The sequence below is a fragment of the Embleya sp. NPDC020886 genome (assembly GCF_044333915.1).
Classification (GTDB): domain Bacteria; phylum Actinomycetota; class Actinomycetes; order Streptomycetales; family Streptomycetaceae; genus Embleya.
Window position 1 is genome coordinate 511,238 of sequence record NZ_JBIRRX010000001.1, and the last position, 115,343, is coordinate 626,580.

Sequence of the window (115,343 nt, forward strand, 5' to 3'; positions counted from 1 at the left end):
CACGAACAGCAGGCCGGTCAGCCCGCGGTGGCCGCCCGCGGCCGCGAGGTGGACCGCGTTCACCGGAACATCTCCTGGGTCTCCCACCGCAGGTTGAGCGCGGCCCGGTCGCGCTTGCCGCGCGCGTTGCGGGCGTACGACCAGGTGATCAGGAACGTACTCGCGAACTGGAGCAGGCCGAAGGCGAGTGCGACGTTGAACGCGCCCAGGATCCGGTGCGCCATGAAACCGCGCGCGAACGTGGACGCGAACACGTAGAGCAGGTACCACGCGAGGAACGCGAGCGACATCGGGAAGACGAAGTCGCGATAGCGACGCCGGATCTCCTGGAATTCCGGGCTCGCCTGCACGCGTAGATAGATGTCCGCGCGCGGATCCGGCTCCGGGTCGCCGAACGGCACACCCCGGGTGGGTGTGGGTCGGTACGAACTGGTCGTCACCGTAGTTCTCCTCGTCGATGGCCGAACCGCGCGGTTCCGTCCGATCCGAGCACCCGAGACAGGCGTTCGATGGGACTGGTGTTCAGCATGGGCAGCGGGCGCGGGCCGCACGGCCAGGTTGTGCACGATTCACCTGTTCGGATGAACCGCCGGCACGGCCGCACTCCTGGCTCCGCCATGCTCGTGGAATCGCTTGGCCAACGAGGGTTCGAGCCCTCCCGATACGGGAGGTGTGACGGTCATACGCCAATGAGTGACATTCGTCCTTCTATCGCAGATATACGGGCCGTTCGACCCGGCCGGCGATCATGAAAAAGGCCGGGCCCGAAGGGACGAACAGTCCCTTCGGGCCCGGCCCCGGCCGGTGCGGCGGTGTGCTCAGACGTCGATCCGCGAGCGGTCGAGCAACGACGCGGAGTTGGTGATGAACTCCTTGCGCGGCGCCACCTCGTTGCCCATCAGCAGGTCGAACACCCGCTCGGCCGCCTCCAGGTCGCCCAGGTTGATCCGGCGCAACGTGCGGTGCCGGGGGTCGACCGTGGTCTCCGCGAGCTGATCGGCGTCCATCTCGCCCAGACCCTTGTACCGCTGGACCGGGTCCTTCCAGGCGACGCCCTTGCGCTGGTATTCCAGCAGCGTGCGCTTCAGCTCGGAGTCCGAGTACGTGTAGACGTACTTGTCCTGCCCCTTCTTGGGCCGGGACAGCTCGATCCGGTGCAGCGGCGGCACCGCGGCGAAGACCCGGCCGGACTCGACCATCGGGCGCATGTAGCGCTGGAAGAGGGTGAGCAGCAGGCAGCGGATGTGCGAGCCGTCGACGTCGGCGTCCGCCATGAAGATGATCTTGCCGTAGCGGGCCTGGTCGATGTCGAACGTACGCCCGGAGCCCGCTCCTATCACCTGGATGATCGCGGCGCATTCGGCGTTCTTGAGCATGTCCGAGACGGACGCCTTCTGCACGTTCAGGATCTTGCCCCGAATCGGCAGCAGGGCCTGGAACTCCGAGTTGCGCGCGAGCTTGGCGGTGCCCAGCGCCGAGTCGCCCTCGACGATGAACAGCTCGCTGCGTTCGACGTCGTCGCTGCGGCAGTCGGCCAGCTTGGCCGGCAGCGCCGAGGTCTCCAGGGCCGTCTTGCGGCGCTGGGCCTCCTTGTGTTGTCGCGCGGCGATCCGGGTGCGGGCCGCCGAGACGACCTTCTCCAGGACGGCGCGCGACTGCGCCTTGTGGTCGCGTCCGGTGGAGGTCAGGAACGCCTTGAGTTCCTTGGACACCACGTTCTGCACGATCCGCGCGGCGGCCGAGGTGCCCAGCACCTCCTTGGTCTGCCCCTCGAACTGCGGCTCGGCCAGCCGCACGGTGACCACGGCGGTCAGGCCCTCGGTCGCGTCGTCCTTGGTGATGTCGTCCTCGGCCACGCGCAGCAGCTTGGTCGAGCGCAGCACGTCGTTGACCGTGCGCCGGAGCGCCTGGTCGAAACCGGCGACGTGGGTGCCACCCTTGGGCGTGGCGATGATGTTGACGAAGGAACGCAGGGTCGAGTCGTAGCCCGTGCCCCAGCGCAGCGCCACGTCCACGCCCAGCTCGCGCTGGACCTCGGTGGGCACCATGTGCCCCTGCTCGTCGAGCACCGGCACGGTTTCCTTGAAGGTGCCGGACCCGGTGAAGCGCAATACGTCGCAGAGCGCGCGGTCGGGAGCGAGGTATTCGCAGAACTCGCTGATCCCACCGGAGTAGTGAAAGACCTGTTCGTCCACTTCGCCCGGATTCGCACCATTACGCTCGTCGCGAACAACGATCGTCAGTCCGGGCACCAGGAAGGCGGTCTGGCGGGCTCGCGAATACAACGATTCCAGGTCGAGCGCGGCGTCCTTGAGGAAGATCTGCCGGTCCGCCCAGTAGCGGATCCGGGTGCCGACCTTCGCCTTGGCGACCTTCTTGATCTTGCGCAGCCCGTTACCGGCGCTGAACGGAGCGTCCGCACCGAGGGTGGCGAACTCGCCGGGCACGCCGCGGCGGAACGAGATGGCGTGGGTGTGCCCGCCGCGGTCCACCTCGACGTCGAGTCGGGCGGACAGGGCGTTGACCACGGAGGCGCCGACGCCGTGCAGGCCGCCGGAGGCGGCGTAGGATCCGCCGCCGAACTTGCCGCCTGCGTGCAGCTTGGTCATGACGACCTCGACACCGGACAGGCCGGTCTTGGGCTCCACGTCGACGGGGATACCGCGACCGTTGTCCCGAACCTCCACCGAGCCGTCAGCGTGCAGGATCACCTCGATCCGGTCGCCGAAACCCCCGAGGGCCTCGTCCACCGAGTTGTCGATGATCTCCCACAGACAGTGCATCAGGCCCCGACTGTCGGTGGAGCCGATGTACATGCCGGGCCGCTTGCGGACCGCGTCAAGACCCTCGAGAACGAGGAGATGTCGCGCGGTGTAGTTCGAGTGATCGGGCTCGCCCGCCAGGAGCGCGGTGGACTGCGCGGTCGTCTGGGCGGTCACGCGGTGCAACTCCTCGCATGTAGTCGCGTAGTCGAATCGCCGCGAACGCGTCGATCCGTGCGGCGCGTCGGCGATGTCCGAGCCCCCGAAATCGGGCCCGTTGATCACCCTCGTCGCGCCGGAGAGCAAGGCTACCGGGGCCGGAAGACACCCCGGCGACGGCTCGCCGCCGCATCCTAGCCGGCATCCGAACACATCTTCGACCACCCGATCGGGTGGCCGGCATGAACCGTACGCGCACAGGGCACGTCCTATGCACAAGGAATGAGTTGCAGAAGGGGTGTGCCGAGAAGCTGTTGAACATGACACGATCACCCCGGGAACGTTCGAGGCTGATTTGATGTTGGACATCGATGAAGGCTTCGTCGAGTAGAGAAGAGGCGACGTGAATTCGGTTCTGACACCCGCCAGTCCGTTGACGGCCGCCGACCGTTGTGATCGGTGCGGCGCCCAGGCATACCTTCGGGTAGTCCTTTCCAGCGGCGGCGAACTGCTGTTCTGTGCGCACCACGCCCGTAAGTTCGAACCAGAGCTTCGGAAGGTGGCCGTGGAGATACAGGACGAGACCGACCGCCTCACGGCGGTCCCCGTTACCGCACCGGACGACGACAACTGACCAGACAGCCGACCCTCTGAGATCCCGACGAGCAGACATCGCGCCGATGGCGGCCACCGCGAGGTGGCCGCCATCGGCGTCTGTCGTCGTCACCCAGGGGGGCGGTCACCGCCCTCACGGCCCGTGATATCCCTCACAATCCGGCGGCATCCCGGATGTCCCGGGCGAACGCGGCGACCCGGGTGTAGACGCCCGGTTTACCCGGCAGGGCACATCCGTCTCCCCACGAGACGATCCCGGCGACCCGACCGGCGACCAGAAGCGGGCCACCGCTGTCCGCACTGCACGCGTCCTTGCCCCCCTGCCGCTCACCCGCGCACACCATCGAGGCCGGTTCGTACGTCCCGTACCGCCCACCCGGGTACGCGGTCGCGCAGGTCGCGTCGGACACCAGCGGCACGGTGACCTGACGCAGTGTCGAGGAGTAGTCGCCGCGCCCCGTGGTGTCACCCCAGCCGAACACCGTCGACGCGGTGCCGCTCGCGTAAATGTCCGCGTCCTGTTCCACCATCGAGGCCAGGCCCGTACCGAGCGGCTCGGCGAGGGTGAGCACCGCCCAGTCGCCGGAGATCCGGCTCGGGTCGAAGTCGGGATTCACCTGGACCCGGCCGACCGCCACCTCCCGACCCTGGGTGCCGCGCAGGTCGGTCCGTCCCTGGATCACCTTCAGGTCCGGCCGGTCGTCCCGGTTGCCGTTGGCGTCGTACATGCAGTGCGCGGCGGTCAGCACCTTGGTGGGTGCGATCAGCGTGCCGCCGCAGAACTGCCCCGATCGCGCGGATCCGTACTCGGCTCGACTGGACAGGGCCACCGCCCACGGATACGTCGCGGTGTCCGCAGGGCTCCCACCGACCACCACGCGCGGCGGCCCCGAGGGGGTGGCGCCGATCAGGAGTGCCGCCGTCACGACCGTGACAAGCGCGACCATCGATCCTCGTGTGTACCGCCGGAATTTGCTGCGTCTGTTCCGCTCGGGCGCTCGCACCATCATGGGGAACCTCTCGCCGGCTACCGTCAGGTAGAAGCCGGTGCCCCAGCGTGGCGATCCGGAATCCTCGCTTTGGGCGAACGGGTGATTTCCTCGGCAGGCGCACACACGAAGGCCCCGGATGGTGTATCCGGGGCCGATGTTCGTTGCGGGCACGGCCGGGCCGCGCCCGCGGGCTCAGTCCAGGTAGTCGCGCAGCACCTGGGAGCGGGACGGGTGGCGCAGCTTCGACATGGTCTTCGACTCGATCTGGCGGATGCGCTCCCGGGTGACCCCGTAGACCTTGCCGATCTCGTCGAGCGTCTTGGGCTGACCGTCGGTGAGCCCGAAACGCATCGACACCACCCCCGCCTCACGCTCGGAGAGCGTGTCGAGCACCGAGTGCAACTGCTCCTGGAGCAGGGTGAAGCTGACCGCGTCGGCCGGCACGACCGCCTCGGAGTCCTCGATCAGGTCGCCGAACTCGCTGTCGCCGTCCTCGCCGAGGGGGGTGTGCAGGGAGATCGGCTCGCGGCCGTACTTCTGCACCTCGATGACCTTCTCGGGGGTCATGTCCAGTTCCTTGGCCAGCTCCTCCGGGGTGGGCTCGCGGCCCAGGTCCTGGAGCATCTGGCGCTGCACGCGGGCCAGCTTGTTGATCACCTCGACCATGTGGACCGGGATGCGGATGGTCCGCGCCTGGTCGGCCATGGCCCGGGTGATCGCCTGCCGGATCCACCAGGTCGCATAGGTGGAGAACTTGTAGCCCTTGGTGTAGTCGAACTTCTCGACCGCCCGGATCAGGCCCAGGTTGCCCTCCTGGATCAGGTCCAGGAAGAGCATGCCGCGGCCGGTGTAGCGCTTGGCCAGCGAGACCACCAGGCGCAGGTTGGCCTCCAGCAGGTGGTTCTTCGCCCGGCGGCCGTCCTCGGCGATGATCTCCAGCTCCATCCGGAGCCTGGGTGGCAGCTTGTCGCCGGAGCCGAGCTTGTCCTCGGCGAACAGGCCGGCCTCGATCCGCTTGGCGAGGTTGACCTCCTGCTCGGCGTTGAGCAGCGGGACCTTGCCGATCTGCTTGAGGTAGTCCTTGACCGGGTCGGCGGTGGCGCCGGCGGCGGCGACCTGCTGCGCGGGGGCATCGTCCTCGTCGTCGGAGAGGGTGAAGCCCTTGCTCTCCGGCTCGTCGGGCACCGCGTCCTCGACGACCGCCTCGGGGTCCTCGGGCAACTCCTCGGCCTCGGCGTCGGGTTCGCCCGTCTTGCCGGCGGTCTTCTTGGCGGCGACCTTCTTCGGCGCGGCCTTCTTGGCGGTGCCCGCGGCGGTGGTCTTCTTCGCGGCGCTCTTGCGCGGCGCGGCGCTCGTCGCGGGCGCGCCGGGCGCGGTGGGCGCGCCCGGGGCGGTCTCGGTCGCGGCGGTGCTCGGCGCGGCGTCGGCCTCGGGCGTCGCCGGCTCGGTCGCGGCGGGCACGGCGGTCACGGTGCGGTTGGAGACGACGGTCTTGGTCGCGGTCCGCTTGGCGGCGCTCTTGGCCGCCACACTCTTCCGGGTGCGCTTGGGCGCCGCCGAGTCCGCGGCACTGACCATGATGGTCACACCCTCCTGGTCGAGGACCTGGTTGAGGCTGCGCAGGACGTTCTTCCATTGAGTGGCCGGAATCTGGTCGGCCTCGAACGCCTGACGCACCTCGTCGCTGGCGATGTACCCCTGGGCCTCACCCCGCTCGATCAACGACTTCACGTTGAGGAATTCGGCGATCTCGGGCGGGAGCGAACGGGATGTGCTGGCCGACACGAACAACCTCTCGACGATCTGGACGGCGTCACGACCTGGTGGACAGGCAGGCGCCGCCAAGCGAACGACACTCGGGCGGACAGCGTGGTTCCGGCAAACCGTTGCGCTCCGATCAGCGCAGCGGCCTGTTCTGCTATTCCCGAACGGCTGCCACCTTCGTACTCATCGGGCCAGGCGGAGAAGTGTTACGCACCCGTTCGGTGGTGCAGCTCACACGGTTCCCTCTTGCGGCACGCGCCACACCCTGTGTGAGGGATCCGGTCACGCGTCACCGGTGATCCGTACCCCCAGGATGGTCACGTCGTCGTCTCGGTCCCGGTCTCCGAGCAGTCCTTCGAGGATGTCGGTCAACAGCGCCTCCAGGCCCTCGTTGGGTCCGCGGGCGATCTCCACGAGGTCGTCCAGGCCCTCGTCGAGGCCGCGACCGCGGGTCTCCACGAGGCCGTCCGAGAAGCCGATCAGGATGTCCCCCGGATCGAGTCGAATGGTGTGTTGCGTCCGCCGTTCCGCAACTCCCAGGGGGGTGGACTCCTCGCCGATCTCGACGAGTTTGGCCTTGCCGTCGGCCGAGACGAGCACCACCGGCAGGTGGCCCGCGTCGGCCAGGTCGAGCAGGCCGGTCGCGGGATCCACCACGGCGTAGACCAGAGTGGTCAGCGACTCGTCGTCCTCGGTCGCGGTGAACAGCCGGTCCAGGCCGGTGAGTACGGCGGCGGGCTCGGGGTCGGTGAAGGCGAGCGCGCGCAGGGCCGAGCGCACCCGGCCCATGCCGGCCGCCGCGGTCAGGCCCTTGCCGATCACGTCGCCGACCACGATCGCCACTCGCCCGTCCGGCAGTTGGAACACGTCGTACCAGTCGCCGCCGACCTCGAAGTCGGGTGCACCGGGCAGGTAGCGGAAGCCGAACTCGACGCCGTGCACCGCCGGCAGCCGCTCGGGCAGCAGGCTGCGCTGCAGCGCGACGGCGGTGCGGTGCTCGCGCTCGTACAGCCGTGAACGCTCGATGGCCAGCGCACACTGCCCCGCGAACGCCTCCAGGAAGATCCGGTCGTCCGGGTCGAACGCCCGTCCGTCGTCGAAGGTGTAGCGCAGCACGCCCAGCGGCGCCCCGGAGCCGACCAGCGGCAGGAGCACCCGGGAGGCGCCCGGGCCGTCGTTCGAGGTGTACCGCGCGATGCCGTCGGTCACCGCGGCCACCAGGTCCGCCGACCAGTGCGCGGGCAGGCCGCGCCGGCGGGTGACGGTGCGCTGCGCGGGCACGTTCGGCCACGGGTATACCGGCGCGGTCTCGTCCAGCAGATACGCCTGCGAGCACGCGGCGGCGATGCCGACGCCCAGTTCCTCGACCGCCTCCTCCACCTCGGGCACGCTGAGCGTGCCGGCGATCCGCGCGGTCATCGCCTGGAGCCGGGCGGTACGCCATTGGCTGGACCGCAGCAGTTCCACGCAGCGCCGCTGCTCGGTGATGTCGCGCACCACCAGCAGTACGCCGATCACCGGCCCCGCCTCGTCCCCCGCCTCGCGCACCGGCAACCACTGGGACTCGTAAGCGCGTTCGCGCTCGTCGGAGCGCGCCGTGCCGACCCGGTCGGCGGGCTCGTCGCGGTCGGAGCCGCGACTGGTGTGGGTCTCCACGTACGGCTCGCCGCAGGCCAGCACCCGGGAGAGGGTGGCCTCGATCCGGCGGGCGCGAGGGGGCGGATAGACCTCGTCGGGTCGTCGGTCGAGCAGGTCCTCGGCCGAGCGGCCGGCCAGTCGGGCGAGTGCGCCGCTGACCCGCCGACAATGCAGGCGCCGATCGTAGAACGCGAATGCCGTCGATCCCTGGCTGGTCAAGGTTGCCAGCAGTGCCGCGTCGATCCCGGCGAGCCGCTCGCATCCGACCTTGTCGTCGTTCATTGCCTCACAACCCCACCTGTTGGCAACTCCGGGCCGGCGAGTCAGGTATCGAGAGTACGCACGCGAACCTTCTCACCGGGAGTGATTGGCTTGAACTCTCCGTACGTCGGATAAGCGGGCGGGCTCGGACATACCCGCGCCCCTTCGTCGACCCGGGCGGCGGGTCGGCGAAGGGGCGACGCGTTCGTGTCCTCGCTCTCGCGTGGCACGGTCCCTCGACTGCGGGTCAGCCCTCGCGTGGGGCGGGGAACTGGCGGTCCACCTCGGGGTGTACGGCGAGCAGCGAACGCATGGCGACCTCGGCACTCTCGCCGTCGCCGGCGGCGACCGCGTCGACCAGGCGCGCGTGCAGCGCGACGGACGCCTCGGAGAGGTGCTCGCAGCCGGCCACGTGGCCTCCCGACACCTGGAGCGCGGCGGCCAGGATGCTCGCGAGGTGGTCGAGCATGCGGTTGCCCGCGACCTGGAGCAGCAGACCGTGGAACTCCGCGTCGGCGCGGCTGAAGGTCAGCGGGTCGGGCTGGGCGACGGCGCGCTGCATGATCTCCACGACGTCGCCGAGCCGGCGGACGATCTCCGGGTGGTTGCGGCACGCGGCCATGTGTGCGGCCAACGGCTCGATGCCCCAGCGCAGTTCGAAGAGTTCGCGACGCTGCGAGTCGCGCTGCGGGCCGCACGCGCGCCACTCGATCACGTCGGGGTCGAGCAGGTTCCAGTCGCTCACCGGGCGCACCCGGGTGCCGACGTTGGGCCGGGCGCTGACCAGGCCCTTGGCCTCCAGGACCCGGAGCGATTCGCGCACCACGGTCCGGGAGACCTCGAAGCGCTGGCCGATCTCCTCGGGCACCAGCGGACGTTCGGCGCCCACCTCGCCCGCGACGATCATCTGGCCGAGCTGCTGGACGAGTTGGCCGTGCAGGCCGCGGCCTCGGCCGACGCCCGGTTTGCGCACGGCGCGTGCCGGTTCGAGGTCGGGTCCGTCCCACACGTACGGCCGGCGGGACATCGGGTCGGTGCCGGCGGCGCCCGGCTCGCCGGCGCGGAACGCGTCGGCCGATCCGCTCGCCGGGGCGTGGGTCATTGTCTGATGGGCAGCGATACTCACGCTCTCCATCTCGGCCTCGAACGGGTCCGGCTTGAGCAGCAAACCCGCTCTCGGCTGAAAAACACACGAAAGGGTGATCTACCTTGCGGGTCGATCGTCCGAAAGTGTGACGTCGATCGAAACCGGCTCAGGCCCGGCGGCGGACGAAGGTGATCATGGCGAGCACGGTGAGCACGAGCGTGATCGCGGCCAACACGGAGCCGGCCACCACCGGCGCGAGTTTGCCGTCGCCGACGACGAGCATGCGATCGGCGGCGCGGAACGGAAGGTAACGCACCAGGTCTCGGTGCGCCGGCGGGACACCGGCCGAAATCGCCGCCGCGATCAGGCGTTCGGCGCCGGCGGGCAGCGCCGCGGCGGCGATCGCGATCAGCGCCGCGCCTCGGGACAGGGTGCCGATCGCCAGGCCGAGTACGGCGGCGAGCAGCACGTAGGCGACGAAGCCGGCCAGGATCCGGGTCGCCGGGGCCTCGATCGCCGCGGTGTCGGGGAAGGTCGGGCCGAAGACGACACGGGCCGTGCCCACGCTCGCGGCCACCGCCAGGACGGCGACCAGGACGGCCGCGAACGCGGTGCCGACCAGCTTGGCCAGGTAGACCCGCCCACGCCGGGGCAACGCGAGCAGCAGGGCGGGCAGCGCGTCCCGGCGTTGCTCGCGCGCACAGGCGAGGGCGGTCAGCAGCATGATCGCGGGGATCAGCGCGGGAGTGCGGCCGGGGCCGGCGGTGACCAGGTGGGCCACCTCGGCGGAATCGATCGGGGCCGCGCCGGCCTGGCGGGCCGCCACCCAGCCGGCGCCGGCGGCGAGCGCGAGCAGGCCCAGCAGGCCCCACCAGGTCGTGCGCAGGCTGCGGGCCCGCACGAATTCGTATGCGATCGCGCTCATGCGCTTCTCACCTCGTCGGTCTGCCGGGTGCGTTCGGTGGAACGCCAGGTGCGGGCGAATCGGCGCCTCGGCGGCAGCGCGGCGGGCGTCGCGTTCGGGTTCGGGTTCGGGTTCCGCGCGGCGGTGGTGTCGGCGCCGGCCTCGGCGGCCGGGTGCGCGGCGCGGGGCGTCTCGCGGCCGGCGGCCGGATCGGCGTGCGTCTCGACGATCCGGTGCGGCTCGGGCGCGGCGATCGAGGCGGTGTCGCGGGTCGCCGGCGCGGATCCCGGTTCGACCGGCTGCGGGGTCTGCGCTCGCGGCCGGGCCGCGGGTTGCTCGGACTCGGCGTGCGGGTCGGGCCCGGGGGCGCGATCGTGCCCGGTCCCGAGCACGGTCGCCGACGTCGCGCCGGCCGGCGCCGCGGCCGGTGCCGTCGCGGGGTCGGGCCCGGTCGAGGATTCGGCCGTGAACCCGGTGGCGAATTCGGTCGTGAACTCGGCTCCGAACCCGACGAGTTCCTCGGTGGGCCGGTTGGTCGACCCGAGCCCGGCCGACCCCTCGTCGGGGGCGTCCTCGTCCATCGCGACCTGGGGGCGCTCGCGGCGCACGGTGATCACATCGGTGAACGCGTCGCCGACTCCGGGCTCGCGTTCGGCCAACTCGTGCAGCAGAATCCCGCCGCGGAAGGCGATCTCGCCGACCCTGGCCCGGTCGGCGCCGGTCACGACGAGCGTGGTGCCGCCGGAGCGGGCGGCGTGCACGCCCTCGGCCCGCAACAGCGCGGACAGCCGGGCCACCTGCGGAGTGCGCACCGATACCCCGGCCCGCACCCCGCGGCGCAGGAAGTCGAGCGCCGATTCGTCCGCGACCAGGCGACCCCGACTGATCACCAGGACCCGATCCGCGCAATTCGCGGTCTCGGCCAGGATGTGTCCGGCGACCAGCACCGTACGGCCGTCGGCCGCGAAGGCGCGCAGGAAGTCGCGCAGCCAGCGCACGCCCTGCGGATCCAGGCCGGTCGCGGGTTCGTCCAGCACCAGCGTGCCCGGATCGCCGAGCAGCGCGCCGGCCAGCCCGAGTCGGCCCAACGCGCCCGCGGACAGCACCCGGACCCGGGCGCCCGCCACCGGGGTCAACCCGACCAGGTCGAGCACCTCGTTCACCCGGCGGTTCGGGATTCCGCCGGCCGCCGCGAGCATCCGCAGGTGCGCCCGCACCCGTCGCCCCGGATGTGCGCCGGTGGCGCCGACACAGGCACCGACCTCGGCACCGGGTCGGCGCAGCCGCCGGTAGCGTCGGCCGTCGTACAGCGTCTCGCCCCCGCCGCGCTCCAGGTCGAGCATCAGCCGCAGGGCGGTCGACTTGCCCGCGCCGTTGGGCCCGAGCAGAGCCGTGACCTTGCCGGGGAGCACATCGAAGGACAGGTCGTCGACGGCCACGATGCCGCCGTATCTCTTGGTCAGCCCGCGTGTCTGGATCATCGCCGTCGCTCCTCGCCACTCCGGATACGGGAGATCTATGAATCTTTGGCAACATACCGGCGAAAAGATAATTTTCCCGGCATTTGACGTCGTATCGGCGAGCTGTGGAAAAGGCCGCCGAACCTGGACAGGCCGCCGGTTCCTGGAGGATCATCGAAATACCGCCGCGTACCGCCTCTGGAGGTCGCCATGTCTCTTCCCGATCCGGGTGTCCTGGAGGCCGTGCGCCGCAGGCGGGGCGACCTCGACGACGCGTTGTTGATCGTCCGTGACGGTTTGGTCGCCGGGCCGCCGGGGCCGCGCCGGCTGGCCGCGTTGTGCGCGGGGTTGCGGCAGTTGCGGGCGGATCTGTACGAACATGTCGTGGCCACCGAGGGACCCGACGGTCTCTACGACGAGGTGCGCCGGGCGGATCCCAGGTTCGAACCCGCGGTGTGTCGGCTGCGGGGTGAACACGCCCGGCTCGGCCTGCTGCTGGACGACGTCCTGGCGGGCATCGCGCACGGACCGCAGGGCATCGCCGGGTGGCCGGCGCTGCGACCGCGCGTGCTGGAACTGCTCACGCTGGTGGGTCACCACCGCAGCCGGGACGCGCAACTCGCCTACGACGCGGGCGGGCTCGATCTGGGTGGCCAGGGCTGACGGGTCGCGGGCACGCGGGACACGGCAAGCGGGCGGGCTTCACCCGAGCCGGGTCGGTCAGGGTTCGGGGCGCAACATCGGCGGGTTGAGCTTCTCCGCCGAGCCGCGCCGAAAGAGCTGGGCCGGCCGGCCGCCCTGTCGGGTGGTGGTGCCGCCGGTGGGCACCAGGAAGTCGGGCGTGCCGGTGACCTTGCGGTGGAAGTTGCGCGGGTCCAGGGCCACGCCCCACACCGCCTCGTAGACCCGGCGCAGCTCGCCGACGGTGAACTCCTCGGGGCAGAACGCGGCGGCGAGCGAGGAGTATTCGATCTTCGAGCGGGCGCGCTCGACGCCGTCCTCCAGGATGCGTCCGTGGTCGAAGGCGAGTCGGCTGTTGTCGCCGAGCAGTTCGCCGACCGAGGACCAGCGCGCCCCGGCCGCGTCGCCGCCGGGGCGCGGCGCGGGCAGGTCCGGGGCCAGGACCAGATAGGCCACGCTGACCACCCGCATCCGGGGGTCGCGGCCGGGGTCGCCGAAGGTGGCGAGTTGTTCCAGGTGCACCGGCAGCCGGTCCAGGCCGGTCTCCTCGGCGAGTTCGCGCGCCGCGGCGGCCTCCAGGCCCTCGCCCTCGCGCACGAAGCCGCCGGGCAACGCCCAGGCGCCCTGGAACGGCGGTTCGCCCCGGCGGATGGTCAAGGCGCTCAGAGCGTGCTCGCGCACCGTGAGGACGACAAGATCCACGGTGACTCCGAAGGGCGGAAAGAGCGAGGTCTCGGAGCGTGGCATGGGGCGATCCTAGTGCCCGGAGGGCACTAGCTGTCTGGCTGACGATAAAACGGATTGCGATCGGTGGGCATACCCCGTGCACGCGGGTGGTGGCGTCGCGTCACCGGGCGCCGGGTTCAGATCGCGAGCTGGATGCCCTTCGCCGCCTCCTCCACGATCGCCTGGCCGGCCCGGTTGACCCGGACCGTGAACGGCTCGCCGGCCACGCACAGGTCGCGCAGTTCGAGTTCGCCGATGTCCAGCGGGCCGGGCGGGCGCACGGTGACCCGTCCGGCCGGCACGTCGGGCCGAATGCCGGCGAGCGCGACCAGGACCGGCAGGATCGCCCCGGCGGCGCGGGCGAACGGGCGGCAGGCCAGCGGATGGGCCACCGGGGCGTGGCCTTGCGCGCGTTGTTCGCCCGCGTGCATCTCCGGCAATCGGTACTGGAACCACGGTGCGGCGTGTAACAACCCGGCGAACAACTGCTGTGCGGCGTCGAGATGGCCCGCTTCGGCGAGTCCGGCGGCGGCCACGCAGGTGTCGTGGGCGCGCACCACGCCGCCTCGGGCGGCGAGCGGGTGGTAGCCAGGAAGCCGGGTCGAGGTGCCGCGCAGCCCCCAGCCGCAGTCCAGGTCGGGCGCGGTCAACCGGCGGGCCACCGCCCGATTTCCGGTGTCGTCCAGGATGCCGCTGCCGGGCAGGTGCGCCATCGCGGACGAGGCCACGGTGATCGGCCGACCGGCCGGGTCGAGCGCCGCCGCGTAGTACTCCCCCGCGGCGTCCTCGGCGCGAAACGCCCGGCGGAAGGCGACGCCGAGTTGCTCGGCGCGCTCCCGCAGGGCGTCCGCGCCCGGCAGACCGTGCGCGTCCAGCAACGCCGCGCCGTGCCGCGCGGCCTGGTAGGTCTGCGCCTGGAGTTCGCACGGCGCCGGCCCTTCGGGGCCGAGCCGGACGAAGTCGCCGGGCCGCTCGCCGAGCGTTCGGGACAGGTGTCCCAGCGCCCGGCCGAGCGCGGGCAACAACGGGCCGGCCTCGGCGGCGGGCAGCCCCCAGCGCCAGGCTTCGCCGAACAGCGTGACGAACAGCGCGGTCGAGCCCGCGCAGTCGTAGCGGGCCGGTTCGCCGGCCCGGCCCAGCGTGTGCGGGATCCGCCCGGGGTCCTCGCCGCGCGGCCGCACCCGCACGCCCTGACGGGCGGCGAGCAACCGCAGTACACCGCTCGCGAATCGGGTGCCCAGCGGCAGCAACATCCGGGCGGTCCACAACGCGTCGCGCCCGGTGGGGGCCAGTTGCCACGGCGCGCCGGCTGCGGGCAGCGGCGCGGTCGGCAGGTCGGGATCGGGGACCACCAACAGTGCGCGCAGGTCGCGCAGTCCCTGGTCGAGGCAGCCGGCGACCCGCACGTCGTCGCAGCGCACCCGGGGCTGCGTCCAGGGCGGCCGACCGGAGAAGGCGCGCGGGCCGGGTCGGCCGGAAGCCGGCTCGGCGACCACGCGCAGTTCGACCGACCACGAGCGGGCCGGCTCCAGGTCGACGTCCCAGCGCAGCGTCGCGGTGGCGGCCAGCGCGGTGTTCGGTGCGGGCTCGGCGCTCACCCGCACGCTCGTACCGTCCGGTGCGCTCCAGCCCAGACCCGCCGCGGCGACCCGGGCCCGCAACTCGGTCGGCCGGTGTCCGGCCCGTAACGCGTCGAGCGGGATCAGGTCGGCGCCCAGGGCGAGTTCGATCGGCAGCCGCAGCGCCCGGCGGCCGGTGTTGCGCAGTACGAGGCGCTCCCGACCGGCGGCGTGCCGGGTGCGCTCGATCACCAGGCCGGGGTCGGGGGTGCCGTCTGCGGCGAATCGGCGCATCGCGAGGTAGCGCACGGCGTCGGCCGCGACCACGTGTCCGGACAGCGGCTCGGGCTCGGTACCGCCGATGGTCAGCACGATGCGCGAGAGGGTGCGCCGCCCGTCGTGGTAGACGCCCTGGACGCCGTGCCCGCGCAGTTGCCCGTCCAGCCCACCGATCACCATGCCGGGCGCGTCCACGCAGACGAGCGCCTCGTGCGCGAGGGGATGTGGGATCGTGCTCACGGTCACCGCTCTCGTCTCCCGCTTCTCGTGGGCCGCTGCTCGTGGACCCGACACGGGCGAATCGCCGCCCCGCGTCGGAGCCGGCGGCGATCCCGCCGGCGGTCCGCCCCGCCGTCGACCGTGCGTCGCCGTGTGGCCCCCGGCCCCCCAACGGTCACGGAGCCCGGTTGGTCACGGCATCGCGGAAGATCCGTCGGCGCACCTCGGCCGCGCTCAGCGGGCTGTTGATCGCCGAGTGCAGCAGTCGCGCCATCGTGTATCCGGTGTCGGCCCGCAACGCCCGGGTCACCGCGACCCGGGCCAACACGCCGTCGCCGATCGTCCAGGCCGCCCACGCGGCGAGGGTGAGCGGTGGCGCGGAGGCGGGGGCGAAGGCTCGGCGGGCCAGCGCGGTCCACAGCGCGAGCAGGGCCACGTCGTCGGCGCCGCCCGGTTGTTCGTCGTGCCAGGCCATCACATCGTCGCGCACCCGGGCGTCGCCCAACCCGAGCACCAGGCGCGCCGCCTCGGCCGGTTCGATCGTGGTGTCGCCGGCCCGGAACCTGGCCCGGTGACCGGCCAGCGCGGTCAGCGTGCGCCGCGCCGCGAACTCTTCCGGCCGGGCCCGCACACTTTCGTACGCCCGCAACATCAGTTCGCGCATCGCGTACTCCGGCGGCCGGAAGCGGCGCACCAACTCGGCCAACGACATCGGCTCCGGCAGGCCCGCCCAGACCGCCGTCGCGGCGACGGTCGAGCTGCGTTCGGTACGCAGCAGGGTGCCCTCGGTCGGGCAACACCGGTCGTCGGCGCAGCCGTAGGACCACCAGCGCTCGGTACTCACGCAGACCGCCTCGCGCACCTCGATCGTGTGCGCCGCACACGCGTGGGCGATCGCCGCGTGCAACGGCCGCAGCCGCTCGACGGCCGCCGACCCGACCTCCACCGCCGGCCCTCCCGCAGCAGCCTCGGCGCCGTCGGGATACATCGCCACGGCCACGCCGCGCGCGCCGGCGCGCACCAGCAGTCGGGCGAAGTGCCGGGCGGCGGGCTCGAAATCGGCCGGCGGCGGCAGGTCGTGCCGCAACACCGGGCCGACCCGGCTGCGCTCGCCCGGCAGGATGCCCAACAGCACCACGCTGTCGGTGGGCCGCACGCCGATCAGGTACGGCACGGCCTCCACCAGATCGGCGGGCGAGCGCACCCGCAGCACGGACTGCGGGGACATCGCCACGAACGGGGTGCGGTCGAAACCATCGGTGTCGTTCATGGGGCGAGCGTGCGCCCGCTCGCGATCCGAGCCCGGCACCCGGGGGCGACCTGTGCACAACTCGGCTCTTGTTGACGCGTACCTCGACAACTCGTTCGATCACCTCCGCGTCGATCGGCCGGGCGCCCACCCGAGGCGGGCGACCGGCGCCCCACCCCGGACGCGTCGGCGCACCCCGCGAAGCCGACACGTTTGTCCACAAACCACCCGGACCTCCTTTTCGCAATGTCGCCGGCGGCGACTACAAAGGGAGGCATGACCGAGGACCGCGCCACCACCCCCGCCGCCCACCCCGCCCCCACGACGGACCTGCGCACCCGCGCCGACGCCGTGCTGCGGGACCTGGCCGGGGGCGACGCGCGGCTGCGCGAGGACCAGTGGCGCGCGGTCGAGGCGCTGGTCGCCGACCGTCGCCGGGTCCTGGTGGTACAGCGCACCGGCTGGGGCAAGTCCGCGGTCTACTTCGTGGCCACCGCACTGCTGCGCGAGCGCGGGGCGGGGCCCACCGTGATCGTCTCGCCGCTGCTGGCCCTGATGCGCAACCAGGTCGACGCCGCCGCCCGCGCCGGGATCCGGGCCCGCACCATCAACTCGGCCAACGTCGACGACTGGGACGCGGTCCAGGCCGAGGTGGCCGAGGGCTCCGTGGACGTGCTCCTGGTCAGCCCCGAGCGGTTGAACAACCCCGACTTCCGCGACACCGTGCTGCCCAAGCTGGCCGCCACGACCGGCCTGCTCGTGGTGGACGAGGCGCACTGCGTGTCCGACTGGGGGCACGACTTCCGCCCGGACTACCGCCGGCTGCGCACTCTCCTGGAGGAATTGCCCACCGGCGTCCCGGTCCTGGCCACCACCGCGACCGCCAACGCGCGGGTGAGCGCCGACGTGGCCGAGCAGCTCGACCCCGCGGGTGACGCGCTGGTACTGCGCGGCACCCTCGACCGGGAGAGCCTCTCGCTCGGCGTGCTGCGGCTGCCCGACGCGGTCGACCGGCTGGCCTGGCTGGACACCCACCTGCCCGAGCTGCCGGGCTCGGGCATCGTCTACACGCTGACCGTCGCCGCGGCCGAGGAGGTCACCGCGTTCCTGCGCTCGCGCGGGCACGCCGTCGCGTCCTACTCGGGCCGCACCGAGGACGCCGAGCGCCGGGTCGCCGAGGCCGACCTGCTGGCCAACCGGGTCAAGGCGCTCGTGGCCACGTCGGCGCTGGGCATGGGCTTCGACAAGGGCGACCTGGGCTTCGTCGTGCACCTGGGCGCCCCGCAGTCGCCGATCGCCTACTACCAACAGATCGGCCGGGCCGGGCGGGCCGTCGACCGGGCCGACGTGCTGCTGCTGCCCGGGCGCGAGGACGAGGCGATCTGGCGCTACTTCGGCTCGTTGGGCTTCCCCGCCCGCGAACAGGTCGAGCGCACCCTGGCCGCGCTGGCGGGCGCCGGGCGCCCGCTGTCCACCCAGGCCCTGGAGCCGCTCGTGGACCTGCGCCGCAACCGCCTGGAGCTGATGCTCAAGGTGCTCGACGTGGACGGCGCGGTCAAGCGGGTGCGCGGCGGCTGGACCGCGACCGGCCGCCCCTGGGAGTACGACGCCGAGCGCTACGCGCGGGTGGCCGCGGCTCGCGAGCACGAGCAGCAGTCGATGCGCGACTACCAGGCCGACGGCACCTGCCGCATGCAGTTCCTGCGTCGCTGCCTGGACGACCCGGAGGCCGCCCCGTGCGGGCGCTGCGACGCGTGCGCGGGCCCGCGCCACGACGCGCGGGTGGATCCCGCCTCGCGCGAGGCGGCGCGCGCGGCGTTGGGCCGGCCGGGGGTGGAGGTGGAGCCGCGCCGGATGTGGCCCACCGGCATGGCGGTGGCCGGCGTCGAGCTCAAGGGCCGCATCCCCGAGGGCGAACAGGCCGCCGTCGGCCGGGCGCTGGGCCGCTCCTCGGACATCGGATGGGGCAACCGGCTGCGCCCGATCCTGGCCCCCGGCAGGCCCGACGGGCCGATCCCGGACGCCGCGTTCGACGCCGTCGTCCAGGTCCTGGCCAACTGGGGCTGGCCCAACCGCCCCGGCGGCGTGGTGACGATCGCCTCGCACACGCGCGGCGCGCTGATCGACAGCCTCGGCGAGCGGCTGGCCTCGATCGGCCGACTCCCCTGGCTGGGCCGCGTCGAGTACACACCCGGCGCGGGCGGTCCGGCGCCGCGCAGCAACAGCGCACAGCGGCTGCGCTCGATCGCCGACGCCTTCGTGCTGCCCGACCCACTGGTCGAGCGGGTCGCCGCCCTGGACGCGCCGATCCTGCTCGTCGACGACCGCACCGACACCGGGTGGACGCTCACCGTGGTGGCCCGCCTGCTGCGCCGGGCCGGTGCCCGCGAAGTGTTGCCCCTGGTGCTCACGATGGAGGGGTGACCGACGCCGGGTCGCCCCCGCGTCGTCACGCGGACGTACCGAACGCTCACACTTACGTGTTGCCGAGTTTGCAGGCGTCAGGCAAGAATCGACAAGGCGTTCTCTTCACATTCCCGTGCGGGCCCATCCGGCGCCGCTCCGCCGCGAGCCGCCCGTAGTCGGAGCGTGCGCCGCTGTCCGCTTCGGACGGAAGGAGGACCGTGCACATCGCCACCACCGCCTCCACCGCGCCGGCTCGCCACGGCGCGCCCACGGCCAGTCCCTCCCGCTGGCTGGACCCGGAATCCTGGCGCACCCATGGGATTCCGTTGCTGCGCGACCCGCGCGCGCTGATCAAACGCCTGTACGACCTGCACCAACCGGTCGCCCGCACGGCCGTGGTCGGCGTGCTGGATCGTTCCGAACGCCCGGTGGCCAGCGCCTCCTTCGGCTTCGGCGAGGGCCGCACCGACGGCTGGCGATGCCGCAACCTGATCCTGGCGAACCTGCGCCTGATCGTCCCGGACGACCTGCGGCGCACCACCCCGACCCACACCACGGTGCTGGTGATCCACCGGGCGGGCACGCGCGAGTGGGAAGCGGACGACGGCCGCTGGATGTGGGGGCTGCACGACGCGTGCGTGCTGCACGGGCTGCGCTGCGGCGCGGTCGCCGTCGTCTCCCAGGACGGCTGGCAGTTGATCGCCGACGGGCGCTCCGGGCGCACCCCGGCGCTGCGCCCGGGCCGCGGCGGCGGTCCCGGCGGCAGCAGGCCGATCAGGGCAGCGGGCATCGCCCCGGCCCGACCCGCGACTGAACTGCCGCAGGTGCGTTACCTGCCGGAGACGGGGCCCACTCCCCTGGTACGACCTTCCGCGTCCTGACGAACGCTTTGGATCAGGCGGTGAGACCGCGCTCTGCGAGCCAATCGACCAGATCGGTCGTGACCGTCAACGCGTGGTCCTGAACGAGCTCCGGGCTCTGCAACCGCGTACGCAGATGTTGCGCGTGGAACGGCTTGATCCCGGCGATCAACTTGCGCACCCCGAACACGTTGCAGAACGCCCGGTCGTCACCGGCCGAGAAGGCGCGGTCCCATTCCTGGCGTTCGGCCCCGATCAGGGTGATGTAGGCGTACCGGTTGAGATAGCCCGACAACATGTCTATGACGGTGCTGCAGGCCCGGTACTGCTGTATTTTCAGCCGGTCCTCCTGGTCGCTGAGGAACCGGTCAAGGAGCTGTGCGATCGACGGCGATTCCGACATGGCAACGAACCGTAGCCGACCTTCGGGGTTCGCGGGGCAGGGGGCCCGAGTTCGATCGGACCGGATACGAGCGGGCCCCCTGCGTGCTACGACGTGCTATGCGACACCGGTGAGCGCGCGCACCAGCTCGATGTCGCCGCAGACCGTCACCGACGCCCCGGCGGTCAGTGCCGCGGTCAGGATCTGCGCGGCGGAGTCCCGCTCGGCGAATCCGTTGACCACGACCACGACCGCGGCCCGGCGCAACGGGCGCGAGGCGGGCAGCGACGCGTAGAAGACGTCCTTGCCCTCGTCGTACTGACGCCAGTACTGCGCGGCGCCGAACGTCTCCTCGTGCTGCTGCCACGGGTGCGGTCCACCCGTGGTCAGCACCAGGATCGAGCCGGGCTCGGTGCCCGCCTCCAGGAGCGCGTCCACCGCGTCGTCCGCGGCGTCGAAGACGTTCTCCTCGGTCGCCGGGATCAGGGTGACCCGCGGCGCGGCCGACGCGGCCGGAGCGGGCTTGCCGGGCTTGCCCGGCTTCGCCGGGGCGGTACCCCCGGCCGAGGTCGCCTGACGCGGTACTGCGGGCTTGGGCGGGCCCGGCTTCGGGCCCGGTCGGGGTCCGGGCTTGGGCACCGCGCCGGACGGGCGCGGTACGGACGGGGTTTCGGGTGCGGACGTCGAGTCCGCGGTGTTTTCGGCAGTCACCGGATTCACAGTCATGTCTGGGGAAGGCTCGGTTCGTTCGTGGCGGTACCGGGATGCCCGGCGGTGAGGAGACGCGGGGAGGGATCGGTGGAGTCCCGTTCCCCGGAGAACACGCGCGGCATGGTGGCAGTCCTATCAAAGCCGCGCGGGGCGTGCCCACCCAGGGTGCCCCTGGGGTGTGGCCCGGGCATACGACGGCGCATCCTACGATGCCCCGTCAGCTCGGCCGGATCAATCGTCCACCACCACCCCGTGCTCGATCACCAAAGCTGCCAGGCCCTCCGCATAGCCCTGACCGACCGAACGCAGGCGCCAGGAGTCGCCGCGCCGATAGACCTCGGCCAGGATCATGACGGTCTCATCGCCTCCGCTCAACCGGAATTCGGCGAGTCGGCGGCAGGTCACAGGGTCGACGATACCGACGGTCACCGGTACCTGGGCGAAGGTGGTGCCACTCGTGGCGTCCAGGGCGAGCGCGACCAGGACCCGACTGCGGCCCGGAGGCAGCGTGGTGACGTCGATCTCGACCGAATCCGAGCCCGGTTCCACGTCGTTGGTGGTGCCGGTCTGCAACTTGCCGGCCAACCGGACGGCGCCGCTGGCGTGTACCGGTTGGTTGAAGAACACCAGGTCGCCGTCGTCACCCACTCGGCGGTCGTCGTCCAGGACCAGGGCCACCGTGTCGCCGTCCGCCTGGCCCGGGGCCCACCACGCCGCCTCGATCCGCACCGTGCCCGCGAACGGGCCCAGGTCCTCGATCGTGACGGCCTGGCCGCGGGTGAGCGCCCGCGGCGGCGCGTCCGCCGGGCGGGGCGGCACGACGACCGGCGGGGCGTCGGCCGGTGGCACCTCGACCGGTGGCACGTCCGTCCGCGGCGCTTCGGCGGGTCGGGGCGGCACGGCCGGCGGTGGCGCGTCCGTCGGGCGGGGCGGCACGACCGCGGCCGACGCCTGGGACCCGCCGGCCGTCGGCGTCCCCGCGGGGACCGCCGGCATCGGCTGCGGCGGCGTCTCCGGGCCCGGTACGGGCGGTGGCGTGGTCGGCTGGGTGTCGTGCGTCGCCGGCACCTCCGGCGGCGGCGGAAGCACGTCCGGGACGGTGGCCTGGAGCACCTCGGCGGCCGAGGAACCCGATGCCACCGGCAGATCGGAGGCGGTCGGCGGCGGCGGGATGCTCGGCAGCGTGACGCCGGTGCCCGGTACCGGCGCCGGCGTGGTGGCGGACGCGGACCCGGACACCGGGGTGGCCGGCGCGGTCTGCGCCTCGGTGACCTCGAACGCCTCGGTCGGCGCGAAGGATTCGGCCGGACCGAAGGATTCGGCCGGAGCGAACGCCTCGGTCGACTCGAACGCCTCGGTCGGCAACACCTCCGAGACGCCGTCCACGGGCGTGTCGTAGGGCCGGTAGGGGCTCGGGGCGAAGGATCCGGCGGCGGCCGGCACCACGGCGCCCGGCCGGGGCAGCAGGAAGCCGCTCGTGGTGCGTGGTGCCCCGGGCACGGCGTGGGCGAGCGAGGCGGCGGCCACCTGGGAGGCCGCGTCGGCCGCGCTGCTGCGCCCGCGTTCCAGGTCGGCGAGCAGCGCCAGGAAGACCGGTTCGATCAGCACCCGGATGCCGCGCTGGCGGGCCCAGTAGGTGCGATCCGCGGATTCGTCCGGGTCGGCCACCACGAGCACGTCCACCCGATCGTGGATCCCGGACGCCACGGACAGGTCCGCGCGGGCCATCCGGCGCTCCAACTCGCCTCGGGTGACCGCGAGATAGCCGTGGAAGAGCACGTGCAGGCCCGATTCCAGCGGACGCCCCCGGGCCAGGATCCGCGGCCCGCCGTGCCCCTGCTCGACCGTGGAGCGGGCCATGCCGACGATCTCGTCCAACGCGGTGCGCGGGATGCCCAGTTGCGCGGCGACCCGGGTCAGGTCGGCCCGCTCCTCGCGGTCGACCGGCCCGGCCGTGACCATGGAAGCGGCCAGCGCGGTCACGTACAGCCGGTCCAGGTCCTTGCGCTGTGTCTCGGAAATGCCCAGGGACACCGCGAGTTCGGCCAGATCGATGGCCTCCTGCGGGGTGATCACCCGGTCCTCCAGGGCCGCGTCGAGCACCGCCAGGTAGCTGTCCGGGCCCTCGCCCACGCCGGTGGGCGGGCCGTACGCCCGCGCCTTCTCCAGGTACGACACCGCGTCCCGGCGGCGCACCTGCTCGGCCTCCTCGCGCGCCCGCCGGGCCGTGTGCGCGTCGTCGCGGGTGAACGTCCGCGACACCTCGGCGTTGCGACGCGGCCAGTTCAGCGAGGCCGCCACCGTCCGGGCCTGTTGCCAGTGCCGGGCCTCGCCCGCGCCCTGGCGCAGGTAGTGCTCCAAAAGCCGTGCGGTGCCCATCGCCTTGGCCGCCGCGCCGTGCCCCCCGTCCACCGGCACCTCGGCCGCCTCGCAGCACGCGAGCAGGGTGAAGCGCGGCGCCTCGGGCAGGTGGTGCGGCGCCTCGCGCATCGTGCACAGCGTGGTCAGCGGCGGCACGGTGGGTCGACCGCGACGCTGGAACTCGCGCTCGACGAAGCCGATGTCGAAGCGCGCGTTGTGCGCGACCACCACCCGTTGCCGGAACAGGTGGGCCAGCCACGGCGCGACCTCGGCGAACGTCGGAGCGTTCACCACGTCGTCGTCGAACAGCCCGTGGGCCTGGAAGTCGCCGGCGGGACCCTGCGGGTCGATCAGGGTCGTGAAGAACTCGGTCACTCGTCCGTCGAGATCACATTGGGCCACCGCGATCTCGATGATGCGATGTCGATGTGGGGACAATCCCGTCGTCTCCACGGCCACCACCGAGTAGCCGGGGCATTCGAGGCGATCACCGATGCGCACAGTCACCCCCCAATGATGATGTGCCCGATGCGGCCTCCTTCAGTCGCATCCCGGCAAGCCCGACCTGCGGCGCGCGTCCACGGTACGCGCTCGCGACCGGTGCGGGGTACGGCGCGACCGATCGGGCGTACCGTACCGTCGGCAATGTCCCGTCGGATATGACGCAGGGTCAAGACGTGCTCTCCGAGGGGTGCGGGGTGCCCACCTTGATGCCCTTGAGCACGGTGTCCAGGGTCGACTTGTCCGGCGCCGACGCGGAGATCTCCAGCTTGACCAGCACGCACGGGTATTCGCCGTCGGCGTTCTTCTCGTCGATCGCCACCACCTGCGCCCAGGCGGTGTCCGAGTCCATGCGCAGATCCTCGGGCTTGCCCTTGACCTTGACCCGCAACACGTGGCCCCGGCGGCCGTCCACCGTGATCGCCTTGTCCAACTCGGTGCTGTCGACCTTGACCTTGCCCTTGGTGCCGGCGATGTCCTTCTTGAGCCCGGCGACCAACTCGTCGAAGGAGTCGGCCTTCTCGGTCTCCAACGACAGGCCGGCGCGGTAGCACTTGCGCTCCGCCTGGAGCACGGTCTCGGCCCCGCCGCCGGTGGAGCGGGTCGAGGACGTGCTCGGGCACGGGCGCTCCACCGCCTGTTCGGCGGGCGAGTCGGGGTCGGGGACGACCCAGCCCTTGAACCTGGGCACGGTCAGACCGGTGGTCGGGTCGGTGAGCGTGCCCTCGGTGGCCACCGACTTCCCGCCGCCGCCGTCCCCGCCCAGGACGACGATCAGGGTGGCGACGATGCCGCCGACCACCGCCAGCGCGAGCACGCCCAGGCCGATCGCCTTGCCGCGACCGGGTCGGGGGGCGCCGCCCGGCGGGCCGACCGGCTGATAGCCGCCGGGATACCCGCCCTGGGGGTAGCCGAGTTGCCCCGCACCCGGCGGCGCGCCCATCGGCGGCGGCGGGATCTCGCCCTGCCCGCGGGCCCGGGTCGACGCGGTCCACTGGGCGCCGTCCCACCAGCGCTCGGAACCGGGCGCGGAGGGGTCTTCGTACCAGCCGGGAGGAATCGAGGCAGTCACCCGCGTGACGCTACAACCGGCCGCGGGCGGCGCACGAGCGCCCCCGGGCAAACGTGACCGTTCGGAAACCGACGTCGATCAGCCCAGGTCGAAGCCGAGTTGCCCGTCGGTGACCGGCTCGACGCGGGGTCGCTTGAGGTGGCGCCAAGCGGGCAGGTCGTCCCAGTACGCCCAGGACATGCGATGGTGCGGCGTGGGCCCGTACTCGGCCAGCGCCGCGCGATGCACCGGGGCCGGGTAGCCGGCGTTCCCGGCGAAGCCGTACGCCGGGAACGCCACGCCGATCTCGGCCATCAGCGCGTCGCGGTGCACCTTGGCCAACACCGAGGCCGCCGCCACGCCGATGCAGGACTGGTCGCCCTTGATCACGCAGCGCACGGTCCACGGTGTGCCGAGGAAGTCGTGCTTGCCGTCCAGCACGATCGCGTCGGGGCGCACCGGCAGTGCGCCCAGCGCGCGTTCGGCGGACAGGCGCAGTGCGGCGGTCATCCCGAGGGTGTCGATCTCTTCGGGCGAGGCCGACCCGAACGCGTAGGCGCGCACCCACGGGGCGACCGCGGCGGCGACCTCCTCGCGGCGGGCCGCGGTGAGCAGCTTGGAGTCGGTGAGCCCGGTGGGCGGCACCGACAGGTCGGTGATCGCCGCCGCCACCAGCACGGGGCCGGCCCAGGCGCCGCGTCCGACCTCGTCGACTCCGGCGACCACCCGGGCGCCGCCGGCGATCAGTTCGCGCTCGACGTCGTAGCTGGGCGGGGCGATCCGAGCGGCGGGCCTGCGCGGCGCGACGACCTTCTCGGCGGCGACCTTGCGGCCGGCGACCTTCTTCGCGACCGCCTTCTTCGCGACGGCCCTCCCGGCGACGGCCTTCTTCGCCGCGCTCGCGCCACCGGAATCCGGCACGGCGACCGTCCGGCCCGCCGCGGCCCTGCGGACGGTGGTCGGCGCTGCGGCGGCTCGCTCGGGCTCGATCCCGGGACCGCCCGCCTGCTCGGTGTTCGGCTGCTTCACCCCACCACCGTAGGTCACCGATCAGCGGTGTCCGACCACCGTCTCCCGTCCCCCGTCGGCGATCGACACCGGCGGCCTGGGCTCGAAGTGGGTGGACACGCCCGCCTCGGTCAACCGCTCGCGCAGCGCCCGGGCGCCGGGCGCGCCGGCCAACGCGGCGTCGGCCCAGGCGATCAGGTCCGGTTCGACGCCGAGATGGTCGGTGACCGTCCCACCGCCGGCCCAGGTCGGCCGCAACCGGCCGCGTCCGGACTCCACCCACGCCCCACCCAGCAGGGCGGCCAACGCCCCGGTGGTGTCCGGGCCGTGCCGGGCGACCAGTTCCGCGCCCCGACCCTCGACCAGCAGCGCCAGCACCCCGCCCAGGGTCACCGGATACTCCACGCCCGCCCGCCGCGCGGAGATCCCCAGCGCCGCGGCCCGGCGGGCCCGGGTGAAGCCGACCAGGTGCTCCAGGAACGCCTCCTCGGGCAGCTTCACCAGGCCGTCCAGCCCCGTGAACCCGCGCCGGTCCAGGTGTCCGTCGTCGTCGGTGGCCAGCAGGTACGGATGCACGTGGGCAAGCAGCCGGGGCGGTTCGACCAGCAGCGAACCGCCGGCCAGGTCGGCGCCACCGGGGCTGTCCCGCCCGTCCAGGGGCCGGTCCAGGAGCCGCTCGACCCGGGCCGCGATCGCCTGCTCCGGCCCGGCCTCGTCGTCGCCCCACGCGGCCCGCGATTCCCGGAAGGCCAGGAAGCCGGCGATCGGATCGCTCGGCACGCAGCCCGCCTCGATGCCCGGGGTCAGCACGTCGTCCCGGAACCGGGCCCAGTCCGCCCGCACCCGCGCCAGCTCGCCCAGCGCGTCCGCCACCGCGTCGGTGCCGTAGGCACGAGCCGCGGCCCGGTCGGCGGCGCGCTCCTCGAAGTCGACCACGGGGGCGGTCACCCGCCGGTAGAACGCCGCGTAGCCCGCCGCCGCCCGACCCGCGCCGCCGTGGTCGGCCAGCGCCTCGGCCAGCCCGACCACCGCGTCCACGCCATGACAGCTGATCCGGTCCGCGAGCGGCGGTCGACGGCGGCGGCCGTGGCCGAGCGCGTGCGCGATCGCCACCCGCAACCGCCGACCGGTCAGCACGTGCGGCAGCGCGGCGCCCAGCACCAGATGGTGGTGCAGCCAGGTCCCGGGGCGGCGGACCACCCGCAACTCGCAGCCGACCCCGCCGGTGAGCACGATCCCGTCGGGCACCGGCACCCGCAGATCGGCGGCCACGTCCCGGACCAGTTCCCACAACACCGGCTGCGCCCGGGCGTCCACGGCGAGCCCGGCGGGCAGCCGGCGCGGTCCGGTCAGTTCGAGCAACAACGCGACCAGCGCGACCACGCCCATTGCCCACAACACGGCGGCGCCCGAGGTGAAGAATCGTCCCTGGTCGACGATCGCGCCGGTCACGAACGCCACGAACAGGAGCGGCAGCGCGAGCACGACGTACAACACGCCCAGGAGCAGCACTCCGGCAAGTGCTCGCAGCCCCGTCCCAGCGCCCATGGATCCCCCTCGCACAGTGACTCACCCGTTCGAGGTCGACCCTAGGGCCTGTCTCTCGGCCACTGCGGGATCCCGCGCGATCCGGGCCGCCGGCCCGTCGCCGGAAGGGCCGCCGAGCAGGCCCGGTCAGGGCAGCAGCGGCTCCAGCAGTCGATGCGGTCGGCGCATCGCCAGGGTGACCGCGTCCTGGCGCTGCAGCATGTTCGCGCCGGGCCCCGGGGCCACCTCGGTCTCGGCGGGGCCGACGACCCTCGCGCAGACCGCGCACAGTCCGGTCGGGTCCACCGTCCCGCCGCAGCCGTGGTGTCGGTAGAGCCGGCAGGCCACCCCGTTCTGCACGTGCTTCTCGCCCCACCGGGCCATGCTGCGGATGATCGGCCACAGATCGACGCCGCGTTCGGTGAGCACGTACTCCTCCCGAGGCGGCGACTCCTGGTAGCGACGCTTTTCGAGCACGTCCGCCTCGACCAGGGTCTGTAGCCGGCCCGACAACACGGCGCGCGGAATGTCCAGGTGGGCGAGGAAGTCGCTGTAGCGCCGGACGCCGTAGAACGCGTCCCGCACGATCAGCAGCGTCCAGCGCTCGCCGACGAGTTCGAGGGTGCGGGCGAGCGCACAGTCCTGCTGCCCGTAGTCCTTGCCCAAAGCCATACGAGCACTTTAGCCCCGGGTCGGTTCATTCACCGAACCTTCAGGTGTTAGGTTCTCCGGGCAGCATCGGTTCATTCACCGAACCGACTCGCCAGGACTCGAGAACCGGGGAGCACAGCCATGTCCGTCACCACGTCCCTCGCCCCACGCACCGCCCCCGAGCCGGTCGATTCCGGCACCGGAACCGGCACCGGTCCCCCGGGCGCGACCGTCCCCGTGGTGGCCCTGGGCACACTGTTGCTCCTGGCGACCTACACGATGCCGATCGCGATCGTCCCGGACACCGTGCGCGAATTGCACGCGGGTCCCGGCGGCCCGGCCTGGGTCCTCAGCGCCATCGGCCTGGGCCTGTCCGCGGCCCTGTTGATCACCGGCAGCCTCGCCGACGACTTCGGCCGCCGCCGGGTCTTCACCGCGGGCGCGCTGGGCCTGGCGGTGTCCTCGGCGCTGACCGCACTGGCCCCCTCGCTGCCGCTCTACGTGGTCGGCCGGGCGCTCCAGGGCGTCGCCGGAGCCGCGATCATGTCCGCCGGGCTGGGCCTGCTCGCGCACAACCACCAGGGCCCCGCCCGCGGCCGGGCGATGGCCGCGTACGGCTCCTCGATCGGCGCGGGCATGGTCGTGGGCCCCCTGCTCGGCGCCGGACTGGCGCTCGCGCACCGCTCCGCGCCGTACTGGTTCTCCGCCGGCGCCGCGCTCGCGGTGGCCGCGATAGCCCGCCGGATGCCCGAGTCGCGCGCCGAGCACCCGCGCCGGCCGGACGTGTGGGGCACGCTGACCCTGGGCCCCGGGTTGATCGCGCTGACCGCCGCGCTGATCGAGGGCCGGCAGGGGTGGCAGCGGCCCGTGGTCGACGCGCTGATGGTCGTCGCGGTGCTCCTGCTCGCCGGCTACGCCGCGACCGCGCTGCGCGGCCGGGCGCCGATGCTCGACCCGCGCATGTTCGCCCGCCCCGCGTTCGCCGCCGCCACCTTCGGCGCGCTGATCGTGGGCGTCGCGGTGATCGCCGTCGCGGCCTATCTGGGCACCGTCTTCCAGGGCACGCTGGGGCTGAGCGCGCTGGGCGCCGCCCTCCTGCTCGGACTGTGGTCGGCCGCGGCGGCGATCACCTCCTTCGTGATCGGCCGGGTGCACGTGCTGCCCGACGCCCGGCACCGCTTCGCCGCGGGCCTGCTCGTCGCCGCCGTCGGCTTCGTGGGGCTGTACGGGCTCACCCCCGCCGACTCGTGGACCCGCGCCGTGCCCGGCCTGCTCGTCGGCGGCTTCGGCGTGGGCCTGGTCAACACCGCGCTCGCCCGGCTCGCGGTGGAGAGCGTGCCGGTCGACCGGGCGAGCATGGGCTCCGGCGCCAACAGCACCGCGCGCTACATGGGCGCCTCGATCGGCGCGGCACTGGTGGTCGCGCTGGTCGACGCAGGTGGCATCGACCTGGCGATCCTGGTCGCCGCCGGCCTCGCCGTACTCGGCGCACTCGTCACGCTCGGCCTTCGTCAAAGCGAATAAACCCACAAAACCATTCATGTCGGACACCCGCCGGCGACGCCGAGCCCCACGTCTGGAAAACTCGGGTCATGTGACGAGCGATGTGCAAATCCCAGCGACGGACCGACCCGCAGCGCCGGCGGGCCGCCGTCGTTTTCGGGCACTCGCGAACGCGATAGTCGAGCGGCCGTACCTGATCACCGTCGGCCTGATCGGCCTGATCATCGTCACCGGCGTGAACGGCCCCGACTGGCCGGCCCAGTACTTCCGCACCTGGCTGATCCGCGACCACGGCACCTACCTGTGGAACAACCAGTGGTACGGCGGACACCTGCTGCCGGGCTACAGCATCCTCGCGCCGGTCATCGCCTCCAAGATCGGCACCGCCACGCTGACCGCGATCTCGTGCGTGACCTCCGCGTGGGCCTGGGACAAGCTCCGGGTCGGCGGGAACGAGTTCGCCCGGCGGGTGGGCAGCTGTTGGTTCGCGGTGATGTGCAGCGTCGACTACCTGATCGGCCGCACCCCGTTCGCCCTCGGTGTCGCCGCGGGCATGCTGGCGATACTGGCCGCCCGCCGCCGGCACCCGCTGTGGGCCGGCTTCGCCGCCCTGCTGTGCGGGCTCTCCAGCCCGCTCTCCGGTGCGTTCCTGATGCTGGTCGCGCTCGCCTGGGTGCCCAGGGAGCGGGTCTGGCCGACCCGACTGTGCTTCGCCCCGGCCGCACTCGGCCTGGTCGCCGCGCTCGCCTTCCCCAACGAGGGCATGTTCCCGTTCCCGTGGTGGCGGTTCCTGCCGATCCTGGCCTTCGCCGCCGTCGGCCTGCTGATACTGCCCAAGGAACAGCAGAGCGCCCGGCGCTTCCTGTGGCTGTACGCGGCCACCGCGGTGATCTTCTTCTTCGTGCCGACCTCGCTCGGCGGCAACCTGGCCCGGCTCGGCGAACTCACCGCCGGTCCGCTGATGGCGGTCGTACTGCTCTCGATCGGCCGACGCCGACTCGTGGTGCTGCTGGCCCTGCCGTTGCTGGTCTGGCAGTTCCAGTCCGCCGCACTGGCCATCACCCACGACATCAAGGACTCGCCGGGCGAGAAGCCGCAGTACTACGCGGGCATGCTCGACTTCCTGGCGAAGAACAACACCCACCCGCTGGGCCGGGTGGAGATCCCGTTCACGCGCGGCCACTGGGAATCGGTGTTCGTCGCCGAGAAGATGCCGCTGGCCCGCGGCTGGGAGCGGCAACTCGACCGCAACTACAACGCGGTGCTCTACCAGAAGGACCTGACCGTCGCCGAGTACCGGGACTGGATCGACGACACGGGGGTGCGCTTCGTCGCCCTGCCGGACATCCCGATCGACAAGTCGGCGATGCCCGAGGCGGACCTGATCCGCAAGGGCATTCCGTGGCTCAAGCCGGTCTACGCGGACAAGGACGGGCACTGGCAGATCTGGGAAGTGGAGAATCCCACCCCGATCGTGGCCGGGCCGGGCGAGCTGGTCGAGCTGACGCCCAGCAAGTTCTCCTTCTACGCGCAGGCAGCGGGCACCTTCGTGGTCAAGATCCACCCGACCTTCTGGGTGACCCCCGACCGGCCCGAGATCGTGATCAAGGCGAACGAGGACGAGTGGAGCGAGATCACCGTCGACCGGCCGGGACTCGTCACGGTGTCCGCGCGCGACGCGAAGCTGTTCAAGGGCGACAAGTAGGGCGACCCCCGGCGGCGGCGCCCCGTTCCCGCGGGCCGGTCCACCCGGACCGGCCCGCGCCGATCACGGCTTCGGCGCCGCCGCCGGGTCCAGCCCGCCCACCCACTTGGGCGCCGGCGGCCGCCATGCCTTCGCCTGGGCCAGCAGGTCCGCGCCGTCCCCGGCCACCAGCAGGGTCGAGCGCAGCCCCGGCTTGAGGAAGCCGTTCGCGGTCATCGTGTCCAGCGCGTCCAGGAGCGGCTGCCAGAAGCCGTCCACCTCCAGGACCGCGACCGGCTTGGTGTGGATCGCCAGGTGCTGCCAGGTCCACACCTCGAACAGTTCCTCCAGGGTGCCTGCGCCGCCCGGAAGCGCGACGAAGGCGTCCGCCTGGTCGGCCATCGCCGCCTTGCGCTCGTGCATCGTCTCGGTGACCAGCAGTTCGGTCAGGCCCAGGTGCGCGATCTCGCGGTCCACCAGCGAGCGCGGCATCACCCCGATCACCTCGCCGCCCCCGGCCAGACACGCGTCGGCCACGGCGCCCATCAGGCCCACGTGCCCGCCGCCGTAGACGATCCCGACGCCGGCCTCCGCGAGGGTGCGGCCCAGCTCGGTCGCCGCCTCCCGGAACCGGGGCGAGACACCCGACGCCGATCCCGCGAACACCGCTACCCGCATGTCAGGCTCCCTGCCTTGCCGACCACCGAAGTGGTTCGTGTCGAACCGGTCCGGTACGAAGTCTGCCAACCCACCCCCGGAACCCGGCGCGGACCCCGGGCCGGCGGCCGGCGCGGTGCGGCCGACGGCGGGGCATCGCACCGCCGCCACATCGAGTCGATGAATCGCCTATCCCGCAATATGGCGGCGGTACAGTCCCGGCATACGAGGGCAAATTCGGCCAACGTCGACGGTGGTCACCCAACCCGACGTTGACGGGAAGACCCCCCGCCACGGCAGAATGCCCGCGTGCCCGCCACCGAGCGCCCTGCCTCGGACATCCCGTTCGAGCGGCTGTTTCCCGATCTCGACGACCATGGCCGCGAACGCCTGGTCGCCGCCGCTCAAGCGCTCGATCTGCGCCGCTCTCTCGACGATCCCGCGCGCTGGTTCTGGAACGAGCCCGACCCGCTGAGTCCCGAGCCCGAGCCCGAGCCGTCCCCGCACATCCTGGGCACCGCGCTGCTGCTCTACGAGGCCGACGGCGACTGGCTGGAACTGGGGCTGGACGTCTGGCAGCTCGACGGACCGTTCGTCAGCGTCACCGCCACCGTCGAGGTGGCGTGCTGGTGCGACACCGATCACAACATGCACGCGGTCCAGCGCGCCGAATGGCCGGCGTCCACCGCACAGGCGTTCCTGGAGGCGTTCCACACCGCCGCGCTCTCGGTGATCCGCCGGATCGAGGGTCCGCGCGACCCGCGCGACCTGCGCGCCCGTGCGGGGCTGCCCAACCCGCCCGAGCCACCCCCTGAGGATGACCCGACCGAGCCCCCATCCGGCCCCGTGGTCTGAACCGCCGTTTCATCCGAACGAAGGATTTTTTCGCGCCGCACCGGTGATTCCACGGTGGACATTGCGCCATGGCACGCCATACATCGGACAATCCGGTGTCGCATCACTGTGCCCACCTGCACCACGTCGGCCCCGATCTGAAAAACTAGGCCGTCATGACACATGTTCTGGACGGCCGCATACCCCTCGGGGAGCCCAAGTCGGATGCGGGCGGCACCGCCCGCCGCACCTGGCGACGGCACCTGCGCGGGGTCCTGGTCGCCGTCGCGGAGCATCCGTACCTGATCACCCTCGCCTTGGTCGGCCTGCTGACCGTGCTGGGCATCAACGGCGCCGACTGGCCCGCGCAGATCTTCCGTGCCTGGCTGGTGCGCGACCACGGCGCGGTGTTGTGGAACAACCAGTGGTACGGCGGCCACCTGCTGCCCGGCTACAGCGTGATCACCCCGGTCCTGGCCGGCGGGATCGGCACCCGCCTGCTCACCGCGATCTCCTGTGTCGCCGCCGCGTGGGCGTTCTCCCGCCTGCGCCTGGGTCGCGGCAACCTGGCCCGCCGGGTCGGCAGTTGCTGGTTCGCGGTGATAGTCAGCATCGAATACCTGATCGGCCGCACCCCCTTCGTGCTCGGCGTGGCGGCCGGGCTGATGGCGATCCTGGCGGCCCGCTCCGGGCATCGCGCGTGGGCCGCGGTCGCGGCCGGGTTCTGCGGCCTGGCCAGCCCGCTGGCCGCCGCGTTCCTGCTGATGATCGCGCTCGCCTGGGTGCCCGCCGAGCGGGTCTGGGCGACCCGGTTCAGCCTCGCCCCGGCCGTGATCGGCCTGGTCATGTCGCTGGCCTTCCCCGGCGGCGGCGACTTCTCCTTCCCGCTGTGGCGGTTCGCCGCGATCCTGGGCTTCGCGGGCGTGGGCCTGGCCCTGGTCCCGCGCACCGAGGTCAGCGCGCGCCGCTTCCTGTGGTTGTACGCGCTCTCCTCCACCGTGTTGTTCGTGATCCCCAGCGCGGTGGGCGGCAACGTGGCCCGGCTCGGCGAGTTGTGTGCCGGCCCGCTGATGGCCGTGGTGCTGCTCTCGCTGGGCCGCCGGCGGCTGGTGGTGCTGCTCGCCATCCCGCTGCTGGCCTGGCAGTTCTCCTCGGCCGGCAAGGCGGTCGCGTTCAACAACCAGGACAGCACCGGCAAGAACTCGGCCTACTACACCGGCATGCTCGACTTCCTGGAGCGGGCCAACCTGCCGGTGGGTCGGATCGAGATCCCGTTCACCCGCGGCCACTGGGAGACGGTCTACGTCGCCGAGCACATGCCGCTCGCCCGCGGCTGGGAGCGCCAGCTCGACCGCGCGCACAACGCGGTGCTCTACGGCCCCACCTTGGACGAGGGGCAGTACCACGCCTGGGTGCGCGAGACCGGGGTGCGCTTCATCGCGCTGCCCGACGTGCCGCTGGACCCCTCCGCCAAGCGCGAGGCGGAGATCCTGCGCGCCGGCGCCGACTGGCTGGTGCCGGTGTGGTCCGACCCGCACTGGGTGATCTGGGAGGTGGCCGACCCGGTTCCGCTGCTGGACGGCCCCGGCCAGCTCGTGGACATCACCCCCAGCGGCTTCACCCTGCTCGCCCAGCAGGCCGGCACGTTCACCGTGCGCATCCACCGCACGAGCTGGTTCGTCGCGGACAAACCCAACACGAGCATCGGCGAGACCGAGGACGGTTGGACCGAGATCACCGTCACCGAGCCCGGCGAGGTCACCATCACAGCCAAGGCATCGGCGGTCCTGCCCTGACCGGTGCGGGTAGGGTGATTCGGGTTCATGCCCTGGTGGAAAGGTAAAGCAAACCGATGGCCGAGCACCACGACCACTCCAGCCACGATCACCACGATCACGAAGAAGGCCGGATCTTTGTGATGGGCCGCCCGGTGGACGAGTACCCCGCCATGGCGCCCGAGGCCGCCCGCGGCAAGGTCCTGCGCGTCACCGTGGTCGGCGAGGACGTCCTGCACCGGCCGTGCGCCGAGATCACCGAGTTCGGCACCCAGGAGCTGAACACGCTGATCGACGACATGTTCCTGACCATGTACGTCGCCGACGGCGTGGGCCTGGCCGCGAACCAGGTCGACGTCGGCATTCGGCTGTTCGTGTACGACTGCGTGGACGAGGACGGCCACCGTCACGTCGGCCACCTGATCAACCCGGTCCTGGACGAACTGCCCGCGACCGAGCGACACCTGGAGGAGGCGGGCGAGGGCTGCCTGTCCGTCCCCGGCCCACACGAGGACCTGGCCCGTCCCGACCGCGCGATCGCGCGCGGGGTGGACAAGGACGGCAACCCGCTGGTGATCGAGGGCGAGGGCTACTTCGCCCGCTGCCTCCAGCACGAGACCGACCACCTCAACGGCTACCTCTACATCGACCGCCTCTCCAAGCGCGAGCGCAAGAACGTGCTCAAGGAGATGGAGTCGATGCGCGACGAGGTCTTCGCCAAGCGCGACGCGAAGGCCAAGCAACTCGCGGGCTGACCCGCGAAGGCACCGACGCCGAAAGGGGCGGGGAACGGATACCGTTCCCCGCCCCTTTCGGGCGTTCCGGCCGCCGACCCGAAGGTCAGCTGCAACCGCTGGTCGAGCCGCAGCCCTCGCACACGTAGCAACTGCCGGCCGGGCGCATCTTGATCCCGCAGGAGAAGCACAGCGGGGCGTCCGCGCTGCGGCCCTGGCGGGCCTCCAGCAGCTCGGTCGAGGAGTGCACGGCGGCCGGGACCGGCTTGAGGTCCGGGGCCTTGGGCGCGGCGTCCACCGGCGCGGACTGCGCGAGCGTGCGCATGTCCTCGACGGCGGCCGGCTCGTCCGGCTCGTAGGAGCCGGTCTCCAGGTGCCGGGTGCGCTCCGCGGCGGAGTGGATGCCCAACGCCGAGCGGGTCTCGAACGGCAGGTGGTCCAGCGCCAGGCGACGGAAGATGTAGTCGACGATCGACTGCGCCATCCGCACGTCCGGGTCGTCGGTCAGACCGGCCGGCTCGAAGCGCATGTTGGTGAACTTGGAGACGTAGGTCTCCAGCGGCACGCCGTACTGCAGGCCGACCGAGACCGCGATCGAGAAGGCGTCCATCATGCCCGCGAGGGTCGAGCCCTGCTTGGACATCTTCAGGAAGACCTCGCCGAGGCCGTCGTCCGGGTAGGAGTTGGCGGTCATGTAGCCCTCGGCGCCACCCACCGAGAACGACGTGGTGATGCCGGGCCGACCCTTGGGCAGGCGCTTGCGCACCGGGCGGTACTCGACGACCTTCTCCACCACGGGCGCCACGACCGACTTGCCGTCGTCCGCCTTGCCCTTGTTCTCGCCCTTGCCGGCCGAGAGCGGCTGGCCGACCTTGCAGTTGTCCCGGTAGATCGCCAGTGCCTTGATGCCGAGCTTCCAACCCTGGAAGTAGATCTCCTCGATCTCCTCGACGGTGGCGTCCTCGGACATGTTGACCGTCTTGGAGATCGCGCCGGAGATCCACGGCTGGATCGCCGCCATCATCCGCACGTGGCCCATCGGCGAGATGGTGCGCTCACCCATCGCGCAGTCGAACACCTCGTAGTGCTCGAGCTTGAGACCGGGCGCGTTCACCACGTGCCCGTGCTCGGCGATGTGCTCGATGATCGCCTCGACCTGCTCGGGCTGGTAGCCCAGCCGACGCAGCGCCCGGCCGACCGTGCCGTTGACGATCTGCATCGAGCCGCCGCCGACGAGCTTCTTGAACTTCACCAGCGCCAGGTCGGGCTCGACACCGGTGGTGTCGCAGTCCATCATCAGGCCGATCGTGCCGGTCGGGGCCAGCACCGACGCCTGCGCGTTGCGGAAGCCGTTCTTGTCGCCGAGCTTGACGACGTCCTTCCACGCCTTGGTCGCCAGGTCCCACACGGGGGTGTCCAGGTCGTCCATGCGCTTGCCGGCGTCGTTGGCCTCGGCGTGCAGGCGCATCACCCGCTTGTGCGGCTCGGCGTTGCGGGCGTAGCCGTCGTAGGCGCCGACGATGGCGGCCAGTTCGGCGGAGCGCTTGTACGCGGTGCCGGTCATCAGCGAGGAGATCGCGCCGGCCAGGGCCCGGCCGCCGTCGCTGTCGTAGGCGTGGCCGGTCGCCATCAGCAGCGCGCCCAGGTTGGCGTAGCCGATGCCGAGCTGACGGAACGCGCGGGTGGTCTCGCCGATCTTCTCGGTCGGGAAGTCGGCGAAGCAGATCGAGATGTCCATCGCGGTGATGACCAGCTCGACGACCTTGGCGAAGTTGACCGCGTCGAAGGTGTCGTCCTCGCGCAGGAACTTCATCAGGTTCAGCGACGCGAGGTTGCAGGACGAGTTGTCCAGGTGCATGTACTCCGAGCACGGGTTGGACGCGGTGATCCGGCCCGACTCCGGGCACGTGTGCCACTTGTTGATCTCGTCGTCGTACTGGATGCCGGGGTCGGCGCACGCCCACGCGGCCTCGGCCATCTTGCGGAACAGGCCCTTGGCGTCGACCGTTTCCAGCACGTCGCCGGTGAGTCGGGCGCGCAGCCCGAAGTCGCGACCCTGCTCGACCGCGTTCATGAACTCGTCCGAGACCCGGACCGAGTTGTTCGCGTTCTGGTACTGCACCGACGCGATGTCGGCGCCGCCGAGGTCCATGTCGAAGCCCGCGTCGCGCAGCGCGCGGATCTTCTCCTCCTCCTTGACCTTGGTGTCGATGAAGTCCTCGATGTCGGGGTGATCGACGTCGAGAACCACCATCTTGGCCGCGCGGCGGGTGGCGCCGCCCGACTTGATGGTCCCGGCCGAGGCGTCCGCGCCGCGCATGAAGGAGACCGGACCCGAGGCGTTGCCGCCGGAGTGGAGCAGTTCCTTGCTGGAGCGGATCCGGGACAGATTCAGACCGGCGCCGGAGCCGCCCTTGAAGATCAGCCCCTCTTCCTTGTACCAGTCCAGGATCGAGTCCATCGAGTCGTCGACCGACAGGATGAAGCACGCGCTGACCTGCTGCTTCTGCGCGGTACCCACGTTGAACCAGACCGGCGAGTTGAAGCTGAAGATCTGGTGCAGGAGGGCGTACGCCAGCTCGTGCTCGAAGATCTCCGCGTCGGCGGGGCCGGCGAAGTAGCCGTTCTCCTCACCGGACTTGCGGTAGGTCTTGACGACCCGGTCGATCAGCTCCTTCAGGCTCGACTCGCGCTGCGGCGTGCCCACCGCACCGCGGAAGTACTTGCTCGTGACGATGTTGACCGCGTTCACCGACCAGGAGTCCGGGAACTCGACGCCGCGCTGCTCGAAGTTGATCGAGCCGTCACGCCAGTTGGTCATGACGACGTCACGACGCTCCCAGACCACCTCGTCGTACGGGTGGACTCCGGGGGTCGTGTACACGCGCTCGATCCGCAGGCCCTTGCCGGGTCGTGACCGACCGGAACCGCGTGCCGATCCGCTCGTCGTCTCTGTCATGCCGTCTCCTCTTTTGAACAACGCCGTAGGCAGGCCGGAGCATCCCGGGGGATGTCCCGCCGACCGGTCGGGTGGTCCGTCGTTCGTGTGCTACCGAATTGATTTCTGGTGATCCGCGGTCAGTCCGAGGCGGGACTGTCCGCCGCGTCCACGGGCTCCGCCGACTCCGCGCGGCCGGCGCGCAACAGGGCGACCTCGGCCTCGAAGTCCTCCAGGGACTCGAAGGCCCGGTACACGGACGCGAACCGCAGATAGGCGACCTCGTCGAGCTCCCGCAGCGGGCCCAATATCGTCAGGCCCACGTCGTGGGTGGTCAACTCGGCACACCCGGTGGCCCGCACCGCCTCCTCGACCCGTTGACCGAGCAGGGCCAGCGCGTCGCCGGTGACCGGGCGACCCTGGCAGGCCTTGCGCACGCCGGCGATGACCTTGTCCCGGCTGAAGGGTTCGGTGACGCCGCTGCGCTTGATCACCGTGAGCGAGGCGGTCTCGATCGTGGTGAATCGCCGTCCGCAGTCCGGACACGAGCGCCGGCGCCTGATCGCGGCGCCGTCGTCGGTGGTCCGGCTGTCCACGACGCGGCTGTCCGCTCGTCGACAGAAGGGGCAGTGCATGCGGTTCCTCTCCCCCTCGATGAGACGCAGGTCGTACGTGTTGCCCGTGCGTGCCGCGCGCGGTATGGCGAAGCGTGCCGGTCGTTGCCGCGCCCTCGCCCCGCGGGCCGCCCCGAAGGGGCCCGTCCGGTGCGCTCCGGGAATATGGTATATACGGCAACCACAACTTGTGGGTTCTTTCAACGCCCTCGACCACAAGATGTAGTGGCTACGGTAGACCGCGACCCCGAGCGCTGCAAGCCGACTCGCAGACACTCGGAGAGCCTTCGGTGACCTCTCGTCATCCCCGCAGGTCACCGCCCGCCGGTGGCGGAAAATTGACTCGCCCGGCCGCGTGTCGCGGCTCACCGACCCCGGATGCGACATTTCGGGCGCCGGAAACGATGGCTTTTCCCCGCCGAATTCGAATGTATGTACGATTACTACAGCGGGAACCGAATGATCGCCACTGGATTGGCCTAAATTCACTCGAACGTGTGTTTGGCGCAACCTTTCGAACCCGACTACCGTTCTCCACGTGCGAGCAATCCGTCGAAAGGGCCAGCCGTGACCGGAGAAGCCACCGGAGCCATCCACCCCGGAATCCGCACCGAAACCCTCCCCGCGAAACACCCGCACAGCAACACCGTGCCGCCCCCGGCACCCGCCCCGGGCACCGAGAACGCGCAGGTCCAGGGGGGTGTGACGCGACGTCCGGCGGGGGGGCTGACGCCGCGCCAGACACGCGTCCTCGAAGTGATCCGCACCTCCGTGGAGAGCCGCGGATATCCGCCGAGCATGCGGGAGATCGGCGAGGCGGTCGGCCTCTCCAGCACATCTTCCGTCGCGCATCAACTGATGGCCCTCGAACGCAAGGGCTATTTGCGCCGTGATCCGCACCGCCCGCGCGCCTACGAGGTGCGCTCGCCGGACGGCGGCCGACCGCTCGCGCCGGCCGGTCCGCACGCCGAACGCGGCTCGCAGGCCGCGTCCTACGTGCCGGTGGTCGGCCGGATCGCGGCCGGTGGCCCGATCCTGGCCGAGCAGTCCATCGAGGACGTGTTCCCGCTGCCGCGCCAGCTCGTCGGCGACGGTGACGTGTTCCTGCTCAAGGTGAGCGGCGACTCGATGATCGAGGCCGCGATCATGGACGGGGACTACGTCGCGGTGCGCCGCCAGCCGGTCGCCGAGAACGGCGACATCGTCGCGGCGATGATCGAGGGCGAGGCCACCGTCAAGCGCCTGCGCCACCGTGACGGGCACCGCTGGCTGATGCCGCACAACCCCGCCTACGAGCCCATCCCGGGAGACGAGGCGACCATCCTGGGTCGCGTGGTGGCCGTCATGCGACGGGTCTGAGATGAGCGGGGACGGCGACATACCGGCCACGGGCGGTGCTACGGCGAGATCCCGCCGCGGCACCGCCCGTGTCACGTGCGCGGCACGCCGACGCCCGGGGCGGCGGTAGTGGTTCAGCTCGGCTCGCCCCGGCCGTCCCGGTCGATCGCGGCCAGCGAACGGCGCACCTGATTGCGGTCCTCGGTGTACCACAGCGGCGGCATCGAGGCCCGGAAGAATCCGCCGTAGCGGGCGGTGGCCAGGCGCGGATCGAGCACCGCCACCACCCCCCGGTCGTCCATCGCCCGGATCAGCCGCCCGGCGCCCTGCGCCATCAACAGCGCGGCGTGCGTGGCGGAGACCGCCATGAAGCCGTTGCCGCCGTTCTCCTGCACCGACTGCGCCCGCGCGCTCATCAGCGGGTCGTCGGGGCGCGGGAACGGGATCCGGTCCATGATCACCAACTGACAGGCCGGCCCCGGCACGTCCACGCCCTGCCACAACGACAGGGTGCCGAACAGGCAGGTACGCGGCTCGGCCGCGAAGCGACGCAACAACTCCGCCAGCGAGTCGTCGCCCTGGCACAGGATCGGCAGCTCCAGCCGCTCGCGCAGCGCCTCGGTGGCCGCCTCCGCGCCGCGCCGCGAGGAGAACAGGCCCAGCGCCCGCCCGCCGGCCGCCTCGATCAGCTCGGCCAGCTCGTCCAGGGTGTCCGCGCTCATCCCGTCCCGGCCGGGCGGCGGCAGGTGTCGGGCCACGTAGAGAATGCCCTGGCGCGGATAGTCGAACGGCGAGCCCACGTCCAACGCGCGCCACTGCGCGAGCGCCGCGTCGGTGTCCGGATCCGCCTCGTCGTCGGGCTCCTCGCCCGCGTCGCCCGCGTCCACGGTCACCGCCACCTCGGTGGGCACCGGTGCGGGCTCGTCGGTGAGCAGGCCCTCGGCGGTCAGCCCCAGGCTGCCGGCGACCCCGCGGAAGTCGCCGCCGAGCTTGAGCGTGGCCGAGGTGAGCACCACCGTGCGGTCGCCGAACAGCGCCTCGCGCAGCAGCCCGGCCATCGCGATCGGGGCCACCCGCAGCGACGCGCCGGTGCGCTCGCTGCGCTCCAGCCAGATCACGTCGTGCGGCGAGCCCTTGAGGATGCGCTCGCACGTGTCGTGGATGTTCTCGACGCCGGCCAGCGCCTGGCGGCGGGCCGCGTCCTCGTTGCTGAGCGACTTGTCCCGGACCTCGCCGAGCGAGGTGATCACCCCGCGGCTCGCGTCGCGCAGCGCGGACACCGTCCAGCCCAGGTCCGGATCCAGCTCGCGCAGCCGACCGGACTCGCGCCCCTCCATGGTCTTCTTGAACGCCTCCGACGCGGCGTCCAGATTGTCCACCGCGCTCTCGTTGGCCAGCTTGCCCGCGCGGCGCGCGGCGCGGTCCACCGCGCTCAGGCTCAGCTCGGCGGTGGCCACCCCGGTGGCCCGGCTCGCGAACTCGTGCGCCTCGTCCACGATCAGCAATTCGTGCTCGGGCAACACCGGCGCGTCCTCCAACGCGTCGATCGCGAGCAGCGCGTGGTTGGTGATCACGATGTCGGCCTGCTTGGCCTGCTCGCGCGCGGCCTCGGCGAAGCAGTCGTCGCCGTACGGGCAGCGCGAGGCGCCCAGGCACTCGCGCGAGGACACCGACACCTGGGCCCAGGCCCGGTCGTTGACGCCCGGGCTCAGGTCGTCCCGGTCGCCGGTCTCGGTCTCGTCGGCCCAGTCCCGCAGCCGGACCACGTCCTGCCCCAGCTTGCTCGTGGGCGCCGGGTCGAAGAGCACCTCGCCCTCGTCCGGCGGCCCGTCGTGCAGCCGGTGCAGGCACAGGTAGTTGCCTCGGCCCTTGAGCGTGGCGAACGTCGGCGAGCGGCGCAGCAGCGGGCGCAGCGCCTCGACGGTGCGCGGCAGGTCGCGCTCCACCAGTTGCCGCTGCAGCGCCAGCGTCGCGGTGGCCACCACGACCTTGCGGCGCGCGGCCAGCGCCGGCACCAGATAGGCCAGGGATTTGCCGGTGCCGGTGCCCGCCTGGACCAGGAGGTGTTCGGCGCGGGCGACCGCGCCGGAGACGGCCTCGGCCATGGACACTTGTCCGGGCCGCTCCGCTCCGCCGACGGCGGCAACGGCGGCGTGCAGGAGTTCGGTCAACGCGGGACGGTCGGAGTCGCTCATCGGGCGACAAGCCTAGATGCTCCGTCCGACATCCTTGACCGCGCGGCCCGCTTCGCCCGGCTTCTCCCCGCGTGCTTTCTCCCACCCGGTCGCGCGGCCCGTGGATCGGTCCTCGATCAGCCGAGCTTGGCGAGCACCGCCTTGGCCAGGGCCTCCTGGCCGAGCGCGTTGGGGTGCACCGGGGCGGCGGGCGACTCCGGCTTGATCCCCTCGACCCACTTGGTGCCCACCGGACGGCACACGTCGTGGCCGGTCGAGCCGGTGTAGGTGTCCACGTATTCCGCGCCCTGCTTGGCCGCCTCCTTGCCGAGCATGTCGTTCAGCGCGGGCACCACCTTGCGCAGGTAGGGCAGGTCGCCCTCGGCGACCGGCACCTGGGCGGGGCAGCCGGGGCCGCTCTCCGGCAGGATCGTGGGGTAGCCGACGACCAGGATCCGGGCCTTGGGCGAGCGCTCCTTGATGCCGGCGATGGTGGCGGCGACCTTCGGCCCGGTCGCGGCGATGCGCTGGGCCAACTCGTCGCCGCCGCCCGCCGTGTACTTGTCGGTGCACGGTTGGGTGGAGGTGGTGCTGCGGCTTTGCAGCAGGCAGGTGGTGATGATCTCGGAGAAGCCGATGTCGTTGCCGCCGATGCCCAGGGTGACCAGCGCGGTGTCCGGGCGCAGCGCGTCGAACTGCGGCGGCGGCGAGCCCTTGGTCTGCTGGCCGGCGCTCATGTCCGGCGTGCGGGCACCGCCGCAGGTGGCGTCGACGAGGCCGGCGATGTTGTGCTGCTTGGCGACCAGGTGCGCGTAGTTGCTCTCCGAGCGGCTGCAGCCGGGCGGCGCGGTGGGCACGATCACCGGTATCTGCACGCCCGCCGCGTACGAGTCGCCGAGCGCGACGAAGGTGGCCCCGCTCGCCGCGGCCGGCAGTGCCTTGGGGTTCGCTGCGGCACCCTTGTCGCCGCCGGGGGCGGCGGGCGCGCTCGGCGCACCGCTCTTGCGGTCGGCGGAGGTGTCCGAGCCGTCGGAGTCGTCCGAGCACGCGGACAGCGCGACGAGCGCCGTCAGTGCGGCCAGTCCCGCGATCGCCCTGCGAGTTGTGCGCACGTGCGCTCCCCCCTCGTCGTCGCCTTCCGCCGTTACCCGCCGGTAGGTCATGGTGTCCGGCGAGACTAGGCGCTCCCGCACGTGGATTCCAGCACCGACGGCCCCGGATCGAATCGGGTCACTCGGGCGCCGGTGGGCACGTGGCGCCACCGCGATCCGCCGCCGCGGTCTCAGTCGAGCTTGATCGTCTCGCGGCGCTCCCCCGGCCGCGCGCGCCGCGACCCCGGCAGGTCCTCCAGCATGGTCAGGCACTCGCGGGCGGCGTCGATCTCGATGTCCTGGAAGGTCGCGGCGACCACGTCCACCCGTTCCCCGTCGGCCTCGATCACCACCCGCCCGTCCGGGCCGTAGACCCCGCTGCGTCCGCACGCCGGGCCCGGCCCGGTGTCGCCGATGTGGTTGGCGACCACCGTGTAGCAGGTGTTCTCCAGCGCTCGGGCGGCGAAGTACAGGTCGCGGCGGTGCTCGCTGTCGCCGCGGGTGTACACCCCCGGGCACAGGTAGGCGTCGCAGCCGTCGTGCACGGCCGCGCGCACGTGTTCGGGAAAACTCACGTCGTAGGCGCTGCCCAGGCCCAGTCGCCAGCCGGCGATCTCGATGGTGCAGCCGTGGTCGCCCGGGCGGAACAGCTCGCGTTCCTCGTGCCACAGGTGTTGTCGGTCGTACGCCACGTGCGCGTCGCCGTCCCGGCCGACCACCACGAGCGAGATGGTCCGCGCGCCGCCGCGGCGCACCGCGGCGCCGACCACCGCGACCGTGCGCGTCGCGTAGCAGGCGGCCTGGAGTTCGCCGAGCCGGGTGTCGCCGGGCACGATGTCGCACGGTTTCACGTCCGGCCGGAACAGATCGAGGTCATACCCCGACAGGAACAGCTCCGGCAACACCACCACGTCGGCGCCGGCCGAGGATGCGAAGCGCACGAGTTGCGCGGCCGTGGCGACATTCGCGGGGATGTCGCCCGGCCGCGCCTGGGCCTGTGCGGCGGCGACCCTCAGCGGTTGCCTCGCGTTTTCGGCGACGTCGGTCACCCGCCGCATTCTGGCATCGTGATGGGGATCACACCATCGGCAAACCGGACAGGTTGTTCGCGACCCTGGCCGGGCTCGGCGTCCGGATCACCCGCACAACGCGTTGGGCACACTCCCGTGCGCGCTCACGTGCGGGCGGGTGGGGCGGTCCCGGTAGCCGTCCAGAAGCAGCCGATTGCGGTTCAGGCACAGTCGGTCGATCCGCGGCGTGAGCAGGTCGAACAGCGCGTACCGGTCCTGGAGTTCGGGGAACGCCCGCTGGTGGTCCAGGATCTCCTCGCGCACCAGCGCCCAGAAGCCCTGCTGCGGGATGCCCAGGTGTACCACCGCGAGATCGGCCAGATAGCGGTGGTGGCCCACCAGCAGCGCGGCGTGGATGAACTGGCACAGGTAGTCGGGCCGCTCCCGCAGCAACACCGCCGCGACCTCGGCGGGCAGGTCGGCGAGTTCGGGCAGCGGTTGGTCGCTGATGTTGACGTCGTCGACGAAGTCCTTGATCGCCAGCCGGACCGGGACGTCGTGCTCGTCGAAGACCACGATCGTGTTCTCGCCGTGTGGGGAGAACACCAGGCCGTAGCGGTACAGACAGTGCAACAGCGGCGGGAGCAGGGCGTGGAAGAGTCGGCGCAACCACACCCTGGGAGCCAGTCCCGAGCGTTCGACCAGTTCGACGACGAACGGCCGGCCGGCCGGATCCACGTGCAGCAGCGAGGCGAGGGTACGGGCGCGTTCGCCCGGATCCAGCCGCGGGGCCAGCGGTTCGCGCCAGATCGCGCCGAGCAGTTCGCGGTACTGGTAGGGCACGCCCGGCAGTTCCTCCAGCACCGGGTGGCGCACGGTCACCGACGCGGTCTCGCCCAGCATGATCACCCGGCACTCGTCGCGCAGGAACGGGTCCGCGTCGCGCAGACCGAGCACCCAGTCGGTGACCGCGGGCGCGGCCAGCGTGCGCTCGCTGGGCAGGCCGCGCCACACCAGCGTGTTCAGCACCGACAGCGGGAGTTTGACGGTGCGCCGCGCGGGCCGGTCCAGGTTCACGAAGGTACGCACCGACTGCTGCGCGAGATGCCGGTCCTCGGCCTCGCCCAGCGGCAGAATGCGTCCGGCGGCGATCTCCGGCGCGAACAGCGTCGCGATCGTCTCGTCCCACTGCCACGGATGCACCGGCAACCACAGGAAGTCGTCCGGCTCCAGCCCGCGGGCGGCCGGCACCCGACAGAAGCCCTCGATGGTCGCCGGGTCCAATTCCTCGTCGTACAACCGTGCTTCGCTCAGGCCCGGCACCGCCCGATAGGCCGCCAGGTCCCGATGCACCGCGATCCACGGCAGCCGCAGCGCCCGCCGCGCCTCCGGCGCGTAGCGGCCCGCGTCGCTCGCCGAGAAACCGACCCGGCCCTTGTTCGGCACGATCCACGGATGGCCGGTTTGATGCCCCTCCAGCTCGGCGTAGCCCAGGTCGGCCAGCGTCGCCGCGTCCGCCGCACCGCCCGCGATGGCCGCGTCGGCGGCCAGCGTCGCGGTCAATTCGCGCACCAGGTGGCCCGCGGTGTCGCCGCTGAGGCCGATCACGGTGTGTGCGTCCAGCAGGAACTGGAGCATGTCCTCGGCCGGGTCGGTGCCGCCCTCCCACTCGCGCACCACCGACGCGGGGTCCACGTGCCACGCCTCGTAGGCGCCGCGCCGGGCCCGGAAGCGGTAGTGCACATCGCCCGCGACGTCCACGGTGTAGGTGTCGCCGTCGGCGAGCGGGGTCAGCAGTTCCTCGTAGGCGAACTCGGCGAGCGACTTGGCGATCATCTCCCGGTTGACCCGTCGCCACACGTTCGGGTCGTCGGCGGGCGCGCCGGGCCGCGCGCCGGGGACCCGGGAGGCGGGCTCAGGTTCGGCGTGTCGGGCGCCCTGGTGCGGCAGTTCGGCCTCGATGGGCTCCGCTGCCGGGTTCGACTGCGACATTGCGTACCTCTGCGGGGTCGGTCGCGCCCACTCGCTGCGGTCGACGCGCGGGCTCGGTGTCGCCCGCGGCCAGGCCGAACGTGGTGAACGCGGTACGGATCGGCAGTCGGTAGACCGCGTCGCCGCACACGGAGTTGAGAATGGTCGCGGCCCGGTGCGCGCCCAGGCCCAGATCGGGGGTGCCCACGCCGTGCGTGTGCAGCTCGGCGTTTTGCGTGTACAGCCCGCCGGTGACGTGCTCGGCGAGCACGACCCGGTGATCCACGTCGATCAGTGGCCGGCCGGCGTCGTCGCGCGCGATCAGGTCCTGCATCGGATCCAGCAGCGCGGGATGTCGCTGCGCGTACCCGGTGGCCAGCACCACCCGGTCGGTGCGCACGGTGAAGGCGCGGTCCTGTTCGCCGTGTCGGCAGCCCAGTTCCACACCCTCGCGGGTGATGCGCGCGGCGGTCACCGTGACGTCGGGCATCAGCGTCGCGCGCACCCGCCCGCCCGCGATGCCCCGCTCGTAGAGCTCGTCGTGGATGGCGGCGATGGTGTCCGCGCTGATCGCCTTGTAGAGCTGCCACTGCTCGGGCAACAGGCGGTCGCGGACCGGTTCGGGCAGCGCGTGGAAGTAGCGCGTGTAGTCGGGCGTGAAGTGCTCCAGGCCGAGTTTGGAGTATTCCATCGGGGCGAACGCGGGCGAGCGGGTCAGCCAGGTCAGCCGCCGGCTCGGGCCGGTGCGCCGGCGCAGCAGGTCCAGGAAGACCTCCGCGCCGGACTGCCCCGAGCCCAGCACCGTGACGTCGCGGGCGTCGGTCAGATCCGCGCGGTGGTCGAGGTAGCGGGCCGCGTGCAGGACGTTGTTGCCGAGCAGGCCCGCGAACGGCTCCGGCACCACCGGTTCGGTGCCGATGCCCAGCACCACGTGCCGGGCGTGCACGTGGTGCCGCTCGCCGGTCCGCACGTCGGCGAACTCGACCCGGTACAGGTCGCCCTCCCAGGACACCGACCCGACGTCGCTGCCGAACCGACAGGCCGGCAGCGCCTCGGCGACCCACCGGCAGTAGTGGTCGTACTCGCGTCGCGGCACATGCAGCCGCTCGGCGAAGTAGAACGGGAACAACCGGTCGTGCGCGCGCAGATAGGCCAGGAAGGACCATGGATTGGTCGGGTCGACCAGGGTGACCAGGTCGGCCAGGAACGGCACCTGGAGGGTGGTGCCGTCCAGGAGCAGCCCCGGATGCCAACTGAAGGAGGGGGCCCGGTCCAGGAACAGCGTGCGCAGCGGCTCGACCCGGTCGGCCAGCGCGGCGAGCGCCAGGTTGAACGGCCCGATGCCCACCCCCACCAGGTCGTACACCACCGTCCCGGGGTCGGCCGCCCGGCGCGGCGCGGGCAGACGTTCGATCACCGCCGGGCACCCGAATCCCGGGCGGCGCGTCCGCGCATCATCAACGCGGCCCGCTTGTCCGGGAGTTCGACATCGCCCAGGCGGGCGAACCCGGCCCGGGCGAAGGCCGCCAGCGACGCCTCGTTGCGCACGTCGGGCTCGGCCACCACCCGCATCGTGTCGGGGGCCGCGCGCAACACCAGTTCGGTGACCGCGCGCAGCAGCAGCGAGCCGATCCCGCGCCCGCGCCACGCGGCCGGCCCGACCAGCAGGTGGATCCCCACGTCGTGCGGGCGGGCCGGGTAGTACCGGGCCAGGTCGTCCAGGTCGGCGCGATACAACTCCCAGTAGCTGATCGGTTCGTCGTCCAGGCAGCCCAGGTAGGCGTTGGTCTGCGTACGCACGGCCCGGGTCGCCAGGTGTCGGCGCACCACCTCCTCGTCTCCCGCCAGCTCCCACCAGCGGGCGATGTCGGGGTCGTTCATCCACGCGTGCAGCAGCGGCAGGTCGCGCTTGGCGTGGATCTCGTGCAGCGAGAACCGGCCCGCCGGGAGCAGGACCGCTCCCCAGCGCGCCGCCTCGGCGAGCGGGCCGGCCGGCCCCGCGCCCAGGGTCCCGGTGTTTCGGCGCGTGTTGGTCAGACGCACGGTCGGGGCCTCGGCGAGGTCGTGCCGCCGGGCTTCGGCGGGCGACGACAGGAATGACGGGCTCATACGGGGACGGGACCTCCTGGGACCGGGCTACGCGGGGGCGTCGGCGAGCGGGTTGCGGATGTGCACGTAGATCGACTGGGTCGCCACGGGACCGACGAGTTCGTCCAGACCGTGCAGTCGGGTCATCAGGTTGGCCTTGCAGCGCGGCCGGGGATCGGTGAGCAGCGAACGCGCCGCGCCGCAGGTGGGCGCGTGCGCCGCGAGCAGCGTGCGCAGCCGGGCCAGCAGCACCGGCTCCTCGATCAGGCCCTGCGCGCCGAACGCGCCGATCAGGCCGAGCAGGTTGTTCACGCCCAGGTAGTAGGCCAGCCGCTCGTCGGCGATCTCGTCCGCGACGAGGGTGTCGCTGGCCACCCCGGCCGCAGGCAGCCGCCGGGCCAGGTCGGCGGCGCGCGAGGCGCGGAAGTAGTAGCCCTGGTTGTCCCGGTAACGTCCGCCCACGGGCCAGCCGTCCGCGTCCAGCAGGACCAGGGTGTTCTGGTGGTGCGCCTCCAGGGCCACGCCCGCGTGCCGGTCCAGCCACAACACCGGCTCGGCCACCACCGCGAGGTAGCGCTCGAACCACTCCTCGGCGACCGAGGCCCGGCTGCGCTCGCCGCGCTCGGCCAGCGCGTGCACGTATCGGGCCAGCCGCGAGGGGCCGATCCCGGGTCGCTCGGCCACCAGCGCGGCCACGCACGACACCCGCTGCCGGGGCCCGAACGGGTTCGCCCGCAGCACCAGCTCCAGGCCGGCGGCAGGCCGGTCCTGGCGCGGGAACGGCTCCGGCGGCGCGACCGAGAGCCAGGCCGGGTCCCGGACGATGTCGAACTCGGGGTGCGCGAGACGCAGTTCGTGCTCCAGGCCGGAACGCAGCAGGCGGTGCACCTCGATCCCGCGCAGCAGTTCCTTGGGCAGGTTCTCCCGGCGCGAGTTGGTGATCCGCAGGCCCAACGAGAGCTTGAGCATCACCTGGGCGTCGGGTCGATAGACGGTGCGCACCGAGGAGGTGGGATGCCAGGGGGCGCCGGCGGGGCCCAGCGCGCGCAGCCGGCCCGACTCGAACAGCGCCCGCAGGTGCGCCCGCCCGGGCAGGTCCCGGGCCTGCCACGGATGGGCGGGCACCAGCACGGTTCCCTCCGGCGCGCGCAACTCGCCCGCGAACTCGGCCAGCACGTCGGCGGCCTCGCGCTCCAGCGCGCTGTCCTGCGCGACCAGGTCGGCGTCCGCGGCGAACCAGTGCAGCGCGAAGGAGCCGCGCAACTCGGGCGACCACGCGGCGTCCTCGTCCGGATCGAGCCGGTCGCGGCTCTTGGGCGTGGGATGCATCGGGTGGCCCAGGACCAGCGATTGCTCGGTGGCCAGGAACGGCGTCGTCCCGGGCGGGTCCTCGGGGTGCGCCCGGCGATGGGCGATGTAGCGCTCGGCGTGGGTGACCGAGTCGGCGACCCGGATCGCGGTGTCCCCGCACGCCCCACCGGCCGCCGGGGTGCCGCTCGCGCTCGCCTCGTCGCCCAGCAGCAGCGCCAGCGTGACCGCGTTCAACGGCCCCTCGTCGACCAGATGCGGGGCGCCGAAGCGATGCCAGCCCGCCGGCGACCAATAGCGCACGGGCACGGTGATCGTGCGCCCGATCGCGGGCAACTCGATGCTCAGCATGCTCGACTGCGGCCTGGGCAGCGCCCGTTCGCGCACCCAGCAGCGGAGCAGGCACTCGACCGTGGCCCCGTCGGCGGCGCGCCGGGCCTGCGGCGCGTCGAGGTGGTCCGATTCGGGATCCGTCCGCACGGCGGACGGGTCGGGACCCGCGATGGTCATCGCTGCTCCGTGTGGTGTCGATCGACCCGGTGGTCGATGCCCGTGGATGAGGTTGCTCTCGGGATATGGAGGTTTCGACCCGTATCGATTGTTTGTCGGTGTTGCTCGCAAACGTGCGAGGCGCGCGGAACGGATCGTTGTTGACGGAGCGTCAGCAGAGCGGCGCGCTCTCCGTGCGCCCCGCCTCGACCACTGCCTCCAGCAGGGCCGCCACATCCGCCGCGGTGGTGTTCGGGTTGAGCAGGGTGAGCTTGAGCCGGACCGAGCCCGGACCCTCGCCCAGTTCGGTCCGGCCCACCACCGCGCGCCCCTCGTGCAGCAGGCGACGGCGCAACGCGGCGTTGACCCGGTCCGTCTCGGCCGCAGCCACCGGGCCCGGCCCGTCGTGGCGCTCGGGGAGATAGCGGAACACCACCGAGGTGAGCACCGGCTCCGCGGCCAACTCCAGGCGCGGATGGGCGCGCACCGACCGCGCCGCGAACCGGGCCAGGTCGTGGCAGCGCTCCACCAACCCGCCCAACCCGGCCCGGCCCAGCGCCCGCAGGGTGACCGCGATCTTGAACACGTCCGCCCGCCGGGTGGTGCGCGGCGAGTTGCCCAACAGGCTGAAGTAGCCGGCCTGTTCGTCGTCGTCCGGATTCAGGTAGGCGGCCCGCTGCGCGAGCGGGGCCAGCAGTGCCGCGTCGCGGACCAGGAAGACCCCGGCGGCGACCGGCTGCCAGCCCAGCTTGTGCAGATCCAGGCCCACCGAATGGGCCCGGGACAATCCGGTCAACAGCGGCGCGAGCCGCTCCGAGAACAGCGCGCCGCCGCCGTAGGCCGCGTCCACATGCAGCCAAGCGCCCAACTCGCGGGCCACCGAGGCGATCGCCGGCAGCGGATCGATCGCCCCCAGGTCGGTGGTGCCCGCGGTGGCCACGATCGCCGCGATCCGGTCGTTGCCGGCCAGCACCCGGCGGCCGGCCGCGGCCAGCGCCGACGGGTCCATCCGATGATCGGCACCCGCCGGCACGGTGACCACGGCGTCCTCCCCCAGACCGAGCAGGCCCGCACAGCGGCGGATGGAGAAGTGCGCGGCCTGCGAACACAGGACCCGCCGCCGACCCACCCCCGGGCCCACCGCGTCCCGCGCCAACAGCAGGCCCATCAGGTTGGATTCGGTGCCGCCGCTGGTGATCGTGCCGCCCGCCGCCTTCGGCGCGAAGCCGACCAGACCCGCGAGCGCGGCGACCACCTCCAGCTCCAGGGCACTCGCCGCCGGGGCCTGGTCCCACGAGTCGAGCGAGGGATTGAGCGCACCGGCAACCAGATCCGCAGCCACCGCGACGGCCAGCGGCGGGCAGTGCAGATGCCCCGCACAGAACGGATCGGCCGGATCCGCGGCCCCCCACGCCAGCAGCGCGGACAACTCGCCCAGCGCGGCGAACTCACCCACGCCGACCGCCGGCAGCGCACCCGGGCCCACCGCGCCCGACCCACGCGGAGCCGGTACCGCACCCACCGCGCCCGCGCCCAGCACCCGGGCCACCTCGGCCGCGACCGCGACCGGACCGCCCGCCGGCAGCGCGCCGCCCCGCGCGCCCGCGCCGTCCGCGAGCGCGGCCAGCGCGACCTCGACCAGCGTGCGCAGCGCGTCGGCGCCCGCGACCCCGCCCGCCAGCGCGGCCCCGACCGGATGCCCGACGGGCCGCGCGCCGCTCACGCCGACTCCGATCCGGCGGGCGAGGTCCGCTGCCCGGCCCGGGCCGCCTCGATCGCCTCCGCCAGCCGCTCCAACACCGCGTCCGCCTGCACGTCGGTCATCGTCAGCGGCGGCAGCAGCCGCACCACGCTGTCGTGCCGCCCGCCCAACTCGACGATCAGCCCCCGAGCCAGCGCCTCGCGGCGCACCGCGCGGGCCAACGCGGGCGCCGCGGGCCGGGCCCCGCACCCGTCGGCGGCGGCGTCCGGCTCGACGATCTCCACGCCGAGCATCAACCCACGCCCGCGCACGTCGCCGATCGCCGGCTGACCGGGCATCAGGTCGCGCAGCGCGCCCACCAGCCGAGCCCCCAACCGGGCCGCCCGCTCGTGCAGCCGGTGCTCGCGCACGAAGGCGATCGTCGCGGTGCCGGCCGCCATCGCGAGCTGGTTGCCGCGGAAGGTGCCCGCGTGCGCGCCGGGCCACCAGTGGTCCAGTTCGGCGCGATAGACCACCACCGCGAGCGGCAGACTGCCGCCGATCGCCTTGGAGACGACCATCACGTCCGGCACCACCCCGGCGTGGTCCACGCCCCACATCGCACCGGTCCGGCCCAGGCCGGTCTGTACCTCGTCGGCGATCAACGCGATGCCGCGCTCCGCGGTCAGCCGGCGCATCTCGCGCAGCCAGCCGTCCGGCGCCGGCAACACCCCGCCCTCGCCCTGCACGGGCTCCACGATCATCCCGGCCGGCGCCGGCACCCCGCCGTTCGGGTCCTCCAGGAGCGTGCGCGCGTAATGCGCGGCCACCCGCTCGCCCTCGGCGCCGCCGGTGCCGAACGGGCAGCGATAGTGCTGCGGGAACGGCAGCCGCACGGTGTCCCCGGTGCCCGCGCCCATCGCGTCGCGAATCGCGGTGTCGCCGCTGACCGCCAACGCGCCCGCGGTCATCCCGTGGTAGGCGCCGGTGAACGCGACCACCCCACGCCGTCCGGTCGCGGTCCGGACCAGCTTCAGCGCCGCCTCCACCGCGTCGGTGCCGGCCGGCCCGCAGAACTGGATCCGGCCGTTGCGCGCCAACTCCGGCGGCAGCGTGGCGAACAGTTCCTCGACGAAGCGGTCCTTGACCGGGGTGGCCAGATCGAGCACGTGCAGCGGCGCGCCGGTGTCCAACACGGCGCGGATCGCCGCGAGCACCACGGGGTGGTTGTGGCCGAGCGCGAGCGTGCCGGCGCCGGAGAGGCAGTCGAGGTAGCGCCGGCCGTCGGCCCCCTCGACGGTCATCCCCCGGGCCCGCACCGGCACGATCGGCAACGAGCGCGCGTAGGTGCGCGCCGACGACTCGCGGGCGGCCTGTCGACGCAGGATGCCCGGCCCGTCGGCGGGCGGCGGCCCGATGCGCTGATGACCGATTCGCCCGGCCTGCCCGGAAGTGGTGGCCGGCGAAACGGTGTCCCCGGTCGCCGGACGCACCAACGCCGCGTCCGCCGAGGCGGGGTCCGGCGGCGTGCCGGCCGGCGCGGACGTGCCCGCCGCGGCGGTATCGGCGGGCGGCGCGCCCGGCGCCGGGTCCTCGATGCCGGAGCGGTCGTCCGGCCTGGTCAGGGCGGCGGTCATGACTGCGGCACCTCCACGAGGGCGATCGGAATTTAGGTAAGGCTTACCTTGAAGGAATGACCGGGAGCAACATGCTCACCACAACGAGTGACAGCCTCCGGGTCGACTGCCCCCTGTCCCAGACAACGACCGAACCGCCGCCCGATCACGGGCGCGACGCCCTCCGATACTGTCGGGCGGTCATATACGGGGGGCGCACACGGGGAGGTAGGCGCTTGACGCGCGGCGTTCGCACGCTGTTCGTCACGCTGACGGTGGCGGTGTCGCTGCTGGTGACGGGCACCGTCATGGCGTTGACACTCAACGGAGTCAGCAACGACGACGGCAACGGCAGAGGGCCGGAGGCGCTCGCGGATCCCGGCGATCCCGCGCACTGGACCCCGGAACGCATGAGCCGGGCCAAGCCCCGCGACCCCAGGGGTGAGGACGGCCCACCCGCCCCGACCGCGGCACCCGAGCAACCCGGCCCGCAACCGCCCCGAGGACCCCTGCCGGACGTGCTCGCCGAGGCCAAACCGCCACCCGTCCAAGCCCGTCAGGTGGCCCGCCCCTACACCGGCACGGCCGGCACCGTCGCCGCCGGCAAACTCTTCTTCGAAGCCCCCGACGGCCCATCCGTCTGCTCCGGCACCGTGGTCGCCGACCCCAAACGCCCCGGCCGCAGCAACCTGGTCTGGACCGCCGGCCACTGCGTACACGCCGGCCGCGGCGGCACCTGGTTCAACAGCCTGCAATTCGTACCCGCGTTCAACAGCAGCGGCCAGGCCACCCTGGCCAACCTCGGCAACCCGGGCCCGGTCGCACCGTTCGGCCAGTGGTGGGCGACCTCGGTGTCCACCTCCGATCAATGGCGCGCCGGCGGCACCGGCTCCACGTCACCCGCCACCGCCTACGACTACGCGGTCGTCGAGGTCAAGAATCCCGACCGCAGCGCGCGCAGCCTGGAGGAGGTCGTCGGCCGCGCCCTGCCGGTGTGGTTCGACGCCCCACGCGACCTGACCGACGCCGGCGCGTACGGCTACCCGCAGGACGCCCCCTTCGACGGACTGACCATGTTCGCCTGCACCCAGGACCCGCGCCGGATGACCGTCGACCCGAACAGCCCGCCCCTGCTCCGGATCGGCTGCACCATGACCGCCGGCGCCAGCGGCGGCGGCTGGTACGCCACCGCCCCCGACGGCACCCTGCGGCTGATCGGCAACAGCGCGCTCAGCGGCGCCGGCCACACCTGGATCGCCGGCCCCTACCTGGACCAGGACGCCCGCCGCATGCTGGACAACCTCAAACGCAAACGCTGAGTACGCCCGGCACAGCCGCCTTCGGACACGACAAGGGCCCGGGTCGCACACGAACATCGTGTGCGACCCGGGCCCGACCGGCCGACGGTCAGCGGTTGGCGACCACGAACCGCTCCAACTCGGCGGCGAGTTGTCGACCCACCCGAGCGTGCAGCCAGGTGCCCGCCTCGCGATGCTCGGTGGCCATCAGCTCGCCGGTCGCGTGCACCTTCGCCACCAGGTCGCCGCGCTCGTACGGCACGACCACCTCGATCTCGACATCCGGGCGCGGCAGTTCCTCGTCGATCAAGGCGAGCAGCTCGTCCATGCCCTGCCCGGTACGGGCCGACACCACGATCGCGTGCTTCTCCCGACGCAACAGCCGCGCGAGCACCTCCGGATCGGCCGCGTCCGCCTTGTTCACCACCACGATCTCGCGCACCTTGTGCGCCTCGACCTCGGTGAACACCTCGCGCACGGCCGCCAGTTGCGCCTCCGGCGTGGGATCGGAGCCGTCCACCACATGCAGGATCAGGTCCGCGTCGGCGACCTCTTCCAGGGTGGAGCGGAACGCCTCGACCAGTTGGTGCGGCAGGTGTCGCACGAAACCGACCGTGTCGGCGAGCGTGTACCCACGACCGCTGGGCGTCTCGGCCCGGCGCACCGTCGGATCCAGCGTCGCGAACAACGCGTTCTCCACCAGCACACCGGCACCGGTCAACCGGTTCAGCAGCGAGGACTTGCCCGCGTTGGTGTAGCCCGCGATGGCCACCGACGGGATGGCGTTGCGACGCCGCTCCTGCCGCTTGGTGTCCCGGGCCTTCTTCATGTCCGCGATCTCGCGGCGCATCTTGGCCATCTTCTCCCGGATGCGCCGACGATCGGTCTCGATCTTCGTCTCACCGGGACCACGCGTGGCCATCCCGCCACCGCCGCCGCCACCCATCTGACGCGACAGCGAGGCGCCCCAGCCACGCAGGCGCGGCAGCATGTACTGCATCTGCGCCAACGAGACCTGCGCCTTGCCCTCTCGGGACTTGGCGTGCTGGGCGAAGATGTCCAGGATCAACGCCGTGCGGTCCACGACCTTGACCTTGACCACGTCTTCGAGCTGAATGAGCTGACCCGGGGTCAACTCACCGTCGCAGACCACGGTGTCCGCGCCCGTGGCGATCACCACGTCGCGCAGTTCCTTGGCCTTTCCGGACCCGATGTAGGTCGCCGGGTCCGGCTTGTCCCGGCGCTGGATCAGCCCGTCCAGCACCTCCGAGCCCGCGGTCTCCGCGAGCGCGGCGAGTTCCTTGAGTGAATATTCGGCGTCCGCGGCGGTGCCGTCGGTCCAGACCCCGACCAACACGACCCGTTCCAGGCGAAGCTGTCGGTATTCGACCTCGGTGACGTCGGTCAGCTCCGTGGAGAGACCGGCGATCCGGCGCAACGCCCCGCGATCCTCGCGGTCGAACTGATCGCCGTCGTAGTCGAACGGACGGGCCCCGACGTCATCGCCCGATCCGAATCCGTCGAAGGCCGCTCCGTCGTCGAAGCCGTCGGCGTCGTCGAGATGGGGAGTCGAGTCCGTGTCGTCGTGTCCGGCGCGGTGTGAGCGAGAAGTCATATCGTCCTGTTCAACGTAGTCGGCGGGCCGCTCCATTCCCCGGGGCGGCCGTCATGATGGTCCCACGACGGCCCGCACGGGGGCATCCGGGTTTTCGGCCGGTTCGTCCACCGGCTCACCCCGAACGCATCGGCGGCTCGACCACGACCGCGCCGAACCTCTACCTCACGAGGTCAGCAGCCGCGCCTGCCCCGCGTCGGTGTGCACCTTGATCTTGTGCTGCGACTGGTCGTTGCGGGAGACCTTGACGTCGGTGTCGCCGATCGTGGTGGACACGTCCGCCGCGTACTGCTGCCCGCCCGGCACCCGCACCGTCGCCCGGCCCGCGTTGGTCTTGGCGTCCACGTCGTTCGGCGCCTTGGTGAAGGTCAGGTCGATCGACCCGGCGCCGGTCTGCGCGGTCACCTTGTCCGAGGTGACCCCCTCGCCGTCGATCTTGCCCGCGCTGGTGTGCAGGTTGAGCGTGCCGGTCACATCGCGCAGGGTCACGTTGCCCGCGTCGGTGCGGATGTCGAGCGCGGCGCCACTGCGCGGAATGGTCACCTCGTACGCCACGAAGCAGGCCTTCTTGCTCGCGCAGTCGTAGTCGAGCACCAGTTGCCCGTTGCCGTCCACGTTGTGCGTGGTCGTCGGCGCGGTCTTGTCGTAGTGCTGTTTCTCGGTCACCTTGACCGTCTTGACGTCAGCCTCCGTCACCTTGACGTTGCCCGCGTTGCTGTCCACCTTGATCGAGCGCACGCTCTGCGACACGTCGTAGGACGTGGTCTTCTTCTCCGCCTCGTGTCCGTCGGTGTCCACGTTGAATTCACACGCGGTGAGCGCCAACGGGAGCGCGACCAGCGGGACCAGCAGAGCCAATCGACGGTTGCGGGCAGACATGGTTTCTCCTTGGGTCGGGGCGGGGCCCGCCGCCCGAACGCGCGACCACTTCCCCGCTTTCCTGATACCCAGGCTAGGAAGGACCGCCCCCGCCCCGCGTCGGTCCGGCGTCGGGTAAGCCGGGTCCTTCCCTGGCAGGAGAGACCCCCGAGGCGGTCCACCTCCAGGCAGGACACGTCTCGGGGTTCTCCCGGACCCCGGTACCGGGACCGACCGGCCGCGTCAGTGCGCCAATCGGGCACCCAGAGCCGGCTCCAACGCGGCGAAATCGGCCGCCTCGGCCTCGCTCAGGACCGCGTAACCGGCCGCCACGAGCTCGTCGGTGAGCTCTTCCGCAGCCCGATACCGCTCCGCCGATTCGGCTGTGACCTCGGGAAACGGCTTCCGGTGCCCGTAGAACTCCAGGTACGGACTGCCCTCGGCCACCTGCGCCTCCAGCGCGGTGAGGCGGTGTGCGGCCAGCGCCACGATGTGCAGGCCACCCCGGTGCTCACGCAGCGTCTGCAGGTTCTGCGCGAGCCGGGCGGGGGCGTCATCCGCAAGAGGTACATCGCGCCAGGCCGAGTACAGCGGAGCCAGGCCGGCCAGGTCGTTCGCGCGCACGATCGAGGTGGTGATCTCGGCGAGTCGCTCCACCTCGGGCAGGTCCGCGAGGTGGGTGCGGCCCCACTCCCGGGCGCAGTCCGCGTACAACTCGCCCACCCGCGCGGGCGGCGCGAGCTTGCGGCCCGCCTCCCACAGCGCCAGCAGGGCCTCGGCGGTGAAGTGGTGGAACGCGCGGACCACCGCGTCGTCGTCCACGTCACCCAGCACCCCGCCGCGACCGGCGACGTACAGGGTCACGCCGTCCAGGCCCAGTTCCGCACCCCGCTCCAGCGTGTGCGGCGCGAAGAAGAAGGCCCCCGCCGCCTGCACCGTCTTCTTCACCGCGCGGGTGGTCTCACGTGCCGTGTCCATGCTGCTCATGCTGGTGTCTCCCCAAGACAGCCTTGCTTGACCGGATCATGCAAGACCTATCACGGAGCATCGGACGTGCACAGGGCTCCGCGGCACCCTCGTCCCACGCGGCGACGTCGCGGATCGTGCCTCACAGGCGGTCGAGATCCACCCGTCCCTCGGCGACGATCACGGCCGGGCCGGTCATCTCGATGTGGCCGTCCACCCGCTCGGTGATCAGCAGCCGACCACCGGGGAGATCCACCGTGTAGGTGACCGGTTCGCCGGACACGGCCGGCTCCGCGCCGTCGGCCCGCGCCGCGGCGACCATCACCGCACACGCCCCGGTGCCGCACGACCGGGTCTCCCCGGAGCCGCGCTCGTGCACCCGCATCGCCACGTGCCCCGGCGCCCGGCGCACCACGAACTCGACGTTGACCCCGTCCGGATACGCCCCCTGGGGAGAAACCGTCGGCGCCGTGTACAAGTGCCCCGCCTGGGCCAGATCCTCGACGAAGACCACGGCGTGCGGGTTGCCCATGTCGACGTTGGTCGCGGGCCGCACCCGCCCCTCGACGTCGACCCCGATCCCGGTGGAATCGGGCAGTCGGGGCACGCCCATGTCCACCGTGACCGGGCCCTCGATCGGCACGGTGACCGTCTTGATCCCACCGCGCGTGGCCACCCGCAGTTCGCCCGCCTCGGCCAGACCCTGCTCGACCAGATGCCGGGCGAACACCCGCACGCCGTTGCCGCACATCTCGGCGATCGACCCGTCGGAGTTGCGGTAGTCCATGAACCACTCGGCCTCGCCGGCCATGCGCTCGGCGGCCGGATCCTTGGCCGAGCGCACCACCCGCAACAGCCCGTCGCCGCCGATGCCCGCGCGCCGATCGCACAGCGCGGCGACCTGCTCGGTGGTCGGGACGAACTCGCCGTCCGCGTCCGGCACGATCACGAAGTCGTTCTCGGTGCCGTGGCCCTTGAAGAAGTGCAGAGTGCTCACCCGACAATCCTAGGGCGTGGCCGAGCGCGGCCCCGATGGGTTTCGTACCGGGGCCGCGCTCGGTGGTCATGGGCCGTCCGGCCCGTTATCAGCCGGGACGAACCACTCCCGCCGCGCCGCCGCCTCGGCGGGTGGGCTCCGCGACGGCCTGGACCCGGCCGCCCGGGAGGAACTCCAGCGCGGCGGCGGCGCCGATCTCCGGATTCGCCTTGAGCACGTGCCCGCGTTGTTCCAGGGCCGCGCGCAGCGGCGCGGGCACGCCGGGCTCGACCTCGGTGGCCGCGCCGTTGCGTTGGGACAACCTCGGTGCGGCGACCGCCTGCGGCAACGACAGGCCCCGGTCCAGCCGCCCGGTCAGCACCTGGAGCACGGTGGTGATGATGGTCGCGCCGCCGGGCGAGCCGACCGCGATGAACGGACGGCCGTCGCGGAGCACGATGGTCGGCGACATGCTGCTGCGCGGGCGCTTGCCCGGCGCAGGCAGGTTCGGGTCGAACACACCGGGGGTGAGCGGCGCGAAGTTGAAGTCGGTCAGCTCGTTGTTGAGCAGGAAACCGCGCCCGGGCACGGTGATCGCGCTGCCGCCGGTCTGCTCGATGGTCAGCGTGTACGACACCACGTTGCCCCAGCGGTCGGCGGTGACCAGGTGCGTCGTGGACAACCCCTCGACCGGCTCGCTCGCCTCCGGCGTGCCGGTGGGTCGGCAACCCCGGTCGTACGGCGGCCTGGGATCACCCGGCGGAACCGGACTCACCGCGGCGTGCTCGGGGTCGATCAGGCACGCGCGTTCCCTCGCGTAGCCGTCCGCGAGCAGGCCCCGAAGCGGCACGTCCACCGCGGCGGGGTCGCCGACGTAGCGGTTGCGGTCGGCGAACGCGAGGCGGGACGCCTCCAGGTAGTGGTGCGTCGCGGCCACCTCGTCCTGCCGACGCGGATCGGTGGTCTCCAGGATGTTGAGCGCCTCGCCCACCGTGGACCCGCCGGACGAGGACGGCGCCATGCCGTAGACGTCCAGACCGCGGAAGTCGACATGCGTGGGGCGCTGTTCCAGAACCCGATAGCGGGCCAGGTCGCCGGTGTCGATCAGACCCGGCCGAAAGACCCGGTCGGCGCCCGGCGCCACGGGCGGTTGTTGCGCGGTCCGCACCACCTCGCGGCCGAGCCCGCCCCGGTAGAACCAGTCCACGCCGTTGCGGCCCAACTGCTCGTAGGTGCGGGCCAGATCCGGATTGCGGAACACGCTGCCCACCACCGGCGGCGCGCCGCCCGGCAGGAACAGGCGCGCGGTCGGGGTGATGTCGTCGAACCGGGTCGCGTTCGCCGCGGTCTGGTCGTGGAAGGTCGAGTCGACCACGAACCCGCGCTCGGCCAACGCCCGCGCGGGCTCCAGCGCCGCGCGCAGGTTGGTGGTGCCCCACCTGCGCAGGGCGGTGTCCCAGGTCTGCGGGGTGCCGGGAACGCCCACCGAGAGCCCCGAGTTGACCCCCTGGTCGAACGGGATCGGCAACCCGGTGGCCGGATCCAGGAAGGCGTCCTTGTCCATCCGGGCGGGCGCCGTCTCCCGGCCGTCCAGGGTGCGCACCGTGCGACTGCGCGCGTCGTAGTAGACGAAGTAGCCGCCGCCGCCGATCCCGGACGAGTACGGCTCGGTGACCCCCAGGGCGGCGGCCGTGGCCACCGCGGCGTCCACCGCGTTGCCGCCTCGACGCAGCACGTCCAGTCCGATCCGGGTGGCGTCGGGGTCGACGCTGGAGACCGCGCCGCCCCGGCCGGTGGCCACCGGCTGCCTGGTCGGCGGGCCGGCCGACTCGCCGGGATGCGCGGACGCCACTCCCGGAATGGTCAATGCGAGCCCCAGCGCCGTACCCAGCGCCATGGCGCGACGAACAGAGCGGATCACGACCGCCTCCCCCGAGAGGTGTGTTCGGGTATGTCACGGACCTCCCACCGTGCCACGCACACCCCACCCGCAACACCCCTATCCGGGTCTGATCACCCGTTCGAGCGCGGCGTCCAGGAGATCGTCCCGGGAGTGCTCCAACCACTGGATCCGCGGGTCCCGGCGGAACCAGGTGTCCTGCCTGCGGGCGAACCGACGGGTGGTGCGCACGGTGTCCTCGCGGGCCTGTTCGTCGGAGCACTCGCCCGCGAGCATCCGCAGCACCTGCGCGTAGCCCAGCGCGCGCGAGGCGGTCCGGCCCTCGCGCAGCCCGACCCCGACCAGTTCGCGCACCTCCTCGACCAGCCCCGCCGCCCACATCCGGTCCACCCGCGCGGTGATCCGCTCGTCCAGTACCGGGCGTGGCACGTCCACCCCGATCTGCACGCTGTCGTAGAGCGAGTGGTGGGTGGGCAGCGTGGCGGTGAACGGGCGCCCGGTGAGCTCGATGACCTCCAGCGCGCGCACGATCCGGCGGGCGTTGCCCGGCAGGATCGCCGCGGCGGCGGGCGGATCGGCCGCGGCCAGCCGCGCGTGCAGCGGCCCGGGCCCCACCCGTTCGGCCTCGGCCTCCAGGCGGGCCCGGATCTCGGGGTCGGTGCCGGGGAACTCCAGGTCGTCCAGCACCGCGCGCACGTACAGCCCCGAACCCCCGACCAGCACGGGCGTGCGGCCGCGGGCCAACAGGTCGTCCACCACCGCCCGCGCGTCGCGCTGATACTCGGCCACGCTGGCGGAGCTGGTCACCTCCCACACGTCGAGCAGGTGGTGCGGGACGCCGGCGCGCTCGGCGACGGTCAGTTTGGCGGTGCCGATGTCCATGCCCTTGTAGAGCTGCATGGAGTCGGTGTTGATCACCTCCCCGTCCAGCGCGCGGGCCAAGGCGACCCCCAGATCGGACTTTCCGGCCGCAGTGGGGCCGACGACGGCTATGACACGGGGACTCACCCCCCAAGTCTGCCGGATCTCCGCACCCGCTCGTGCCGTCCCTCGTTGCGGTACGGCCGGGCGCGAGGTCGTGACCGGCTCCGCGCGCTCTCGTTGATCTCCGGCGACCCATGTACTCCGGGCGGCGGTACTCCGGGCGGCGCGGCAGTGCCCCGGATGGCGCAGCGGACCGATCCCGGCCCGCCGCCGAAATGCACGACAACGACCACAGACATACGGTCAAGGAGAAATTGTGAGTGTTTTCGACTGGTTCAAGCGACGTCCGAGTACGGCACAGGAGAGCGGCTCGTGCTGCTCGCAGAACCCGGCGGGCCCGGACACCGCCACGCTGGTCGAGGACCGGCCCGCGACGCAGCCATCGGCCGACGCCGAGGCCGAACCGGTCGAGGCGGCGGCCACCACGCCCGCTCCCCGGACTCCTGGGGACGCAGCCGCAGCGCAGGTCGCGGCGGGCGCATCCGAGAAGGAGCAGGACATGGGTGTCTTCGACAACATCAAGGCCAAGGCCGAGGGGCTGCTCGGTCAGCACGGCGACAAGGCCGACAAGGGCATCGACAAGGCCGCCGAGATGGCCGACCGCAAGACCGGCGGCAAGCACTCCGACAAGATCCGGGGTGCCTCGGACAAGGCCAAGGAGGCGCTGGACCGCAAGGCCGGCGGCGACGCGCCCGAGGCGACACCGCCCGCGCCCCCGGCCGATCCCACCGCGTGAGCCGAAAGCGGGCGGCGGTCACCGATTCCGGTGACCGCCGCCCGCTTTTTCGTCGGGGAGCGGAGCGTTTCCCCGTCAGGACCAGAGCGCCACGAAGTAGCCGACGCCGTAGGGCGCCTCGGCGTAGAGCAGCCGGCCCTCTCGACCCGGGCCCGCGGCGCCGGCCAGTACCTGCAGGGCGGGGCGGCCGGCCACCCACAACTCCCGGGCGAGCGCCGGGTCCAGCGCGGCGAGCACGTCCGGGTCGGCGTCGGCGAGCGCCGCGCCCAGTGCGCGGTCGTACGCTTCGGCGCGCGGGTCGAGGTAGCCCGGTGCCTTCTCGGTCCGGCACGCGGACCCGTCCCCGACCACCAGGAGCGCGACCCGATCCGGGCCCGCGACCAGGTCGGCGCCCCGGGTCGCACAGCGCGCCGGATCGGCGTCCGCGGCGATCTGCGCCGCGCTCACCGGGCTCGGCGCGGTCCCCGCGGCGATCCGGTCGGCGGCCCACGGCGAGCGGCCCAGCAGCCAGGCGCCGACGGTCAGCGCGGGCGAGAGCGGTTGGGGCGCGCCGGCGCCGAGGGTGACCTCCAGGTCCAGCCCGTACGGCGCGAACGTGCCGATCCCGCCGGCCTCCAGGCTCGCGTCCGCGCCGCCCGCGCCCAGCACGACCAGCCGGTCCGGGGCGCTGTCGACCAGCGCGGCCAGCGCCTGATCACACGCCGCGCGCAGCAGGTCCAGCTCCGCTACGGCCCCGCGGGCCAGCTCGGGCACGATCATCGGGGGGCACGGGACTACCGCGGCGGCTACGAGCATTCAGGGAGAGTACTAAGTGGCCGCCGCGACGCCTCTCGGGTCGCGTGATGGGATGGATCACATGCGAGAACTGATGTTGGTACGACACGGTGAGACCGAGTGGAGCAGGTCCGGGCGGCACACGGGCCTCACCGACATCCCGTTGACCCCCGACGGCGAGGCCCAGGCCAAGGCGGTGGCCGATCTGCTGGCCGGGCGCGAGTTCGGGCTCACCCTGATCAGCCCGCTGAGCCGGGCCCGGCATACCGCGGAGCTGGCCGGGATCACCGGCGGGCGGCTCGAACCGGATCTGGTCGAGTGGGACTACGGCGGCTACGAGGGCATCACCACGAACGAGATCCGCGAGAGCACCCCGGGCTGGTCCCTGTGGCGGGACGCGGTCGTTCCCGGCGACGCCGCGCATCCGGGCGAGTCGATCGCCGACGTGGGTCGCCGGGTGGACCGGGTGCTGGATCTGGTGCGGCCGGTCCTGGAAGGCGGCGAGGACGCGGTGCTGGTCGCCCACGGCCACCTGCTCCGGGTGCTGACCGCCCGCTGGCTGGGCCTGCCGCCCCGGGACGGCCGGCTGTTCCGGCTGGAGACCGCCCGGCTGTCCACGCTCGGCTTCGAGCGCGAACAGCCGGTGCTGCTCGGGTGGAACGTGAGCTGAGCGGTGCTCAGTCGCAGCAGGCGACCCCGGTCGGCGCCGGCACCGGCGCCGGAGCGCCGATTTGCGGCATGCCCAGCAGCACGCCGGGCTTGGCCGCGGGGGCCGCGTTGCGGCGTTCCCACGCGTCGCCCGCGCGGGTGCGCCGGATCGCCAGGGGCGGCCGCTCGGCGAGCAGGTGGTGCGGCGCGGCGTAGGTGATTTCGACCGAGACCATGTCGCCGGGGCGCACCCCGTCGGCGGGGCGTTCGAAGTGCACGAGGCGGTTGTCCGGGGCCCGCCCGGACAGCCGCGCGGTGTCGTGGTCCTTGCGCCCCTCGCCCTCGGCGACCAGCACCTCCAGGGTGCGGCCGACCTGGGTGCGGTTCTCCGTCCAGGAGATCTCCTCCTGGAGCGCGAGCAGCCGCTGGTAGCGCTCGGTGACGACCTCCTTGGGCACCTGGCCGTCCATGGTGGCCGCCGGGGTGCCCGGGCGCTTGGAGTACTGGAACGTGAACGCGGCGGCGAACCGGGCCTCGCGCACGGTGTGCAGGGTCTGTTCGAAGTCCTCGTCGGTCTCGCCGGGGAAGCCCACGATGATGTCGGTGGAGATCGCCGCGTCCGGCATCGCCGCCCGGACCCGCTCGATGATCCCCAGGTACCGATCCTGGCGGTAGGAGCGGCGCATCGCGCGCAACATCGTGTCCGAGCCGGATTGCAGCGGCATGTGCAACTGGTGCATCACGTTCGGCGTCTCGGCCATCGCCGCGATCACGTCGTCGGTGAAGTCGCGCGGGTGCGGCGAGGTGAAGCGCACCCGCTCCAGGCCCTCGACGCGCCCGCACGAGCGGAGCAGCTTGGAGAACGCCTCGCGATCGCCCATGTCCGAGCCGTACGCGTTGACGTTCTGGCCGAGCAGGGTGACCTCGATCACACCCTCGCCGACCAGCGTCTCGATCTCGGCGAGCACGTCGCCGGGTCGGCGGTCCTTCTCCTTGCCGCGCAGCGCGGGCACGATGCAGAACGTGCAGGTGTTGTTGCAGCCCACCGAGATCGCCACCCACGCCGCGTACGCCGACTCGCGCCGGGTGGGCAGCGTGGAGGGGAAGACGTCGAGCGACTCCAGGATCTCGACCTGGGCCTCCTGCTCGACCCGGGCCCGCTCCAGGAGCACCGGCAGCGAGCCCACGTTGTGCGTGCCGAAGACCACGTCCACCCACGGCGCCCTGCGCACGATGGTGTCCCGGTCCTTTTGCGCGAGGCAGCCGCCGACCGCGATCTGCATGTCCGGGTTCTCGGCCTTCGCGGGCGCGAGGTGGCCCAGGTTCCCGTACAGCTTGTTGTCCGCGTTCTCGCGGACGGCGCACGTGTTGAAGACGACCACGTCGGCCGACTCCCCCTTGGGCGCGCGCACGTATCCCGCGTCCTCCAACAGACCGGACAGCCGCTCGGAGTCGTGGACGTTCATCTGGCACCCGTAGGTGCGGACCTCATAGCTTCGCGCAGTCATAACACCCGACAGGGTACGGGGTTTGCTTCCGAGCGTGTGTGGCCGACCTCCATGGCAATATCGCGGCCGTGCCCTCCTTGTCGTTCCTCCCCGTTTCCCTGCGCGACGCCTGCGCGCGCCGACCAGGCCCGGTTCGGGTCGGGCTGATCGCGCTGGTGCTGTTGTGCCTGGTCGGCGGGTATCTGATCTTCTCGCGGGAGGACCGGCCGACTCCGGGTGGACCGGTCTCGCTGGCCACGGGAGTGCCGACCGGGGTCTACCACCGCTACGGCGAACTGTTGCGACCTCGGCTGTCCGCGGACCTGGACGTCAAGGTCACGGTGGACTCCAGCGGCGGGTCGGTGGAGAACCTGCGCCGGGTGATCGAGGGCGTGGACACCTTCGGCATCGCCACCGCCGACGCGGTGGCCGATCTGGGGCCGGGCGACCGGGAACGACTGCGCGCGGTCGCCCGGTTGTACGACGACTACGTGCAACTGGTGGTGCCGGTCGGTTCGCCGGTGCAAAAGATCACCGACCTGCGCGGGCGTCGGGTGGTGGTGGGACTGCCGGGGTCGGGCGTGGAGTTGATCACTCGCCGGTTGCTGAGCGAGGTGGGCATGGGCGACCTGGAGCGGGCCGTCACCCCGGTCCCGATCGGCATCGGCGAGGCCACCCAGCGGCTGCGCGACGGCACGGTGGACGCGTTCTTCTGGTCCGGTGGGCTGCCCACCGGGGCGGTCTCCGACCTGGCCGAGCACTGGTCGTTGCGGCTGGTGCCGCTGGGCGACCTCGCGGGCAAGCTGCGCGATCGCTACGGGCCGGTCTACCGCGAGGCGGTGGTGCCCGCGGACGCCTATCCCGGCGGCACCGAGACGCCCACCATCGCGGTGCCGAACCTGCTGGTCACCCGGGCCGCGCAGGATCCGGAGCTGATCAGGCGGGTGACCGAGACGGTGATGGAGAACCGGGAGGCGATCGGACGCGAGGTGCACGCCGCCCAGTTGGTCGACCCCAGGACGGCGATCTTCACCGATCCGCTCCCGCTGCACACGGGTGCCCAGCGGTGGTACCGATCGGTGAAACCCTGATCGGACAGATCGTGATGCCCAGGGCGTCGCGCGAAGCGGCTCCGATGGCACATGCTGGGTTCGTGTCATCGTGTTCGGGACCGACATCTACGCTCTGAGCTTGTAGGCCAGACCGTCCGCGGTCCCCGAACCGACGCTGTGAGCCGACCGGGGGGAAGGCCGCACACATGGTCAGGGAGGCCCGCTTGCTCGGGAGGAGGGTGCGACCGCGGTGTCCGAGGGGGAGATCGGCCGAATACTGAACAATCGTTACCGCCTCAGCCGCAGTCTCGGCCGAGGCGGTATGGGCGAGGTCTGGCTGGCTGTGGACACCGCCCTCGGCCGCGAGGTCGCGGTCAAGGAGTTGCTGCTGCCGAAGTCCTTGGACGCGGGCTCGCAGCGGTCCTGGCTGGAGCGCAGCAAGCGCGAGGCGATCGCCGCGGCCCGGATCCGCCACGAGAACGTGGTGACGGTGCACGACGTCTTCGAAGAGGACGGTTTGCCGTGGATCGTCATGGAATTGGTGATCTCGCGCTCGCTGGCCGACGTGATCCGCGCGGAGGGTCGGCTCGACCACGCCGAGGCGGCCCGGATCGGCCTCGACGTGCTACGCGCGCTGCGCGCCGCGCACGCCAAGGGCGTCCTGCACCGGGACGTGAAGCCGGCGAACGTGCTCTTGGGCATGGACGGCCGGGTGGTGCTCACCGACTTCGGCATCGCCACCTTCGCCGACGCGCCCCAGGTGACCCAGTTCGGCGAACTGCTCGGCACCCCGGGCTATCTCGCGCCCGAGCGCGCCGAACAGTTCGCCCGGGGCCGCGGCGGCGTGCTGACCGACAACGGCTCGACCGAGCACACGCTCGCCGACCCGCCGGACGCACTGGATCCGGCCTCCGACCTGTGGTCGCTCGGCGCGACCCTGTACGAGATGGTCGAGGGTCTCGCGCCGTTTCGTCGGGCCTCCCCCGTGGAGGTGGTGGACGCGGTGGTGAACGCGCCGCCCGCACCGCCTCGGCACGCCGGTCCGCTGGAGCCGGTGATCATGGGCCTGTTGCGCAAGGATCCGCTCCGGCGGTTGGACGCCAAGGAGACCGACGCGCTGCTCACCCGAGTGGTGCAGGACTCGGTGCCGGTGACCTGGGGCGGCGACCCGCTGCCCCGGCGCGAGCCGGACGAGGGCGTCGAGGCCACCTACGCGGGCGAGGGTCCACCCGAGGAACCGGCGTCGCGGCCCGCGGGCCGGGCCGGGTGGTGGCGGCGCACCCGGATCGCGCTGCCCGCCGCGTTGGCGTTCCTGTTGGTCGCGGTCGGCGCGTCCTGGCTCGCGGTGGAGAACAACCGGGCCGAGGGCGGCACGCACGCCCCCGACCCGCTCGCCAATCTGCGCAAGAACTCGCCGACGTACCGGGAGATGGTGGCCCGGGGTCGGATCATCATCGGCGTCAAGCCGGACCAGCCCGGGTGGAGCGTGCGCACCGGCGAGCAGGCGTATCAGGGCTTCGACGACGACGTCGCGCGGATGATCGCGGACGATCTCGGCTTCAAGGACCGCGTCACGTTCATGGACGTGGAGACGCAGAACCGCGAGTACCGGATCACCAGCGGTCAGGTCGACCTGGTCGTGGCCAGCTACACGATCAACGCCGCCCGGTCGCAGAAGGTCTCGTTCGCCGGGCCGTACTTCATCGCCGGCCAGGACTTTTTGGTCCGCACGGACGAGCCGGACGTCAACGGTCCCGAGGACCTCGCCGACAGCGCGGTGTGCGTGGTGCGCGAGTCGACGTCGGCGAACCGGATCCGCTCCGAGTTCCCGACCATGAAGGTGCAGGAACGCGGCAAGTATTCGGAGTGCGTGGACGAGTTGTTGGCCAAGAACGTGCGCGGGGTCAGCACCGACGACGCGATCCTGTCCGGCTTCGTCGCCCAGCATCCGGGCATGCTGCGGATCCTGGGCCGGCCGTTCTCGGACGAGCCGTACGGGGTGGGCCTGAGCAAGGGCGACGTCGCCCTGGCGGACGCGGTGTGCGGGGCGCTGAACCGGCACATCGCCAACGGCGACTGGCAGCGGGCCTACGACGTGCGGCTGCGCCCGCTGGGCCTGCCCCAGCCGCGCGCGCCGCAGTGCCGGGTGGCCGAATAGCGGCGGCCGTCGACCGGTCCCGGGCGGCTCAGTCGGCCCGGGGCACGGTCAGCGTGACGGTCAGCCCGCCACCCTCGCGCGCGGCGAAGTCGATCCGCCCGCCGCTCGCCGCGAGCAGCGTGCGGGCGATCGACAGGCCCAGGCCGGAGCCGTCCACGTTCTGGTGTCGCGGGCTGCGCCAGAACCGGTCGCCCACCCGGCGCATCTCCTCGAAGGTGAGTCCCGGGCCGCGGTCGCTGACCCGGATCTCCACCTCGCTGCCCACCGCCGAACACGCCACGGTGATCGTGGTGTCCTCGGGGGCGAACTTGAGCGCGTTGTCCAGGATCGCGTCCAGCGCGCTGCCCAGGGTGACCGGGTCCACGTTGCCGGTCAGCGCGAGCGGGCCCTCCTGCTCGAACCGGCGACCGCGGCTGCGGGCCAACGTCTGCCAGGCGTCCACCCGTTCGTGCACCAGGGCCGCCACGTCCACCGCCCGGGCGGACGGGCGGGCGTTCTCGGCCAGGGCCAACTCCAGGAGTTCGTCCAGGACATGGGTGAGCCGCCGACCCTCGTCGCGCACGCCGTCCAGCGTCTCGCCGTGGCCGGGCGGCAACGACAACCCCAGCTCCTCGATCCGCAACAACAGCGCGGACAGGGGGTTGCGCAGTTGGTGCGAGGCGTCCGCGGCGAACGCTCGCTGCTGGTCCACGACGGTCTCCACGTGATCCGCCATCTCGTTGAACGACCTTGCCAGCCGCCGCAGTTCCGGCGGCCCCTGGGCGCCGGCCACGCGCGCTCCGAGCCGACCCGTGGCGATCTCGTGGGTCACCGAGTCGAGCACCCGGACCGGGCGCAGCACCCAGCCGGTGAGCCGGGTCGCGAGCAGCAGCGCGGCCAGCACCGCGACCACCTCGCCGGCGACCAGAATCAGCCATACCCGTTGGATCTGCGAACGCATCCGGCCGGTCGGCGAGTCGGTCAACACGACCGCCACCACGTCGCCGCGGTGGATCACCGGGACCGCCACCACGATGCGATCCCGCTGCCAGGGCCACACCTGCCCGGGGTCGTCGCTGCGCCGCCCGGCGAGCGCCTCGGTGAACGCCGGCGAGCGCGGATCGACCCGAAATCCCGGGCGGGACACGGCGATCGGCTGGCCGCGTCGATCGAAGGCACCGACCCGGATGCCGTAGACGTCCTGGTATCGCTCCAGTTCGGAGCGCAACATGTCCAGGTCGGTCGCGTCCGGGCCGGGCGGTCGGCCGACGTCGGTCTGCGCACGCAGGGTGTCCGAGACGACGGTGAGCTGGGTGTCCGAAACGAAGCGGGTGAGGTCGTCCACCCGATCGCGGATCAGCTCCTGCTGATGCGCGGACGCGCGGGAGATCGCCAACGGGATGCCGAGCGCGATCAGCACCGCGGTCATCAGGGCGAGGAGCAGGGCGAGCAGGCGGGTACGCACAGGGGCCGGTGACGATCCGTCGGGAAGCCGGTGGGATCAGGCCTCGGGAACGACACGGTAGCCCACGCCGCGCACCGTCTCGACGATCGCCGGATTGCCGAGCTTGGAACGCAGCGACGCGACGTGCACCTCCAGGGTGCGGTTGTTGCCCGCCCAGCTCGTGTGCCAGACCTCGCTGATGATCTGTTCGCGGCGAAACACCACGCCCGGGCGTTGTGCCAGCAGGGCGAGCAGGTCGAACTCCTTGCGGGTGAGCACCACATCGACTCCGCCGACGGTGACCCGCCGGGTGGCCGGGTCCAACTCGATGCCGCCGGGCCCCTTGGCGGCCGGCGCACTCTCCGCAGCGGGTGCGTCACTGCGCGTGCGTCTGCTCACCGCGTGTATGCGGGCCAGGAGTTCGCCGATGTCGTAGGGCTTGGTGACGTAGTCGTCGGCGCCCAGGTTCAGCCCGTGTATGCGCGATCGGATGTCCGCGCGCGCGGTGACCATGATCACCGGGACGTCGCACAGCCGGCGGATCCGACTGCACACCTCGAAGCCGTCGTGGTCGGGCAGCGACAGGTCGAGCAGCACCACGTCCGGCACGTCGTCGAGCGCGGCGAGGGCCTCCTCGCCGGTGGTGGCATGCCGCACGGTGAAGCCGTGCCGGCCCAGAACCGCGCGTAGCGGCGCGGCGACTCGCAGATCATCCTCGACGAGCAGGAGGCGCACGTGGTTCCTCACATCTGACGGTCCGTTACCGACTCTTGACCTCAAGACAAGCTCAAGTGCACTGACTGGGGGGGTGTTGCCTGCCTTAGTGTCACGCACCACCCGGCCTCGCCGGGAGACTCTCGAACCCACCTGCCACCCGGTCGCGCAAAAAGATACGGGACGACTCTGGACGGAGCCCGCCATCGTGACGACGGATGCCTCTGACATCGCACCGAAGCCGCCGGTGCTCACCAAGCGCGACATCGGCAAGGACGCGCACCCCGGCGAGCCCCTCGTCGTGTTGGAGAACGTCAACAAGCACTTCGGCGCCCTGCACGTGTTGCAGGACATCGACCTGACGATCCACAAGGGCGAGGTCGTCGTCGTCATCGGTCCGTCCGGATCGGGAAAGTCGACGCTGTGCCGCACGATCAACCGGCTGGAGGCGATCGACGGCGGCCGGATCACCATCGACGGCAACCTCCTCCCGCAGGAGGGCCGCGACCTCGCCCGGCTGCGCTCGGACGTGGGCATGGTGTTCCAGTCGTTCAACCTGTTCGCGCACAAGACCGTGCTCCAGAACGTGACGCTGGGCCCGCTCAAGGTGCGTCGCGAGAAGGCCGACGTGGTCACCCGCCGGGCACACGAACTGCTGGACCGGGTCGGTGTGGGCAGCCAGGCGGACAAGTACCCCTCGCAGCTCTCCGGTGGTCAGCAGCAGCGCGTCGCGATCGCCCGGGCGCTGGCCATGGAGCCCAAGGTGATGCTCTTCGACGAGCCCACCTCCGCACTCGACCCGGAAATGATCAACGAGGTCCTGGAGGTCATGCGCGACCTGGCCGCCGAGGGCATGACGATGGTCGTGGTGACCCACGAGATGGGCTTCGCGCGCTCCGCCGCGAACCGGGTGATCTTCATGGCCGACGGCCGCATCGTCGAGGAGAACACGCCCGACGAGTTCTTCAGCAACCCGCGCAGCGATCGTGCTCGGGACTTCCTCTCCAAGATCCTGCACCACTGAGCCGCATCGGGCGCCCCCAGTGCGCCCGATCGCGCAACTCACGCTTCGCACCCCGCGGTTCGTCTGTCGTCAGGCCGCTCTCCTCTTTCACCCAAGGACGTTGATCATGAAGATGCGCTCATCCGTGGCCGTCGCCGGCATCGCCGTGCTCGCCCTGTTCGGTACCGCGTGTGGCAAGGACGGTTCGCCGGAGGCCAAGACTCCGGGCGGCAGCACCGGCGGTTCGCAGGGTGCGCCCGGCGCGCCCGGCGCCGCCAAGCCCGAGCTGCCGTCCTACACGCCCAAGGCGGACGCGGCGCTCACCGGCTCGAAGACCTTCGAAAACGCCAAGAAGCGCGGCAAGCTGATCGTCGGCGCCAAGGAGGACCAGCCCTTCCTCGGCTCCAAGGACCCGGCCACCGGCAAGTACTCCGGCTTCGACATCGAGATCGCCAAGATGATCGCGGCCGACCTCGGCTTCGGCCCGGACAAGATCGAGTTCAAGGCGATCGCGTCGACCAACCGTGAGAACGCGCTGGTCAACGGTGACATCGACTACTACGTCGGCACCTACAGCATCACCGACAAGCGCAAGGAGCAGGTGTCCTTCGCGGGTCCGTACTACATCGCGGGCCAGTCGCTGCTGGTGCGCAAGAACGAGACCTCGATCACCGGCAAGGACACCATCAAGGGCAAGACGGTGTGCTCCGCCAAGGGCTCCACCCCGCTGCAGAACCTGCAGTCCAAGTTCCCCGACACCACCACCCGGGTGTTCGACACCTACTCGCTGTGTGTCGAGAACCTGCTCTCCAACCAGGTCGACGCGGTCTCCACCGACGACGCGATCCTCAAGGGCTACGCGGCCAAGGACCCGGCCGCGCTCAAGGTGGTCGGCGAGCCGTTCACCGTGGAGAACTACGGCGTCGGCCTGAACAAGGACGACGCGGTGTTCCGCAACGCGGTCAGCGACGCCCTGGAGGCGCACGAGAAGAACGGCGACTGGAAGAAGGCGTACGACGCCACGCTCGGCCTGTCCGGCTCGGCCGCCCCGGCCATCCCGGCGCTCGTTCGCTACTGACGCGCCTCGCGCCTCGTCGCCGCTCGCACGTCGTGCGCCGTCCGGTTCCGGCTCCCCCGGGACCGGCCGGTGCACGACCCCTCCCGTCCCCGCCGCAGGTGAGCAGGGGAACGGGCCGTCAACCCAACCCCTGACCCCACGATCACGGAGAGGAGGGCTCGATCACGATGCTCGAAGTGATCCAGGACAACTGGGATCTCTTGCGGCACGGCTTCGTCGGGACGCTCAAGCTGACCGTCGTCTGTGGGATCGCGTCGCTTCTGCTCGGCACGCTGATAGCCGCGTGTCGGGTCTCGCCGGTGCCGCCCCTGCGCTGGTTCGGCGCCGCGTACGTCAATCTTTTCCGCAACACCCCTTTGACGCTGATCTTCTTCGCCGTCGCGCTCGGTTTCCCCAAGCTGCGGTTCAACTTCTCCTTCTTCCAGTTCGCGGTCATCGCGCTGAGCACGTACACCGCCGCCTTCATCTGTGAGGCGATCCGCTCGGGCATCAACACCGTCCCGATCGGCCAGGCCGAGGCCGCCCGCAGCCTGGGCATGTCCTTCACCCAGACGCTGAGCCAGATCGTGCTGCCGCAGGCCGGTCGGGCGGCGGTCCCGCCGATCGGCAGCCTGCTGATCGCGATGGTCCGCAACTCGGCCATCGCCAGCGCCTTCAACACCACCGAACTCATGGGCACCAGCTCGACGATGATCGAGAACGGCTACAAGTCGTTGTGGGTCCTGGTGTGGATCGCGATCGGCTACCTGATCATCACCTTGACCATGAGCGCGCTGTTGGCCGCGCTGGAGAAGAAGCTGGCGGTGGTCCGATGAGCCGCGAAGCGAGCGTGCTGTTCGACGTACCGGGCCCCAAGGCACGCCGACGCAACCTGATCATCGGCGTGGTCGGCACCCTGGCCCTGGCCGGCTTCCTGGTCTTCGTGATCATGCGGTTCGAGGACACCGGCCAGTTCGAGTCGGCCAAGTGGGACCCGTTCCAGTACACGGGTGTCCAGCAGTTCATCTTCGACGGCCTCAAGGCCACCTTGAAGGCGTTCGCGCTGGCCGCGGTGTTCTCGATCGTGCTCGGCGCCTTCCTGGCCGCCGGCCGGCTCTCCGATCACAAGATCGTGCGCTGGGCCGCGACCACGTTCGTGACCTTCTTCCGCGCGATGCCGCTGCTGGTACTGATCTTCATGCTCTACCTCGTCCCGGCCAGCCAGGGCTGGTGGAAGTGGGAGCCGATGTGGCCGCTGGTGGTCGGTCTGACCATCTACAACGGCACCGTGCAGGCGGAGAACATCCGCGCGGGCATCCTCGCGGTGCCCAAGGGCCAAAGCGAGGCGGCCTACGCGCTGGGCATGCGCAAGACCCAGGTGATGACGATGATCCTGGTCCCGCAGGGCATCCGCACCATGCTCCCGACGATCATCAGCCAGATCGTGGTGACCCTCAAGGACACCTCGCTCGGCTTCCTGATCACCTACCCGGAGCTGCTCGCGGCGGCCAAGCTGATCGGCGGTTACCAGGACTACCACATGCCGTTCATCCCGGTGACGATCATCGTCGGCGCGATCTACGTCGCGATGTGCATGATCCTGTCCGCCTTCGCCACCTGGCTGGAGCGCCGACTGCGCACCTCGCGCAAGGGCAAGCCGATCGCCGTCGAGTCACGAGCGGTCGCGCCGGCCCTGGACGGTGCCGGCGTCTGAGCGCGCCGCGACACCCGCACCACCGACGACCGACGCCCCGCGGTGCACACCACCCGCGGGGCGTCGCTTTGTCGTGCCGGGGTCCCGGTGCCGGATGATGGGCGACGAGTACGACACGTCTTGCAACACTTGGGGGGCCACGATGGCGGGCAATGCTCCGCGCGCGGACTCGGTGATCATCGCGGGCGCCGGGCCCGCCGGTTTGGCCGCCGCCCTGGCCCTGGCCGGGCGCGGGGTGCGCTCGGTCGTGGTGGACTCGGGCAACGGCACGCCGCGAGCCGGCTCGCGCGCGTGTGCGCTGGACGGCGCGACGCTGGCCTTCGTCTACGACCTGACCGGCACCCGCCTGGACGGCGCCGCCGAACCGTGGGGCGTGCAACGGATCCGCCGGCGCACCCGCGACGTACCGCAGCCGGTCGACGAGCCGGAGGCGCCCGTCCGCTACGGCCTCTCCCAACAGCGCCTGGAGCGCGCCCTGTTGGATGCCGCGCACGCCAGTCCGCTGGTGACCACCGCGTGGCGGCACCGGATCGAGGGGGTCGAACAGGACGAGACCTCGGTCACTTTGCTCGCCCGCGGCCCGGGCGGTCCGGTCAAGTGGCGCGCGCAGTGGCTGCTCGGCTGCGACGGGGCCCGCTCGGTGGTCCGGCGCGCGGTCGACGTGCGCTTTCCCGGCCGGCCGCGGGTGGACCGGCTGTTGTGCGCGGACGTGAAGGTACGGCTGCCGCGCCGGATCACGGCGACCTCGCTGGTGCCCCCGGATCCCTCGCTCGCCGACGAGCCCCCGACCCCCGACACCGGCGGGCCGGCCACCCCGTGGTTGTTCGTGGACCCGCCGTTCCACCGCGGCGGCACGGTGCTCGCCCAGCCGCTGCCCGACGACGTGTGGCGGCTGACCTGGCAACTCCCGATGGCGCACGGAGTGGCCAAGGCCGCCGAGGAGACCCGGGTGATCCCGGTGACCGGGGACCTGGCCGACCCCAAGCGGGTCTCCGCCCGGGTGCGTTCGGTGTTGCGCACCCTGGACGCGCTCTCCCCCGATTCGGACTCGGCCGAGGATCCCGCGCACGACCTGTTGTGGAGCGGCGAGTACGAGGTGCACCAGCGACTCGCCCGCCGCTTCCGGGTCGGCCGGGTGCTGCTCGCCGGGGACGCGGCGCACCTGGTCCACCCGTCCGCCGCGGACGCGGTCGAACTCGGTCTCCAGGACGTGCGCAACCTGGCCTGGAAGCTGGCCTTCACGCTGCGCGGCTACGCCCCGATCCGGCTCCTGGAGACCTACCACGGCGAACGCCGGGGGGCCGCCCGACGCCGGTTGGCGCTGGGCGAGGACGCGCTGCACTTCCTGGCTCCGGCGAGCCCGGCGCAGAAGGTGGGCCGCCGACTGACCCTGATGGGTGCGCGCGGCAAGGGCACCACGTTGCGCCGGCTCGACCCGCGCGGTCCGGCCGCGAGCACGTCGGGCCCCGACTACAGCGGCTCGCCGCTGCTCACCCCCGGCCCCGGAGTCGGCGAGTGGATCCGCGACGTCGCGGTGGTGCGGGCGGACGGCGCCGACGGGTGGCTGACCGAGTGCCTGGACCGAGGGCTGGTCGTGCTGTTGATCGCCCCGGGCATAGAGGTGTGGCACGGCGACCGCTGGCGCGAGGCGGGCCTGATGCCACGACTGCGCGCACGCCTGGACAAGCTCGCCGCGCCGGCCGAGTTGGTGGTCACCCCCGAGTACCCGGGCGCCGGCGCGCACACGATCCTGCTGATCCGCCCGGACGGCTACATAGCGGCGCACCTGCCCCCCGAGCACCTGGACATCCTGGAGGAGGCCATCGACCGCGCCCGCGGCGCCGGGCACTGACCCGGGCGTCCGGGCGCGGGCCGGCCCACGGCCCGAGCCCGGATCAGATCCCGTAGTGCCAGGTGGTGAGCATGTACGCGCCGTACCACATGCCGAACAGACACATCCCGGCGAGCACCAGCACGGCGGTACGCGTGCGAGCGCGCGCCAGCACGGTGGCCAGTGGGACGAAGAACAGCAGCGTGGGGATCATCAGCCGCAACTTCGAGTGGTAGTAGTTGCTCTGACACAGCGTCATCACCAGGATCGACAGGCCGTAGACCGCCAGCGGCGGCCAGATCCGTCGATTCAGCGCGACCAGCGAACCGATCACGGCCGCGATGATCAACACCGCGGTGCTGACCGCTATCCACTGGTCGCCGTTGCGCAGCGTGTCGGTCAGGAAGTGGCGAACCGCCTCGCCGTTGTCCCACTTGGTGCCCCAGCCGGCGTCCTGGATGGTGAACCAGGCGTCGATCTCGCCGAGCCGGGTGCCCACCCACAGCAGGTACAGCGGCATGCCCAGACACGCGATCACGCACGCCGCGATCGGGCGGTACACGATCCGCCGGTGTTGCCACATCTCCAACAGCGCGGCCACCCCCAGGGCGGCGATCGCCGCGATGCCGGCCGGTCGGGTGATGCTGGTCAGGCACGCGAGCAGACCCGCGGTCAGCCAGGCCTTGCGGTGCGCCGCGAGCAGCGTGCCCACCGCGAGCGCCAGGAACAGCGTCTCGCTGTAGGCCATCGAGAAGACCACGCCCATCGGCTGCGCGCCGCCCACGAGCACGGTCATCACGAGCGCCGCGCGCCGGTCGTACAGCCGCTTCATGAACACGTACAACACGCACAACGCGGCGGCGGTGGCCAGGTGTCCGGCGATCAGGCCGGCCGTCTCGTAGTCGGTGCCGGTGAGGTAGTGCACGATCCGGACCAGGCCCGGATACAGCGGGAAGAACGCGAGCGTGTTGCCGGTGAGGTCGCCCTCGGGGGTGTACGTGAAGCTGTCCGGGTAGCCGTGCGCGGCGACGTCCACGTACCAGTGCGCGTCCCACTGCAACAGCCGATCCCGCAGGCTCGGGCCGCCCGGCGGGATCATCCACGAGAGCACCAGCAACTGGAGCACGGCGGTGCCCGCGTATACCGCCAAGGGCGGCCACAGCAGCCGGAAGCCGCGCTCCGCGAACGACAGGGCCCCCGACGAGTTCTCGTCGGGGGCACCGCGGTCCGCGCCGGACGCCCGGGCGCCGGGTATCCGGGGCTCGTCGATGACGGTCAACACGTACTCCTCAGTGGGTTCGGTCTATTCAACGCCAGGGGCAACTGACACGGTTGACGCCCTTCGCGCGCTTTCTGTGTGGCCTATGTCACGCGTCCGGAGTCTGACGCTCTGTCAACTCCGGGCGCGAAGTTCTACTGTGCTTCTTCGTAATCCGTTCGGAGGAGTCGCATGCCCGTCGCACCGCAGATCCAGCCGATCCTCGACGCTGTCGCCGCCGCGCCGCCCCTGTTGGCCGACCTGCCCTTGGCGGAGCGCCGCGCCGCGTCGAACAAAGCCCTCGAGTCGTCCATCCTCGCGTTCGCCGAGGCCGCGCCGGAAGGTGTGACGACGCGGGATGTGAGCATCACGGTGAAGGAGCCCGAGCCGGGCAAGATCACCGCTCGCGTGTACACACCGGCCGGCCCCGCCCCCAAGGGCGGTCGCCCAGGCTACGTGTACCTGCACGACGGCACGTGGTGGCTCGGCGCGGTGGACCGGTTCGACGGTCACTGCGCGCACATCGCCGCCGAGAGCGGCGCCGTGGTGATCTCCGTCGAGTATCGCCTGGCACCCGAGTTCAAGTTCCCCTGGCCCCTGGAGGACGCGTACGCCGCGTGGATCTGGGTGCAGGAGCGCGCCTTCCAGCTCGGTGTCAACGCGGACAAGGTGGCGATCGGCGGCACGGGCGCGGGCGGCAATCTGGCCGCCGCCTGCTCGATCATGCTGCGCGACCGCCGCCAGCCGACCCCGGTCGCCCAGGTGCTGGACGCGGCGATCCTGGACCTGACCCTGTCGCTGCCGTCCGTGTCGGAGAACGGCGAGGGCTACCTGCTCACCCGCGCGGCGCTGGAGGAGGCCGTCGGGCTGTACCTGACCAGCCCGCGCAGCGAGCGCACCGATCCGCTCGCGTCGCCGCTGCACGCCGAGGACCTGGCCGGGCTGCCCGCCGCGCTGGTGCTCACCGGCGAGTACGACCCGCTGCGCGACGAGGGCGAGGCGTACGCGAAGCAGTTGGAGGGGGCCGGCGTGCCGGTCGAGGCCAAGCGCTTCGACGGCTTCGTGCACGGCGCGGGCGAACTCACCGCGCTGGTTCCGCAGGCACGCGAGTATCGCTCGACCATGGCGCAGTTCCTCAAGCGCACGCTGGGCTGAGCGGGACGCGGGGCCGCCTCACCCTGCCCCGCGTCACCCGGACATGCGGCGGCCGTCCCGTCGGGCTTGCGCTCGGCGGGACGGCCACAGGTCCACGGCCTTCGGGCGACAGCAGAAACATCCGGCGCGCGGACATTCCAAGTGTGGCGCGCATGATCGAATCCGGCCACCCCTGCGCCGGATTTTGATCATCATTCTTGCTGTTTTTGATCGGCCGATCAGGTGCGTTACTCGTGCCCGGCCGGACTGTCCTGGGCGACGAGCGCCTGCTGCACGGTGTCGTGCACGGCCACCATCAGGGTGAAGCCGGTCAGGCGCAGCACTCGGGCGACCGCCCGGGTCGGCGCGATCAGTTGCAGGGAGCCGCCGGCCTCGCGGGCCCGCCGCTCGGCTCGGACCAGGATCCGCAGGCCGAACGAGTCGATGAAGGCGACCGAGGACAGGTCGAGCAACAAGCGGTTCAGGCCCGCCGAGACCTGTCGGCTCAGCGCGTCGTCCAGGATCGGACCACTGTCCATATCGATCTCGCCGTGCACGGTCACCAACGTGTGACCGGCTCCGACTGCCGATACCTGCACCAGGAGGGGACCGCTCTCGTCGTTCACGGGCGCATGCCTACCCTTCGATTCCGGGAGCACACCTCACGTGTCCCGCCGGGTCGTCGACGCGACACCGGCAACGTGCGTCACCGGTGTCGGGACGGGGCCGGGCGCCCGTGTCGGCGTTCGTCCCGGCGCTTCGGCTCGGCACCGGGGGTGGGCACCGGGGCTCAGCACTCGATGATGTTGACCGCGAGGCCGCCCCGGGCGGTCTCCTTGTACTTGGTCTTCATGTCCGCGCCGGTCTCCTTCATGGTCTTGATGACCTTGTCCAGCGAGACGTGGTGCCGGCCGTCGCCGCGCAGGGCCATCCGGGCGGCGGTGACCGCCTTGACGCCGGCCATGCCGTTGCGCTCGATGCACGGGATCTGCACCAGGCCGCCGACCGGGTCGCAGGTGAGCCCGAGGTTGTGCTCCATGCCGATCTCGGCGGCGTTCTCCACCTGCTCGGGGGTGCCGCCCAGGACCTCCGCCAGGCCGCCGGCGGCCATCGCGCAGGCCGAACCCACCTCGCCCTGGCAGCCGACCTCGGCGCCCGAGATGGACGCGTTCTCCTTGAACAACATGCCGATCGCACCCGCGGCGAGCAGGAAGCGCACGATGCCGTCCTCGTCCGCGCCCGGGACGGTGGCCACGTAGTGGTGCAGGACGGCCGGGATGATTCCGGCGGCGCCGTTGGTGGGCGCGGTGACCACCCGGCCGCCGGCGGCGTTCTCCTCGTTGACGGCCATCGCCCACAGGGTGACCCACTCCATCGCGTGCGTGGGGCGGTCTCCCTCGGCGCGCAGCGTGCGGGCGGTCCGCGCGGCACGGCGGCGCACCTTGAGCCCACCGGGCAGGATGCCCTCGGTGGACAGGCCGCGCTCCATGCACGCACGCATCACGTGCCAGATCTCCAGCAGCTCGGCGCGGATCTCCGGCTCGGTGCGCCACGCCTTCTCGTTCTCCAGCATCAGCGCGGACACCGAGAGGCCGGTCTCCCGGGTCAACCGCAACAACTCGTCGCCGGTGCGGAACGGGTGTCGCAGCACGGTGTCGTCGGGCTTGACCCGATCCGCCCCGACCGCGTCCTCGTCCACCACGAAGCCGCCGCCGACCGAGTAGTAGGTCTTGGTGAGCAACTCGGTGCCGTCCGCGTCGCGTGCCCACGCGGTCATCCCGTTGGCGTGGTACGGCAGCGACTTGCGTCGGTGCAGCACCAGGTCCCGGTCGCCGTCGAAGGCGATGTCCTGCACGCCCAGCAGCCGCAACATCCCCGACTCGCGGATGCGCGCCAGCTCCGGCTCGACCTCCTCCGGGTCGACGGTGCGCGGCGAATAACCCTCCAGGCCGAGCAGCACCGCGCGTGGCGTGCCGTGCCCGTGCCCGGTCGCGCCCAGGGAGCCGTACAGCTCGACCCGGACGGAGGCGACCCGGTCCAGGACGCCCTCGCTCTTGAGCCGCTGCGCGAACATCCGCGCGGCGCGCATGGGGCCCACCGTGTGGGAGCTCGACGGGCCGATCCCGATCGAGAACATGTCGAACACACTGATCGCCAAGGCGGATGGCCCTTCAAGCGGACGGCAGGGACGTGTGCGCGCCGAAGAACGCGCTTGTGGCGGTCCGACGGCTCGGACAACCCTCCCAGGCTAGGTCACCGGCTCCGGTCCCGGGACCGCCCGGCCCTGATCACCGCGGAGCCTGATCACCACGGGTCCTGGTCGGCCTCGTCGGCCGCCTCCTGATCCAGCGCCTCCCGGACCACGCGCAGGGCCAGGCCCTCGCCGTATCCCTTGCGCGCGAGCATGCCCGCCACCCTGCGGATGCGCTTGTCCCGGTCCAGGCCACGCGTGCCCGGCAACCGTCTGGCCACCAGGGCCCGGGCCGTCTCCAGCTCCTGCTCGGGATCGAGTCGGGCGATCGCCTCGTCCACCACGACGGCGTCCACGCCGCGTTGGCGCAGCTCGCGGGCCAGGGCCCGACGGGCCAGCCCCTTCCCGGTGTGCCTGGTGTCGACCCACGCGCCCGCGAAGGCGGTGTCGTCGATCAGTCCCACGTCGGTGAATCGGCCCAGTACGTATTCCGCCACCTCGTCGGGCACCTCCCGACGGCGCAGCGCGTCCGCCAGTTGGGCCCGGGTGCGGGCACGCCCGGTCAGCAGGCGCAGGCAGATCGCCCGCGCGGTGGCCTCCGGATCGGCGAGCGCCTCGGCACCGGCCTCGATGTCGTTCCCGCCGTCGTCCTCGTTTGTGGCGCGCGTGTCCCGGCGGGTCCGGCCCCGAGTCCCGGCCCGCTCACGCCTGTCCCGCTTGCTCCGCCCGTCCCGATCACCGTCGGACCGCCGACTCGCGGTCCGCTCGTCCGCGTCGTGGACGTCGGCCCCCGAGCCGTCGTCCCCCGCGTTCCGGTCGCCGATTTCGTTCTCGCCGGCCGCGCGCTCCCCCGAGTCGCGTCGCGCCGAGCCGGCTCGGCGGGTGTTGCGGCGCTCGGCGGCACCGCGGCCGACCCGATCGCCCGTCGTGGCACGCGCCGCGACGGCCGCCAACGCGGCCCGCAGTTCGGCGGGGTCGACCGGCGGGGAGACGGGTCCGGCCTCGGATCCGTCCCCCCACGTGTTCGACCACTCGCCGGCAGGGCGACCCACGAGCTCAGCCCTCCTCGGGTTCCGCTTCCGCCGGCACGTCGACCCGCGGGCCGACTCCGAGCTTCTCCTTGATCTTCTTCTCGATCTCGTCGGAGAGGTCGGGGTTGTCCTTGAGGAACTTCCGCGCGTTCTCCTTGCCCTGACCGAGCTGGTCGCCCTCGTACGTGTACCAGGCGCCGGACTTGCGCACGAAGCCGTGCTCGACGCCCATGTCGATCAGGCCGCCCTCGCGGCTGATCCCGACGCCGTAGAGGATGTCGAACTCGGCCTGCTTGAACGGCGAGGCCAGCTTGTTCTTGACCACCTTGACCCGGGTGCGGTTGCCGACCGCCTCGGTGCCGTCCTTGAGCGTCTCGATGCGTCGGATGTCCAGACGCACGGACGCGTAGAACTTCAGCGCCCGACCACCGGTGGTGGTCTCCGGCGAGCCGAACATCACGCCGATCTTCTCGCGAAGCTGGTTGATGAACAGCGCGGTGGTGTTCGTCTGGTTGAGCGCACCGGTGATCTTGCGGAGCGCCTGGCTCATCAGTCGGGCCTGGAGGCCGACGTGCGAGTCGCCCATCTCGCCCTCGATCTCGGCGCGCGGCACGAGCGCCGCCACCGAGTCGATGACGATGATGTCGACCGCGCCGGAGCGCGTCAGCATGTCGACGATCTCCAGCGCCTGCTCGCCGGTGTCCGGCTGCGACACCAGCAGGGCGTCGGTGTCGACGCCCAGCTTCCTCGCGTAATCCGGGTCGAGCGCGTGCTCGGCGTCGACGATCGCCGCGATGCCGCCGGCCCGCTGCACGCTCGCGATCGCGTGCAGTGCCAGGCTCGTCTTGCCGGAGCCTTCCGGGCCGTAGACCTCTACGACGCGACCGCGCGGGAGGCCACCGATGCCCAGTGCCACGTCGAGCGAGATCGAACCGGTGGGAATGACCTCGATCGGTGCACGCGCCTCGTCGCCGAGACGCATCACCGAACCCTTCCCGAACTGTCGTTCAATTTGGGCGAGGGCGTTCTCCAACGCCTTCTCGCGATCCTGTCCAGCCATGGATGCCGCCTTGCCGGTCTGTGGTGTTCGCTTCACACCTTGAACGCTAACCCGTCGCACCGACACGGAGGCACGACCGGCCCACGCCTGTGGACAACGTCGGGGGAAGCGTAGCCCGAACTCTTGTTCGAATCGGCCGGCGACACGCCATCGCCCGGCGGCATCCACCCATACGGGGGATGCCCGGCGTGCGGCGACAGCGACCCCGCCCCGGCTCAGGCCCCCGCGGCAACCTCACGCGAACGGCGCACCCGGTGCCGGCGCAGGTAGTAGAAGGCGAGGTTCCCGTCCAGCGCGGCGAGCAGCACGAACGGCACGCCGAGCCAGCTTCCGTTGACGAAGGCCACCACGGCGGCGGCGAGCGCCAGGACGCACACGATCACGGCGAGGACGACGATGCGGGGCATGGCGGGGGGCTCCAGACGGGTGCGAACGAGGAACGGCCGCGGCGATACGGGCGCGGCACGGCTCCATTGTCGCCCCCGCCGAACCGGCCGCGGCACCGGCCGCCGACGGCACGGAAGGCGCGAGTCGGGCCCGGAAATCCGAGGGGAAGTTGAATCCACAACAAAGCCGCGCTACATTGTTAAACGTTCAACAACCTGCTTCGCCCCGTCTCGCCGTCCACGGAGGACCCCATGTCCCGCATCCTGGCCATCTCCGGCTCGCTGCGCGCCCAGTCGTTCAACACCGCGCTCCTGAACGCCTTCCAGCCGTTCGCCCCCGAGGGCATGCAGATCGAGGTGTACAAGGGTCTGGACGAGCTCCCGCACTTCAACCAGGACCTGGAGGCCGACCCGCCGGCGTCCGTGGTGCGCCTGCGCGAGGCGATCGCCGAGGCGGACGGCCTGATCATCGCCACCCCCGAGTACAACCGCAGCCTGCCGGGCGTGCTCAAGAACGCGCTGGACTGGGCCTCGCGTCCGTACGCCCAGGGCGTGCTGGCCGGCAAGTCGATCGTCGCGATCTCCGCCTCGCCGGGCGTGCAGGGCGGCATCCGCGCGCTGATCCAGCTCAAGACCCTGCTCCGGGACCTGAACAACTTCGTCGTCTCCGGCCCGGAGATCTCCGTCCCCGAGGTGCACACCCGGCTCGGCGTCGAGGCCGACGTACAGCACGTGCTCACCGACCCGGCCACCGCCGGCATGGTCACCCACGTCCTGGCCGGCCTGCAGGACGCGATCGACAACAACGCCGGCGAACTGGTCGCCCGCCCGCTGGGCACCTGGGCCGCCTCGCTGGCCTGACCCCAGCGGTCCCCCACGACGCAGGACGGCACCGGGCCCGGCACATCCGATCGGATGGCGCCGGGCCTCGTGCCGTCACCGGCCGTGCCACAAGCGCAGGACCACCGGTCCCCCCGCGCGCGCCGCCGTACCGTCGCCCATTGCGCGAAAAGACCCCTGACCCGCGTTCGCGGATCAGGGGCCCTGGTCGGATTGCCGACGGACGAGTCGGCCTCTACGCCGGGTTCTGTCTCCCGGGAGCCTTGCGGCGCCCGGGGAGGCGGCCATCCATCTACGACTGCCGTTGCCGACAGCCTCCAGCGGTCTACCCGCGAACTCGGGCGGGCCGCCCTCGAACGTTCGCGCAGAGCACGCCATTGCGCAGGCGTACTCCTCTTGACCTTGCTCCGGGTGGGGTTTACCTAGCCGCCCGAGTCACCTCGGGCGCTGGTGGTCTCTTACACCACCGTTTCACCCTTACCGGGCGTCCGAGGACGCCGGCGGTCTGTTTTCTGTGGCACTGTCCCGCGGGTCACCCCGGGTCGGTGTTACCGACCACCCTGCCCTGTGGAGCCCGGACGTTCCTCGGCGGAACCCTCCGAGGAGGAATCCCGACGCGGCCGCCCGGCCGACTCGTCCGCCGTACCGGCCATCCTAGCGGGGGCGAACCGCACCCTTCGCCGGGAGTCGTCCGCCTCGGTCAGCCGGACCCGGACCCGCTCGCCCAGCCCCAGGCCCGTGCCGTCGAAGCGGGCTCGCACGGCCGGCTCGGCCAGTTGCACGGTCCCACCGTCGCCGCGGTCGTTCAGGTCCACCACCACCGCGTCGAACTCGTCGCCGACGTGATCGGCGAGCACGACCGCCTCGACCAGGGACACCGCCTCGCGCTCGACCTCGTGCGCCCGGCGGTCGCCGGTCTCCATCGCCTTCGGCAGCTCGTGCAATCGGGCGCCCACCCACTCGGGCACGTCGGTACCCGCGACCAGGGACACGCAGATCTCGCCCGCGTACCGGTCGACCAGGCGCCGCAGCGGAGCGGTCACGTGCGCGTACTCGTCGGCCACCGCCGCGTGTCCCGCCTGCTCCGGCACGCCGGCGTCGAACGCGGTGTAGCCCGCCCCGCGCAGCAGTCCGGTGGCCTCCTGGAGAAACGCCGCGTGCCGGGGGTTGTCCGGGTCGAGCGAGCGGATCACCGCGCCGTACGTGCCGCCCTCGGGCCAGGCCACGTCCAGCGCCCGGCCGACCCGGCGGACCTGGGCCAGCGCCTCCGGCGGCGGTGGCGGCAACGTGCGCAGGATGCCGACGCCCGCATACGTCATCAGGTCGGCGGCGGCGATGCCGGTGAGCAGCGAGATCTGCGCGTTCCAGCCCTCGGCCGGGATCGGTGCCCGGTATTCCAGGCGCCACGAGTCGCCGTGCTCGACGATCTCCTGCTCCGGAATCGGCAGACTCACCCCGCCGCGATCGCTCTCGAGCAGCTCGCGCAGCCGGCCGATCTCGGCGAGCAGCGCCAACGGCTCCTCGGCGATGCCCGCGTCGATGGCGCGTTGCACCTGCGGATAGTCGAACCGGATCCGGCTGCGCACCAGCGCGCGAAAGACGTCGGTGCCGATCAGGTCGCCGGACGCGTCCAGGTCGAGCACCCACACCAGCGCGGGCCGGTCCTGCCCCGGGAGCAGACTGGCCGCCGCCTCGGACAGGGTCGGCGGATGCAGCGGGATGCGCTCGTCCGGCAGATAGAGGGTCTCCACCCGGCGCATCGTCTCCGCGTCCAGCGCACCGCCGGGGGTGACCCAGGCCGCCACGTCGGCGATCGCGTAGTGCACCCGATAGCCGGTGTCCGTGCGGACCAGGTGCATCGCCTGGTCCAGGTCCATCGACTCGGCCGGATCGATGGTCAGGAACGGCAACCCCGTCAGGTCCCGACGAGCCAGGGTCGGCCCGCGCCGGGCGGCCGCCTCCGCCTCCGCCAGCACCTGCGGCGAGAACGGCCCCGGCAGCCCGAGGTCCGCACGCAGACGGGTGAAGCCGGCCCGCAGGCGGTCACCGTCGGCGGACCTGATGTGGAGATGGCGACGAGGCACGGATCGAGCTTAGGAAAGATCCGCTGCGGTGCGAAGGATTTTCACGGCTTTTCGCCCGCCCGCCCGGCGCCGCCGCGTCGTGTTCGGTCCGGCTCGTCCCCATAAACTTGGTCGGTCCCCTGTCCGGTCCGCGCCGCTTGGAGTCCCGCCCGTGCTCGTGTTGTTGCCGCCCTCCGAGGGCAAGGCCGCTACGGGGACGGGCCCCGCGCTCGACCTCGCGAGCCTTTCGATGCCGGAACTGAACTCCGTGCGGCGGCAGGTGCTCGATTCGTTGATCACCCTGTGCGAGGGCGACGAGCTCAAGGCCCTCGAAGTGCTCGGCCTCGGCCCGAAGCTGCACGGCGAGGTGCTGCGCAATCTCGACCTGCGCGAGGCACCCGCGTTGCCGGTGGCCACGTTGTACACGGGCGTGCTCTACGACGCCCTGGACCTGCCCTCGCTCACCGGTGCGGCGGCGGCGCGCGCGGCCGGTTCGATCCTGGTCTTCTCCGGGCTGTGGGGCGCGTTGCGGCCGACCGACCGGGTGCCGCCGTACCGCTGCTCGATGGGTGTTCGCCTGCCCGGCATGGGTGCGCTGGCCGGCCGGTGGCGCCCGGCGATGACGCCGGTGTTGCCGCGGCTCGCGGGCGAGGAACTGGTCCTGGACCTGCGCTCGGCGGCGTACGGCGCGGCCTGGAAGCCGACCGGCGCGGTCGCCGAGCGGACCGCCACGGTGCGGGTGTTGCACGAGCGCGTCGTGGACGGGGTGGCCAAGCGCTCGGTGGTGAGCCACTTCAACAAGGCGACCAAGGGCCGGGTGACCCGCGATCTGCTGGTCTCCGGAGCCGAACCGCGCAATCCGGCCGAACTGGCCGAGGTGCTGGGCGGGCTGGGCTGGACCGTGGAGACGGCCGAACCCAAGCAGGCCGGCACGCCCTGGGCACTGGACATCGTGGTCGCCGCGGTCTGAACTCGGCCACCGTCCGAACGGTTGCGATCGAACCAAGCCCCACCTTGCCTCACCTTGACAAATCAAGGGAGCTTCATGATCCTGACGCTTCCTCCGCAGGCAAAAACCAAAGCATTTCGTCCTACTTTTGGATGATCCGTGCGTCGAGCCCGGCGGAGTCGACGATCCGACATCCATGGGGGATGAGTGAGTTACCCGCCGCCGCCCGGCCAGGACCCGAACCAGCCGTACGGCCAGCCGCAGTACGGGCAGCAGCCGTACCCAGGCCGGCAGCAGCACGGCCAGGACCAATACCCGGGTCAGTACCAGCAGTCGCAATACCCGCAGGGACAACCGGGCCCGTACGGGCAACCGCAGTACCCGAACGGCTACCCGCAGGGCGCCGGCTACCCGCCGCCGCCCGGCCGCAGCCGCAAGGGCCTGTGGATCGGCGTCTCGGTGGTCGCGGTGCTCGCGGTCGTCGGCGTGGTCGCCGCGATCGGCCTGTCCGGCGGCGACGACGACAAGAAGAGCTCGGCCGCCTCGACCTCGTCGGCCACCGCGTCGACCGGCGGCAAGTCCGGGTCGGCCACACCGTCGACCAAGCCGACCAAGCGCACCACCGCGCCCGAGCCGGACCCCGACGACGACTCGACCTCGGTGCCCGGACTGGGCGGCGGCGGCGCGCTGGGCGAGGACAACTTCCTCACCACGGTGCACATGCTCATCCCGGCGACGAAGTCGAAGTCGGACGCCGACCTGGTGGCCCAGGGCAAGCAGGCCTGCTCCGACCTCAAGTCGGGGAAGTCCCTGGTGGAGACCTCGACGAAGGTCACCGCGGTGAACGCCCTGCAGGAGAAGGCCATGCTCGTGGGCGCCGCGATGCCCGCGTTCTGCCCGGACCAAACCGGCAAGATCAGGTAGCTGCGGTCCGCAACGCGGGGTGAACGAGTGAATCTCGTCCGCCCCGCGTTGCCACTTCGCCACCGCGTCGTTGATCAGTCTGCCGAATCTGGTCGGCAGTGACGTGGAGGAACGAACGCTGTGACGAACATGAAGAAGGTCGCCGCCGTCGCGGCCATCGCCGGTGGCATCGCGGCCATGGGCGCGGGCGTGGCCAACGCGAGCGCGGACTCCCAGGGTGCGGCCGTCGGGTCGCCGGGCGTCGTCTCCGGCAACCAGATCGCCGTCCCCGTGCACATCCCGGTCAACATCTGCGGCAACACCGTGGACATCCTGATCGGCGTGCTGAACCCGACGTTCGGCAACACCTGCGTCAACGCGGGCTGATCACCCGCCCCGGCCCCCGTCCTCGGTCGAGGGCCGACGCGACCGCCTCGTTCCCGATCCCCGGGAACGAGGCGGTCGTCGTTTGCGGGCGGCGCACCGAAGCGAAGCGATCCGCGATGTACATTTCTCGCGGGTTCGCGGTGCCGGACAGGCGTCGTTCCGATCACCTGCGAACCCTGTCGGCACATCGACTCGAGCTACCCGCGATGATGGGGATTGCCCGGGCCGCTCTTCCGCGTTGTATACGCAGAGGCGCCGGGTGGGGCGCGTATGAAACGCACGCGGAAGAAGGGGTTCCATGGAGCGAATGGGCAGAATGGCCGGATGGCTGCGCCGTCGACCGCGTGAGGACCCGGACGCCGCGCGCGACCGGCGGGCCGGACTGCTCATGGACCTGGTCGAGCGCGGCTGGCCCGTCTGTCCGGCGGCGCACCCGGTGGGCTTCGGCTGTTCCTGTGACCGGGTGGGTTGTCCGGCGCCGGGAATGCATCCGGTCTCGTTCGCGTGGCAGACCCAGGCGTCCACCGATCCGGTCCAGGTGGCGCGCTGGTTGGAGCTGTATCCGGAGGCCAACTTCGTCACCGCGACCGGTGCGGGCCACGACGTGCTGGACGTACCCGCGCGGGCGGGCGAGATCGCCCTGGCGGTGTTCGCCGAGCAGGGCATCGAGATCGGCCCGGTGGCCTCCTGCGGCCCCGAGCGCACGCTGTTCTTCACCGCGACCCGCGGCACGCCCGCCGACGAGGACGAGTGGTGGCCGTGCGAACTGGACTGCCATCCCGAGACGCTGGACGCGCATCCGGGCCTGCGCTGGCACTGCCGCGGCAGCTACGTCCTGGTCCCGTCCGCGCAACACCCCTCGGGACAGCCGGTGCGCTGGATCCGCGGCCCCGAACTCCCGCTGCCCGACCCGCTTCGGGTGCTGGACGTGCTCACCGACGCGTGCGACACGGTGGGCGCGACGGCCGGCGACGTGCGCTGGATGTAGCCGGACCCACCGGCCGGCCCGGCACCGGCGGCGTCACTCGCCGTCGGCGCCGACCAGGCCGTACATCCACCCCACGAGCTGCACCTTGCCGCCTGCCCTGGGCACCACCGCGACGTATTCGGAGAGCCGGTGCTCGGTGACCGCCCGGACCGGCTTGCCGGTCAGGAAGGTCAGCGTCGAGGGGTCCACGTCACCGAGTCGGCGCGGCGGCTGCACGGTGAGCTTGACGCTGTGCTGGAGGGCGAAGAGCACCAGCGCGCCGCCGTCCTTGGTGCGCACCGCGAGCGGCGGGAACTGGTTCGCCGCGCTGTCCACGGTCTGGCGGACGAAGCCCTCGCCGATCGGCTCGTCCCGCTGCCGGCGCAACTGCGCGGTGTAGGGGTCGGGCCCGAACAACTCCGCGCGCGTCTTCCCGTCCTTGAGGAACTCGGTGAGTATGGGCGCCAGTTCGCCGGGGGCGGCGGCCAGTCCCGGGGCGGTCGGGGAGACCGGTTCGAGGTAGCCGTCGGCGTCCTTGGCCAACTCGGGCAGCGGGCTCTGCAGGGTCGGACCCCACGCGGCCTGCCACACCGCGTCCGGGTTCGCCTTGACGAACACCAGCAACTGCGGCTTGGCGTTGTTGAAGTTCGGTGTGCTGTGCACGGCGAACCACTTGGGCCAGCCGATCACCTTGGGGATCAGGTACTCGGGCCGCTCGTGCGCGATCGGGGTCTTGCCCAGATTCCCGCGCGGGTCGGTGAAGCTCAGGATCTTCAGACCGGCCTGGTCCAGCGCACCGAGCGAGCCGGTCTCGACCCGGGCGTTGAGCGGCAGGTCGCGGTTGGCGTAGGCCTGGTTGTTCTGTACCTCGTAGTCGTGCAGCACCTTGCCGGCCGCACGCCGGTCCAGGGCTTCGACGGGCGTCGAGGAACCGTGGACGGCGACACAGCCGGTCGCGGCGAGCGCCGTCACGAGCAGGGCGGCGGTCGCGGCCGCCGCGCGGGGTATGCGCATCGGTACTCGGCAACTCTTCCGGGGGAGCGGGCAGGAGGAGATCTCGCGAAACCTTACTGCCCGCGCCCCGCACGGCACCGAGCCCGTCCGATCCGCACTACACGACGGTCAGCACCTCGGCCCCGGTGTCGGTGACGACCAGGGTGTGTTCGAACTGCGCGGTGCGCTTGCGGTCCTTGGTGACCACGGTCCAGCCGTCGTCCCACATGTCGTAGTCGTAGCTGCCCAGGGTCAGCATCGGCTCGATGGTGAAGGTCATCCCGGGCTCCATCACGGTGGTCGCCCGCTCGTCGTCGTAGTGCGGGATGATCAGGCCGGAGTGGAACGAGCTGTTGATGCCGTGGCCGGTGAAGTCGCGGACCACGCCGTAGCCGAAGCGCTTCGCGTAGGACTCGATGACCCGGCCGATCACGTTGATCTGCCGACCCGGCCGGACCGCCTTGATGCCCCGGTTCAGCGCCTCGCGGGTGCGCTCGACGAGCAGCGCGGACTCCTCGTCCACGTCGCCGACCGGGTAGGTCGCGTCGGTGTCGCCGTGCACACCGCCGATGAACACGGTCACGTCGATGTTGACGATGTCGCCGTCTTCGAGCCTGGTGGTATCCGGGATGCCGTGGCAGATCACCTCGTTGATCGAGGTGCAGATGGTCTTCGGGAAACCCCGGTAGCCCAGGCAGGACGGGTAGGCGTGGTGGTCGAGCACGTACTCGTGGGCGACCCGGTCCAACTCGTCGGTGCTCACCCCGGGCGCGATGTGCGCGGCGGCGGCCTCCATCGCCCCCGCCGCGATCCGACCGGCCACGCGCATGCGCTCGATCGTCTCGGCGTCCTGCACCTCGGGCCCGGTGTACGGGGTCGGCGCCGGCTTCCCGACATACTCCGGCCGCGGGATGTCGGCGGGAACGGAGCGGATGGGGGTCGCCTTACCGGGTACGAGAATCGCCATAACCAGCGAGTGTAGCCGGCGCCGCGACCGACGCGGCGATCGATACGACGGATCCGACGCGTCGTGGCGAGCAGGGATCGAGTGGGTGGAGGACGGGCCGTGAAGTTCAGGCTGTGGCACAGGCCCGAGGGGCGCGCCGGCGAGTGGTACTACTGCATCAGGCACGGCACGGTCGAGGAGGGTCCGGACTGCCCGGCGCGCGACCGGCTCGGGCCGTACGCGACCCGCCGGGAGGCGGCGAACGCGTTGGAGACGGCGAAGACCCGCAATCAGGCGTGGGAGAACGACCCCAACTGGAACGACCCCGGGCGCCGCTGAGCGAAGCGCGGGCGCCGGGCGGACACGCGGCCCGCGGTCGGGTCACTCGGCGGGTTCGGGGACCCGGCCGCCGCCCACGGTGAGCACCCCGGGCAGTTCGGACAGGCCGGAGAGCAGTTCGGTGGGCTCGGCCGCGCCTTCCAGGAGCAACACCATCGCCGAGGCCCGGGGCGCGTTCGCGGACGTCTCCCCGGGATCCTCCGCGCGGTCGTCGCGGGTGTGCACGGATACGTCCACCACGGTGAAACCGGCGCCGGTGCAGGCGACCAGGACCGCGGGGAGCACGCCGCATCCGGGCAGGTAGCTGATTCTGATCTCGGCCGCCCGGGCCCGGACCCCGCCGATCCTGCGGATGATCGGCGGATAGCCGTAGACGACCACGAAGTGCAGCGCGGTGACGCCGACCGCGAGATAGGGCAGGCCCGCGCCGCAGGCCATGCCGATCGCACAGGTCAACCAGACGACGGCGGCGGTGGTCAGGCCGCGCACCGTGTCGCGGCGGACGAAGATCAGGCCGCCGCCGATGAAGCCGATGCCGGAGACCACCTGGGCGGCGATCCGGGACGGGTCCCAGCCGACGTGGCCGGCGGGCAGCACGTCGGCGAAGCCGTACTTGGAGATCTCCATGAACAGCGTGGTGCCGACGCCGACCAGCGCGTGGGTGCGCAGTCCCGCGCTCTTCTGCTGGATCTCGCGCTCGACGCCGATCACGCTGGAGAGCACGAAGGACAACATCAGCTCGGAGAACTGGGTCCATCCCTGGCTCTGCGCGATTCCCTGCGACCAGGCCGCCAGGGTGGTGCCGGCGTCCACGCGCCCACCTCCTCCGCCCGGGGCCGAAGCCCCGGGACTACTCGATCGTTTTCCCGTCCATGCACGCTAGCCCCGAATGGAGCAGGGTTTGCGCGCGTGATCCGAAAACCGGCGATCAAGGGAGGGGTGGGCGTGGATCAGGCGCGAGCGCGGGCCGCGATTCGCTTTCGCGAACCGGCCGTTCGGGATACGGCCTTTCGGGTACGCGAGGCGGCCGGCTTGGATACCGCCTTTCGGGTGGCCGAGGGCCTGCTCGGGACCTTTCGCGAATCCGCCTTTCGAGGCGGCGCCTTCGCGGTGGTCGACTTCTTGGCCGCACTCCGGCGCACCGTGCCGGCGCGTCGGGTGACGGTGCGGGCGACCGGGGATCGGCGGGACGTGGCCGCGGACTTCGGGGCCTGGGCCCGGGACGCGGCGGCCGCGACGGTGCGGTCGTCGACGGTCTCGGTGTCGCCGTTGCGCTGGATGTAGCGCACGGCGGTAAGCGCCTCGCGCTTGGTCCGATAGGGCGACGACTTGATGATCGTCGTTCCGTTGGCGGCTGCCAGGACGAAGCCGTACTTGCCGGAGCGTCCCTTGGTGACAATGAATTTGGCCGGCACTGCGTCTCCTTGGAGGGTGAAGAGAAAGTTTTCTCCTCCACGAGAACACGGTTCGTCCCACTTGTCATATATAAGTGCTATTTCGGAGTGAATCGGCCCGCACAGCCGAAAACCAGTGTGACCTCGGCTTCATCCGAGCGCCGACCCCGTGTCCTCTGCGGTTCCGGCCGGCAGGATCACGCCATGACAACCCCCTCGTCCCCCAAGCGCGACCCGCGTGACCTGCCGAACATCGACGACCTGGTCGTGGGCGTCCTCGGCGGCACCGGCGAGCAGGGCCGCGGTCTCGCGTACCGCCTGGCCGTCGCCGGCCAGAAAGTGATCATCGGCTCGCGCAGCGCCGAACGGGCCGGCTCCGCCGCGGCGGAGCTCGGTGCCGGTGTCCGCGGCGCGGACAACGCCACCTGTGCGGCGGAGAGCGACATCGTGATCATCGCCGTGCCCTGGGAAGGGCACCGCGACCTGCTCGTCGCCCTCAAGAGCGAGTTGGCGGGCAAGATCGTCGTCGACTGCGTGAACCCGATGGGCTTCGACAAGCAGGGCGCGTACGTGCTCGACGTCGAGGAGGGCAGCGCCGCGCAGCAGGCCGCCGCCGTGCTCACCGACTCGGCCGTCACCGCCGCCTTCCACCACGTCTCCGCGGTGCTGCTGCTCGACCCGAACGTCGAATCCCTGGACACCGACATCATGGTGCTCGGCGACAAGCGCGACGCCACCGACGCGGTCCAGGCGCTCGCGTCGCGGATCCCCGGGATGCGCGGGGTGTACGCCGGTCGGCTGCGCAACGCGCGTCAGGTCGAGGGGCTCACCGCCAACCTCATCTCGACCAACCGCCGCTACAAGGCCCACGCGGGACTGCGCATCACCGACGTGTGAGCCGGGCCGGTGCGCCCACGACGCACCGGCCGGCCGCTCCGGCGGCGGGAACAGCCACTCCTGGAGAGCGGATGCCCGCCGCCGGACCGTCCCGTCACACCCGGCCCATCGCCGCACTCCGGTACGACGAAAGCCCCGGCCGGGTCGGCTCGGGGCTTTCGGAAGCTTGGTCCTCCGCGTGGTCCGCCCGGAATCCTACTGGCGGGCACGCTGAAGGCGCTTTCGACTATGCCACACCTCCGGCGGTGGTGTCAAACCTTTGTTCGACACCACCCGCGAGGTCACACTCCGCGCAGATGAGCGGTCTCGTTGAACACCCGCAGCGACGCGTTGCCGTCCGACCACCACTGGACCGCGCTGATCGCCGCCGCCGACAACTCCATCCGGAACATCGACTCCGGCGGCGCGCCGAGCGCGATGCGGACCAGCGTCTTGATCGGCGTCACGTGGGTGACCACCAGGACGGTCCTGCCCGGGTGTCGCGCGATGGTCTTGTCCCGGGCCACCTCGACCCGACGGGCCACCTCGGTGAAGCTCTCGCCGCCGGGTGGCGCCGCGTCCGCCGAGGTCAGCCACGCGTCCAGGGCGTCCGGGGTGCGCTCGCGCGCCTCGGCGAAGGTCAGCCCCTCCCAACTCCCGAAGTCGGTCTCCCGGAAGCCGGGTTCCTCGCGCACCTTGAGGCCGAGCCGTTGCGCGACCGCCTCCGCGGTCTGCCGACAGCGGCCCAGCGGCGAGGACACGATCGCCTCGATCGTGCCGCGCTCGGCGAACGCCTCGGCCGCGCGCTCGGCCTGCCGACGACCACGCTCGGACAGGTCCGGGTCGGCGCCGGTGCCGGAGAAGCGCTTCTGCGGGGTGAGCACCGTCTCGCCGTGTCGCAGCAGGACCAGCGTGGTCGGGCGGCCCAGGTCCGGACCCCAGCCGGGGGCGGTCGGGCGCACCTTGGTGGTGACCGGCTCGTCCGGGACCGGCGGCGCGGCCTTGGGGGTCGCGAACGCGGTGGACTCCTGCGGGGTCCACGTCCGGCCCTTGGCGGCCGCGTCCATCGCCTCGTTGGCCAGCCGGTCGGCGTGCTTGTTCTGCTCCCGGGGGATCCAGGTGTAGGTGACCTGCCCGGGCGGCAGGATGCCCCGGGCCCTGGTCGCCAGGTCGCGCATGTCAGCGTGCTTGATCTTCCAGCGGCCCGACATCTGCTCGACCACGAGCTTGGAGTCGGCCCGCACCTCGACGGTCGCCGTCGGGTCGATCGTGTGCGCCGCGGTCAGGCCCGCGATCAGGCCGCGGTACTCGGCCACGTTGTTGGTGGCCACACCGATCGCCTCGGCCACCTCGTGCAGCACCTCGCCGGTCCCGGCGTCGCGCACCAGCGCACCGTAGGCCGCCGGGCCCGGGTTGCCCCGGGAGCCGCCGTCGGCCTCGACGACGAGCCTCACAGGCCCGACTCGGCCGTGCGGACGAGGATGCGCCGGCAGTTCTCGCAGCGCACGATCGCGTCCGCGGCGGCCGCGCGGATCGCGCCGAGGTCGGTGATCCCCAGCTCCAGTCGGCAGCCTTCGCAGCGACGCTGGAACAGCGGCGCCACCGCCACGCCGTGCGACTGCTCGCGGATCTTCTCGTACAGCTTGATCAGGTCGGCCGGGATCGCCGCCGCGATCACCGCGCGCTGCTTGACGGTGGCGGCCACCTCGGTGTCGATCTCCGCCTCGGCGACGGCCCGGCGGGACTCCGCGGCGTCGCGCGCGGCCTGTGCCTCGTCCCGCTCGGCGACCAGCTTGGTCAGCCGACCCTGGATGTCCTCGCGGCGTTCCATCACCTCCAGGACGACCTCTTCGAGGTCACCCTGGCGCTTGGCGAGCGAGGCCACCTCGCGCTGGAGGTTCTCCAGGTCCTTGGGCGAGGTGACGTGGCCCGAGTCGAGGCGCTGCTGGTCGCGTTCGGCGCGCTTGCGGACCTGGTCGACGTCCTGTTCGGCCTTGGTCTGGTCGCGGGCCGCGTCGCTCTCCTCGGTCTCGCCCGCGACCACGAGGTCACGCAGCCGGGCGAGCCGGGAGCCGAGGCGGTCGATCTCCTCGTTCTCCGGCAGGGTGCGCTTGCGGTGGGCGAGCAGATCGATTCGCGAGTCGAGGGCCTGGAGGTCGAGCAGGCGGAGCTGGTCGGCGGGCGCGGCGTTCAGCGGGGGCTCCTTGGATGCGGCTCGGGTGGGCGGGAGGTTGCCTCCCACCCGCCACCCGGTGCGTTTTCGGTGGGTGGGTTCGGTTCTGCGGGCGACTGGCGGGCGTGCGGGCAACCGGCGGGCCGGTCGGACCTCGGCCCCGTCGCGATGCTCAGGGATGCGGAGTGTGGAACGTCCATGGGTCCGTGACTAGTTCCGACACGTGGGTTTCCACCGTAGTACCGGTTGCGGCGAGCGCACGGGCGAGTTCGTCGGCCGCGTACGCCAACCACGGCCACTCGGTGGCCCAGTGTGGGGCATCGAGCAGCGCGGGGCCGCCGTGTTCCAGTGCCTCCGACGCCGGATGGTGACGCAGGTCGGCGGTGACGTAGACGTCGGCACCGCTGCGGCGGACCGCGTCGAACAGGCTGTCGCCCGCGCCGCCGCAGACCGCCACGGTACGCACCGGGCGGTCCGGGTCGCCGGCCACCCGCAGGCCGGTCGCGGTGCGGGGCAGTGCGCGGGCGGCCCGGGCCGCGAACGCGGCGAGCGTCTCGGGAACGGCCAACTCGCCGATCCGACCGATCCCCCGGCACTCGCCCGGGTCGGCCGACACGGGGTCGAGCGGCGCGGTCACGGTCAGCCCGAGGGCGGCGGCAAGTGCGTCCGAGACGCCCGGGGCCGCCGAGTCGGCGTTGGTGTGCGCGACGTGCAGGGCGCAACCACCGGTGATCAGCGTGTGCACGACGCGGCCCTTGAAGCCGGTCGCGGCGACCGAGTGCACCCCGCGCAGGAACAGCGGGTGGTGGGTGACCAGCAGGTCGGCGCCGCGGGCGAGCGCCTCGTCGGCGACGGCCTGCGTCGGGTCGACGGCGAACAACACGGTGCGCACCGACGCGTCCGGGTCGCCGCAGACCAGCCCGACCGCGTCCCAGGATTCGGCCCAACCGGGGTGGTAGATCCGTTCGAGGGCGCTGACGACGTCGGAGAGCTTGGGCACGAAGGGAGGTTACCTCTCCGGGTGGCCACCCCGGATTCGGGCATCCCGGACGGGCGGTGACACAGTGCACCGCACCGCCCTCGGATTGTGTGAAGTCGATCCCATCCGAAGCGTTTGTGCGGTAGGCAGGCTCGCACTGTCGTACGACGACGAGGGGGACGACGACGATGGTGCACTGTCTGCTGTGCGGTACGCCCTATCCGGAGACGGACGCGTACTGCCCGGGCGAACAATGCGGTACCGACCTGCACGGGCAGCGCGCGGGTGATCCCGAGTGCGCGGTGCAGGCCTGGTGCGAGCCTCGTCGTGCCACCGCCGTTCCCGGCCAGACCGTGATGGTGACGCTGACCCTGCGCAACGCGGGCAGTGCGCCGGACCGTTACGACTTCGAGTTGCCCCGGGACGTGGGTCGGCGGGTCGGCCTGGACCGGCCGGGACCGCCGGACGTGTATCCGGGCGAGACGCGGGTGTGGACGATCGTCTACACGGTGCCTGCGGACATCGCGGACCAGGTCCCGCCGAGCGGGCTGTTCGGGCTGGGCACGCTGGGGGCGGACAGCGGGGGCAGCGCCTTCGAGGAGACGTCCCGGGTGGTCGAGGAGAGCGACGTCCCGGTGCGGGTGGTCTCCGCCCGGGACATGCGGGTGGCGGCGTGTGCGCCGTTCTCGATCCGGGTGCTCGCCGACGACCGTGCCGATTCCGGCGGGCGGGCGGCGGGGGCGGGAGCGGCTGCCCATCACGACGATCGTGAGCGCCGCGGCGGTGGGCGGCGGGGCTGGGTGGCGGCCGCCGTGCCGGCGACGGTGGCCGCGATCGTGGTGGCCGTGTTGGTCGGGATGGCGATGGCGGGTTCGGACGACACGAAGCCGGCCGCCAAGACGAATCCGACCGGGGCCGGCCCGTCCGCGACCCGGCCGGCCGCCGGGCCGACCACCGAGGCGCCGGTGACCAGTACGCCGGAGCCGTCCGACTCGGTCTCGCCGAGCGCCAGTACCAGCGCGTCGGAGAAGTTGACCGTGCCGAACGTGGTCGGGATGACCGAGGCGCAGGGCGTCGCGCTGCTGCGCGAGCGGGGCTTCCGCGGCACCGTCAAGGGCAGCGGCGGCACCATCGCCTCCACCGACCCGGCGGCCGGGCGCAAGGTGGACCGGGACAAGGCATCGGTCGTCGTGGTGATGTCGGGGGTCCGGACGACACCGCCGATCACCCGGCCGTCGGCCTCGACGACGCCCACCGGCCCGGGTTCGCCCACCACGCCCGCGACGACCACGGTTCCGCCGCTGGCCGGGCTGACCGTGGCCGAGGCGAGCACGGCGCTGCGCAATGCCCGGTTGGACATCGGGATCCCCGGCGGGGCCTCCCGGACCGACGTGGTCTCCGGCTCGAATCCCGAATCCGGCGACGTGGTGGCGGTCGGGACCATCGTGTCGGTGACCGTGACGACGCCCACGACCGGCGCCGGAGGTAACTGACGCCTCGTCAGTTCCCCTGGCCGACCCCCCTCCCCATGCAATAGCTTGCCTCAGTCAAGAACAGGCGAGGGGAGAACGCTCATGCTGGACCTCACAGGCGCGTCCGCGATCGTCACCGGCGGGGCCTCCGGGCTCGGCGAGGCCACCGCGCGCCGGCTCGCGGCCGGCGGCACCGCGGTGGTGATCGCGGACAAGAACGAGGAGCGCGGCAAGGCGGTCGCCGCCGAGATCGGCGCCACCTTCGTCGCCACCGACGTCACGAACGAGGAGCAGGTCCAGGCCGCGGTCCAGGCGGCCGTCGCGCTCGCGCCGCTGCGCGCGCTGGTCTCCTGCGCCGGCACCGGGATGGGCGCCCGCACGGTGGCCCGGGACGGCTCGCCGCACCCGCTCGCCTCCTTCGAGTTCATCGTGCGCCTCAACCTGATCGGCACCTTCAACACGATCCGACTGGCCGCCGCCGCGATGGCCGCGGCCGCGCCGCAGGCGGACGGCGAGCGTGGCGCGATCGTGTGCACCGCGTCGGTGGCCGCCTTCGACGGACAGATCGGCCAGGCCGCCTACGGCGCCTCCAAGGCGGGCGTCGCGGGCATGACGCTGCCCGTCGCGCGCGACCTGTCGGCGATCGGCGTACGGGTCAACACCATCGCGCCCGGCACCATGGACACCGCGCTGTTCGCCGCCGCGCCGCAGTCGGTCAAGGACACCCTGGGACAGCAGGTGCTCTTCCCCAAGCGCATGGGCGTGCCGGAGGAGTTCGCCTCGCTCGCGTACGAACTGCTCACCAACAGCTACCTCAACGCCGAGGTGATCCGGCTCGACGGCGGGATTCGCTTTCAGCCGAAGTAGCGGGAATCGCCGTGAATCAGGACGATCGACCCGTCGTTCGGTGTCGACGGTCGGCGTGGCCGCCCCAATGATGTTGGGATGGGGGCGTGAGCGATCCGACCTCCGCGTGGCAGCGTCCCCTGCCCTTGCGTCTGCCCGGCCTCGCGCCGCCGATCCGCCGCGACTGTGCGATCGGCGGCGTGGTGCTCGCGGGCGCGCTCGTCCTGCTCGCCACCCACTCCTACGTGATCTGGAGCGTGTGGAACCCGAGCGCGTGGTTGCGCCTGCCGCCGCTGCTCCTGCTGTTCGTCGCCCAGTGCCACCGCAGCACGTCGCCGCGCTTCGCGGTGTTCCTGGCCATCGCCTGCGAAGGCGTGGACATGGCGCTCGGGCCCTCCATCGGCGGCCTGATCATGTGGTCGGACGTGCTCTACGCGGCATGTCTGTACGGCACTTCGCGGCTGGCGTTTCGGCTGCTCTACGGCAACGTGGCGGCGCTGGTCGTGGGCGCGATCACGGTCTGGGTGGTGACCGGCGAGTTCCGCCTGTTCGTGCTGTCGATCTTCTACATCGGTCTGGTCGGCGTCTCCCCCGTGCTGACCGGCTTCTCGGTGCGCGAGCACCGCGAGAAGGCCGAGGTGGAACGATTGCGGGCGACCCAGACCGCGCGGTTGGCCGAGCTCGACCACCAGGCCGCGGTGGTCGCCGAACGGGCGCGGATGGCACGCGAGTTGCACGACGTGATCGCCAACCACCTGAGCGCGGTGGCGGTCCAGTCCACCGCCGCGTTGTCGGTGAAGACCCTGGACGAGGCCCGGCTGCGCGAGACGCTGGAGGTGATCCGGGAGAGCAGCCTGCAGGGACTCACCGAGATGCGCCGGATGATCGGCCTGCTGCGCTCGGAGAACACGCCCGAGGAACCGGTGTCGGTGCCACGCCTGGCCGAGACCGATCGCCTGGTCGAGCACGTGCGCCGGGCCGGGCTGATCGTCGACATCGAGGTCGTCGGGGTGGTGCGGGAGTTGCCCACACCCGTCGACCTGGCCGCCTATCGGGTGGTCCAGGAGACCCTGACCAACGCGCTCAAGCACGCCACGCCGCAGGAGTTGCGGATGGTGTTCGCCTATCGCACCGATGATGTGGTGATCACCGGCGTCAACGGGATCGATCCCGAGCACGTCACCCGGCTGCCGGGCGCCCGCGCGGGGCTGGTGGGCATGTCGGAGCGCGTATCGCTGCTCGGCGGCGTGTTCGAGGCGGGCCCGCGCGAGGGCCGGTGGCACGTGCGGGCCGAACTCCCGTGCGGCGACGACGTGGTGCGCGGTGCCGGAAACAATGCCTCGACGGGGCCGAAGGGTGGGACCGGGTGAGCGACGTCGACACGTTGCGGGTGCTGGTCGCCGAGGATCAGGCGGCGGTCCGGGCGGGTCTGGTGCTGATTCTGGACGCGGCCGCGGGCATCCAGGTGGTGGGCGAGGCCGCCGACGGCGAGGCCGCGGTGACGCTGGCCCGGTCGTTGCGCCCGGACGTGGTGTTGATGGACGTGCGGATGCCGCGACTGGACGGCATCAGCGCCACCCGCGAGCTGACCGCGGCGGGCCTGGACGTCCTGGTGCTGACCACGTTCGACCTGGACGAGTACGTGTTCGGCGCGTTGCGCGCGGGGGCGGCCGGCTTCCTGCTCAAGACGGTGGACGCGGAACGCCTGGTCGAGGCGGTGCGGTTGGTCGCGCGCGGCGACGGCTTCGTCGCGCCGGAGGTCACCCGCCGGTTGATCCACGCGTTCGCGAGCCCACCCCGGCCGGGTCCCGCCGACGGGCCCGAGGTGGGCCCCGAGGCGCTCGCTTCACTCACCCCGCGCGAGGGCGACGTGCTCGCGTGCCTGGGCCGGGGCATGTCGAACCACCGCATCGCCGAGCACCTGGACATGGCCGAGGCCACCGCGAAGACCCACGTGAGCCGGATCCTCACCAAACTGGGCCTGCGCAGCCGGGTCCAGGCCGCGATTCTGGCCCAGCAGCGCGGGATCGGCGAGTAGCCCGAACAGCCCATCCCCAGCCGCATGGTTGTCCCCATGTCCTCTTGTTGACCTGCGCGAATGCCAATGGTTCGGAAATATGCAGATCAACTGACCAACCAACCCTCAATGCGGGTCACTTCACTCGAAGGGGTGAAGGCTGCCGCAACTCGTTGAGGTGGCCCGAACGCGCTGCGTACGGTCATGCCGTCCCGCCGGGGGGAGCGATCCGAGGCGGGGGCCACGTCGGCGACCGGGTCACCCGGTCGCTCGACACCGTTTCCGGGCACCGGTCGACCAGCGCGACGCGCATCGTCGACCGGGGCGCGAGGGCACAGTCGAGGGGGAAGTCCAGGGATGGCTACGACGACGCGTGGGCACCGTGCGGAGCGCACCGGCGGCCACGGCGCATCGGGTACGAACCTGGTCGACCGCGTCCGTGCCGCGCTCGACCGTGCCGCGGTCGGTGCCCGGGAATCGGATCACGAGGGGCGCGGGGCACGGCGGGGCGAGGCGGCGGGCACGTCCGGTGGGTCCGATGCCTCCGGTGCGGCCGGCGCGAACGCCGAGTGGGACGTGCGCTCGGACGACTTCTGGTGCACCGTACGACCGCCCGGGCACGCGGCCCGGGCCCAGGGCTGGAAGATCCACGTCAGCGCGCGGACCGGGGACGCCCCGCACGTGCTGGGCCGGGTCTGCGACGTGTTGTTGCCGCGCCGGGTGGCGTTCAAGTTCGCCGGCGACCTGGAGCGGTTGCGGATGCTCAACTCCCGCGAGGCGGACCGGGCCTCGGCGGGCAAGTTCATCACGATCTACCCCGACGACGACGAGCAGTTCATGGAGTTGGTGGACGCCCTCGACGAGGTGACGCGCGAGCTCACCGGACCGGGCATCCTCTCCGACCGGCCGTGCCGCCCGGGCAGCGTCGTGCACTACCGCTACGGCGGCTTCGGCCGGCGTGCGGTGCTCGGCAACGACGGCGGCTACCGGGCGGTGCTCACCGACCCCGACGGGCTGGCCGTGGACGACGCCCGGGAAGCCTGGTTCACGCCGCCGGCGTGGGCGCCCGATCCGTTGGTGGCGCGGGCCCGTTCGGCGCGGGCCGGGACGCCCGCCGCGTCCTCGACGCCGGGTGTGCTGATCGCGGGTCGCTTCGCGGTCACCTCGGCGCTGCGGCACTCGGCCAAGGGCGGCGTGTTCCTGGGCCGCGACACCACCGACGACACCGCCGTCGTGGTCAAGCAGGCCCGCGCGCACATCGAGGTGGACCGCTCCGGGCGGGACGCGTGCGCCGCGTTGCGGCACGAGGCGGTGGTGATGCGGCGGCTCGCGCACACCGGCCTGACCCCTCGGCACGTCGCGCTGGTCGAGGAGGCCGAGACGATCTTCCTGGCCCAGGAACGGGTGCCGGGCGAGCCGCTGCGCACCTGGGTCGGCCGGCACGCGCAGGACCCGGACGTGCCGTGGGCCCTGGCCCGACCCCTCGTGCTGGAACTGCTCCGCATGGTGCACACCGTGCACGCCGAGAATCTGGTGATCCGCGACCTGTCGCCGACGAACGTGCTGGTCGCGCCGGACCACTCGGTGCGCCTGGTGGACCTGGAGTTGGCCGCCGAGATCGGCTCCCGGGCCGGCGCGGCGGGCACGCCCGGATATCGGGCGCCGGAGCAGCGTCCGACCGCGGACGGTGGGCATCTCGTGCACCCCGCCGCCGATCTGTACAGCCTGGGCGGGTTGTTCTTCCTGCTGGCCACCGGCGCCGACCCGGCGCTGCCCGAGGATGTCGGCACGAGCCGCGACACGGTGGAGCGGCTCGGCGTGTGGTTGGCGTCGGCCGCTCGACACGGCGAGACCGCGCGGCGCCTGGCACCGGCGATCCGCGGCCTGTGGGCCGAGGATGCGACGGCGCGGTGGACGGTGGAGCGGGTGGGGGCGTTCGTCGCGGGCGTGGCCGGGGACGAGTGCGGCGTGGTGCGGGCGGATGGCGGGCCGGACGGCTCCGCGGTCGCCGCGGCTGCCGGACCGGGCGTGCTCGGGCGGCAGGACGCGCCGGACGGGCCTCGGCCGCATCCGGACACCGAGGGCGACAAGGTGCCGCCGCATCCGCTGCCGCCCGACGACGACGCGTTGCTCCTGGACGGGCTCGCGCACCTGGTCGCGACCATGACGCCGGGGCGGGTGGATCGGCTGTGGCCGATGACGGCCGGCGCGGCGGCGATGGATCCGTGCAGCGTGCAATACGGGGCGGCCGGGGTGCTGGGGGTGCTGGCCCGGGCCGCGCACACCACGACACTCGAACCTCGGCTGCGCTACGCGCTGCATCGCGCGGTCGAGGACGGCGCCGTGTGGTTGCGCGACCGGGCGGCGGCCGAACCGGTGGTCCTGCCCGGTCTGCACTTCGGCCGGTCCGGGACGGCGTGGGCGCTGTACGACGCGGCGACCCTGTTGGGCGACGACGAACTCGCCGTGTCGGCCGTCGAGACGGCCCTGCGGGTGCCGATCGTGTGGCCCAACCCGGACGTGTGCCACGGCGCGGCCGGCGCCGGTCTGCTCCAGGTGCGGATGTGGCGGGCCACCGGCGACGATCGTTTTCGCCGACGCACGCTCACCTGCGCCGACGCGCTGTTGGGCGCGGCGCGGCAGGCCGGCGACCTGACCCTGTGGCCGGTTCCGAAGAACTTCGATTCCCGGTTGGCCGGCGCCGCGCACCTCGGCTTCGCGCACGGCGTCGCGGGCGTCGGCACGTTTTTGCTGGAGGCGGCGCTGGCCACCGGTCGCGAGGACTGCCACGACGGGGCGCGGGCCGCGGCGCGCACGCTGCTGCGGACCGTGCGCGTCGACGGCGACGCCGCGTGGTGGCCGCAGGGTCCCGGCGATCCGGCGGGCGTGCGGCTGGCCCACTGGTGCAGCGGTTCGGCCGGCGTCGGCACGTTCCTGATCCGGATGTGGCAGGCGGACGGCGATCCGCGGCACCGCGAATCGGCCGAGCGCGCGGGCGTCGCGGTGCACCGCGCCCGCTGGCACTCGGGCACCACCGCGTGCCACGGCCTGGCGGGCAACGGCGAGTTCCTGCTCGATCTGGCCCAGGCGCTGGACGACCCGATCCATCGCGCGCACGCCGTCGACCTCGCCGGGCAACTGCGCGCCCGGACCGCGCTGATCGACGGCCTGCGGGTGCCCGCCGACGAGAGCGCGATCGGCGTCTCCGCCTCGTACGGCACCGGCACGGCGGGGGTCCTCGGATTCCTGCTGCGGCTCGGCCACGGCGGTGCTCGGCTCTGGTTGGACGGTGAGGACGCGTGAGCACCATGGTGACGACTCGGCCGCTGCGGCGGATCAGTTGGTCGTTCGCGGCCGACGGCGGGCACGCCGCCTGCCTGGCCACCCACGGCGACGGCACGTGGCGGGTCGAGTCCTGGTCGTTGCGACCGGGTCGGGCCAGCGGCGCGTTACCGGTGGGCACCGGTGCGCCCGAGCGGCTGCACAGCCAGTTGCTCGCGCTGCCGGACGGCCGGGTGCTGGTCTGCCGACACCAGCCGGGGCGGCACGAGTTGGCCCTGCTGGAGGCCGACGACGCGGGCAGCGAGCGGCACTTGGCCACGGTCCGGCTGCCGGGTCTGCGGTTGTTGCCCTATCCCGGCCCGGACGCGCTGGCGCTCGCGCTCGGGGCGGACACGACGCCCTCGACCACGGTGTGGCTGGTCCGCGAGGACGGCCGGTTGGACGCCGCGGCGGAGTTGTCGGGCCTGTACAGCGGCGGGGTCTGGCTCGACCCGGACGGGCGGCGGCTCGCCCTGGACGAGGTGCGGGGCGGCCGCGTCAAGACCGTCGCGCTCGACTTCGAAACCGCCACGGTGCGGCCGTTCCTGGAATTGACCGAGGAGAGCAACGATCGTTTGTTGCTCGCCGATCCGGTCGGCGGCCTGCTGGTGATCGCCAGCAACGCGCCGGGCTCCGATCGCCTCGGCTGGATCCGACTGCCCGCCGACCGGGGGCAGTTGCCCGGTCGGGTGCGCCTGCCCGAGCTGGTACACCTGCCGGACGCGCAGGTGCGGCCGATCGCGATCGCGCCGGACGGCCGCCGGGTCGCGCTCCAGTTGGACCGGGGGGCGATATCCCGGTTGGCCGTCTGGACCCCCGAGGACGGCACGCTGGTGGAGGTCGCGACCCCGGACGGTTGTCTGGGCGCGGTCGGCCGGTGGACCGATCAGGGGCTGCGCGTCCCGTACTCCGCGCCGGATCGGCCCAGTTGCCTGGCCCGGTTGGATCCGGAGCAGCCCGGTTCGTGGCGTCAGGACGGCGAGCCGGGTCCGTTCATCGGCTTCGAGGACGCGACCCGTCCGGTGTGGCGGCCGGCCCATCTGGAGCTTTTGGTCGGGGGCGCCGGGCCGATCGAGTCGGTCGTGTACGGCGGGCCGGACTGGCGCGCCGCGGAGCATGTGCTGCTCGCCCTGCACGGCGGTCCCGCGGCGGCCTGGCGGTTCGAGTTCGACCCGCTCCTGCAACGGCTCGCGGCGGCGGGCATCGCGGTGGTGGCGCCCAATCAACGTGGCAGCACCGGCTACGGCGCGCGTTTCGCCCGCGAGTTGCACGGCGCGTGGGGCGGCCCGGATCTGGCCGACGTGACCGCGATCGGCCGCACCATGGGCGCCGAGCGGGCCGCGTTCGGGCTCGCCCCGCCGGCCCTGTTCGGGGTCAGCTACGGCGCCTATCTCGCACTGTTGGCCGCGTCGTTCGCGCCGAACGTGTGGTCGAGGTGTCTGGCGGTGGCGCCGTTCCTGTCCGGGCCGAGGTTGATCGCCCAGGCGTCGTTGCCGATTCGCGCGCTGATGACCCGGCTCGGTGGCGACACCGAGTACGTCGACGAGCAGGGGCCGCGCGATGTGGTCGCGGTGTGCGAACGCATCGCCGTACCGCTGCTGTTCGTGCACGGCGACCGGGACGACACGATCCCGGTCGGCCAGTCCCGAACCCTGCGGCACACCCTCCTCGGCCGCGGCCGGGTCGAGGGCACCGATTTCCGCTATCTGGAGCTTCCCGGTCTGGGCCACGAGGTCCTGACCGGGGATGGGGCACCCGATCTCCACGCACGCCTGACCGGTTTCCTGCAAACCGGCCGGGTGTGACGACAGGGGGGAACCGCCCCGCAACACCCGTCGCGGGCATCCGCTCGCGACGGCGGCAACGTCCCGAAGGAGATCCACCATGGAGCACATCGAGACCGACCTCGCGGCCCTGCAGCAGCTCCCCGAGACCGAGTCGGTCGAGCTCGGCGGGCACGGCGGCAACGGCTGCCAGTTCACCTGTCTGCTGGTCACCTGCCTGATCTTCACGATCAGCTAGTTCCGGCGCCGCGCGTTCCGGTCGGTCGGCCGGTGGCGCGACACCGGGCCGGCGTCCGTCTCGACGGGCTGCGGTTCGCCGCGGTGCGCGGGTGGACGACCCGGTGAGCACGAACCCGGGACCGGGAGTTCCTGCCGGAATCAGGAGCTCCCGGTCTCGGGCCGACCTCAGCATGGCAATCGCGGACGGTTCGGGGCCGGCGGCACGCCGCCGGTACGTCCCTCTTCGTGCTTGCGCTTTTTTGCGCTTCGTATCTCTTCGTACTTCGTATCTCTTCGTACGTTCTTCTTCGTCGCGACGGCGCCGTCCGGGTGCCGCCACGTTCAACGCTCCGCGCACCCGAGGAGTCACGCTGTGGCCGATGTTGCGATAGCCACGCAGGTCGCCCCGACCCGGGGGGATCGCACCGGCACCGGCGTGCGGGCCGCGTTGCGGACCGCGCCCGGGCCGACCCTCACGCTGGCCCTGGCCGTCCCGGCCGGGTCGATCGCCGCGTTGTTGTTGCCCGCGGCCGTGGCCGGCTCGGTGGACGCGGTGGTGCGCGGCGATTCCGCGTCGGGGCCGACCCTGCGGTTGGTGGCCGTGCTCGTGCTGGGGCTGCTCGCCGGTGTGCTGACCGAGATGGCCGGGCCGGGTCTGGCCGCCGAGCTGACCGCGCGGTTGCGCCGGCGACTGGCGGTGCGGATCACCGATCTGGGCATCGGGGCGCGGAATCCTTTTGCCGCCGGCGATGTCGTCTCGCGCCTGGTGGGCGCGGCGCCGGACGCGGCCGGATCGGTCCCCGCGCTGCTGGGTACGCTCGGCGCGCTGGTCACCTCGCTCGGCGGGATCGTCGCGTTGGCGCTGATCGATCCGTGGCTGGCCGTCGGCTTCGTCGGCGGGCTTGTGCCGGGTCTGCTGGTGGTGCGGCTGTTCATGGACCGGGCGACCGACCTGTTCACCCGCTATCAGGTGGAGCAGAGCAGCCTGGCCGCCCGGCTGGGCGACGCGCTCGCCGGGGCCCGGACGATCCGGGCCTGCGGTACGCACGATCGCGAGATCGCCCGGGTGCTCGCGCCGCTGCCCGGGTTGTCGGCGGCGGGCCACAGCCTGTGGCGGGCCCAACGCAACGCGGTCGCCCAGGTGTTGCTGCTCGCGCCGATGGTCGAGCTGACCGTCCTGTCGACCGCCGGATGGCTGCTCGCGGACGGCCGGATCCCGCCCGGGCAACTGGTCGCGGCAGCCGGATACGCGGCGCTCGGACTGGGTTTCCTGGAGCAGGTCGAGGCGCTGGTGGCCGTCGCCCACGCCCGGGCCGGGCGGGTCCGGGCGGACGAGTTGCTCGCGGTCGAGCCCGCCGGGTACGGGACGGCGCGCACCCTGCCGCCGGGGCGTGGTGAGTTGACCTTCCGGGGGGTGTGCGTGCGGGTGCCGGAGCCCGGTCGGGACGCGCTCCGGGTGGTACTGGACGGGATCGACCTGACGGTGCCGGCGGGCGCGTGTGTGGCGCTCGTCGGGGCCTCCGGGTCGGGCAAGTCGACGCTGGCGGCACTGGCCGGGCGGTTGCGCGAGCCGGACGAGGGCGAGGTGCTCCTGGACGGCCTGCCGGTGACCCGGTTGGCCCGGGGCGAGTTGCGGCGCGGAGTCGCCTACGCGTTTCCGCAGCCGGTGCTGGTGGGCGCGGACGTGGCGGGGGCGCTTGCGTACGGGCGGCCGGGGGCGAATGCGCAGACGGTGACCCGGGCAGCCGAGATGGCCTTCGCGGACGACTTCGTCCGCCGGCTGCCGGCCGGCTACGCGACCCGTACCGAGGGCCTGGCCCTGTCCGGCGGCGAGATGCAACGACTGGGCCTGGCACGGGCGTTGGTGCAGGATGCGCGGGTGCTGGTGCTGGACGACGCGACCGGCGGGCTGGACACGGTCACCGAGCACCGCATCCACGAGGCGTTCCGCACCGGCCTCGCGGGTCGCACCCGGTTGGTGGTCGCCCACCGTGCGGTCGCGGCAGCCGACGCGGACCTCGTGGTCTGGCTGGACGCCGGCCGCGTCAGGGCCCTCGGCACCCACGCGGAACTGTGGAGCGACCCGGCCTACCGAGCGGTGTTCACCACGAACGACGCCTCCTCCGGCCCGAGCCGATGAGGGACGGGACCGGATGAGCGAGGCGGCGACCGGCGACGCACCCATGTGGCGGCTCGGGCCCGGGTGGCGGGCCGGGGGCGAAGCGGTGGGGCGCGGGGTGCGGGCGGGTGGGGATGCGGCGGCGGACGGGAATCTGCCGTCGGAGCACGGGGCTCGGGTGGTGAGCGGGGCTTCGGCGCCGGAACGAGGGCTGGGGTCGGCGTCGGGCGGGGACTCGGCGGAGCGACCCGAACGGGCGCGGACGGAAACCGGCCCTGTGCACGAGGCGTCGGCCAAGCGCCCCCGACGGATGCCGGCGACGGCCGAGGAAGGGTCGGCTTGCGAGGACTCGGCGGGGTCGTCGGGGCGGACACCGACCTCGGTCCGGTCCACGCTCGGGCCGCCGGCCGGGCGACCGGGAAGCACCCCCACGGACGGCGGGGCGCCGGCGGCGGGCGAGGGGCCGGGAGCGGACGAGGCCGCGCGCGAAGCCTTCGCGGCGCGACCCGGACAAGCCCCGACGGCGCGCCACGACAGGGCGGGCGGCACCCCGGGCGAGTCTCCCGCCGGGCGACCGGGGCGGACACCGGCGGAACACGGGGCGCCGGCGGCGGGCGAGGCCGCGCGCGAAGCCTCGGCCGGGCCGTCGCGGCGGGGACCGGTGGCCGGTCGAACCGGCGAACGGGCCTGGTTCTCGGCGGTCTCCGTGCACGCGACGCACGCGCCGTTTCCGTGGGTCGGGCCGTCGACCCCGAACGCCGCCACCGACAGGACGCACTCCGGCGACCCGGCCGGGACCGAAAGGGGAAGCCGGATGACCGACGACGGACCACAGGACGCGTTTCGCGCGGACGTGGCACAGGGCGACGGTGCGTCGGGCGCGGATCGAGAGCGCGCGACGACGGGCGCGGGCGACCGTGTGGTCGCCGGCACGGGTGCGGAGGTGAGCGACGGTGCGAGTGCGGGCGATGGTGTGGTGTCCGCGGCTCCGGAACGAACCGGGCGGCGTTGGCGGCTCCGGAACGGGTGGGGGCGGAGCGGCCGACGGCGGGCCGTGCGGGCGGGCATGGACCCGGACGTCGGCGAGAACCCCCCGCAAGGAGCCGAGGCCCCGCGCCGGGGCGGGCGACGACGAGTGGTGTGGGCCGGCCCGGGTCGGGAGACGGGCGGGAACTCGCCGAGCCCGCTCGAAGACGCGACCGCGGCGGCCGAGGCTCCCGGCAGGCGATCACGACGGCTGGTGGTCTGGGCCGGCATCGAGGCGGAAGCGGACCGAGGTTCGCCGCCCGGCGCCGACGAGGAGGGCGGCACGGTCGAGGCCGTCGGGCGAGGGGCGTGGCAGCGGCCGGTGCCGCGGGGCGCCGGCAGCCCCGAGCCGGGCGGGCACTCGTCACCGGGCGCCGAGGACGAAAGCACGGCCGCCGGCCGGGGTCCACGACGGCGCGTGCTCCGGCTCGGCCCGAACCCCGAGCCGAGCCGGGACTCGGCTCCCGCCCATGAAGACGAAGGCGAAGCCTGCGAGGCTCCCGGCGGGAACACCCGGGCACCGACGGCGTGGGCCGGCACGAATCCGGAGCGGGACCGGAACTCGGCGGGTGCCGTGGGACACACGGGTGAGGCAACCGCCGAGACTTCGGCTCGCGGCGCCGCGCCGCGAGCGCCTCGGGGTGACGCCGATCCCGAGCCCGAGCCCGACCGGAACGCTGCGGACGCCGTCGGCCACGCAGGTGACACGGCCGAGGCCCCCGACCGGAGCGCGGGACGACGCACGCTCCGGGCCGACGCCGAGCCGGGCCCGAGTTCATCGCACGGCCACAAAAACGAGAACAACGCGGCGAAGACCCCGAGCCGAGGCATTCGGCGGTCGATGCCCGAGGCCGGCCCGGAGTCCGAGGCGGACCGGGACTCGGCGAACACCCGCCGCAAGGCAGGCCGCGCGGCCGACGAAGCCCCCGACCGAAGCACGGGGCGACACGTGGCGTGGGCCGGCCCGGAACCCGAGGCCGACCGGGACTCGGCGAACACCCGCCGCAAGGCAGGCCGCGCGGCCGACGAAGCCCCCGACCAGAGCACGGGGCGACACGTGGCGTGGGCCGGCCCGGAACCCGAGGCCGACCGGGACTCGGCGAACACCCGCCGCAAGACGGGCCGGGCAACCGACGAAGCGCCCGACCGGAGCGCGGAGCGACACGTGGCACGGGCCGACACCGAACCCGAGGCGGAGCGCAGTTCGCCGCGCGGCCACGACGGCCGGGACAGCGCGGGGACGGTCCTCGGTCGGGGCGCTCGGCGGCGGGTCACCGAGCCGGGCACGGAATCCGAGGCGGACCGGGACCCGGCGGAGGCCATCCCGAGCGTGGGTGACGCGGCCCAGGCGCCCGGGCGGGGCGCAGGGCGATTCGTGGCCTGGAGCAACGGCGGCTCGGAGTCCGGCTGGGAGTCGGGTGAAGTCCTCGGCCGGATCATGCGCAGGCGCGTGGTCGGAGCGGATGCGAGGCCGAGGCCGGGTCGGGGCTCGGCGGGCGCCGTCCGGGATGTGGGTGGCGCCGCCGACGTTCCCGACCCGGGAGTGGTGTGGGTCGGCTTGAGTCCCGGGCCGGATTCGGGCTCGGCGGCCGTCTCGCCGGGGCGGGACGATGCGGCGGCTCCCGGCCCCGGGGCGGACTCGGGCTCCGCGTCCGTCCCCGAGGGTCGGGACTGCGCGGCGGAGGTCCCCGGCTCGGGCCCGGAATCTGGCACGGACGACGCGGCCAAGGCTCCCGGCCGGGCGGCGGGTGGGGATGCCGGCTCGGGCCGGGAGCGCGGCCGCGGGCGTCGGCGGGCGGGGCGGGGCAAACCGGCGGCGCGACAGGTCCCCGGGGCCGCGTCGGCAGCGGTTCCCGGTGACGTGGGTGGCGAGTCGGCGGTGGATGGGGCGCTTCCGCCGTCTCCGGCCGCGGACGATCCGACTCGCGATGGCGAGCCGGTGTCGGTCGATACCGCCGCGAGTGGGGCCGGGTGGGTACGGGTCGAGGTGGCGGCCTCGGTTGCTGCGCCGACGCGTGCCGGTGCGGCCGCGCGGCATCGGCGACGGGCCGTGCGCGGGCGCGGGGGTGGCCTCGCCAGGGGCGCCCGCGTCGGTGGCGGGCGCTCGGCGGACGCGGGCAAGCCGTCGGCGGCGCCTCGGCGGCGGCACAGTGCCGGGCCGTACGGGGGTGGGCTGCGGGCCGGACAGGCGCTGTTGGTCGGGCTGTTGCGGGAGCGGCGGGAGCCGTTGCTGCATGTGCTGGGGTGGTCCGTGGCGGAGGGCGTTCCCGCGCTGCTGTCGGGTGCGTTGCTCGCCGCCGCGCTCGATCGCGGGTTCCTGGCCGGTCGACTCGGCGTCGGGTTCGTGCTGCTGGGCGTACTCGCGCTGGCGATGCTGATCCGCGCCGCCGCGACCTACGCGATGTTCCCGCACCTCGCCGCCGTGGTGGAGCCGATCCGGGACACGCTGGTACGCCGGGTGGTGTCCGAGGCGGTGCTCGACGCGACGTCCGGGCGCCCGGACGCGGGGCGGCACGCGGCGGCGGCGGTGGCCCGGCTGACCGAGCAGGTCGAGAGTTGCCGCAACCTCACCGCCTCGCTGCTGCGCACGCTGCGCCAACTGGGCGTGACGATCGTGGCCGCGCTGCTCGGCCTCGCCGTCCTGGCACCGTTGTTGTTGCCCCTCGTACTGATCCCGCTGGGTCTCGCCGCGTGGTTGTTCGTCCGCCTGTTGCCACCGCTGGCCCGACGCCGGCGTGCGCTGGTGCTGGCCGACGAGGAGATCGCCACCCGCACCGGCCGCACCGTGGCCGGCCTCCGGGACGTGATCGCGTGCGGCGCGCAGGACCGCGTGGTGGCCGAACTCGGTGCCGCCGCGGACGCCCAGGCGCGCGCCGCCAAGCTGCTCGCCCGCGCCTCCTCGGTGCGTCTGCTGGTGGTCGCGCTGGGCGGCCACCTCCCGCTGCTCGCCGTGCTGATCGCCGCGCCCTGGCTGGTCCGGCAGGGCACCTTGAGCACCGGCGAGGTGGCCGGCGCCGCGCTGTATCTGGCCCAGCACCTGGAGCCCGCCGTACGCGCCGCGACCGCGACCGTGGGCGGCTGGTTCCTGGAGTTGCTCGTGGTCGCCGGTCGACTGGCCCGGACGGGCGGCGCGACTCCCGCGCCGGTGCCCGCCGCCCGCACCGCGGCGGACGCGGCCGACCCCGACGACTTCGTTCCCGGCGCCCCGTTCGCCCTGGTCCTGGACCGGGTCACCTTCGGCTACGGCCCGTACGCCGAGCCGGTCGTGCGTGATCTGTCGATGACCGTCCCACCCGGCTCACACCTGGCCGTGGTGGGCCCGAGCGGCATCGGCAAGTCCACTCTCGCCGCGTTGCTGGCCGGCCTGCTGCCCCCGGATCAGGGCACCGTCTCGCTCGCCGGCCGGCCCGGGGCCGCCATCGGGCGCGGCACCATCGCGGTGGTCCCGCAGGAGGCGTACGTCTTCGCCGGTTCCGTGCACGAGAACCTGAGCTACCTCGACCCGGACGTCACCCGCGCCGCGTTGGACCGCGCGGTGCGCCTGGTCGGCGCGGCCGAACTGGTCGCCCGCCTCGGCGGTTACCACGCGCACCTGGCCGACCCGGGCACGTTGTCCGCCGGTGAGCGCCAACTGATCGCGCTGGCCCGCACGTACCTGTCCCCCGCGCGTCTGGTGATCCTCGACGAGGCCACCTGCCACCTGGATCCGCCCACCGAGGCACTGGCCGAGGCGGCGTTCGCCACCCGCGCCGGCGCCCTGGTGGTGATCGCGCACCGGATCGACTCGGCGCGTCGCGCGGACCGCGTCCTGCTCATGGACGGCAACCGGCCGATCCTGGGCACCCACCACGAACTGCTCGCCGAATCCCCGCTGTACCGCGACCTGGTGGGCGCGTGGGAGCACCGCCCGGGCGACCCGGCCGACTGGTTCGAGCGCAAGCCCGCCCGGGTCGAGGAGGACGCCCCGGACCGGGTCTGAGCCGGCCCGGCCGAGGGCACGCCGGATCGGTTCGACCCGCGCGCCCTCGGCCGCCGCGACTCACGCGCCGTCGAGGATCTCCTTGAAGCCGTACGGCTCGTGCGGGCCGAAGAACAACTGCTCGACCACGCCCACCCCGACCCGTCCGGCGCCGGTCAGTTCGGTCACCCGGATCACCTGCTGCTGGTGCTGCCGGTCGAACTGGAGCGGGTCGACCTTGTCCAACTCCCAGCTCTCGTAACCGACCTTCAGGTCGCCCTGCCACACCGCGTGCCCCCACTCGGAGTGCAGGTAGCCCAGCCCCGCGAGCAGCCCGCGGCTGCCGATCGGCTCGATCCGGTAGGCGAACGGCTCGCCCGCGCCGTCGGTCATGTGGAACTCGCCGCCCTGGATCCGCCGGGTGCCGGGGACCCAGGTGAGCGCGTGGTGATGCGGCGTCAACTTCTCGAACGCGGGCTCGTCCTCGGGCACCGGGACCGCCGCCGGGTCGGGCAGCGCGCCCAGCGGTGTCGCGGCGACCCGCTTGCCGTCCACGTGGTACATGTGCCCGTCCGCCCGCTCGAACGAGGCCCACAGGCTGACCTCGTCGTCCCAGTGGATCGGCGTCCACAACCACAACATCGGGTTGAACGGCTTGGGCGCACCGCCCTCGCGCTCGCCGACCGGCCGCACCCCCCACGAGCGGTCCCGGGTGCCGAGCGTGGTCGCCGGGTCGATCTCCAGGACCCGGCCGCCGGGCAGCGTCACCGTGCCCGACCACACGCCGAGTTGGGTCAGCCGGGTCGAGTCCATGATCACGTGATGCCCGTTGCGGGTGGTGGTGCGCTCCTCCTCGATCGCGGCGGCGCGCGCCGTGAACGTCAGGTCGCAGCCCAGCCCGTGCTCGTTGGGCTCGACGTACACCCGCAGCACCTTGAGCGGCGTGCGCACCTCGATGCCGACCGGGCCGACGGTGAGGTCGAAGCGGTCCAGCGGCGCCCGGCGGGACGCGTGCAGGCTGTGCTGGACGCCGTCCACGCTGATCGTGAAGTGCGCGTCGGCGACGAAGCGGTTCGGGTACAGGCCGTGCGAGAACGCGAAGTAGAACGCGCCGTCGCGGTCGTAGCCGTTGAACCAGTAGCGGTCGTACGCGTTGCGGTCCGAGGTGGCGGGCGTGGCCACCGGCTCGGGGGTCTGGTG

The 115,343-nt window shown here is 72.3% G+C and carries 91 protein-coding genes, 1 other RNA gene and 3 pseudogenes (2 of these 95 running past the window's edge); 38 read left to right on the forward strand and 57 right to left on the reverse strand.

What is annotated here, in order from left to right:
* The 3 genes from ACH4U8_RS02130 to ACH4U8_RS02140 form a co-directional block, all read right to left on the reverse strand.
* Positions 1-63, reverse strand: the start of a protein-coding gene (locus ACH4U8_RS02130) for a cation acetate symporter (protein WP_395775572.1). It extends 1,551 nt beyond the left edge of the window; the window shows 63 of its 1,614 coding nt (coding positions 1-63); it begins with the start codon at positions 61-63; its stop codon lies off the left edge, out of view.
* Complete coding sequence (locus ACH4U8_RS02135; protein ID WP_360312865.1) at positions 60-440, reverse strand: DUF485 domain-containing protein; 381 nt, start codon at positions 438-440, stop codon at positions 60-62. The genes ACH4U8_RS02130 and ACH4U8_RS02135 overlap by 4 nt, the downstream gene beginning before the upstream one ends.
* A gap of 378 nt (positions 441-818) precedes the next feature.
* Entirely contained in the window at positions 819-2,939 is a 2,121-nt protein-coding gene (locus ACH4U8_RS02140) for a type IIA DNA topoisomerase subunit B (protein ID WP_395775573.1), read from the reverse strand.
* 385 nt (positions 2,940-3,324) lie between these two features.
* On the opposite strand from ACH4U8_RS02140, the gene ACH4U8_RS02145 reads away from it, so the two are divergent.
* A complete protein-coding gene (locus tag ACH4U8_RS02145) occupies positions 3,325-3,555 on the forward strand; it encodes a hypothetical protein (RefSeq protein WP_020555816.1) in 231 nt (76 codons plus the stop codon).
* A 133-nt stretch (positions 3,556-3,688) separates the two neighbouring features.
* Here the strand turns inward: ACH4U8_RS02145 and ACH4U8_RS02150 are convergent, their stop codons facing one another.
* From ACH4U8_RS02150 to ACH4U8_RS02175, 6 genes are all read right to left on the reverse strand, one after another.
* Positions 3,689-4,483, reverse strand: a complete 795-nt coding sequence (locus ACH4U8_RS02150) for a serine protease (RefSeq protein ID WP_360312861.1) — start codon at positions 4,481-4,483, stop codon at positions 3,689-3,691.
* Between the two features lie 237 nt (positions 4,484-4,720).
* The gene (locus ACH4U8_RS02155; RefSeq protein WP_395775574.1) at positions 4,721-6,319 is read right to left on the reverse strand and encodes an RNA polymerase sigma factor; all 1,599 of its coding nucleotides are present in this window, start codon (positions 6,317-6,319) and stop codon (positions 4,721-4,723) included.
* Between the two features lie 255 nt (positions 6,320-6,574).
* Complete coding sequence (locus tag ACH4U8_RS02160) at positions 6,575-8,212, reverse strand: SpoIIE family protein phosphatase (RefSeq protein WP_360312857.1); 1,638 nt, start codon at positions 8,210-8,212, stop codon at positions 6,575-6,577.
* Between the two features lie 226 nt (positions 8,213-8,438).
* Entirely contained in the window at positions 8,439-9,293 is an 855-nt protein-coding gene (locus ACH4U8_RS02165) for a FadR/GntR family transcriptional regulator (RefSeq protein ID WP_395775575.1), read from the reverse strand.
* A 151-nt stretch (positions 9,294-9,444) separates the two neighbouring features.
* Entirely contained in the window at positions 9,445-10,203 is a 759-nt protein-coding gene (locus tag ACH4U8_RS02170) for an ABC transporter permease (protein ID WP_395775576.1), read from the reverse strand.
* Complete coding sequence (locus tag ACH4U8_RS02175) at positions 10,200-11,663, reverse strand: ATP-binding cassette domain-containing protein (RefSeq protein WP_395775577.1); 1,464 nt, start codon at positions 11,661-11,663, stop codon at positions 10,200-10,202. Before ACH4U8_RS02175 ends, ACH4U8_RS02170 begins: the two co-directional genes overlap by 4 nt.
* Positions 11,664-11,852: 189 nt before the next feature.
* Between ACH4U8_RS02175 and ACH4U8_RS02180 the strand changes: the two genes are divergently transcribed.
* Positions 11,853-12,305 (forward strand): hypothetical protein, encoded by a 453-nt coding sequence (locus ACH4U8_RS02180; RefSeq protein ID WP_395775578.1) that lies wholly within the window; start codon positions 11,853-11,855, stop codon positions 12,303-12,305.
* A gap of 57 nt (positions 12,306-12,362) precedes the next feature.
* Here the strand turns inward: ACH4U8_RS02180 and ACH4U8_RS02185 are convergent, their stop codons facing one another.
* From ACH4U8_RS02185 to ACH4U8_RS02195, 3 genes are all read right to left on the reverse strand, one after another.
* Positions 12,363-13,070 (reverse strand): NUDIX domain-containing protein, encoded by a 708-nt coding sequence (locus ACH4U8_RS02185; RefSeq protein WP_360312847.1) that lies wholly within the window; start codon positions 13,068-13,070, stop codon positions 12,363-12,365.
* 116 nt (positions 13,071-13,186) lie between these two features.
* On the reverse strand, positions 13,187-15,127 hold the full coding sequence (locus ACH4U8_RS02190; protein ID WP_395775579.1) for a glycogen debranching N-terminal domain-containing protein: 1,941 nt from the start codon (positions 15,125-15,127) through the stop codon (positions 13,187-13,189).
* Positions 15,128-15,281: 154 nt separating this feature from the next.
* Positions 15,282-16,376 carry a DUF4192 domain-containing protein gene (locus ACH4U8_RS02195; protein ID WP_360312844.1) on the reverse strand — a complete coding sequence of 365 codons (1,095 nt, stop codon included), beginning with the start codon at positions 16,374-16,376 and terminating at the stop codon, positions 15,282-15,284.
* A gap of 255 nt (positions 16,377-16,631) precedes the next feature.
* Here ACH4U8_RS02195 and ACH4U8_RS02200 point away from each other — a divergent pair, with 255 nt between their 5' ends.
* Both ACH4U8_RS02200 and ACH4U8_RS02205 read left to right on the forward strand, forming a co-directional pair.
* Positions 16,632-18,779 (forward strand): RecQ family ATP-dependent DNA helicase, encoded by a 2,148-nt coding sequence (locus ACH4U8_RS02200; protein WP_395775580.1) that lies wholly within the window; start codon positions 16,632-16,634, stop codon positions 18,777-18,779.
* Positions 18,780-18,979: 200 nt separating this feature from the next.
* A complete protein-coding gene (locus ACH4U8_RS02205; RefSeq protein WP_395775581.1) occupies positions 18,980-19,642 on the forward strand; it encodes a hypothetical protein in 663 nt (220 codons plus the stop codon).
* 13 nt (positions 19,643-19,655) lie between these two features.
* On the opposite strand, the gene ACH4U8_RS02210 is transcribed toward ACH4U8_RS02205, so the two are convergent.
* From ACH4U8_RS02210 to ACH4U8_RS02240, 7 genes are all read right to left on the reverse strand, one after another.
* Positions 19,656-20,024: a hypothetical protein gene (locus tag ACH4U8_RS02210; protein ID WP_360312838.1), complete on the reverse strand. Its 369-nt coding sequence runs from the start codon at positions 20,022-20,024 to the stop codon at positions 19,656-19,658.
* A 96-nt stretch (positions 20,025-20,120) separates the two neighbouring features.
* The gene (locus ACH4U8_RS02215; protein ID WP_360312836.1) at positions 20,121-20,714 is read right to left on the reverse strand and encodes a hypothetical protein; all 594 of its coding nucleotides are present in this window, start codon (positions 20,712-20,714) and stop codon (positions 20,121-20,123) included.
* A gap of 231 nt (positions 20,715-20,945) precedes the next feature.
* Positions 20,946-23,582 carry a TerD family protein gene (locus ACH4U8_RS02220; protein ID WP_395775582.1) on the reverse strand — a complete coding sequence of 879 codons (2,637 nt, stop codon included), beginning with the start codon at positions 23,580-23,582 and terminating at the stop codon, positions 20,946-20,948.
* A gap of 163 nt (positions 23,583-23,745) precedes the next feature.
* Complete coding sequence (locus tag ACH4U8_RS02225; protein WP_360312832.1) at positions 23,746-24,648, reverse strand: DUF2510 domain-containing protein; 903 nt, start codon at positions 24,646-24,648, stop codon at positions 23,746-23,748.
* Positions 24,649-24,726: 78 nt separating this feature from the next.
* On the reverse strand, positions 24,727-25,407 hold the full coding sequence (locus tag ACH4U8_RS02230; RefSeq protein WP_360312962.1) for a ribonuclease HII: 681 nt from the start codon (positions 25,405-25,407) through the stop codon (positions 24,727-24,729).
* A gap of 270 nt (positions 25,408-25,677) precedes the next feature.
* The gene (locus ACH4U8_RS02235) at positions 25,678-27,183 is read right to left on the reverse strand and encodes a hypothetical protein (protein ID WP_395775583.1); all 1,506 of its coding nucleotides are present in this window, start codon (positions 27,181-27,183) and stop codon (positions 25,678-25,680) included.
* A gap of 126 nt (positions 27,184-27,309) precedes the next feature.
* Positions 27,310-27,834, reverse strand: a complete 525-nt coding sequence (locus ACH4U8_RS02240; RefSeq protein WP_360312828.1) for a helix-turn-helix domain-containing protein — start codon at positions 27,832-27,834, stop codon at positions 27,310-27,312.
* Between the two features lie 120 nt (positions 27,835-27,954).
* On the opposite strand from ACH4U8_RS02240, the gene ACH4U8_RS02245 reads away from it, so the two are divergent.
* Positions 27,955-29,337 (forward strand): MFS transporter, encoded by a 1,383-nt coding sequence (locus ACH4U8_RS02245; protein WP_395775584.1) that lies wholly within the window; start codon positions 27,955-27,957, stop codon positions 29,335-29,337.
* Positions 29,338-29,419: 82 nt separating this feature from the next.
* Positions 29,420-31,021, forward strand: coding sequence for a hypothetical protein (locus ACH4U8_RS02250; protein WP_360312824.1), 1,602 nt, complete (start codon positions 29,420-29,422; stop codon positions 31,019-31,021).
* Between the two features lie 63 nt (positions 31,022-31,084).
* Here the strand turns inward: ACH4U8_RS02250 and ACH4U8_RS02255 are convergent, their stop codons facing one another.
* On the reverse strand, positions 31,085-31,678 hold the full coding sequence (locus ACH4U8_RS02255; RefSeq protein ID WP_360312822.1) for a TIGR00730 family Rossman fold protein: 594 nt from the start codon (positions 31,676-31,678) through the stop codon (positions 31,085-31,087).
* Positions 31,679-31,966: 288 nt separating this feature from the next.
* Here ACH4U8_RS02255 and ACH4U8_RS02260 point away from each other — a divergent pair, with 288 nt between their 5' ends.
* From ACH4U8_RS02260 to def, 3 genes are all read left to right on the forward strand, one after another.
* On the forward strand, positions 31,967-32,512 hold the full coding sequence (locus ACH4U8_RS02260; protein ID WP_360312820.1) for a hypothetical protein: 546 nt from the start codon (positions 31,967-31,969) through the stop codon (positions 32,510-32,512).
* A gap of 155 nt (positions 32,513-32,667) precedes the next feature.
* Positions 32,668-34,287 carry a hypothetical protein gene (locus ACH4U8_RS02265; RefSeq protein WP_395775585.1) on the forward strand — a complete coding sequence of 540 codons (1,620 nt, stop codon included), beginning with the start codon at positions 32,668-32,670 and terminating at the stop codon, positions 34,285-34,287.
* Between the two features lie 56 nt (positions 34,288-34,343).
* Entirely contained in the window at positions 34,344-35,021 is a 678-nt protein-coding gene (gene def, locus ACH4U8_RS02270) for a peptide deformylase (protein ID WP_360312816.1), read from the forward strand.
* An 85-nt stretch (positions 35,022-35,106) separates the two neighbouring features.
* On the opposite strand, the gene ACH4U8_RS02275 is transcribed toward def, so the two are convergent.
* A complete protein-coding gene (locus tag ACH4U8_RS02275) occupies positions 35,107-37,959 on the reverse strand; it encodes a vitamin B12-dependent ribonucleotide reductase (RefSeq protein WP_360312814.1) in 2,853 nt (950 codons plus the stop codon).
* A gap of 119 nt (positions 37,960-38,078) precedes the next feature.
* Positions 38,079-38,573 carry a transcriptional regulator NrdR gene (gene nrdR, locus ACH4U8_RS02280; protein ID WP_395775586.1) on the reverse strand — a complete coding sequence of 165 codons (495 nt, stop codon included), beginning with the start codon at positions 38,571-38,573 and terminating at the stop codon, positions 38,079-38,081.
* A 681-nt stretch (positions 38,574-39,254) separates the two neighbouring features.
* Here nrdR and lexA point away from each other — a divergent pair.
* Complete coding sequence (lexA, locus tag ACH4U8_RS02285) at positions 39,255-39,911, forward strand: transcriptional repressor LexA (RefSeq protein WP_360312960.1); 657 nt, start codon at positions 39,255-39,257, stop codon at positions 39,909-39,911.
* 113 nt (positions 39,912-40,024) lie between these two features.
* On the opposite strand, the gene ACH4U8_RS02290 is transcribed toward lexA, so the two are convergent.
* From ACH4U8_RS02290 to ACH4U8_RS02330, 9 genes are all read right to left on the reverse strand, one after another.
* A complete protein-coding gene (locus tag ACH4U8_RS02290; protein ID WP_379992099.1) occupies positions 40,025-42,085 on the reverse strand; it encodes an ATP-dependent DNA helicase in 2,061 nt (686 codons plus the stop codon).
* A 116-nt stretch (positions 42,086-42,201) separates the two neighbouring features.
* Complete coding sequence (locus ACH4U8_RS02295; RefSeq protein ID WP_395775587.1) at positions 42,202-43,176, reverse strand: SGNH/GDSL hydrolase family protein; 975 nt, start codon at positions 43,174-43,176, stop codon at positions 42,202-42,204.
* Positions 43,177-43,346: 170 nt separating this feature from the next.
* Positions 43,347-44,204, reverse strand: coding sequence for a carbon-nitrogen hydrolase family protein (locus ACH4U8_RS02300; RefSeq protein WP_360312806.1), 858 nt, complete (start codon positions 44,202-44,204; stop codon positions 43,347-43,349).
* An 87-nt stretch (positions 44,205-44,291) separates the two neighbouring features.
* Entirely contained in the window at positions 44,292-46,157 is a 1,866-nt protein-coding gene (locus ACH4U8_RS02305) for an IucA/IucC family protein (RefSeq protein WP_395775588.1), read from the reverse strand.
* Positions 46,081-47,553 (reverse strand): lysine N(6)-hydroxylase/L-ornithine N(5)-oxygenase family protein, encoded by a 1,473-nt coding sequence (locus ACH4U8_RS02310; RefSeq protein WP_395775589.1) that lies wholly within the window; start codon positions 47,551-47,553, stop codon positions 46,081-46,083. Before ACH4U8_RS02310 ends, ACH4U8_RS02305 begins: the two co-directional genes overlap by 77 nt.
* On the reverse strand, positions 47,550-48,245 hold the full coding sequence (locus ACH4U8_RS02315) for a GNAT family N-acetyltransferase (RefSeq protein ID WP_395775590.1): 696 nt from the start codon (positions 48,243-48,245) through the stop codon (positions 47,550-47,552). The genes ACH4U8_RS02310 and ACH4U8_RS02315 overlap by 4 nt, the downstream gene beginning before the upstream one ends.
* A gap of 27 nt (positions 48,246-48,272) precedes the next feature.
* Positions 48,273-50,042 (reverse strand): IucA/IucC family protein, encoded by a 1,770-nt coding sequence (locus tag ACH4U8_RS02320; RefSeq protein WP_395775591.1) that lies wholly within the window; start codon positions 50,040-50,042, stop codon positions 48,273-48,275.
* Between the two features lie 151 nt (positions 50,043-50,193).
* On the reverse strand, positions 50,194-51,744 hold the full coding sequence (locus ACH4U8_RS02325; RefSeq protein WP_395775592.1) for a pyridoxal phosphate-dependent decarboxylase family protein: 1,551 nt from the start codon (positions 51,742-51,744) through the stop codon (positions 50,194-50,196).
* Positions 51,741-53,339 (reverse strand): diaminobutyrate--2-oxoglutarate transaminase, encoded by a 1,599-nt coding sequence (locus ACH4U8_RS02330; protein ID WP_395775593.1) that lies wholly within the window; start codon positions 53,337-53,339, stop codon positions 51,741-51,743. The genes ACH4U8_RS02325 and ACH4U8_RS02330 overlap by 4 nt, the downstream gene beginning before the upstream one ends.
* A 215-nt stretch (positions 53,340-53,554) precedes the next feature.
* Here ACH4U8_RS02330 and ACH4U8_RS02335 point away from each other — a divergent pair, with 215 nt between their 5' ends.
* A complete protein-coding gene (locus tag ACH4U8_RS02335; RefSeq protein ID WP_360312795.1) occupies positions 53,555-54,637 on the forward strand; it encodes a hypothetical protein in 1,083 nt (360 codons plus the stop codon).
* Positions 54,638-54,725: 88 nt separating this feature from the next.
* Here ACH4U8_RS02335 and hflX read toward each other — a convergent pair whose 3' ends face one another.
* The 6 genes from hflX to miaA form a co-directional block, all read right to left on the reverse strand.
* Entirely contained in the window at positions 54,726-56,231 is a 1,506-nt protein-coding gene (gene hflX, locus ACH4U8_RS02340; RefSeq protein WP_395775594.1) for a GTPase HflX, read from the reverse strand.
* A gap of 165 nt (positions 56,232-56,396) precedes the next feature.
* Positions 56,397-57,110: a DUF4097 family beta strand repeat-containing protein gene (locus ACH4U8_RS02345; RefSeq protein WP_360312791.1), complete on the reverse strand. Its 714-nt coding sequence runs from the start codon at positions 57,108-57,110 to the stop codon at positions 56,397-56,399.
* Positions 57,111-57,332: 222 nt separating this feature from the next.
* Positions 57,333-58,076 carry a hypothetical protein gene (locus ACH4U8_RS02350; protein WP_380020584.1) on the reverse strand — a complete coding sequence of 248 codons (744 nt, stop codon included), beginning with the start codon at positions 58,074-58,076 and terminating at the stop codon, positions 57,333-57,335.
* A gap of 121 nt (positions 58,077-58,197) precedes the next feature.
* Positions 58,198-59,052: a diaminopimelate epimerase gene (dapF, locus tag ACH4U8_RS02355; protein ID WP_360312787.1), complete on the reverse strand. Its 855-nt coding sequence runs from the start codon at positions 59,050-59,052 to the stop codon at positions 58,198-58,200.
* 88 nt (positions 59,053-59,140) lie between these two features.
* Positions 59,141-60,928 carry a gamma-glutamyltransferase gene (gene ggt / locus ACH4U8_RS02360; RefSeq protein ID WP_395775987.1) on the reverse strand — a complete coding sequence of 596 codons (1,788 nt, stop codon included), beginning with the start codon at positions 60,926-60,928 and terminating at the stop codon, positions 59,141-59,143.
* A gap of 102 nt (positions 60,929-61,030) precedes the next feature.
* Entirely contained in the window at positions 61,031-61,939 is a 909-nt protein-coding gene (gene miaA, locus ACH4U8_RS02365) for a tRNA (adenosine(37)-N6)-dimethylallyltransferase MiaA (RefSeq protein ID WP_395775595.1), read from the reverse strand.
* Positions 61,940-62,171: 232 nt separating this feature from the next.
* Between miaA and ACH4U8_RS02370 the strand changes: the two genes are divergently transcribed.
* Positions 62,172-62,651: an antitoxin gene (locus ACH4U8_RS02370; RefSeq protein ID WP_360312783.1), complete on the forward strand. Its 480-nt coding sequence runs from the start codon at positions 62,172-62,174 to the stop codon at positions 62,649-62,651.
* A gap of 75 nt (positions 62,652-62,726) precedes the next feature.
* Here ACH4U8_RS02370 and ACH4U8_RS02375 read toward each other — a convergent pair whose 3' ends face one another.
* Positions 62,727-63,446: a hypothetical protein gene (locus ACH4U8_RS02375; protein ID WP_395775596.1), complete on the reverse strand. Its 720-nt coding sequence runs from the start codon at positions 63,444-63,446 to the stop codon at positions 62,727-62,729.
* A gap of 61 nt (positions 63,447-63,507) precedes the next feature.
* Between ACH4U8_RS02375 and ACH4U8_RS02380 the strand changes: the two genes are divergently transcribed.
* Complete coding sequence (locus ACH4U8_RS02380) at positions 63,508-64,095, forward strand: histidine phosphatase family protein (protein ID WP_395775988.1); 588 nt, start codon at positions 63,508-63,510, stop codon at positions 64,093-64,095.
* 7 nt (positions 64,096-64,102) lie between these two features.
* Here the strand turns inward: ACH4U8_RS02380 and miaB are convergent, their stop codons facing one another.
* Positions 64,103-65,581 carry a tRNA (N6-isopentenyl adenosine(37)-C2)-methylthiotransferase MiaB gene (gene miaB / locus ACH4U8_RS02385; protein ID WP_395775597.1) on the reverse strand — a complete coding sequence of 493 codons (1,479 nt, stop codon included), beginning with the start codon at positions 65,579-65,581 and terminating at the stop codon, positions 64,103-64,105.
* Between the two features lie 77 nt (positions 65,582-65,658).
* On the opposite strand from miaB, the gene ACH4U8_RS02390 reads away from it, so the two are divergent.
* The gene (locus ACH4U8_RS02390) at positions 65,659-66,651 is read left to right on the forward strand and encodes a TAXI family TRAP transporter solute-binding subunit (RefSeq protein ID WP_379988900.1); all 993 of its coding nucleotides are present in this window, start codon (positions 65,659-65,661) and stop codon (positions 66,649-66,651) included.
* A 211-nt stretch (positions 66,652-66,862) separates the two neighbouring features.
* A complete protein-coding gene (locus ACH4U8_RS02395; RefSeq protein WP_395775598.1) occupies positions 66,863-68,770 on the forward strand; it encodes a bifunctional serine/threonine-protein kinase/glutamate ABC transporter substrate-binding protein in 1,908 nt (635 codons plus the stop codon).
* 28 nt (positions 68,771-68,798) lie between these two features.
* Here the strand turns inward: ACH4U8_RS02395 and ACH4U8_RS02400 are convergent, their stop codons facing one another.
* Positions 68,799-70,214: a HAMP domain-containing sensor histidine kinase gene (locus ACH4U8_RS02400; protein ID WP_360312773.1), complete on the reverse strand. Its 1,416-nt coding sequence runs from the start codon at positions 70,212-70,214 to the stop codon at positions 68,799-68,801.
* 36 nt (positions 70,215-70,250) lie between these two features.
* Positions 70,251-70,928 carry a response regulator transcription factor gene (locus ACH4U8_RS02405; RefSeq protein WP_360312771.1) on the reverse strand — a complete coding sequence of 226 codons (678 nt, stop codon included), beginning with the start codon at positions 70,926-70,928 and terminating at the stop codon, positions 70,251-70,253.
* 244 nt (positions 70,929-71,172) lie between these two features.
* Between ACH4U8_RS02405 and ACH4U8_RS02410 the strand changes: the two genes are divergently transcribed.
* The 5 genes from ACH4U8_RS02410 to ACH4U8_RS02430 all read left to right on the forward strand — a co-directional run bounded on the left by ACH4U8_RS02410 (position 71,173) and on the right by ACH4U8_RS02430 (position 76,533).
* A complete protein-coding gene (locus ACH4U8_RS02410) occupies positions 71,173-71,931 on the forward strand; it encodes an amino acid ABC transporter ATP-binding protein (protein ID WP_360312952.1) in 759 nt (252 codons plus the stop codon).
* Between the two features lie 106 nt (positions 71,932-72,037).
* Complete coding sequence (locus ACH4U8_RS02415) at positions 72,038-72,988, forward strand: glutamate ABC transporter substrate-binding protein (protein WP_360312769.1); 951 nt, start codon at positions 72,038-72,040, stop codon at positions 72,986-72,988.
* A 167-nt stretch (positions 72,989-73,155) separates the two neighbouring features.
* Positions 73,156-73,803 carry an amino acid ABC transporter permease gene (locus ACH4U8_RS02420; RefSeq protein ID WP_360312767.1) on the forward strand — a complete coding sequence of 216 codons (648 nt, stop codon included), beginning with the start codon at positions 73,156-73,158 and terminating at the stop codon, positions 73,801-73,803.
* Positions 73,800-74,681, forward strand: a complete 882-nt coding sequence (locus tag ACH4U8_RS02425; protein WP_395775599.1) for an amino acid ABC transporter permease — start codon at positions 73,800-73,802, stop codon at positions 74,679-74,681. Before ACH4U8_RS02420 ends, ACH4U8_RS02425 begins: the two co-directional genes overlap by 4 nt.
* 142 nt (positions 74,682-74,823) lie before the next feature.
* Positions 74,824-76,533 (forward strand): FAD-dependent monooxygenase, encoded by a 1,710-nt coding sequence (locus ACH4U8_RS02430; protein ID WP_360312763.1) that lies wholly within the window; start codon positions 74,824-74,826, stop codon positions 76,531-76,533.
* A 43-nt stretch (positions 76,534-76,576) separates the two neighbouring features.
* Here the strand turns inward: ACH4U8_RS02430 and ACH4U8_RS02435 are convergent, their stop codons facing one another.
* Complete coding sequence (locus ACH4U8_RS02435; protein ID WP_395775600.1) at positions 76,577-77,791, reverse strand: hypothetical protein; 1,215 nt, start codon at positions 77,789-77,791, stop codon at positions 76,577-76,579.
* Positions 77,792-77,962: 171 nt separating this feature from the next.
* Between ACH4U8_RS02435 and ACH4U8_RS02440 the strand changes: the two genes are divergently transcribed.
* On the forward strand, positions 77,963-78,925 hold the full coding sequence (locus tag ACH4U8_RS02440; RefSeq protein WP_395775601.1) for an alpha/beta hydrolase: 963 nt from the start codon (positions 77,963-77,965) through the stop codon (positions 78,923-78,925).
* Between the two features lie 227 nt (positions 78,926-79,152).
* On the opposite strand, the gene ACH4U8_RS02445 is transcribed toward ACH4U8_RS02440, so the two are convergent.
* From ACH4U8_RS02445 to ACH4U8_RS02465, 5 genes and pseudogenes are all read right to left on the reverse strand, one after another.
* Entirely contained in the window at positions 79,153-79,530 is a 378-nt protein-coding gene (locus ACH4U8_RS02445) for an STAS domain-containing protein (protein WP_360312757.1), read from the reverse strand.
* A 164-nt stretch (positions 79,531-79,694) separates the two neighbouring features.
* Complete coding sequence (locus tag ACH4U8_RS02450; protein ID WP_395775602.1) at positions 79,695-81,062, reverse strand: L-serine ammonia-lyase; 1,368 nt, start codon at positions 81,060-81,062, stop codon at positions 79,695-79,697.
* Between the two features lie 146 nt (positions 81,063-81,208).
* Positions 81,209-82,147: a recombination regulator RecX gene (gene recX / locus ACH4U8_RS02455; protein WP_395775603.1), complete on the reverse strand. Its 939-nt coding sequence runs from the start codon at positions 82,145-82,147 to the stop codon at positions 81,209-81,211.
* A 25-nt stretch (positions 82,148-82,172) separates the two neighbouring features.
* Positions 82,173-83,186, reverse strand: a pseudogene (recA, locus tag ACH4U8_RS02460) (recombinase RecA); the annotation flags it as partial.
* A gap of 215 nt (positions 83,187-83,401) precedes the next feature.
* On the reverse strand, positions 83,402-83,593 hold the full coding sequence (locus ACH4U8_RS02465) for a hypothetical protein (protein WP_360312749.1): 192 nt from the start codon (positions 83,591-83,593) through the stop codon (positions 83,402-83,404).
* A gap of 231 nt (positions 83,594-83,824) precedes the next feature.
* Here ACH4U8_RS02465 and ACH4U8_RS02470 point away from each other — a divergent pair, with 231 nt between their 5' ends.
* Complete coding sequence (locus ACH4U8_RS02470; protein ID WP_360312747.1) at positions 83,825-84,433, forward strand: NADPH-dependent FMN reductase; 609 nt, start codon at positions 83,825-83,827, stop codon at positions 84,431-84,433.
* Positions 84,434-84,632: 199 nt separating this feature from the next.
* Here the strand turns inward: ACH4U8_RS02470 and rnpB are convergent.
* An RNA gene (gene rnpB / locus ACH4U8_RS02475) (RNase P RNA component class A) lies at positions 84,633-85,048 on the reverse strand.
* An 80-nt stretch (positions 85,049-85,128) separates the two neighbouring features.
* Positions 85,129-86,289 (reverse strand): annotated as a pseudogene (locus tag ACH4U8_RS02480) (RNB domain-containing ribonuclease); the annotation flags it as partial.
* Positions 86,290-86,647: 358 nt separating this feature from the next.
* Here ACH4U8_RS02480 and yaaA point away from each other — a divergent pair.
* The 4 genes from yaaA to ACH4U8_RS02500 all read left to right on the forward strand — a co-directional run bounded on the left by yaaA (position 86,648) and on the right by ACH4U8_RS02500 (position 89,702).
* Positions 86,648-87,445 (forward strand): peroxide stress protein YaaA, encoded by a 798-nt coding sequence (gene yaaA, locus ACH4U8_RS02485; RefSeq protein WP_395775604.1) that lies wholly within the window; start codon positions 86,648-86,650, stop codon positions 87,443-87,445.
* Between the two features lie 186 nt (positions 87,446-87,631).
* On the forward strand, positions 87,632-88,348 hold the full coding sequence (locus ACH4U8_RS02490) for a DUF732 domain-containing protein (RefSeq protein ID WP_395775605.1): 717 nt from the start codon (positions 87,632-87,634) through the stop codon (positions 88,346-88,348).
* A gap of 129 nt (positions 88,349-88,477) precedes the next feature.
* Entirely contained in the window at positions 88,478-88,714 is a 237-nt protein-coding gene (locus tag ACH4U8_RS02495; RefSeq protein ID WP_379991997.1) for a chaplin, read from the forward strand.
* Positions 88,715-89,012: 298 nt separating this feature from the next.
* Entirely contained in the window at positions 89,013-89,702 is a 690-nt protein-coding gene (locus ACH4U8_RS02500; protein WP_360310193.1) for a bifunctional DNA primase/polymerase, read from the forward strand.
* Between the two features lie 33 nt (positions 89,703-89,735).
* On the opposite strand, the gene ACH4U8_RS02505 is transcribed toward ACH4U8_RS02500, so the two are convergent.
* The gene (locus ACH4U8_RS02505) at positions 89,736-90,695 is read right to left on the reverse strand and encodes a hypothetical protein (protein ID WP_395775606.1); all 960 of its coding nucleotides are present in this window, start codon (positions 90,693-90,695) and stop codon (positions 89,736-89,738) included.
* A 97-nt stretch (positions 90,696-90,792) separates the two neighbouring features.
* Positions 90,793-91,641: a type I methionyl aminopeptidase gene (gene map / locus ACH4U8_RS02510; RefSeq protein ID WP_360310197.1), complete on the reverse strand. Its 849-nt coding sequence runs from the start codon at positions 91,639-91,641 to the stop codon at positions 90,793-90,795.
* 99 nt (positions 91,642-91,740) lie between these two features.
* On the opposite strand from map, the gene ACH4U8_RS02515 reads away from it, so the two are divergent.
* A complete protein-coding gene (locus tag ACH4U8_RS02515) occupies positions 91,741-91,959 on the forward strand; it encodes a hypothetical protein (RefSeq protein ID WP_395775607.1) in 219 nt (72 codons plus the stop codon).
* Between the two features lie 42 nt (positions 91,960-92,001).
* Here the strand turns inward: ACH4U8_RS02515 and ACH4U8_RS02520 are convergent, their stop codons facing one another.
* Positions 92,002-92,772 carry an MgtC/SapB family protein gene (locus ACH4U8_RS02520; RefSeq protein WP_395775608.1) on the reverse strand — a complete coding sequence of 257 codons (771 nt, stop codon included), beginning with the start codon at positions 92,770-92,772 and terminating at the stop codon, positions 92,002-92,004.
* A gap of 132 nt (positions 92,773-92,904) precedes the next feature.
* Between ACH4U8_RS02520 and ACH4U8_RS02525 the strand changes: the two genes are divergently transcribed.
* Positions 92,905-93,243: a hypothetical protein gene (locus tag ACH4U8_RS02525; protein ID WP_395776006.1), complete on the forward strand. Its 339-nt coding sequence runs from the start codon at positions 92,905-92,907 to the stop codon at positions 93,241-93,243.
* 20 nt (positions 93,244-93,263) lie between these two features.
* Here the strand turns inward: ACH4U8_RS02525 and ACH4U8_RS02530 are convergent.
* Positions 93,264-93,374 (reverse strand): annotated as a pseudogene (locus tag ACH4U8_RS02530) (DUF1508 domain-containing protein); the annotation flags it as partial.
* Between the two features lie 183 nt (positions 93,375-93,557).
* On the opposite strand from ACH4U8_RS02530, the gene npdG reads away from it, so the two are divergent.
* Entirely contained in the window at positions 93,558-94,250 is a 693-nt protein-coding gene (gene npdG / locus ACH4U8_RS02535; protein ID WP_360310205.1) for an NADPH-dependent F420 reductase, read from the forward strand.
* Between the two features lie 281 nt (positions 94,251-94,531).
* Here the strand turns inward: npdG and ACH4U8_RS02540 are convergent, their stop codons facing one another.
* From ACH4U8_RS02540 to ACH4U8_RS02550, 3 genes are all read right to left on the reverse strand, one after another.
* Complete coding sequence (locus tag ACH4U8_RS02540) at positions 94,532-95,683, reverse strand: bifunctional RNase H/acid phosphatase (RefSeq protein WP_360310207.1); 1,152 nt, start codon at positions 95,681-95,683, stop codon at positions 94,532-94,534.
* Positions 95,680-96,423 (reverse strand): C4-type zinc ribbon domain-containing protein, encoded by a 744-nt coding sequence (locus ACH4U8_RS02545; protein WP_360310476.1) that lies wholly within the window; start codon positions 96,421-96,423, stop codon positions 95,680-95,682. Before ACH4U8_RS02545 ends, ACH4U8_RS02540 begins: the two co-directional genes overlap by 4 nt.
* A 151-nt stretch (positions 96,424-96,574) precedes the next feature.
* Positions 96,575-97,402, reverse strand: a complete 828-nt coding sequence (locus ACH4U8_RS02550; RefSeq protein ID WP_395775609.1) for a Nif3-like dinuclear metal center hexameric protein — start codon at positions 97,400-97,402, stop codon at positions 96,575-96,577.
* A gap of 167 nt (positions 97,403-97,569) precedes the next feature.
* Here ACH4U8_RS02550 and ACH4U8_RS02555 point away from each other — a divergent pair, with 167 nt between their 5' ends.
* From ACH4U8_RS02555 to ACH4U8_RS02595, 9 genes are all read left to right on the forward strand, one after another.
* Positions 97,570-98,874 carry a PASTA domain-containing protein gene (locus ACH4U8_RS02555; RefSeq protein WP_395775610.1) on the forward strand — a complete coding sequence of 435 codons (1,305 nt, stop codon included), beginning with the start codon at positions 97,570-97,572 and terminating at the stop codon, positions 98,872-98,874.
* An 81-nt stretch (positions 98,875-98,955) separates the two neighbouring features.
* Positions 98,956-99,720 (forward strand): SDR family NAD(P)-dependent oxidoreductase, encoded by a 765-nt coding sequence (locus tag ACH4U8_RS02560; protein ID WP_360310213.1) that lies wholly within the window; start codon positions 98,956-98,958, stop codon positions 99,718-99,720.
* A gap of 86 nt (positions 99,721-99,806) precedes the next feature.
* The gene (locus ACH4U8_RS02565) at positions 99,807-101,069 is read left to right on the forward strand and encodes a sensor histidine kinase (protein WP_395775611.1); all 1,263 of its coding nucleotides are present in this window, start codon (positions 99,807-99,809) and stop codon (positions 101,067-101,069) included.
* Positions 101,066-101,737: a response regulator gene (locus ACH4U8_RS02570; RefSeq protein ID WP_395775612.1), complete on the forward strand. Its 672-nt coding sequence runs from the start codon at positions 101,066-101,068 to the stop codon at positions 101,735-101,737. The genes ACH4U8_RS02565 and ACH4U8_RS02570 overlap by 4 nt, the downstream gene beginning before the upstream one ends.
* A 336-nt stretch (positions 101,738-102,073) precedes the next feature.
* Complete coding sequence (gene lanL / locus ACH4U8_RS02575; protein ID WP_395775613.1) at positions 102,074-105,019, forward strand: class IV lanthionine synthetase LanL; 2,946 nt, start codon at positions 102,074-102,076, stop codon at positions 105,017-105,019.
* A 5-nt stretch (positions 105,020-105,024) separates the two neighbouring features.
* Positions 105,025-106,842 carry a prolyl oligopeptidase family serine peptidase gene (locus ACH4U8_RS02580; protein ID WP_395775989.1) on the forward strand — a complete coding sequence of 606 codons (1,818 nt, stop codon included), beginning with the start codon at positions 105,025-105,027 and terminating at the stop codon, positions 106,840-106,842.
* A gap of 79 nt (positions 106,843-106,921) precedes the next feature.
* Complete coding sequence (locus ACH4U8_RS02585) at positions 106,922-107,059, forward strand: VenA family class IV lanthipeptide (RefSeq protein WP_020549100.1); 138 nt, start codon at positions 106,922-106,924, stop codon at positions 107,057-107,059.
* A 354-nt stretch (positions 107,060-107,413) separates the two neighbouring features.
* Positions 107,414-109,180 (forward strand): ATP-binding cassette domain-containing protein, encoded by a 1,767-nt coding sequence (locus ACH4U8_RS02590; protein ID WP_395775614.1) that lies wholly within the window; start codon positions 107,414-107,416, stop codon positions 109,178-109,180.
* Between the two features lie 2,944 nt (positions 109,181-112,124).
* Entirely contained in the window at positions 112,125-114,164 is a 2,040-nt protein-coding gene (locus tag ACH4U8_RS02595) for an ATP-binding cassette domain-containing protein (RefSeq protein WP_395775615.1), read from the forward strand.
* Positions 114,165-114,224: 60 nt separating this feature from the next.
* On the opposite strand, the gene ACH4U8_RS02600 is transcribed toward ACH4U8_RS02595, so the two are convergent.
* On the reverse strand, positions 114,225-115,343 hold the 3' portion of the coding sequence (locus ACH4U8_RS02600) for a hypothetical protein (RefSeq protein ID WP_360310225.1). 30 nt of this gene lie beyond the right edge of the window; 1,119 of the gene's 1,149 nt are visible here — the last part of the coding sequence; its start codon lies off the right edge, out of view; its stop codon occupies positions 114,225-114,227.

Excerpts from the sequence above, each read along its gene's own strand:
- ACH4U8_RS02150 (WP_360312861.1), bottom strand. The coding sequence starts at position 4,483 with ATGGTCGCGCTTGTCACGGTCGTGACGGCGGCACTCCTGATCGGCGCC.
- ACH4U8_RS02160 (WP_360312857.1), bottom strand. The coding sequence starts at position 8,212 with ATGAACGACGACAAGGTCGGATGCGAGCGGCTCGCCGGGATCGACGCG.
- ACH4U8_RS02165 (WP_395775575.1), bottom strand. The coding sequence starts at position 9,293 with ATGACCCACGCCCCGGCGAGCGGATCGGCCGACGCGTTCCGCGCCGGC.
- ACH4U8_RS02170 (WP_395775576.1), bottom strand. The coding sequence starts at position 10,203 with ATGAGCGCGATCGCATACGAATTCGTGCGGGCCCGCAGCCTGCGCACG.
- ACH4U8_RS02175 (WP_395775577.1), bottom strand. The coding sequence starts at position 11,663 with ATGATCCAGACACGCGGGCTGACCAAGAGATACGGCGGCATCGTGGCC.
- ACH4U8_RS02180 (WP_395775578.1), top strand. The coding sequence starts at position 11,853 with ATGTCTCTTCCCGATCCGGGTGTCCTGGAGGCCGTGCGCCGCAGGCGG.
- ACH4U8_RS02185 (WP_360312847.1), bottom strand. The coding sequence starts at position 13,070 with ATGCCACGCTCCGAGACCTCGCTCTTTCCGCCCTTCGGAGTCACCGTG.
- ACH4U8_RS02195 (WP_360312844.1), bottom strand. The coding sequence starts at position 16,376 with ATGAACGACACCGATGGTTTCGACCGCACCCCGTTCGTGGCGATGTCC.
- ACH4U8_RS02200 (WP_395775580.1), top strand. The coding sequence starts at position 16,632 with ATGACCGAGGACCGCGCCACCACCCCCGCCGCCCACCCCGCCCCCACG.
- ACH4U8_RS02210 (WP_360312838.1), bottom strand. The coding sequence starts at position 20,024 with ATGTCGGAATCGCCGTCGATCGCACAGCTCCTTGACCGGTTCCTCAGC.
- ACH4U8_RS02235 (WP_395775583.1), bottom strand. The coding sequence starts at position 27,183 with ATGGGCGCTGGGACGGGGCTGCGAGCACTTGCCGGAGTGCTGCTCCTG.
- ACH4U8_RS02240 (WP_360312828.1), bottom strand. The coding sequence starts at position 27,834 with ATGGCTTTGGGCAAGGACTACGGGCAGCAGGACTGTGCGCTCGCCCGC.
- ACH4U8_RS02245 (WP_395775584.1), top strand. The coding sequence starts at position 27,955 with ATGTCCGTCACCACGTCCCTCGCCCCACGCACCGCCCCCGAGCCGGTC.
- ACH4U8_RS02255 (WP_360312822.1), bottom strand. The coding sequence starts at position 31,678 with ATGCGGGTAGCGGTGTTCGCGGGATCGGCGTCGGGTGTCTCGCCCCGG.
- ACH4U8_RS02265 (WP_395775585.1), top strand. The coding sequence starts at position 32,668 with ATGACACATGTTCTGGACGGCCGCATACCCCTCGGGGAGCCCAAGTCG.
- def (WP_360312816.1), top strand. The coding sequence starts at position 34,344 with ATGGCCGAGCACCACGACCACTCCAGCCACGATCACCACGATCACGAA.
- ACH4U8_RS02275 (WP_360312814.1), bottom strand. The coding sequence starts at position 37,959 with ATGACAGAGACGACGAGCGGATCGGCACGCGGTTCCGGTCGGTCACGA.
- nrdR (WP_395775586.1), bottom strand. The coding sequence starts at position 38,573 with ATGCACTGCCCCTTCTGTCGACGAGCGGACAGCCGCGTCGTGGACAGC.
- ACH4U8_RS02290 (WP_379992099.1), bottom strand. The coding sequence starts at position 42,085 with ATGAGCGACTCCGACCGTCCCGCGTTGACCGAACTCCTGCACGCCGCC.
- ACH4U8_RS02305 (WP_395775588.1), bottom strand. The coding sequence starts at position 46,157 with ATGTCGCAGTCGAACCCGGCAGCGGAGCCCATCGAGGCCGAACTGCCG.
- ACH4U8_RS02315 (WP_395775590.1), bottom strand. The coding sequence starts at position 48,245 with ATGAGCCCGTCATTCCTGTCGTCGCCCGCCGAAGCCCGGCGGCACGAC.
- ACH4U8_RS02320 (WP_395775591.1), bottom strand. The coding sequence starts at position 50,042 with ATGACCATCGCGGGTCCCGACCCGTCCGCCGTGCGGACGGATCCCGAA.
- ACH4U8_RS02330 (WP_395775593.1), bottom strand. The coding sequence starts at position 53,339 with ATGACCGCCGCCCTGACCAGGCCGGACGACCGCTCCGGCATCGAGGAC.
- hflX (WP_395775594.1), bottom strand. The coding sequence starts at position 56,231 with ATGACTTCTCGCTCACACCGCGCCGGACACGACGACACGGACTCGACT.
- ACH4U8_RS02345 (WP_360312791.1), bottom strand. The coding sequence starts at position 57,110 with ATGTCTGCCCGCAACCGTCGATTGGCTCTGCTGGTCCCGCTGGTCGCG.
- ACH4U8_RS02350 (WP_380020584.1), bottom strand. The coding sequence starts at position 58,076 with ATGAGCAGCATGGACACGGCACGTGAGACCACCCGCGCGGTGAAGAAG.
- ggt (WP_395775987.1), bottom strand. The coding sequence starts at position 60,928 with ATGGCGCTGGGTACGGCGCTGGGGCTCGCATTGACCATTCCGGGAGTG.
- ACH4U8_RS02375 (WP_395775596.1), bottom strand. The coding sequence starts at position 63,446 with ATGCTCGTAGCCGCCGCGGTAGTCCCGTGCCCCCCGATGATCGTGCCC.
- ACH4U8_RS02380 (WP_395775988.1), top strand. The coding sequence starts at position 63,508 with ATGCGAGAACTGATGTTGGTACGACACGGTGAGACCGAGTGGAGCAGG.
- miaB (WP_395775597.1), bottom strand. The coding sequence starts at position 65,581 with ATGACTGCGCGAAGCTATGAGGTCCGCACCTACGGGTGCCAGATGAAC.
- ACH4U8_RS02415 (WP_360312769.1), top strand. The coding sequence starts at position 72,038 with ATGAAGATGCGCTCATCCGTGGCCGTCGCCGGCATCGCCGTGCTCGCC.
- ACH4U8_RS02420 (WP_360312767.1), top strand. The coding sequence starts at position 73,156 with ATGCTCGAAGTGATCCAGGACAACTGGGATCTCTTGCGGCACGGCTTC.
- ACH4U8_RS02425 (WP_395775599.1), top strand. The coding sequence starts at position 73,800 with ATGAGCCGCGAAGCGAGCGTGCTGTTCGACGTACCGGGCCCCAAGGCA.
- ACH4U8_RS02430 (WP_360312763.1), top strand. The coding sequence starts at position 74,824 with ATGGCGGGCAATGCTCCGCGCGCGGACTCGGTGATCATCGCGGGCGCC.
- ACH4U8_RS02440 (WP_395775601.1), top strand. The coding sequence starts at position 77,963 with ATGCCCGTCGCACCGCAGATCCAGCCGATCCTCGACGCTGTCGCCGCC.
- ACH4U8_RS02465 (WP_360312749.1), bottom strand. The coding sequence starts at position 83,593 with ATGCCCCGCATCGTCGTCCTCGCCGTGATCGTGTGCGTCCTGGCGCTC.
- ACH4U8_RS02470 (WP_360312747.1), top strand. The coding sequence starts at position 83,825 with ATGTCCCGCATCCTGGCCATCTCCGGCTCGCTGCGCGCCCAGTCGTTC.
- ACH4U8_RS02495 (WP_379991997.1), top strand. The coding sequence starts at position 88,478 with ATGAAGAAGGTCGCCGCCGTCGCGGCCATCGCCGGTGGCATCGCGGCC.
- ACH4U8_RS02500 (WP_360310193.1), top strand. The coding sequence starts at position 89,013 with ATGGAGCGAATGGGCAGAATGGCCGGATGGCTGCGCCGTCGACCGCGT.
- ACH4U8_RS02505 (WP_395775606.1), bottom strand. The coding sequence starts at position 90,695 with ATGCGCATACCCCGCGCGGCGGCCGCGACCGCCGCCCTGCTCGTGACG.
- map (WP_360310197.1), bottom strand. The coding sequence starts at position 91,641 with ATGGCGATTCTCGTACCCGGTAAGGCGACCCCCATCCGCTCCGTTCCC.
- npdG (WP_360310205.1), top strand. The coding sequence starts at position 93,558 with ATGACAACCCCCTCGTCCCCCAAGCGCGACCCGCGTGACCTGCCGAAC.
- ACH4U8_RS02555 (WP_395775610.1), top strand. The coding sequence starts at position 97,570 with ATGGTGCACTGTCTGCTGTGCGGTACGCCCTATCCGGAGACGGACGCG.
- ACH4U8_RS02560 (WP_360310213.1), top strand. The coding sequence starts at position 98,956 with ATGCTGGACCTCACAGGCGCGTCCGCGATCGTCACCGGCGGGGCCTCC.
- lanL (WP_395775613.1), top strand. The coding sequence starts at position 102,074 with ATGGCTACGACGACGCGTGGGCACCGTGCGGAGCGCACCGGCGGCCAC.
- ACH4U8_RS02580 (WP_395775989.1), top strand. The coding sequence starts at position 105,025 with ATGGTGACGACTCGGCCGCTGCGGCGGATCAGTTGGTCGTTCGCGGCC.
- ACH4U8_RS02585 (WP_020549100.1), top strand. The coding sequence starts at position 106,922 with ATGGAGCACATCGAGACCGACCTCGCGGCCCTGCAGCAGCTCCCCGAG.